The organism is Spirillospora sp. NPDC048819 (assembly GCF_040650055.1).
GTDB lineage: Bacteria > Actinomycetota > Actinomycetes > Streptosporangiales > Streptosporangiaceae > Spirillospora.
On sequence record NZ_JBEZGN010000001.1, the window covers coordinates 1 to 111200 of the forward strand.

Below are 111200 nucleotides of genomic sequence, written 5' to 3' on the forward strand. Positions count from 1 at the left end.
AAACCCCTTTCCTGATTTTTTTTATTGTTTTACTGCGGTGTGTACTGCGCTTCGGGGTGCCGGCCGGATCTCCGGGGTGCGGAGATCCGGCCGCATGGCCGGCCCGTCGCGGGGTACCGGCCGGGATACGATCCGAGGTCCCGGGCAAGGTGATCGGCTTCACTGGCGACGCGATGGGCGTCCACCGTAGGGTCGCGGACAAGGTCTCCGGACGATAAGGACATTGATCATGGAACTCGATCACGATTTCACCGTCCCCGTACCGGTGGATCAGGCCTGGTCGGTGCTGCTCGACGTGGAGCGCGTCGCGGCGTGCATGCCCGGCGCCACCCTGGACTCGATCGAGGGCGAGGAGTTCAAGGGCCGGATGAAGGTGAAGGTCGGCGCGATGACCATCACCTACCGCGGCTCCGCGCGCATCGTGTCGGCCGACGAGCCGTCCCGCACGGTGACGTTGGAGGCGTCCGCGAAGGAGGCCCGCGGCTCGGGGACGGCGTCGGCGACCGTCCAGGCGAAGCTGCACGAAGAGGGCGACACGACCCGCGTGACCGTGCACACCAAGCTGAACGTGACGGGACGGCCCGCGCAGTTCGGGCGCAACATCCTGTCCGAGGTCGGCACCAAGATCATCTCCCGGTTCGCCAAGGCGCTGGAGGAGGAGCTGGAGTCGTCCGGCACGGCCCCGGCGGCGGAGCCGGAGCCCGCAGACAAGCCCGGCCCGGCCGCCGCGGAGGTCGTCGAACCCGTCCCGGCCACCGCACCCGACGGCCCCGCCGCCGCTGAGAGCACCGAAGGCGCCCCCGAGCGGGCCGCCGAGCGGGCCGCCGCGCCGGCGGAGAAGCGGGAGCGGCCGCTGCGGGTGGCGCGGGAGGACGACGCGATCGACCTGCTGGAGGTCGCGGGCCCGTCGGTCGCCAAGCGGGCCGTCCCGGCCGTCGGAGGCCTGGTCGCGCTGCTGCTGGTGTTCCGCTTCCTCACCCGGCGCCGCCGCAGGAAGCGCTGACGTCCGGCCGGAGGTCAAACACCGGTCAACGATCCGTCGCCGGACGGCGGCGTCGGTGGAACGCGCCGCCGCCCATGCCGTCGGCTTGTCCCGTGGACACCATCGAGCTTCAGCGGATCACGCGGATCGAGAACGACAACTGGTGGTACCGCGAGCGCCGCGAGATCCTGTCCGCGGAGTTGCTGCGGTTCAGCGTGCCGGGGACGGCGGTCGACATCGGCGCCGCCGCGGGCACAAGTTCGCGGGTGCTGGCCGAGCACGGCTGGCAGGCCACCGCAATCGACCTCAGCCCTGACGCCGTGGCGCTGGCGCGCGCGCACGGCGTCGAGGCGTACGAAGGCGACGCGCGCTATCTGCCGCTTCCCCAATGCCACTACGACCTCGCGCTGGCCTTGGACGTCCTGGAGCACATCGAGGACGACGAGCGGGCGGCGGCGGAGATCACGCGGGTGCTGAAGCCGGGCGGGACGGCGCTGGTGTCCGTCCCGTGCGACATGGCCCTGTGGTCGGCGCACGACGTGGCGCTCGGCCGGGTCCGCCGCTACACGCGCCGCACGCTCGCCGAGCTCGTCGAGGGCGCCGGGCTGTTGCTGGAGCGGGTGTGGAGCAGGGGTGTCCTGCTCCGGCCGTTCCTGCGCCGTCTCAGGCACCGGACGGCGCGCCGCGAGGACCTGGCCCCGCTGCACCCCTTCACCAACGAGGCGCTGCGCGTGACCGCCGCGCTGGAACGCCGCCTGCCGCTGTGCTCATGGCCCGGCGCCTGGCTCTTCGCCCGCGCCCGCCGCCCCGGCTGACCCACTCGCCCCGGCGGACCCGCTCGGCTCGGCGGACCCGCTCGGCTCGGCGGACCCGCTCGGCTCGGCCGGCGCGGCCGGCCATGGGCCGAAGATGTGGTCGACGGCTCTGGCCGCCGCCTGGCCGTCGTCGTGGGGGCAGTACTTCACGAAGAACCGGTCGTAGGCGTCCGCGTAGCGCTCTTCGCCGTCGGGCGCCTCCTTGACCGCCGCCGCGACCTCCGCGGACGTCGTCACGACCGGCCCGGGCGCCTCGGCCTCCAGATCGAGGCAGAAGCCGCGCACGTGGTCGCGGTAGCGCTCCAGGTCGTAGGTGTAAAGGACGATCGGCCGGCCCAGGATCGCGTAGTCGACCATGGCGGACGAGTAGTCGGTGACGAGCACGTCGGCCGCCATGTACAGCTCGGCGATGTCCGGATACCGGGCCACGTCGATGACGAAGTCGCCCGCGGTTGAGTCACTCGTCGAGGAATGGCTGCGGTCGGTGATGAGGGGATGTGGCCGCAGAAGCAGGACGTGGTCTTCGCCAAGGGCCTGGCGCAGGGTCTCCACGTCCAGCTCCAGGGAGAACCCGCGGCCGCCGGGGGCGTGGTGCCGGTCGTCCCGCCATGTGGGTGCGTAGAGGACGACCTTCTTGCCGTCGGGAATCCCCAGGCGCTTGCGGATGCGGGACCCGATGCGCTCCCACTCGGGCGTGCTGAGGATGTCGTTGCGCGGGTAACCCGTCTCCAGGATCTCCCCCTCGTACCGGAGGGCCCGGCGCATGATCTGGGTGGCGAACGGGCTCGGGGATAGGAGCACGTCCCACCGCGCCACCTCCCGTTCCGTCCAGTCGAGTCGTTCGGTGCGCTGGTACGGCATGTCGCCGAGGTCGTGGGCGAGACGCTTCAGCGGTGTGCCGTGCCAGGTCTGGACGTACGTCTGCCCTTCGCGCTTGGCGTACCAGGGCGGCAGCCCGGCGTTGGTGACCACGTAGCGGGCGCGCGCGAGGACGCGGTAGTGCTCGCGGCTTCCCGCCATGACCGTCCGGGCCTTCCCTTCGACCGCGAACTGGCCGTCCCGGGAGACCCAGACGCATTCCAGGTTCGGCTTGCGCCGGGTGAGTTCCTCGTAGATGGCCCTCGGGTTGCAGCTGTACTGGGTCCCCTCGTGGCTGTCGAACACGGCGACGTCCGCGAGGGGGCTCCGCAGGTACACGGGGTAGTCGCGCTGCTGGAGGAGCAGTTGCGCATGCCCGCCGCGCTCGTCTTCTTCGAGGGCGGGACGGCTGTGAAGCAGGAACGCGTCCGTCTGGTGTACGTCGACCTCGAATTCGTGTGCTCCCACGCGCCGCCGGCCGGTGAGGCCGGGGATCGCCTCGCGTTCGACGACGACGGCCGCCTCCCCGGAACGCGCGCGCGCCAGCAGCTCCCACGCCCCGCTGGGCAGCGGCAGGTCCGTCCCGAACACGGCCATCGTCGCGGGCGTGAACGCGGCGGTGAACCGGCACCCCTCCCACGTGACGGGGACGCGGTGCTGGTCGCCCGACCGGAACCGCCGCAGGACGAAGTGGGATGGCCGCTCCTCGGGGTCTGCGAAGTCGCCGCTCAGGGTGAGGAGCCCGTTCTCGTCCCACTCGGCCGCGGTCACGACCGGCCGGAAGCTGCGCTCCACACCGCGCAGGTTGCCGAACGCCGTCCGGGTGAGGGCGAACTCCCGACCGCCCCTGCAGGCCGGTCCCGTGCACGCCGGCAGGGCGTACCGGACGGCGGGGACGTTGCTCGCGACGGTCAGCCTCAGCGGCCCGCCCTCGCCGGTCAGCCTGATGTCCCAGTCGATGGCGTCCAGCAGGTGTGCGCAGGAGGAGTGGCGGCAGGACGAGCAGCACACCGACCCGTCCTCCAGGGGAAGCCTCGCCTTGAAGTCGAACCCGGTGCCCTCCGCCATGCGGAGCACGGCCGACTGGCGTAGCGTCACCTCTCCGCGGACCTCCGCGCCCCCGTGGCGGCGTGCCGCGACCAACGCCGCCCCCGCGCCCAGGGCTCGCCTCGTCCAGCCGGTCAGCTCCAGATGGTCGCCGTCGCGGCGGATCCCGGTGACGACGGCCTTGGCCCGCTTGACGTGGACCACGAACACGTCGTCGTCGCCCGCCGCCGGTTGAACGGCCACGTGCTCGTCCACCTGCCGCGCGGCCGTCCACCGCACGGCCGGGGCCACCGCGATGAGCCGCTGGACGGCCTTGCGCCCGGCCGTCGACACTTCGGCGAACAGTTCGTAGGTGGCCGTCCGCCACTCGTCGCCGTCCAGCAGGTACTCGGGCTCCACCCGGACGGAGAACCCGGACCAGTCGTAGGAGACGAGCGACTGGTCGGACCGGACCGTGGCGTCCGTGCAGAGGATCCGTTCGACCGGCAGCCTGATCTCCTTGCCGGTCTTGACGTCACGCATCCAGACGCGAATGCGCGAATCCGTCACCGAGGACACGTCGAGCCGGTCGAAGTGGGCGTGCCCCTCGACGATGAGCGTGTCGACGTCCCATTCCACACGGTCGACGTCCGCCCAGAGGAGCAGTTCGTCGGTGACGTCGTACAGGTCCTCGGGGATGGCACGGTCCACGTCGTCGAAGAAGGGGTACCGGGCGTACCAGCGCTGGCGGAGGCGGCCCCGCTGCACGAGCGGGACGTCCCGCAGGCCCTCCGCTTCGAAACGGAGCACCTCCAGCAGTTCGGGCAGCATCCGCTCCTTCAGCAGGTACGTTTCCAGCCGCCTGATCGACACCAGCCGCTCGGCGGCGGAACGGTCGCCCGCGGCGACGACCTCGGCCCCCAACTCGACGAGGCGTTCCCGTTCCTCCCCGGTGGCCCCGGGCAGGGCGAGCATCAGGGCGCGGACGTCCAGGTCCAGCGCGTACATGTCGTGGACGGCCAGTAGCTCCGGCGCATGGTCGTCGACGAATTCCCGCACCGCCGCGAGGTTCGCCATCCGTTCGGTGACGTCCGCGGCCCCGGGACGGAACCGTGCGGCCGTTCCCGGACGCTCCCGCCAGAAGTAGACGGTCGCGTCGAGGACGTCCATCGCGGAGGCCAGGATCTGGGTCTGCATGGCCGTGAGCATGTGAGAGGCCGTCGGGGCCTTGAAGTGGTACGTGTCCCAGTACGCGCGCCGGAACACCTTGTTGCACACCATCCTGTCCTGCAGGAGGGCGGGGTGACGGGTCACGTCCGTCGACTTCACCGTCGTCGCGTAGGGGACGCCGTGCAGCGGGGACTGCCGTGCCTGCGTGCCGTCCAGGCACATGACGTTTCCGCCGACGAGGTCCGATCCGGTCGACTCCAGCGTGCCCACCATCAGTTCGTAGGCGTACGGGGGCAGGACGTCCTTGCCGTCGGCGAAGGCCAGGTACCGGCCCTTCGCCTGCTCGACGCCGGTGTCCCCGGCCGACAGCCCGCCGGAAGGCCGGAGCAGCGTGAAACGGTCGTCGCGTTCGGTGAACTCCTCGGCGACGGCGGCGCCGCCGTCGCTCGATCCGTCGTCCACCATGAGCACCTCCAAGCCGCGCAAGGTCTGCCCGGCGAGCGACTCCAGGCAGCCGGCGAGGTGCTCCTCGGCGTTGCGGAAGGGGACGACGATGCTTATCTGGGGTGACACGTGCGGCTCCGTGGTGGGGTTTTCAGGTGGCGGGCTGGAGGACCCGGTCGAGCACGCGGGAGGCGGCGTTGCCGTCGTCGTGCGGGCAGTACCGGGCGGCGAACACTGCGCGTGCGTCCCGGAAACCGGCGTCGAGCGCGGCCGGCTCACGCAGCGCGTCGACGACCTCCTGCGAGGTGCTCAGCAGCGGCCCCGGGGCCTCCGCGTCGAAGTCGAAGTAGAAACCGCGCACATGGTCGCGGTAACGCTCCAGGTCGTAGGTGAAGAACACCATCGGGCGACCGGTGACGGCGAAGTCGAACATGGACGACGAGTAGTCCGTGACGAGCACGTCGCTGATGAGGAACAGTTCGGAGATGTCGGGGTAGACGGACACGTCCATCACGCAGTCGCCCGGCCGGAGCTGCGGGCGGTCGGTGACGAGATAGTGGGTGCGCAGGAGGAGGACGTGGTCGTCCCCCAGGGCCGCCCTGAACCGGTCGACGTCGAGTTCGAGGCGGAACGCGCGCTTGCCGACCGCGTGGTGGAAGTCGTCCCGCCACGTCGGCGCGTACAGGACGACCCGCTTGCCCTCCGGGATGCCGAGCCGCCGCCGCACCGCCGCAGCGATCTCGTCCCGGTGCGGGCTGTTCAGGACGTCGTTGCGCGGATAGCCGCTTTCGAAGACCGGCCCGTCATAGCGGAAGGCACGCCGGAACAGCGGCACGGAGAACGTGTTCTGGGCGAGAAGCAGATCCCAGTGGGGAACGTCGTACTCCATCCAGTCGACGCCCTCGGTGCGCTTGTACGGCATCGTCTTGACGTCGTATCCGAGCTTCTTCAGCGGCGTCCCGTGCCAGCACTGCACGTACGTCTGGTCGTCCCGCTTGGCGAACCAGTCCTTCTGTGACCAGTTGCCGAAGACGTAGCGCGCGCGGGCCAGCGCCTCGTAGTGCTCCCGCGTACCGGCCAGGACGGTCCGGGCGCCCGTGGGCTTGCCGAACTGGCCGTTCTCGGTGACCCACACACATTCGATGTCGGTTCCGCGCCGCCGGAGCTCGTCGTAGATACCGCGCGGGTTGCACGAGTACTGGCGGCCCCTGTAGGCGTCGAAGACGGCGAGTTCACGCACGGGCAGGTTCAGGTGGCGGCGGTAGTGCCCGGTCCGTATGCGGCTCTGCGCGTAGGCGCCGCGTTCGTCATCGTCCAGGGCCGTCTCGATGCGCAACAGCAACTGGTCGGTCTTGTGGGCGCGGACCGTGATCCTGTGCAGACCCGCTTCGAACGGCTCCGGCAGCGTGCGAAGGGTGTGCCTCCTGACGACGACCGGCTGTTCCTTGCCGTCGAGGGTGACCAGGACGTCCCAACGGCCGGCGACGAGCGGACGCGACAACCCGAGCACCGGCATACGCGCCGGGGAGAACGACGCCGTGAACCGGTGCCCCTCCCAGCGCAACCCGACGGTGTGCTCCTCGCACGACCGCCGCCGCCGGAGCACGAGCGCGTCGGGCCGTCCCGCCCCGTCCGTGCATGTCCCCGCCAGGTGAAGGGCGCCGTCGGGCGACCAGGACACCTCGTCCACGGCCAGGACCCGTCCGCGGACGACGATCCGCAGCGTGCTTCGCCGCGTCCTGGCGAGTTCCAGCTCCCCACCCGGAATGGCGAACGCGGCGCCGGCCGGGTCTTCGTCCAGATAGGGCTTGCCCCCGTCCGGCAGGGATATCTCCCAGTCGCCGGGGCGTCGGGCCAGCCCGGCGACGGGCAGTTTGGCACGGAACCCGTTGTCCCCTACCGGCTCGACCGGGCCGGCCACCGTGGCCCGTCCCGCCTTCGGCACGGCGATGATGCGCGGCTCGTCACCGAGCGGGGCGCGGCTCCAGCCGTCCAGCCACAGTTCGCCGCGCTCCAGATGGCCTCCGACGACCGCCGCCGGCGTCCGCCTCACCTGCACCACGAACTTGTGCCTGCCCGCGACGCCCTGAACGAGGACGCCCGGCGCGCATTCCCGGTCGTCCGGCCACTGCTGCGCGGTGAGCCGCGGGTTCGCGAACGTGGTCCGCCGCCGCAGCCCCCGGTTGACGACCTCCACGCACGGCACCCAGTCGATGTCCCGCCAGCGCCCGAACATCTTCAGGGACGACGGGTCGATGTCCGCGACGAACCCGGACCAGTCGTAGGAGACCGTCGACTGCCGCGACCGCGCGGTCACGTCCGGCCTCCGGACCCGCGTGACCGGCACCCGCAGGAGCCCGCGCCGGTTCGCCGCCACCAGCCACACCCGGATGCGGGAACCGTCCTCGGTCGAGGAGTCCAGATGCCGGATGTAGGCGTGCCCCTCGATGCGGAGCCGCCCGTCCACCCACGCGGCCCGGTCGATCGCCGCGACCGGCGTCAGCTCGTCGGTCACGTCGTACAGGTGCTGCGGGACGGCACGCTCCTCGTCCTCGAAGAAGGGGAACTCCGCGTACCACCGCGGCCGCAGTCCCCGCCGCACCCGCGGCGCCTCCGCCGCCTTCCGGAGATGGACGAAGCGCAGCACCTCCATCAGTTCCGGCAGCATCCGCCGGGACAGCAGGTACAGCTGGAGGCGCGTCATCGCGGGAAGCCTCTTCAGCACGCGCGGGCTTATCAGCTGCGCCAGCTCCGCACCGATCGCGACGAGTTCCTCGCGATGCACATCGTGCGTCCTGGGCAGAGCCTCGAACAGGGTGCGAAGCTCGATTCCGACCAGCGCGTGCTCGTCATAGGCGTTCAGGAGCTGGGGCGCGTACTCGGACATCCCGTCCCGCAGTACACGCGCGGACCCCAGACGCTGGGTGATGTTGTCCCAGTCGTAGCGGTCCTCGGTGATGGACCCCGGCCGCTTACGCCAGAAGTAGACCGTGTCGCTCAACACGTCCACCGAACGGGCCCGGGCATGCGCGCGCACGGTCACGGGCGGGTCCTCGTAGAGACCCGTGGGGAACTCCAGCCCCTCCCGCTCCCAGAACTCACGCCGGTACACCTTGTTCCACGGCGTCCTGTCACGCATGAGCACCGGCTTGGACGACACATGCGTCCTGCTACAGGACTCGGTGAACACACCGTCGTGCAAGGGCGACTGCCACTTGCGGTCCTCGTCCATACGCAGGACGTTCCCGGACGCGATGTCGGACCCCGTCCGCTCCAGCGACCCGACCAGCCGCGCGTAGGCCTCACGGTCCACCACGTCGTCGGCGTCGGCGAACGCCAGGTACTCGCCGCGCGCCTGCCGCACCCCCGCGTTGCGGGCCGGGCCGGGCCCCTCGTTGTCCCGCGTGACCAGCCGGAACCGGGGGTCCCGGCCGCACATCTCCTTGGCGATCACGGCGCCGTTGTCGGTGGACCCGTCGTCCACCATGATCACCTCAAGGTCGCGCAGCGTCTGACCGGCCAGCGACTCCAGGCACTCCCGGAAGAACTCCTCGGTGTTGCAGAACGGCACGACCACGCTGAGCTTCGGGGACATGGGGCCTCCTCCTCGCCCCACCGAGCATGGTGACGTTACGCCACCACATGAACACGCATCGCGATTGCCAGTCCGTCCCCTTACACAGACTTGACCCCGGCTGGCCCGGCATTTACGGTCCCCTGACCCTCCGCCCGACGCCCCGGACAGGCCGGACGCCAGGCGCGACCCTGGCCAGTCCGCCGCCAACGAGATCTCGACCGGCCTCGGACAGCGTCGGAAAACCGTGATTTCGCGGATGGTTTCCGGGCCCGGATTCTAAGACGCTTGTCACCGGAAGCGAAGGGGCCTTGAGGAACTATTCGATCAATGGGTAGGACCTCGCCTGCGCAGGAGTAGATCGCACATCGGCATTTAGATGTCTGCGGAAAGGTGACGTCCACTGCGATGGAAAGCAACCCGGGATGGGCCGGCAAACCGGTGGCGACCGCATTGGCTCACGGCGGCTCGACAAAGGACCTCCTAGTCTCACTCGCTCATGCCGACGTCCATGCCGACTGGACACGAATCGCGCTCCGAGGCGGACCACCGGACGTGATCGCCGAGAGCGAGGCCACCGACCCCGACCCGGCCGAGACGATGTGGCGCGGACATCGCCTCACCGGGACGGCCGAGCGGTCGGTACGCGTCGCCATGAGCATCGCGATCGACTACGAGTTGCATCCCATGCCCGCCGGGGTGCTGGCCCTCGGCCTCGTCGCGGACCCCGGCACCGCGGCGTCGGCGGCGATGAACACCAGGGACGCTGCCGGCCAGTCGTCCCTCACTGAATTGATCCAGGAAGACTGGCTGGGTACCGAACTCGGCGGTCTGGACCTGACCACCCGCTGGCATGCGGCCGGAGGACCGTCCGGCGGGCCCCGCAAGGCACCCGCACGGCGAGGTGGGCAGCGGATCGACCGGCTTCGCCATCCCGCATACCGCGGCATGCTCGCGGCAGCAGTGTTGCTGCTGTTCGCAGGCTTGGTCGTGGGCGGGGTGCTGACCGCGCCCGCGACCGACCGGCCAGGCCCGCCGCCGCACCTGGTGATGCTCACCGACGACGCGATCGGCGCGGAGTACGAGGCGCAGCCGCGCCAGTCCAGAGCCTCGATGCCGCTGCAGAACTGGCGCGGGACAGGCCGGAAGGCGTGTGCCATGAGTGAACGGAGGTGGACGCACACCGACGGCCGGCGTCAGGCGCTGATCAAGGTCGTCCGCTGCGAGTCGTTCGTCGTGGCCGCCAACTTGCATTCCCTGCTCGAAGAGTCGGTCGCCCGCGACGCCACATCCACCACGGTGACTGACGAAATCCCGTACAGCCTGCTGGCCAAAGGCACGGAATCCGGTGGCTCAAAGCTCTCCTACACGGCCGTCATTTTCCGCCGAGGTCAATATCTCGTCCACGTACGGACCGCCGCACCGGGAGAGAGCAGCAGCCCTGGAAACGACCGAAGCGTCCGGGATGTGGCGCAGCGGCAATGGAGGGCGGTACCGGGAACGCCAGGCGTTCCGCTGCCCGTCTTCGACGTCTACACGGACACCACCGGAGTCATGCGGGAGGCCTTGGGCCTGGCGACCGCTTTCTTGGCGTTCCTTAACATACTGGCGTGGTTCCGGGTCAGAGCCCGCCGCCTCACTGCCCGCAGCAGACCGCCGTCCGACAGCACGGGCCTCCGTTGGATCGATGTCGGAGCCAAGGCGCGGACGCTGGAGGTGGACGCACAGCGAAGGTTCTGGGGATTCCTCCTTCTGTGGACCGCGCTCATGGCGTTCCCGCTGCCCTGGTGGATCTTGCTCATCGGCTACGTGTTCGTCGCCAGACAGCTTGTGCTCACCCAGCGCTTCCTTCCCGGAACGCACAAGATCTGGGGTGCTCACAGCGCTTCCCAGGTCAACACCGGCCGGCGTCCGTTCAGCACCGCCTCCCTTGTAGTGGCGTCGCACATCGCCCAGGTGACCGCGCTGGCCGGCATGATCATCATCCCGATCTTCCGGCTCCTGCAGGAGATCGGCTACATCATGCCCAATGGCCGGTTCCATCCCGCGGTCGTCGCCGACTCAGGATGGTCACTACCGCTCCGGCTGGTGCCCGTGCCGCTGCTGACCGTCGGGACGCTCTTGCTGATCCTGGGCATAGGACTGCTGTGGGGTTTGCTGTATCGCCTGGCACGCGGCTGGGCCCGTCTCGAGGCCCCCGTTCTGCGCAAGACTGACCGGCGTCCGCCCGTCCTGTACCTGCGCAACTTCGCCGACGATTCTTTGACCATCCGCACCAGTCCGCTCACCCGCCCGACGATTCTGGAGAAACTCGGTGTCAGGCAGTTCGAGAATTTTGAAGAGCTGATCCATCGCTATCTGTCGGTGTACGGGCCGGTGACCACCATCAAGGATCCGGACGCGCGGTGGCAACCACTGGGAGTGGCTCGTGAGGACCCCACCCGCGAAACCTGGCAGGCCGTGGTTCGCAGGAATATCGCAGAGAGCGGGCTGATCGTGGTGGGCGCCACACCCAACGCGTCAACGGCCGGGCTGGGCTGGGAACTCGACGCAATCATCGCGGCCGGCGCCCTTGATCGCACGATCTTTCTCCTGGCGCCAAGGCCGGCGGACACCGTGGGGTGGCACTGGTGGAGATTCCGTGGGATGGCGTTCTTCCGCATACCCGAGCCCATCGACTTCTTCGCCGACCGGACACTGGCGGCGCGCTGGACAGGCGCCGGCGGATGGACGGCCGTCCATGCGGCAAAGCGCACCGACTGGGCGTATGCCCTGGCCATGTCCCGCCTCGCCGGCGAGATTCTGGACATGCCTGACCAGAGTCAGCCAACAGCCGAGCACAAAGCGCCGCAGCCGCAATGATGCCGGAGGGTGGTGGTCTACGTGAAGGAGGGCCGTGGTCCGATGGTGAACGAGGGCGCCGGTCAACGGCCGTCTCCGGCGGCTATGCTGCGGATGCTGTTCGGCATGATCGCAGTGGTCGCCCTGGTGCTGGGCTACGTGGGGCTGGCGACCTATCTGCGGCAGCGTCCTGATCTCGGACGTTCGGTCGCCGACCTCACCTACTACGACCTGCAACTTTTCGTCATGGACTCCGTTCCGCTCGACCGCGGCGGCCCCTATCCATTGACCTTGGAAATCGCTCGCTTCGCCGCTCCCGCGGTCACGGTCTACGCTCTCATCGACGCAATCTATGTCCTTTTCTCTGACCGGCTCCGGCGTTTCCGCATCAGGCGGCTGCGCGGGCATCACGTGGTCTGTGGGACCTCCCCGGCCGCACGCGTCCTGGCCGAGCGGCTGCGCGCGACAGGGGAGCGCGTCGTCACCGTCAGCCCCCAGGATGACGGTGACCTCGGTGTCGGTCACCACCACTTGGTCGGCGACCCGTCCCAAACGCGGATGCTCCAGTGGGCGGGGGCGCACAGAGCCCGAGTCCTGTACGCGTTCTCGGACGACAGCGCCGCCAACGCCCGAGTCGCCCTGACCGCACAACGCCTGCACAGGAATCGGCGTGAACCGCTCATCGCCTACATGTACGTGGCCGATCCGGACCTGTGCCAGGGGCTGCGCGCCCGCCGGCTCGGCCTCGCCCAAGGTCCGGGCTTCCGACTGGATTTCTTCAATCCGGCTCAGCTCGCCGCTCGTGCCTTCCTGGAGGAGAACCCACTCAAGCAGGAGGACCGGCGTGTCCTCATCGTCGGCCTGACCCCGTTCGGCCGCGAGGTTGCCGTCGAGCTTGCACGGCAACGGCAGATGCTGACCGACGCCGGCAGAGGCGTCATGACCCTCGTGGACCCGGACGCGAGCCGCATCGTCGCAGAGTTGGAAGCCCGTTACGCCTTTCTGCGGGAATGGGATCTTAATGTCATCGACTGCGAGACGACAGAGTTCGAGGCAGGGGCGCTGGAGAGTCCCGAACGTACTTTTCTGTGTCAGCACGAGGCCGAAGAGGCGCTGCGCCTGGCTCTGACCGCGGTGGGCCTCTGGCGGAACACGGCCGGGCAGATCGTGGTCAGCGTCGATCAGAGTGCCACCTATGGCCAGGCTTTCGCCGTCCAACCCGGCGGTCCGCTGCTGGACGGGCTTTCGGGACAGCTCACAGTCCAAGGCATCTTCGACACAGCCTGCGACCCCGCCAGAATCGGTGACGACCTGATCGAGCAGTTCGCCCGTGCCATGCACGAGCATTACGTCCGAGACCGGATACGGCAGGGCGAGACTCGATGGGTCAACACCTCTCTTGTTCCCTGGCGGGAACTCCCCGAGACACTGCGGAACGCCAACCGGAGCCAGGCCACGGACATCGGTCGCAAACTCGCCGCCATCACCGCAACACTCGCGCCCCGCGTGGACGCCGCCCCCCACTTCTCGTTCACCGCGGATGAACTCGAACGGCTGGCGCGCATGGAACACATACGGTGGGCCAGAGAGCGAGAAAGGGAAGGCTGGTCCCACGGTCCGCTGCGCGACAACGACCGCAGGCTCCATCCCGACCTCGTCGAATGGCAGAACTTGAGCGAGGAGGCCAAAAGCAAAGACCTCAACGCCATTCGCGTCCTGCCCGAAATCCTCGCCGACGCCGGCTTCCAGATCGTGCGCCTGCCCCCACCCGACTGACCCCCCTCACCCGCTCGTCCCGACCCGTCACGGACGTCTCGTTCGGGAAGAGCCGGCCATGCGCGCCCGACCGAAACTTACCTAAGGGTAATCACACACAGTGACCCACCCCAGGTCATAGTGATGGGGCATTCACCACAGCGCGTCATCCGCCATTGTGTCTGGCCTCACTCGGGCGGCTTTCCGAAAGCCCGGAACACGACGTCGTCCTCGTCCTGCTCCGTCACGGACGTCTCGTTCATGAAGAGCCGGCCCTGCGCGTACTGCCGGCCGTATCTGCTGCGCAGCCAGAGGCCGACGTCGGTGGGCAGGCGCCACATGATCGAGGTCTTGCCGGTGGCCGCGTCGACCGACACGAGCCGGGGCGGCTCACTCCCGCCGCCTCCCTTGCCGTTTGCGCCCGGCTTGCGGGGCTGGGCGGCGATGAGCCGGTCGCCGTCCATCGCGAGCGGGTACAGATGGTTGCGGTCCGGGTTCTCGGTGGCCCACCGGGCCTGGCCGGTGGCCAGGTCGTAGGAGACGATCGGCACGGTGCGCCCGTTCTCTTTCGCAGGCCGCTTACCCGATCTGGCATAGAGGCTGTCGTCGGTGACCACGACGCCGACGCAGCGATTGAGGTCCTGGAGTTCGTTGTGGCAACGCACCTCGTCGTTGTCGGCGATGTCGAAACCCGTGACCTGCTTCCCGGACGGGTCGAGGACCGCGAACCGCGACACACCGCGGCCTGTGGAGCGAAGCCCGAGGACGACGCGACGGGTCGACGCCATCGCCTCGACCCTGTACGCCGGGGGCACGTCGTAGCTCCACCGGTACCGGCCGCTGCGCGGGTCGAGCCGGTGCACGCTGCGCGCCTTGTTCTCGCAGGTCTGCCGGGCCAGCAGCACCGGGCCGCCCGACAGCCCGTCGATCGCGCAGTCCGCACCGCGGCTGTCGACGGTCCACAGCGGGCGTCCGTCGTCCAGCCGGAAGGCGGTGGTGCTGTAGCGCCAGTCCGCCACCACGACGCCCTCGCCGATGACGACCTCACCCGACCAGAGCCGGTCGGTCGGGCTGATCGTCTGCTCCCAGACCTTCTCGCCGGTCTTCAGGTCGATCAGAGCGACCTGGTGACAGCCCAGTTCTCTCTCGCCGAACCGGACCGCGACCCGGCCATCGAAGGGACGCGACGAGGCCGCGCACACCTTGTCGGGCAGCGGCACCGTCCAGCGCGGCTCACCGGTCGCGGCGTCGTACCCGGTCACGTCCCCCGCCCGTGCCATCGCCAGAGTCGGCCCGATCGCCCAGACCGTCGGCTTCACGGATTCGCCGCCACTGCTGATCGCCCGGCCTTCCAGGCTCCACAGCAGCGCCTCCTCCCCGATCCCGCAAGCGCCCACGGGCAGCAGCAGGGTTAGCGCGGCGAGGAGCGCCGTCCACCGTCCGGGACGCTGCGCCGGGTTCCCCGTCTCACTCATCGGTGTTTCCGTACGCGCGGAGTGCGACCTTCTCCTTGCCCGTCACGAGCTTCTTGGTCAGGAAGAACCGGCCCTGCGCGTACTGGCGGTCGGAGCCGCTGCGCAGCCGGAAGTCCGCCTTCCTGGTGAGGCTCCACATGATCGACGTCTTGCCGGTGGCGGCGTCGACCGAGACGAGCCGGGGAGCCTTGCCTCCCTCACCCGCCGTTGCGGGCTGCGCGGCGATGAGCCGGTCGCCGTCCATCGCGATCGGGAACAGGTGGTTGCCGTCCGGGTTCTCGGTCGTCCACCGCGCACGGCCGGTGGCCAGGTCGTAGGAGACGATCGGCGCGAACTTTTGCTTCTCGTCGTCATTCCCGGGCCGGTCACCCGACCTGACGTAGAGGCTGTCGCCGGTGACCACGATGTTGCCGCACCGGCTGTACGGCTGGGGGACGGAGCAATTCAAGGCGCTTTTGAAGCCCACATCGATGCTCGTGACCTGCGCACCGGACGCGTTGAGTACCACGAACCGCGACACGCGCCTACGCCGCTCGTCCCGGCGGAGCCCGAGGACGACCGGACGGGTCGACACCATCGCCTCGACCACGTACCCCAGTGGCGCGTCGTAGCTCCACAGGGCCCGGCCGGTGTTCGGGTCGAGCCCTTCCACACGGCGGACCTTGAGCTTGTCGGCGTCGCAGGACCGCCCCGCCACCAGCACCGGGCCGCCCGCCAATCCCTGGAACGCGCAGTCCACGCGGTGGCTGTCGACGTTCCACAGCGGCCGTCCGTCGTCCAGCCGGAAGGCGGCGGTGCCGTAGAGCCAGTCCACCACCACGGCACCGGCGCTGATGACCGCCTGACCCCGCACGACCCGGTCGGCGGGAATGATCGGCTGCTCCCAGACCTTCCTGCCGGTCTTCAGATCGATCAGCGCGACCCGGTCGCAGCCCGGCCTGCCCCGGCCGAACTGAACGGCGACCCGGCCGCCCGCGGGACGGGGCGAGGCCGCGCACACCTTGCCGGACAGCGGCACCGTCCAGCGCGGCTCACCGGTCGCGGCGTCGTACCCGGTCACGTCGCGCGCCCGGGTGATCGCCAGAGTCGGGCCGGTCGCCCAGACCGTCGGCCGCACCGATTCGCCGCCGCTGATCGTCCGGCCGTCCAGACTCCACAGCAGCGGGTCGTCCCAGATCCCGCAGGCGCCCACGGGCAGCAGCAAGACCGAGACGACGAACAGGGACATCCATCGTCGGCGGCCGGGCCTCAACACCGGAACCACGTGCTGTGACGGTACTCGTACGCGTTGCCTTCGTCCGTCATCACCACCGTGAGGGCGACCGCCATCGCCTTGGCCTCCTCCCGCCGCGCGCGGTACTCCTCCGGCGACAGCGGCCGCAGGCCTAGTTCCCGTGCGGCCTCCTCATCCGCCTCCTCTGGGTCGCCGCCATCGGGGTCGGCGCTCACCATGAACTCAAGGGCCTCGGTGAGGTCACGCCCCATCACCTGGTATCCGCCTTCAGAGTCGGCGTAGAGCACCGGACGTCGAGGACCGTCACCGCACAGGAAGTAGGTGCCGCCGGTGCCGCTCCCGCCGATCGGCTCCAGCCGCGCACCAAAGGCCAGGTGGACCTCCTCGACGTGTTCGACGTGCGACACGTGGGACATTTCGAGCTCAAGCCCGGCCAGCGTGTCCAGCAGCGACTCGCTCTGCCGGATGCGCGCCAGCAACTCCGGTTCCGGCGCCGGCCCGTCCGCACCGTCCCCGAGCCATGACGCGGCCGCCACCGGATCGGTCGCATCCGTCGGCACCAGCAGCGCCGTCCCGCTGCGGCCGCCTCCGGCCCGCAGCACCACCCGGGCGGGGCGCCCGAACACCACCGCGGGGACGTCGTAAAGCGCCAGCTCGCAGCCGGGATCGCCGGGATCGGTCACCGCGTCCCCGACCCGCGCCAGCGGCGCCTCGGCGGCGAACCGCGCCCAGCCCAGACGTTCCAGCGCGCAACGACGCAGATCCGGGACGACGCGCTCGGCACGAAGGGTGGCCGCGAACGACGCGGGGCCGAGCTGCTCCGCCGCACGCCGCTGCAACTCCTCATCGGACGCGTGAACGATGTCGGCGCCGCTCCACCCGGGGTCGATGAGGTCGGGCGGCACCAGCCGGCCCCGCCAGCAGTACTGCGAGAATCCGTCCCGGTAGAGCACGGCCGGGCCGTCGCCACGATGGAGCCGACCCGAGTCGTCGGTGTGGACCTCGGACGGATGAGGGGTCAGCACCGCGACGTCGTTGAGCGCCCACCACCATCCGACCACCGACGCCATGCGCAGCCGCGCCCGGAACTCTCCGGCACCGTCCCCGCGCACCGCCGCCAGGATGAGCAGCGCATGGTTCTCCGGAGCGCGCACCGCAGCCCATACCTGCCGCCACTGCTTCCAATGCTCGGGACGCGGCCCTTCAGCACACGACCGCAGTGCGTCCTTCACCGCCTCCCACTGCCCAGCGGGGAACACCGATTCCAGTCCCCCAAGCAGGCGCGCATGGGCAGTGGCACTGGCAGCGGCGAAACGTTCGGGGTCGGAGGGCGACAACGCCTGCTCCTTGAACCACCCCGAGACTCCGCTGTTGATCGCCCACGCGGGCTCACCGACACGCGCCAGAACGGCCCGCAGGGCAGGTTCGTCCATGTCATAGGAGAGCTTGTAGGCCGAGTGGACGTCCGGCAGCCGCCACCTGGGGGCGAAAGACTCGCGCTCCTCGAAGGCCGACGGCTCCTGACGGTCGAACGTCCCGTCCAGGCGGGCAGTGGTCGCGCCGACCCACGCCTTATGCGCGTCCGGGTCCCGGTCGCCGTCGAGATGCTCGTGCCCATAGAGGAGGGTCCGCGCCGCGATCGCGCCCGCCAGCGGGGAGTCCAGCCAGATCACGGCCTTGGGCCGCGCCCACCCCCGCTGGTCGTACACCTCGGCGAGCGCCTCCTCGGCATCCCGCCGATCCGGCTCGGCGACCCGCGCCTCCCACTCCCCGCACAGCTCATCAACGAGCCGCCGCTGCCCAGCGCTCAACCGGTCCATTGACGTTCCCCAGAGATCCGACGGACGAGACACCACATATGAGACGCCCGCCATGCTCCCGGTTCCGCCCAACCAACAACAAGATCACCGACCTGCCCACCGCCAACGGCGACGGCCCGCACCCCCGGCGCGCCGACCATCTTGCTTGCCTGCCTTGACGTCAATCGATGCTGCGCAGGCTGTACACCGCCGTCATCGGCGCGAAATGTCGGACCTGCACGCCACAATCCGCTTGCCATGGACACCAACGAATGGGCCAACACGACATGGCGGGACCTCGCCCAGGTCCGCGCACACCTCGAAGCGGGCGCCGACCCGGACGCCCTCATATTCGGGTACCAGCGTCCGCTGGACTTCGCGGTGGAGGGCGGCACGCCCGAAGTGGTCGCGGAACTGGCCAGGCACGTCAGGGATGTAGACGCCGAATACCAGGGCCGAACCGCCCTCTGGAGGGCCGTTTTCGACAACCGTCCCGACAACGCCCGTGCCCTGGTCGAAGCCGGCGCCGACCCGTGGCGCCCTATGATGGCCGGCTGGTCACCCGGCCGACTCGCCCTGGCCGGTCCGCACCCGGACCTGTTCTCGCCGCCGCGCGCCGAGCTTTCGGCCGCCGAAACCGCAGCGGCGGCGGAAGCCCCCCGCCTGATCAGGGCGTTGAGCGACCTCTATTACGACGGCTTCAGCCTGGCCTGTGTCGCCGACATCACCACAGATGAGGCCGCCCGGCGCCTGAAGGCGGCGGCGGTCGAAGCGCCGGGGTACGAGGAGGACGGAGACTTCGGTGATTACGACGACTCAGTCGTCGGCGCGATCGACGTGCCGGGCGGGTGCGTCATCGTCCAGCCATGGGCCTACGGGGCATCCATGCCCGGCGTGACAAAGGCCCTTTCGACAGGGACCGTGTGCTACGCCATGTACGCCAACCCAAAGAGCGGAAACCAGGGAAGCGTCGCCCGAGACGGCGTGCTCGAAGGCTGGGACCTGCATCCCGGAGGATGGGCCGGCGCCAACGACACGGCCGAGGAAGTCCTTCTCACCTACCTTTACCACCACAGGGCCGAGGCGTTCTGCTTCGCCTACGCAGGATTGCGACCGACCGACTCCCGCGCGATCATCGGCCCGGCCGACATGTGGCTCCAACTTCCCGAACGCGACTACTGGCGCTGACCCGACGGTCCTTCCTTCGCGCCATCGACCCGCACACTGCAAACTCGCCCGGCTCCGACCGCGCTGATCAAAGATCAAGCCCGCCGACCTTGATCCTGGCGAGAAGGGCCGCAATGTCGTCCCTGGAGACCGTCAGGTGCGGGGTCGACAAGCTCTTGCTGTCCCGGATCCCCACGGCCCCCTCCACGGAAGCAAGTTCCACACAGTCAGACGTTCCGTGGGTTTGGCTGTAGCTACTCTTGCGCCAAGCCGTCATTGACTTCACCCATCCGTGATAGGTACTGCCGCGACTGATCCTCGTTCCAAGCACGCGCCGCAAGACGCTGGAAGCGCCTCGCGACATCAGCCGCTTCCGTTTGATCATCGATGACGCGGCCCATGCCCAGTGCGTTACCAGAGTGAGCCGCCAGGCGGCGCCCCGGAAGCGTGAAGCACCAATACGAGCCATCCACGCCAGTGTGCGGCGCAGCCGACAACGGAAGTATACGGACTGAGACATGGTGCAACTTGCCCATTTCAGCCAGCCTGTCCCACTGTTCGGCCATGACCTGGGAACTTCCCATCGAACGAAGAGCGATCTCATCGATCACAACCCATAGGTCGGGCCGACCGTCCAGGATCGCCGCCTGAAGATCCATCCGCAGCGCGACGGCTATCTCGACGTCTTCGATGAGCCCAGCGGCGCGACCTGCTTCCAGCAGGCTCCTTGCGTACTCCTCCGTCTGCAACGGGATGGGAACCAGGTTGCTGGAGAAGATGCAATGCTCGATGGCCTTGCGCTGGTAGCGGTCGAGGCGAACTGGGGCGTTTGCGTCGATTCCGAGCTTTGCGTAGCCGAGCCAGATTGTGAACACATTGCCGGTGTTCCACTCTTTGTCCAGAGCGGCGCACTCCCTGGTGCCGAGCTGCTTCTCGCCGGTCTCGTATTTGGAAACCTGGCCGATCGAGCAGTTGAGGATCTTGGCGACATCGGCCTGTGTCGCATTGTGCTGGACCCGAAGGAACCGCAGGTAGTAGGCCATGAAGGCGTAGATGGACTCGTGCGGGTCGGGGGAAGGCCTGACCATGATCGCATACCTCCGCACGTCATCGCTTTTCTGATGTTGTCGGCAACAATGACAAGCGCGGGTCGCTTTAGTCAACCTGTTTCGCAGCACACAAGAGGTCCACAACAAAGGCGATCACGGGAAATGAGTAGCGACAAATTCCGCAAGGATGACTTCATAGACGAAACGGACCCGCTGCCGGCCGTCCAGCCCGCGACCGGGCGATGGGCCGAGCCCTACCGGGCGCGCAACACGGGCCTGTGGACGGTCCACCTGCGTCACCCCGAGACGATCCATGAGGGCGACGGACGTCTCGTGGACACGCTCACCGCGACCGACCTCCACACGCTCGGCGACCTGATGGTGCAGCAGGACGAGCTCGCCCGGGAAGTCCGGCGGTGAGCGCCATGATCGAGGAAACGTCGGCCGGCCCCACCGCCCTGCGCCGAGGCTTCCTGGCGGCGCCCGAGGTCGTCGCGCAGGGCCGTCTCATCGTCGAGGCGCAGGCCCTCCAGTGGGGCCTTCCCAAGACCACGGTGGACGACGCGATCCTCGTCGCCTCCGAACTGCTCACGAACGCCGTGCGGGCAACGCGGGGGCAGCCGGTGACCCTGCGCCTGGCACTCGTCCCCGACGGGCTCCGCATCGAGGTCTGGGACACGTCCCCGGAGAAGCCCGAGCCTTCCGCGCCCGACCTGACCATGCCGACGTGCCACGTCCCCGAGGACGCACCCGACCCCGGTGGGTGGGGCCTCAGCCTTATCGCGACTCTGGCCGAAGAACACGGCTGGCACCCTGAACACGACGGTAAGAGCGTATGGGCCGTCCTGCGCGCACTCCCGACCAACGGGCCAGAGACTCAAGGCGACGCTCCATGACGAGAATCCTCACGTGATCGGGCACGACCCCCGGCCCCCCGTGGACGGCGGGGCCCGGGGGTGGCCCGTACCGCTCGGCCGGTGGGCCGATTGCCGATTGCGCGGCCGGATGCGGGGGTTCGGGAGCTTGATGTGCGTTGAGGGCGGGTCGCGTTCTACACTTGTGCGCCACGGAGAGTGATGCCCGTTTTGGGCGAGTCGATGTGATTTACATCAATCGGACGGCCGCTCACCTTTGCAGATTCGGCGCTTCATTGCTGGTCATAGGGCTGTAAGCGCCTTTGATAGGTAATTCCTATCAGTCGATTGAGATACATCGATTTCTCTTCTTAACGGGCTTGCGGCACGCTGAGTGACATCGGCCGCAGAGGCGGGAGCCCGCGGCCCCTCCTGCGCCTCTCATGCGGAGGCGACCCTTTCTCGTGACGAAGGAGCATGCGTGCTTACTGTCGGTGACAAGTTCCCCGAGTACGAACTCACCGCCTGCGTCTCACTGGACGCGGACAACGCGTTCGAGACGATCAACCACAAGTCCTACGAGGGCAAGTGGCGCGTGGTGTTCTTCTGGCCGAAGGACTTCACTTTCGTCTGTCCGACCGAGATCGCCGAGTTCGGCCGTCTCAACGAGGACTTCGCCGACCGTGACGCGCAGGTGCTCGGCGCGTCCGTCGACAACGAGTTCGTCCACTTCGCCTGGCGCAAGGACCACCCGGACCTGCGCGAGATCCCCTTCCCGATGATGGCGGACCTCAAGCGCGAACTGTCGTCCGCGCTCGGCATCCTCACCGAGGACGGCGTGGCGCAGCGCGCGACGTTCATCGTCGACCCCAACAACGAGATCCAGTTCGTCATGGTGACCGCCGGGTCCGTCGGCCGGAACGTCAAGGAGGTCCTGCGGGTCCTGGACGCGCTGCAGAGCGACGAGCTGTGCCCCTGCAACTGGAACAAGGGCGAGGACACCCTCGACGCCACCAAGCTGCTGGCCGGAGTCTGACCCATGAGCGTTGACGCACTGAAGGGCGCCCTCCCGGCGTACGCCAAGGACACGAAGCTCAACCTGGGCTCGCTGACGTCGACCTCGCAGCTCACCGAGCAGCAGCTGTGGGGGACGGTCCTGGCCTGCGCCCTCGCCACGCGGAGCGCCACCGTCATCCGGGAACTGGGCCAGGAGGCGGGCGACCACCTGTCCGCCGAGGCGTTCGAGGCGGCCAAGGGCGCCGCGTCGATCATGGCGATGAACAACGTGTACTACCGCGCCACCCACCTGATCGGGGACGAGACGTACGCGACGCTGCCCGCCAGGCTCCGGATGTCGATCATCGGGAGGCCGGGCGTGGACAAGGTCGACTTCGAGCTGTGGTGCCTCGCCGTGTCCGCGATCAACGGATGCGGGCGGTGCCTGGAGTCGCACGAGAAGGTCGTCCGCGACGCCGGCCTGTCGCGCGAGCTGGTGCAGGAGGCGCTGCGGATCGCCGCGGTCGTCAACGCGACGGCCGCGACCCTGGACGCCGAGGCCGCCCTGGCCCCCGCCACGGTCTGACCCCGACACCGGGGTCCGCGCAGCGGACCTGATCGGCCACCGACCGAGCGGTCCCTGAGCCAGTGAAACGCTCGGCTGGACTTCCCAGCCGAGCGTTTCGCGCGTCCGGGCCGCCATCACGGTCGGGCGGAGGGGGTGGAGCCGTCCTCTGCACCGGGACACGGCTCGGTCGCCCGCCGCATGGCCCACGCCGTGAGTACCAGCGCCCCCAGCAGGAACGCGGTGTTGTGCGCGTACTGCCGCACCGGCGGTACGTCCCCCAGCGGTGTGACGAAGAACGCCGATACCGCCATCGCGAGCACCGCACCACCGGCCAGACCGGCCACGTGCCGCCGCGTCCACCGCGTGGATCGGGAGGCGACCGCGATCCCGACGCCCGCCAACGCGACCAGCGCGACCCCGCCGGCGAATCCCGCCCACGTGGGCGGCAGGAAGTTGAAGCCCAGCGCCGCGGCCGACCCGAGCAGGACGACCTGCCACGGCCGCGGAACCGGGGACTCGCGGCGCGCAGGACGGCTCCTCAGCCCGAAAGCCCACGCCGCGACGGTGGGCAGGGCCACGGCGACGAGCGATCCGGCGACCTGGGCGGCCGACGCGCCGTCCTCGCCGTTGACCCGGTGGTCGTTCCAGATGAGCGCAGCCGCGGCGGCGTACAGCACCGTCGCCACGGTGAGGCCCCGCCAACTGAGCCAGGGCCCGCGCGCGCGCCGCCCGCTCAGGCACTCGACGAGCGCGATCGGTGCGCAGAAGCTCCAGATGACGTGCCCGCCAACGAAGCTCAAGGCCATGGAAGGCGCCATGCCGATCTGCTCGATCAAGGTCGGACGTAGCATCTCGTCCCAGTAGGGCACGTCGCGGTAGCTCATGGCTCACATGCTCTGGTCGATGACGCCCGCCTCCAGCACACCGAACGCCGCGGCCAGCGCGATGATCCCCGGCCAGCCCGCCCCGAGGCGGCGCGCGATCTCCCGGATGAGCAGCGCGGGGCAGCCGTAGAGCGGCCCCAGGAACAGCAGTCCGCCCAGCAGCGCGAGCGGATCGCCGGTGCTGCTGTCGTAGCCAGACAACGACTCGGCGACGAGCGGTGACAGGACCACCAGGCCCAGCACCGGCGCGAGTGTGCGCACCCGCTTCGAGTGATTCCGTCCAGTGCGTGGTGTCACGTACCGAGGTTCACGCGTCGGCGCCTGCGGCTGCGACGGCCGCACGTCCAGGCCGGGCCGACCAAAGTCGATCAGGGGACGTCCGGAGGTTCCGTCTATCCGGGCCGGGGGGACGTGCCCGACCCGTCGGGGGCGAGCTCACCAGAGCCGCCTCCTGGCCGGGCAGCGCTCAACGGCGCCGCTCAGTGGCGCGGTGGGGTCACTCCCATTCGATGGTGCCGGGGGGCTTGGACGTGATGTCGACGGTGACCCGGTTGATCTCACGGACCTCGTTGGTGATGCGGGAGGAGATCCGCTGGAGCAGGTCGTAGGGCAGCTTCGCCCAGTCCGCCGTCATGGCGTCCTCGCTGGTCACCGGACGGAGGACGATGGGGTGGCCGTAGGTGCGGCTGTCACCCTGCACGCCCACCGACCGGACGTCCGCCAACAGGACCACGGGGAACTGCCAGACGTCGCGGTCGAGGCCGGCGTTCGTCAGCTCTTCACGGGCGATGGCGTCGGCGTCGCGGAGGATGTCCAGGCGGTCGCGGTTGACGGCGCCGATGATGCGGATGCCGAGGCCGGGGCCGGGGAACGGCTGGCGCCACACGATCTCGGACGGCAGGCCGAGTTGCTCGCCGAGCGCGCGGACCTCGTCCTTGAACAGGCTCCGCAGCGGCTCGATCAGCTCGAACTGGAGGTCTTCGGGGAGGCCGCCGACGTTGTGGTGGGACTTGATGTTGGCCGCGCCGGTACCGCCGCCCGATTCGACGACGTCCGGGTAGAGGGTCCCCTGGACGAGGAACTCGACCGGTTCGGTCGCGTCCTCCGCGTCGTTCGAGGGGGACGACCCGGAACCGCCTTCTACGATCTCGCGGGCGGCCTCCTCGAAAACCCGGATGAACTCGCGGCCGATGATCTTGCGCTTCTCTTCGGGGTCGGTGACGCCGTCGAGGGCGGCGAGGAACCGGTCCTGTGCCTCGACGACGTGCAGGTTCACGCCGGTGACGGCGACGAAGTCCTTCTCGACCTGCTCGGGTTCGCCCTTGCGCAGCAGGCCGTGGTCGACGAACACGCAGGTCAGCTGGTCGCCGATGGCGCGCTGGACGAGAGCGGCGGCGACGGCTGAGTCGACGCCGCCGGACAGCGCGCAGATCGCCCGCTTATGCCCGACCTGCTCCCGGACGGCCGCGATCGACTCGTCTGCGATGTTCACCATCGTCCAGTTCGGACGGCAACCGGCGCCCTCGTAGAGGAAACGCCGCAGAAGCTCCATCCCGTGCTCGGTGTGCAGGACCTCAGGGTGGAACTGGACGCCGAAGAAGCCGCGCTCAAGGTCCTCCATGCCCGCGACCGGCGTCACGTCGGTGCTGGCCGTCACGGTGAACCCGGACGGGGCCCGGCTGACGTAGTCGCGGTGGGACATCCACACCGCCTGCTCATGCGGCAGACCGGCGAACAGCATGCCGGGGGACGCGACGGCGACGGTCGCGCCACCGTATTCGGCGACATCGGAGTTCTCGACCGTCCCGCCCAGGGCCTGGGCCATCACCTGGTGGCCGTAACAGATCCCGAGCGTGGGGACGCCCAGGTCGAACAGCCCGTCCGGAGCGATCGGGGCACCCTCCGCGTACACCGACGCAGGGCCGCCCGACAGGATGATGGCCTTCGGCCGCTTGGCGAGCATCTCCGCCGCGGGCATGGTGGACGGCACGATCTCGCTGAACACATGACACTCGCGGACGCGACGCGCGATCAACTGCGCGTACTGCGCACCGAAGTCGACAACGAGAACGGTGTCAAAGGACTGGTCTGCGGCCACCAACAACGCCTTTCGCACGGCCGGAAGGGTCACACCAGTCTACGGGGGCGGCTGCCTGCACCGATGCGCGCACCCGCGCACCCCGGCCGCTACATGGTGCGATCAACCGATAACGGTCGGCTTCCATTTACCTTGACCACACTCCTGGGACGACTCCGCTCTGATACCTGTTGGTGACGCCTTGTGCTCGCCCGGTTCCCGTCCGCGACATCCTCCCTAGGAGTGCCGTGAAGCTGCTCGCCGCCGCCGCCCTGATCGCCGCGCTCGTCCCCGCCCTGCCGTCCGGGCCGCCTCCGGCGGCCGCAAGCCCGGCGACCGCGCGCGCGGACGACTGCGCGCACGCCGAAGCACGGCTGCGGCCAGGGGCGCACGGCCGGGAGCACAACGACCTGACGCCCGCGGAGGCCGCCACCGTCGAGCAGCGGCTCAACCGCATACTGGACGACCTGGGCCTGAGCCCGGCAGACGGAACGGACAGCCGTCCGGCCGCCGGCGAACTCCGCACCGCGCAGCAGATCAGCATTCCGGTCTACTTCCATGTGCTGCACAACGGCGCGAGGGGCAACGTGTCCACCGCGGCGGTCAAGCGCCAGATCAGCACGTTGAACGCCTCCTACGGCGGACTGAACGGCGGCGCCGACACTCGCATCTCGTTCGAGCTCCGCGACGTGAGCCGTACGGACAACGCGGCCTGGTTCAGCGACCCCGAACGGTACGAGAGGACGTACAAGCCGAGGCTGCGCAAAGGCGGCAAGGGCACCCTGAACCTCTACAGCACCTACATAGGCGGCGACCTTCTCGGATGGTCGACGTTCCCCTGGAAGTACAAGTCCGAGCCCAAGATGGACGGCGTGACCATCCACTACGGCAGCATGCCCGGCGGCTACATCGAGAACTTCAACAAGGGGTTCAGCGCCACGCACGAGGTCGGCCACTGGCTCGGGCTCTACCACACGTTCCAGGACGGCTGCGGCGGCGAAGGCGACCGGGTCTCGGACACCCCGGCCGAGCGCGACCCCACGAACGGCTGCCCGACCGGCAAGGACACCTGCCCCTCGCCTGGGGACGACCCCGTGCACAACTACATGGACTACAGCTACGACACGTGCATGACGTCCTTCACCGCCGGCCAGGGCGTCCGCATGCACAAGGTGTGGCAGGCCTACCGCCGCTGAGCCGCGAGCAGCCGTCCGGCGTCTTCCGCGGGAAGCCGCCGGACGGCCTCCCTGAGCGTCACCCCCGAGATGACCGCGGCCCGGGCCTCGACCCACTCGGTCACCCAGCCCGGGTCCTTCTTCGACAACTCCCGCAGCACCCATCCGAGGGCCTTGCGGATGAAGAATTCGCGTTCACCGATCAGGACGTCCCCGAAGCGGTCGATCCTGACGAGATCGGGGTTCCCCACCCGGACGCCCGGTAGCAGAGCCAGGACGGCCGTACGCCGTATCCACATGTAGGGGTCGTTGACCCACGCGTCCAGAGCCGCCCCCAGATCCGGGTACCGGACGACCAGCCTGCCGACGACCTTCTCCGCGATGCCATCCACGTACACCCAACTCGCCGAGTCACGGACGAACCGTTCAGCCAACCCCACGTCACCCGGCCCCAGCAACGCCGCCCGCTTGACGAGCACCTCTACCGCCGCCATACGAGCCTCATGCACGGGATGTCCCTCCTGGGTCACGCCCCAGAGGGTCTCGGCGAGAGCGACCAGTTCGTCGCGCGTGGGCTGTGCTTTCACCGCCGACACGGCCACCTTGCGCAACGCGGGCACAGGCACACCGAAATGCACGAAGTCGCTCTTCAGGTAGCGCTTCTCATTCTCAGCCCGCATCGGATCGCCCTGCGCCCGCAAATCCGCCAGGACCCGCGCCGCCTCCCCCTCCACATCCATGCGGAACACGCTACGCCGCCACACCCGAGCGCCAGGTTCGTGCAGGTTTGCTAAAGACAGCACCTTTTGAGGCATTCACTCTAAATCCAGCGATGACTCCGCTCCCTTGCGCGCGCTCCCCCGCTCGCGCCACCCCCAAGGAGTTTCATGAACCGCGCTGGAATCGCCACCGTCCTCGGCATGCTCGCCGCCTTCACGGCGTACGCGCCCGCCGCCCAAGCCGCCCCGCCCGCGCCTCCCGCCACGTCCACGCCGTCCGCCGAATGCGCCGACCAGCCCGCCGAGGCCCGCGTCCGCGCCGGCGCCCACATCACCGAACGAAACCAACCCGGGACGGCCCAAGTCGCCGCGATGGAAAGGGACTTCCAGAACCGGCTCGGCAAGCTGAAGACGACACGTGCCGCCGCAGCCATCACCGTCCGCGTGCACTTCCACGTCGTGTACGGCAGCGCCGGCAACGTCTCTGACGCGACGCTGAACAGTCAACTCGACGTCCTCAACGACGCCTACTCCGGCAGCGGCATCTCGTTCACGCTCTCAGAGATCAAACGGACGAACAACGCCTCCTGGTTCTCCAACCCCCAGGGCTACGAGCGCGAGATGAAGGGCGCCCTGCACACCGGCAACGCCCAGGACCTCAACTTCTACACGGCCGACCTGGGCAGCAGCCTCCTCGGCTGGGCCACGTTCCCCAGCAGCTACCGCTCCCAGCCCAGCATGGACGGCGTCGTCGTCCACTACCAGAGCCTTCCGGGCGGCTCGATCGGCAACTACAACGAAGGCGACACCGGCACCCACGAGGTCGGCCACTGGATGGGGCTCTACCACACGTTCCAGGGCGGCTGCCGTGGCCAGGGAGACCGCGTCTCCGACACACCCGCCGAACAGAGCCCCGCCTCCGGCTGCCCGACCGGCCGCGACACCTGCTCCTCCACCGGAGCCGACCCCATCCACAACTTCATGGACTACAGCTACGACGCCTGCATGTACGAGTTCACCCCAGGCCAAGCCGAGCGCATGCAAGCCCAGTGGTCCGCCTACCGCGCCTAGACCCACCACCGGACACCCGCGTCCCCGGGCGCGGGTGTTCGCCTTCCCACCGACTCCGACCCGACCGCGCCCCCGGCCAAGGCCGACCGGGTTTTCCACAGAACCACGTTCTAGTGCCGATGCCGTCCCCGGGACTCGACAATCCGAAGAGTCGAGTCCGAGGAGGGGGCGGTCATGTCAGGTGATGTCGACGATCGGCAGCGTGAGGGCGGCGGGGGCGCCGGCGGGAACGACCGGGTTCTTCGGCGGGACGGGAGCGACGCGGCGGTACGGGTTGCCGAGGGAGGGGCGAGGGTCGTCCTCGGCCCGGTTCGGCCAGAACGACATCGCCCGTTCGGCCTGGGCGGTGATGGTCAGCGAAGGGTTGACGCCCAGGTTGGCGGAGACCGCGGAACCGTCCACGATGTGGAGGCCGGGGTGCCCGTAGACGCGGTGGTAGGCGTCGATCACACCGGACTCGGCGGAGTCGCCGATGGCGCAGCCGCCGAGGAAATGCGCCGTCATCGGGACGTCGAACAGGTCGCCCCAGGAGCCGCCGGGCATGCCGCCGATCTCCTCGGCGATCAGGCGCGTCGCCTCGTGGCCCTCGGGGATCCACGTCGGGTTGGGTTCGCCGTGGCCCGCGGACGCGCGGACGTCCCAGCCGAACGGGCCCTTCTTCGGGCGCAGCGTGATCGAGTTGTCGCGGGTCTGCATGACGAGCGCGATCACCGTCCGCTCGGACCAGTGCCGCACGTCGAACAACTGCACCAGGTCGCGGGGCCGGCGGACCGCCTCGCGGGCGAACTTCAGGATCCGGGGCGTGTGCTTCTCCCCCGGCCGGTCGCCGTCCACGAGAAGGGTCTGCAGGGCGGCGAGGAGGTTCGAACCGCGCCCGTAGCGCACCGGCTCGACGTGCGTGTCCGGCGTCGGATGGAAGGACGACGTGATCGCGACGCCCTCGGAGAAGTCGGGGCCGGGCCTGCCGTTGCGGCGGCCCCCGCCGAGGATCGCCTCGGAGTTGGTACGGGTCAGCGCGCCGAGCCGGTCCGACAGCCGTGGAAGGGCGCCGGTCGACTTGAGCTTGTGCAGCAGCTTCTGCGTGCCATACGTGCCGGCGGCGAAGACGACCTGCTCGGTCGTGAACGTCTTGCGGTTGCGGCCGAACGAGCCGGTCCGGACGATCTCGACCTCGTACCCCCCACCGCGCAGGGGCCTCACCGACGTGACGCGGCTGAGCGGCATCACCCGGGCGCCCGCCCTCTCGGCCAGGTAAAGGTAGTTCTCCGTGAGCATGTTCTTCGCGCCGTGGCGGCAGCCCACCATGCACTCGCCGCACTCCAGGCAGCCGCGGCGGCGCGGGCCCGTCCCGCCGAAGTACGGGTCCGCGCTCTCGACGCCCGCGCCGCGGCCGAAGTAGACGCCGACGGGCGTCTTGACGTAGGTGTCGCCCTTGCCCATCCGGTCGGCGACCTTCTTCATGACCTCGTCGGCTGCGGTCGTCGTCTTGTTCTGGACGACGCCGAGCATGCGTTTCGCCTGCTCGTAATGGGGCGCCAGTTCGTCCCGCCAGTCGGTGATGTGCGCCCACTGCCGGTCCTTGAAAAACGGCTCGGGCGGGACGTACAGGGTGTTGGCGTAGTTCAGCGACCCGCCGCCGACACCGGCGCCCGCCAGCACCATCACCCGGCTGGCCCTGGCGCCCCGGATCAGGTGCATCCGCTGGATGCCGGTCAGGCCGAACGCCGGGGCCCACAGGTAGCGGGCGACGCGCCAGTTCGTCTTGGGCAATTCCGGATACCGGGACCCGGGCGCACCGGACGGGTTCGTGTCGAAGCGGCGGCCCGCCTCGATCACGCCGACCCGGTAGCCCTTCTCGGTCAGCCGCAGCGCCGACACGCTGCCGCCGAACCCGGATCCGACGACGAGCACGTCGAAGTCATGCTTCACAGGCGTTCCCTACTTGATCCGCAGCTTCTTCATCAGCTTGATGCCGGTCGCCATGAAGCCGGCGAACTTGTCGTAGCCGATGGAGCCCGGAGGTTCGAGATCCATGAAGTGCTGGCTCGCGACGGTCTGCACCTCGGTGAACTTCAGCAGGCCCTCCGAGCCGTGGCGGCGTCCCACCCCGGACTGCTTCATCCCGCCCATCGGCGAGTCGTAGGACGCGTACGCCGCGCCGTACCCGTCGTTGATGTTGACGGTTCCCGCCTGGATGCGGGCGGCGAGGCGACGGCCGTTCGACGGGCTCTTCGTCCACACCGACGCGTTCAGCCCATACGGGGTGTCGTTGGCGCGTGCGACGACGTCGTCCTCGTCCCGGTACTTGTAGATCGCGACGACCGGGCCGAACGTCTCGTTCGCGCACAGGTCCATGTCGCCGCTGACGTCGGTGAGGATCGTCGGCTCGTAGAACAGCGGCCCGACGTCCGGACGGGCCTTGCCGCCGGCGAGGACGGTCGCGCCCTCCTTGACGGCCTGGTCGACGTGCCGGGTCACCGCCTCCAGCTGCCGCTGGTAGGTCAGCGAGCCCATCTCGGTGTCGAAGTCGAGCCCGGTCCCGAGCTTCATGTCCTTGACGACCTCGACGAACCGGGGCACGAACCGGTCGTAGATGTCCTCGTGCACGTACATCCGCTCGATCGAGATGCACAGCTGCCCGGCGTTGGTGAAGCAGGCGCGGACGGCTCCCCGCGCGGTGCGCTCGACGTCGGCGTCCGGCATGACGATCATCGGGTTCTTGCCGCCGAGCTCCAGCGAGTACGCCACCAGCCGCGGCGCGACCCGCTCGGCGATGGCCTTGCCGCCACGCGTCGACCCGGTGAACGACACGTAGTCGGCATCGTCCAGCAGCGGGTCGCCGATCTCGGCCGGGTCGCCGACGACGATCTGCCACACGTCACGCGGCAGTCCGAGCTCGATCAGCAGGTCCAGTACCCACAGGCTCGACAGGCACGTCTGGGTGTCCGGCTTGTGGATCACCGCGTTGCCCGCCATCAGCGCGGGCGCGATGTCGCTGGCGCCGAGCGCGAACGGGTAGTTCCACGGCGCGATCAGGGCGACGACGCCCTTCGGGTGCCGCAGCTCCTGGACGCGGGTGACGCCCGGCATCATGCCCTGCCTGCGCCGCGGCTTCAGCAGCTTCGAGGCCCGCCGGGCGTAGTAGAGCGAGCACAGCGCGACGTCGAGGAACTCCTCCATCGCGTGGCGGCGGGCCTTGCCGGTCTCCAGCTGGATGACGTCGAGGATCTCCTCGCGCCGGTCGACCAGGGCGTCCGCGAGCCGCAGGAACGGCTTGACCCGCTCGCGCACCGGCCGCTGCGCCCACGCCCGCTGCGCCTCCCGCGCCCGCTCGTACGCCGCCCGGACGTCGTCGGCACCGGAGATCGGAACGGTCGCGAGGGGCTCACCGGTGAACGGGCTGGGGATCGTCGCGGTGTCGGCTCCGCCCGAGGCGACATGCGAGGCCAGCCGGTCGATCAGGTTTTGGGGGAGCTTGTGCTCTGCCGCGGCTTTGGCAGGGACCGTCGGGGATGCCATACGGCCAGCGTATGACCCCCTGGCCACTTTTGACTACCCGCAAGTAACGCTCCGATTCTGGTGGTTTGCGACACACCTCCCGGTTTTTGTTCCGCACTGATGATCCACTGCCCAACGGACCGTTCCAAGACGGGCGGAGTTGTGCAACTGCGGGACTGACCATGTCCGACCGGTGTATTCCGAAGAGCAGGAGGAGAATCTCGGCGCGCTACCGCCGCCGGGCGTCCGCTGCCGCGCGCCCGGAACCGCGGAACGCCGTACACGAAAAGGGGGATCAGCATATGACGGACACCCACGGTGTACATCGGTCCGAGGATGACACGGCGGGGGCGGTCCGCCCTCCGCGCCCGTCCGGCGGCAGCGTCCACCCGCGCCGCGACCGCCGCGAGCAGACCCGCACCGCCCTGCTCACCGCCGCCGAGCGGCTCTGGGCCGAACGCGGCATCCACGGCGCCTCGCTCGACGACATCGCGGCGGCCGCCGGCCTCACCAAGGGCGCCGTCTACTCCAACTTCGCGGGCAAGACCGACCTGCTGCTCGCCTTGATGGAACGCTTCACCACCGACCGCAACATCGACGTCTGCGACGAACTCCGCGCCGCCGAGGAGGACATCGACCACACCGCCCGCTCCTCGCCCCGCCACGACACCGACGACCACGCCCGCCGCCTCGCCCTGCTCCTGGTCGAGTTCTGGCTCTACGGCATGCGCGACTACGCCGCCGGCTGGCGCATCGCCGACTGGTACGCCGAACGCCGCGCCCAGATGGCGAGCGAACTGGAGACCACCGGCGGCATACCCCCCGACGAACGCGCCACCCTGGCCCTGGCCCTCGACTTCGGCCTCGCCTTCCAGCACCTCCTGGACCCGGCCCGAGTCCCCGCCGACCTCTACTCCACCGGCAAGAACCTCATGCTCGGCCGCAAACAGGACTGACCCAACGCCCCCACACACCAACCAACTCGGACCTAGGCGCGTCCCCTTGCACGCCCGCCCGAGCCTCGCCCTCGGAACGGCAACCTGCGCCGATGCCGGCTGCGACGTACCGGCATCGCCATCCGGCCCGAGAAGAGCGGCTCTTCGAGTGACCGGCCGATCAAACAGAGTCGGGCGGACGCCGCACGACGGCGATCCCACCGGCAAGGTCGACGCGCGTCCGCGGTGGCGCGGCGTCGTTCTCCTCGTCGCGCAGCATCAGCGAGGAGTTGCGCTGGTCCTGCCGGTGTCGGTGCGTGCCATGAAAGAAGGCGTCCAGTTCACCGACCGCGACCGCCGAGACGGGGCGGCCCACCTCGTCCCGCCTCCAGGGCAGGCGAAAACTGCGGTGCGCCCACAGGCCCGCACGGTCAAGGACGGCGAAGGCGACGAGTCCGATCACGAGCCCAGGGATCGTCATGAAAACGATGAACGCCATGTATCCCGAACGAACGCCCCCCACCAACGGTTGCGACCGCACTCAACGACTACAGGCCCCCGAGCCGTGCACAGGCAGCCGCGAACTAAGCCAAGGAGCACACCCACCCTGACCAAAGTGAACGCTCGCCCCCTCCGCCCGGCCCCACGGGTCCACCCCGCACCACCGCCCCGCCCAGCACCACAGGCCCGCTGGCGAGTGGCCCGCTTGCCGTTCGGGTCGATGGCCTTGCGAGGTAGGGGGCCGGGCGGTCGGTCCGGCGGTAGGAGGGCCGACATCAGCCACCGCCCCAGCCCCGTGACAACCCGAACCGTCGCGATCGCGTCCGGAGGCAGGTTTCGAGCGAAGCGAGAAACCTGATCGCGCAGCGAGCCGCCAAGGCGAGTTCGGAGCGATGCAGCGATCGCACCGCAGTTCCCGCCGAAGGAGGGCCCCCAGGGCCCGACGCCAAGGGAACTGCTAGGCAGTAGGAACGATGTCGGGGGCGCCTCGGCGGTGGGCGTCGGCTTCCTGGTCGCCTTCCTGGGTTTGGGAGGCGCGTTCGGCTTCTACGCGCTTGCGGTAGTACTCGATTTCGCGGTCGCGTTGCTTCTTGGACCAGCCGAGGACGGGGGCGAGGAGGTCGGCGGCCTCTTGGACGACGCTGAGGCCGCGGTCCCAGGTTTCGATGGAGATGCGGGTGCGGCGGGCGAGGACGTCGTTGAGGTGGCGGGCGCCCTCGTGGGTGGCGGCGTAGACGACTTCGGCGCGGAGGTAGTCGTCGGCGCCGGTGAGGGGCTTGGCGAGGTCGGGCTTCTCGGAGATCAGTTCCAGGAGGTCGTCGACGAGGGTGCCGTGGCGGCGCAGGAGGTGCTCGATGCGGGCGACGTGGAGGCCGGAGCGGGCCGCGAGGCGGTGGCGGGCGTTCCACATGGCCTGGAAGCCGTCGCCGCCGACGAGCGGGACGCGGTCCGTGCAGGATTCGGGGATCTTGCCGTCGAGTCCGTGGGCGACGGCGTCGATGGCGTCCTTGGCCATGACGCGGTAGGTGGTGTACTTGCCGCCCGCGACGAGTACGAGGCCCGGGACGGGGTGGGCGACGACGTGTTCGCGGGACAGTTTCGAGGTCTCTTCGGTTTCGCCGGTGAGCAGGGGGCGGAGGCCCGCGTAGACGCCTTCGACGTCGTCGTGGGTGAGGGGGGTGTTGAGGACCCTGTTGACCTGGTCGAGGACGTAGTCGATGTCGGCCTTGGACGCGGCGGGGTGGGCTTTGTCGAGGTCCCAGGCGGTGTCGGTGGTGCCGATGATCCAGTGGCGGCCCCACGGGATGACGAACAGCACGGACTTCTCGGTGCGCAGGAGGATCCCGGTCGCGGAGTGGATGCGGTCCTTGGGGACGACGAGGTGGATGCCCTTGGAGGACTTCACGTGGATCTGCCCGCGGCCGCCGACGAGTTCCTGGATGTCGTCCGTCCACACGCCGGTGGCGTTGACGACCTGTTTGGCGCGGACCTCGCTGGTCGTGTTGCCCTCAAGGTCGCGGATGCGGAGCCCGGTGACGCGTTCGCCCTCGCGCAGGAAGCCGAGGCATTGGGTGCGGGACGCGATCTGCGCGCCGTACTCGGCGGCCGTCCGCAGAGCCATCATCACGAAGCGGGCATCGTCGACCTGCGCGTCCCACAGCTGGATCGCGCCGGTGAAGGAGTCCTTGCGGAGGGACGGCGCGAGCCGCAGCGCGCCGCGCCGGGTGAGGTGCCGGTGGTGCGGGACGCCCCGGGTGCTGCCCATCTGGAACGCGAGCGCGTCGTACAGGGCCACGCCGGCGCCGAGGTACGCGCGTTCCCACACGCGGTGCGTGGTGGGCAGCAGGAACGGGACGGGCCTCACCAGGTGCGGGGCGATCTGCTGCAGCAGCAGGCCGCGTTCCGTCAGGGCCTCCCGGACGAGGTCGAAGTTGTACTGCTCCAGGTAGCGCAGCCCGCCGTGGATCAGTTTGGACGACCGGGACGACGTCCCGGACGCGAAGTCGCGCGCCTCGACCACCGCGACCGACAGTCCCCGGGTGGCGGCGTCGAGCGCGGCGCCCGCGCCGACGATGCCGCCGCCGACCACGACGACGTCGAACTCCTCGCGGGCCATGCGGTCGAGCGCCGCGGCCCGCTCGGCCGGGCCGAGGCGTGAGCTGCCAAGGCCCGTCACAGGTGATCCCGTCATCGCGATTCCCCCCACAGCGGTTCGGTTTCCGAGCGTTACCTACCCAAGGGTAGGGATGGGTCCACCCCGGAAACGACCGAGTCGCTCGCGGTGAGCGCCCGACGCCCGGGGAGGACGGAGGGAACTCAGTCGGTGGACCGGCGGGGAGCCACCACGACCTGTACCCGCTGGAATTCCTTCAACTCCGTGTAACCGGACGTGGCCATCGCGCGGCGCAGCGCCCCGATCAGGTTCATCGACCCGTCCGCCACGTGGGACGGGCCGTGCAGGATCTGCTCCATCGTCCCGATCGTCCCGAGTTCGAGGCGGGTGCCGCGGGGGACGTCGCCGTGGTGGGCCTCGCTGCCCCAGTGGTAGCCGCGTCCCGGCGCCTCGGTGGAGCGGGCGAAGGGGGAGCCGACCATGACGGCGTCGGAGCCGCAGGCGAACGCCTTGGCGATGTCGCCGCTGTTGACCATGCCGCCGTCGGCGATCACGTGGACGTAGCGTCCGCCGGACTCGTCCATGTAGTCGCGGCGGGCGGCGGCGACGTCGGCGACCGCGGTCGCCATCGGCACCGCGACGCCGAGGACGGTCCGGGTGGTGTGCCCGGAGCCGCCGCCGAACCCGACGAGGACGCCCGCCGCGCCGGTGCGCATCAGGTGCAGCGCCGCCGTGTAGGTGGAGCAGCCGCCGACGATCACGGGAACGTCGAGGTCGTAGATGAACTGCTTCAGGTTCAGCGGCTCGGCGCGTCCCGAGACGTGCTCGGCGGACACGGTGGTGCCGCGGATGACGAACAGGTCGACGCCCGCGTCGATGACGGCCTTGTGGAACTGGGCGGTGCGCTGCGGCGACAGCCGCGCCGCCACGGTGACGCCGGCCCCGCGGATCTCCTGGATCCGGCGGCCGATCAACTCGTCCTTGATCGGCTCGGTGTAGATCTCCTGGAGCCGCTGCGTGGCGCGCACGTCGTCCAGCGACGCGATCTCCGCGAGCAGCGGCTCGGGGTTCTCGTAGCGGGTCCACAGCCCTTCGAGGTCGAGGACGGCGAGGCCGCCGAGCCGGCCGACCGCGATCGCGGTGGCGGGGCTGACGACGCTGTCCATCGGCGCGACGACCAGCGGCATCTCGAACCGGTAGGCGTCGATCTGCCAGGCGACGCTGACCTCCTCGGGATCGCGCGTCCGGCGGGACGGCACGATGCCGATGTCGTCGAAGGCGTACGCCCGTCGGCCGCTCTTGCCCCGGCCGATCTCCACCTCAGCAGCCACTGCGCCCTTCCTCTTCCTTGCCCGACGGCCCGGCTCGTCCAAGCGGATCACCGGTGCCCGGCGCCCGCTCGGTGTTCCCGCCGACCGCAGGAACAAGCCCCGAAGAGCTTACGTCAGCCCCCACCGGCCACGGCACACACGCCGCCCCCGAAGAGTCGGGGTCGCAGTGGGCGGGGTGGGTCAGCGGCCCTGGTAGTTGGGGGCCTCCACCGTCATCTGGATGTCGTGGGGGTGGCTTTCGCGGAGGCCGGCGGGGCTGATGCGCATGAGCTGGCCGCGTTCGCGCAGTTCGGGGATCGTGCGCGTCCCCGCGTACCACATGGACTGGTGCAGGCCGCCGATGAGCTGGTGCGCGACGTTGGCGAGGGGGCCCCGGTAGGGCACCTGGCCCTCCACGCCCTCGGGGATCAGCTTCTCCTCGCTGCTGACGTCGGCCTGCGCGTAGCGGTCCTTGGAGAAGGAGGCGCCGCGTTCCCGGTTGCGCATCGCGCCGAGCGAGCCCATCCCCCGGTACGACTTGTACTGCTTGCCGTGGACGAAGATCAGCTCGCCGGGGGACTCCTCGACGCCGGCGAGCAGGCTCCCGAGCATCACCGTGTCGGCGCCCGCGACGATGGCCTTGGCGATGTCGCCGGAGTGCTGCAGGCCGCCGTCGCCGATCACCGGGACGCCGGCCTCCTTCGCCGCGCGGGCCGCCTCGAAGATCGCGGTGATCTGCGGGACGCCGACGCCGGCGACGATGCGGGTGGTGCAGATCGAGCCGGGGCCGACGCCGACCTTCACGGCGTCGGCGCCCGCGTCCGCCAGGAGTTTTGCGCCCGCGTAGGTGGCGACGTTGCCGCCGACGACCTCGACGGCCGCGCCGGCCTTGATCGCGGCGATCGTGTCGGCGACGCCCTTGGAGTGGCCGTGCGCGGTGTCCACGATGATCACGTCGGTGCCGGCCTCGATCAGCGCGCGGGCACGGCGGATCGCGTCCTCGCCGACGCCGACGGCCGCGGCGACGAGCAGCCGGCCGTCGGCGTCCTTGGTGGAGTGGGGGTACTGCTCGCTCTTGGTGAAGTCCTTGGTGGTGATGAGCCCCTTGAGGCGGCCGTCGGCGTCCACGAGCGGGAGCTTCTCCACCTTGTTGCCCCGCAGCAGCCGGAAAGCCTCGTCGCGCGTCACGTCAACCGGCGCCGTGACCAGGGGCATCGCCGTCATGACCTCGCGGACGGGACGGGACAGGTCGGACTCGAACCGCATGTCCCGGTTCGTCACGATGCCGACCAGTACGCCCCGTACGTCGGTGACCGGCACGCCCGAGATCCGATAGCGGGCGCACAGTTCCTCGACGTCGGCGAGCGTCGCGTCCAGCAGGCACGTCACCGGGTTGGTGATCATCCCGGCCTCGGAGCGCTTGACCCGGTCGGCCTGCTCGGCCTGCTCCTCGATCGACATGTTGCGGTGCAGGACGCCGATGCCGCCCTGCCGCGCCATCGCGACCGCCGTGCGGGCCTCGGTGACCGTGTCCATCGCCGCCGACGCGAGCGGGATCCGCAGTGAGATGCCGCGGGTCAGCCGGGTCGTGGTGTCGGCCTCGCCGGGCTGCAGGTCGGAGTAGCCCGGCAGCAGGAGCACGTCGTCGAAGGTCAGGCCCTGCGGGAGGAACTTGTCGGGCTCGGCGGCGGGGTTCATGACTACCTTCCCGTAGTGATGGAGGCATCGCGCCAGGTCACGGCGACCCTCTTCCCATGGTAGAGGGTGGGTCGCCGCCGGGACGGGGTGTTGTGAACGGCGGGCACGTGGTCTTGATGACATCTCAGAACAAGTGGGACGGCGCTGTACATTCCCACTTTGCGTGATCGTTCACGCACGGAGAAGAGCGGGGGGTGCACCTTCCGGGGCGTCAGGCAGTAGCGTGGGCGGTGTGCACGACGATGCTCCGCTCGACCCGTTCGCCGGGGACCCGGAGGACCCGGCGGCGTCGCTCGGCGACCCCGGCGAGGAGGCCGCTCCGCTCAGCGTGACGGAGCGCGAGGACGTGCTGGCCGACCTCGCCGACCTGGAGGTCTTCCGCGCCCTGCTGGAGCCGCTCGGGGTGCGCGGGCTCACCGTCGACTGCGGCGACTGCGGCAGGCTCCACTACATCGACTGGGAACTGCTGCACGGCAACCTGCGCCACCTGCTCGACGAGGGCCTGCCCCGCGTGCACGAACCCGCCCTGGCCCCCGACCCCGTCGACTACGTCAGCTGGGAGTACGCCCGCGGCTACGTCGACGGCGTGATCGACAGCGAAGAGGGCCGCGACGAGAACTGACCCGGCCGCCGACGGCCGGTGACGTTCGACCGTGCGCCACCGGCTGCCCGGTCAGTCGCGGGCGTAGGGGTTCTGGTACTCGTTCGTACGGCTTTCGGTGCGTCTGCGGGTGTCGGCTGTGCGCCGGCGGTCGTCGTCGTCGTGAGTGTCGTCCGTCCCGGCGCCGGGCATGGAGTGGACCGTCGTGGTCGGCATGTCGTGGCGGGGCCGCGGGCCGAACGGGAACGGGAGCCCTGGCCGCGGCCTGGCCCCTTCCCGGTTCCCGGGGTCGCCGGACCGCTTCGTCGCAGGGCGTTCGGGTTCCGGGGCGGGGCGGACGGGCGGCCGCGCCTGGCGGTGGGTTCCGGCGTCGGTGTCGGCGTGGACGGGCTTCGCCGTGTCGTCGGCGGCACCGGAGGAGGCGCTCGGGACGGGCGGTGCGGCGGAGGAACGGTCGGTCGCCCCGCTGCCCGCCGCGGCGACGCCGGTGCTGGCGAGGACGGCCCCGGCCACGCCGAGGGCGACGATCGTGCGGGAGCCGCGGCGCCGGGGGCCGCTGCCGGGGCCGGAGGGCTTGGGCGGGCACGGCGGGGCCGATTCGCGATCGGCCTCGGAACGGGCTTCACGTCCGGTTTCCGGGTCGTCCACGTCGATGATGAGGGCGCGCAGGAGCCGCACTGCCGGGTCGGGGTCGTCGGCCTGGCGCGGGCGCCCCGCCACGGGACGGTCGGCGGGAGCGGGACCGGGAGCGGGACCGGGGGCCGAACGCGGCGCCGAGCCGGTGGCGCGCCACGCCGCCAGCGCCTCGATGGTCGCGTCGGTCCGGCGCACCGCGCCGAGGTCCGCGGGCAGGGCGGCGGCCGCCGGCCGACTCGCGGGCGCCGAGGAGCCGCCGGGGTTCGAAGGCTCGGCCGGATCCGGGGCGCCCCGCATGCCGCTGAAGGGGCCGCGCTCCGTCAAGCGATCGACTCCTCTCTGGCCATCGCCCGGAGCCGGGCCAGCGCCCGGTGCTGCGCGACCCGTACGGCCCCCGCGGACATGCCGAGCACGTTCCCGGTCTCCTCGGCCGACAGGCCCGCCACCACCCGCAGCAGCACCAGTTCCCGCTGGTGCTCGGGAAGGCGTGTCAGCAGGTCACGGGCGCGCTGGGCCTCGATGTAGCGGACCACCGTCTCCTCGGGACCGGGACGGTCGTCGGGACCGTCCGGCAGGTCCTCGGTGGGCACGGCCGCGCGGACCGCGCTGCGCAGGGCATCGGCGATCTTGTGGGCGGCGATGCCGAAGACGAAGGACGCGAACGGCCGGCCCATGTCCCGGTAGCGGGGCAGGGCGGACAGGACGGCGATGCAGACCTCCTGGGCCACGTCGTCGGCGATGTGGTACTGGCCGGAGACCCGTCCGAGCCTTGCCCGGCAGTACCGGACGATCATGGGCCGCACTTCGCCGATGAGGACCTCGATGGCCCCCGGGTCGCCCTGGACGGCGAGGTTCGTCAGCTCCCGGAGGTCGCCGTCGCCCGCCTGCGCCGCGCGCAGCACCCGTATCCCGCGGCCGGTGTCGTGGGACGGTGGAGGGGCCGGCCCTCCCGAGGGGTCGATAGCGCGCGCGGCCATGGTCCCGGCGTAGCTTCCCTCGGTCACGTCAAGCATGATGCCCAGCACCCCCGGGCGTGTCTCCACCGTCGTTTACAACGGAATGGTCACAGTGCTGGAGCAATCCTGGCGATACTACGCATCGCTGTCGGCCGACCGCGCGGAGTTCTGAAAAACATTCAGACTTTTCTCTGGAAACAGTCAGAAATAGCTCATCGAGCTACATACAGCTCATGTACCGGCAGAAGACAAGACCCCCGCCCGGACGGACGGGGGTCTGTCAGCGTTCTCCGGACGGGACGAGCCGCACGTCCGCCCGGCGGGACGACCTCAGTGGCCGTGCCCGTGACCGTGGCCGTGGCCGCCGGCGGCCTCTTCCTGCTCCTCCGGCTTGTCGACCACGAGCGCCTCGGTGGTGAGCAGCATGCCCGCGATCGAGGCGGCGTTGGTGACGGCGCTGCGCGTCACCTTCACCGGGTCGATGATGCCCTGCGCGACCATGTCGCCGTACTCGCCGGTGGCGGCGTTGTAGCCGTGGCCCGACTCCAGCGCCCGCACCTTGGAGACGACGACGTACCCCTCCTGGCCGGCGTTCTCGGAGATCCAGCGCAGCGGCTCGTCCAGCGCGCGGCGGACGGCCTCCGCGCCGGTGGCCTCGTCGCCGGACAGGCCGAGGGTGTCGAAGCCGTCCTTGGCGACGTGCACCAGCGCGCTGCCGCCGCCGGCCACCATCCCCTCCTCGATCGCCGCGCGGGTCGCCGAGATGGCGTCCTCGAGGCGGTGCTTCTTCTCCTTCAGCTCCACCTCGGTGGCGGCGCCGACGCGCAGCACGCAGACGCCGCCGGCCAGCTTGGCCAGCCGCTCCTGCAGCTTCTCGCGGTCCCAGTCGGAGTCGGAGTTCTCGATCTCCACCTTGATCTGGTTGATCCGCGCGGTGATCTCGTCCGCGGAGCCCTCGCCGTCGACGACGGTGGTGGCGTCCTTGGTGACGGTGATCCGGCGTGCGCGGCCGAGGTCCTCCAGCCCGATCGAGTCGAGCTTGAGGCCGATGGCCTCGCTGACGACCTGGCCGCCGGTCAGGGTGGCCATGTCGCCCAGCATCGCCTTGCGGCGGTCGCCGAAGCCCGGCGCCTTGACCGCGACGGACGTGAACGTCCCGCGGATCTTGTTGGCGACCAGCAGCGCCAGGGCCTCGCCCTCGACGTCCTCGGCCACCACGAGCAGCGGCTTCTTGGTCTGGGCGACCTTCTCCGCCAGCGGCAGGAACTCCTGCACGTTGGAGATCTTGCCGTCCACGATGAGCACGTAGGCGTCCTCCAGGACGGCCTCCATGCGCTCGGGGTCGGTCACCATGTGCGGCGACAGGTACCCCTTGTCGAACTGGAGGCCCTCGGTGAACTCCAGCTCCAGGCCCATCGTGTGGGCCTCTTCGACGGTGATGACACCGTCCTTGCCGACCTTCTCGAACGACTCCGCGATCAGCTCGCCGATCTGCGGGTCCTGAGCGGAGATGGTCGCCACGTGCGCGATCTCGCTCTTCTCCTCGACCTCGCGGGCCGACTTGAGGAGCTGGTCGGACACGTACTGGGCGGCCGCGTCGATACCGCGCTTGAGGGCGAGCGGCGAGGCGCCGGCCGCCACGTTGCGGGTGCCCTCGCGGACCATCGCCTGCGCGAGGACGGTCGCCGTGGTGGTGCCGTCGCCCGCGATGTCGTTGGTCTTGGTCGCCACTTCCTTGGCGAGCTGGGCCCCGAGGTTCTCGTACGGGTCCTCCAGCTCCACCTCGCGGGCGATGGTGACGCCGTCGTTGGTGATCGTCGGCGCGCCGAACTTCTTGTCGATGACGACGTTGCGGCCGCGCGGGCCGATCGTCACCTTGACGGCGTCCGCGAGAGCGTTGACGCCGCGCTCAAGAGCCCGGCGAGCGTCCTCCTCGAACTCCAGGATCTTCGCCATGCGGATACTCCTCTTTCACGCAATCCGCCCCGGCAGCCCCGCCGAAGGCGGCGCCGACCGGGGCGGGTGCATCACGTCTCGGTGATTACTTCTCGATGACCGCGAGCACGTCGCGGGCCGAGAGGACGAGGTAGTCCTCGTTGTTGTACTTGACCTCGGTGCCGCCGTACTTGCTGTAGAGCACGACCTCGCCGACCTTGACGTCGACGGGGACGCGGTCGCCCTTGTCGTCGACGCGACCCGGGCCAACGGCAAGGACGGTGCCCTCCTGGGGCTTCTCCTTGGCGGTGTCCGGAATCACCAGGCCCGACGCGGTGGTGGTCTCGGCCTCAAGCGGCTGGACGACGATACGGTCCTCAAGCGGCTTGAGAACAACCTTGGTGGCGGTCGTCACGATCTGACCTCCCCTTCGATTGGTCCTCGGCCGGCCACGGTGGACCGGCCAGCACATGTGACAGAAGAGGCGACCCTGGACCGGCCTGCCGTCGCGGGTGCCAGACCGACCTTGTCGCTGTGTTGGCACTCTAGCTAGGAGAGTGCCAGACATGGAGACTATTCCGTGCCCGGTAGCCCGTCAACACGGACACGAACGCACACGGCACCTGCCGCTCCCCGTTCACCGGAAGCTAACTTCCCTCCATGGACATCGCGTCGTTCCAAGCCTTGGGATCACCGGCTGGCCAGGCATTGCTCAGCGAGACGTCCGGTCTGGACGTGAGCGAGGACGCGCTGCTCGCGACCGCGTCCCGGCTGCGTGAACGGCACGATCCCGCACTCGTCTCGGCGGCGCTCACACAGGTGCGGCTGCGTGAACGGGCCCGCGCCAAGTTCGGCGACGACGCCCGCCGCATGTACTTCACCCAGGCGGGGTTGGAACAGTCGACCCGCGCCTGCGTGGCGTCGCATCGTGCGCGACGGTTCGCGGACCGCCTTCCCGGCGCGCGCGTGCTGGAACTGGGGTGCGGGATAGGGGCCGACCTCATCGCACGTGCACGGAAAGGGCTCACCGGAGAAGGTGTGGAGCTCGACCCGCTGACCGCTGAGGTCGCCAAGGCGAACATCCACGCCCTAGGGCTGGACGGCCTCGCCTCAGTACGCGTGGGGGACGCGACCAAAGAAAACCCGGACGGTTTCCCGGCGCTCTTCGCCGACCCAGGACGGCGTACCGCACGAGGCCGGGTCTTCGACCCCCGTTCCTACGAGCCGCCGCTCGACGACGTCCTGGATCTGGCCCGCCGGGTGCCCACCGCCTGCGTGAAGGTCGCGCCGGGCATACCGCATGAGGTCGTCCCGGACGGCGCCGAGGCAGAGTGGGTCTCTCTCGGCGGTGACGTCAAAGAAGCGGCCCTGTGGCTCGGTGCGCTCTCCGGGGACGTGGGCCGGCGAGCCACCCTGCTCTCCTCCGACCTCGATCCACAGATGTGGACGCTCACTCCCCAAGGGCATGACGACCCGGACGTGCGCCCCTGGGGCCGCTACCTGTACGAGCCTGACGGCGCCGTCATCCGCGCCCATCTCGTCGGGGAGGTCGCAGACCAGGTGGGCGGCGGACTCGCCGACCCGCACATCGCGTACGTCACGTCCGACGAGCTGCGTCCCACGCCGTTCGCTTCGGCTTACGAGGTCGAGGACGTGCTGCCGTTCTCGGTCAAGCGCCTGCGCGCGGAACTGCGCCGCCGCGGCACGGGGGTGCTCACCGTGAAGAAGCGCGGCTCGGCGGTCGACGTCGACCGCCTGCGCCGCGACCTGGGCTTCGCCGGGCGCCGCGCGGCCCGCGGCGCCCCGGGGCTGACGCTGGTGGTCACCCGTGTGGGACGCGACCCGGTCGCCCTCCTGACCCACCCCGTCCCGCGCCCCTGACCCATCTCGCCCCGGCGGCGCTGACCCGCCCGGAGCGGGGCCGGGCTCGGATCGAGTCCAAAGATCTTCCCCGCGGCGGGGCAACGCCAAGCGGGACCGGGCGACGCGCCACGGCCGTGCAAATCATCTTCGCTTTCCGGCATTGCGTTCACCATGGATTGCGGGCACCCGGCAAGGCCGCGGCGCGTGCCGCGAATCGTTGCGCCGGGAGCGGTGGCCGCGGAAACACCAAGACAGGTTCAGCGAGGGGACTCCGGCGCCCCCGAATGCGTCATCAAAATGGCCCGATTCCCGCCGGGAGGCATCACGTTCCGCGCACACGTGTCGGCCGCCGCGTATTCATCCGGCGTTCGCGAACTGCCGATGTTGGACGAGATGTACGGACAGAACACCGCGCGAACACCGCCCCGTTCACCCGCGGCCGCCGCACAGATCCCCACGATCTTGCTCGATGGGCGCGAAGCGGGAAATTGCCGTGCGCCCGACGATCACTCACTATCCGCCCCAGTCGGATAACAGGCGCATTCCGCAGAACTCACTACGTTCTCTGCTACCCGTTATAGGCACCGTCCACACGCACTACAGTGGCGTCTCCAGAGATTCATTGCCGTGCGTCATTTCTCGCGCCGGCACACGAAGGAGCATCGGGTGGAAACGAATCACAACTTCCTGCAGACGGGGGGTCAACCGGTCTCGGATCGGATGCGGGAGTTGCTCGCCCGTGCGGCGCAGGACCACGTCTATGAACAGCGCTCACAGGGTCAGGTCCTCGACGAGATTCGGCAGCGGCTGGAAGGTATGGAGTGGCTGCTCCGCGAGGTCCGCGAGCGGGAGCTCAGCGGGCTGACCGGGCAGCTCGACAGCGTCCGCGGGCAGGTCGACGAGCTGACCGGCAAACCCCCGCAATGGGCCGAGGGGCTGGCCGAGCACATCGAGGCGTTCGGCGACCGGGTCAAGCCCGTCGCCGAGCTGCCGGCGCTGTGGGCCGACGTCGGCGTCGTCGCCGAGAACGTCGACGAGGGCCTGACCCGCATCCAGGCCGTCCTCGACTCCGCGCAGCAGATCACCGACGCCACGCAGCAGGCGTCGCAGCGCATGGACGAGATGACGAAGCGGCTGGACAAGCTCCAGGGCAGCATGGAGGCCGCGTCCGTCCGCTTCAACCGGCTCGACAAGTCGCTGGCGGAGCTCGGCCACCGGTCCGAGCGGCTCGAGCATTCGATCAACGGGGTCACGGCGCGGGTCGACCAGGCGCTCGGCGAGATGGCCGAGCGGATGGAGCAGGGGCTTGAGGCGGTCGGCGGACGGGTCGAGGGCGTCGGCGGCCGGCTCGACGGGCTGGACGGGCGGCTGGACGGCGTCGACGGCCGGCTCGAAGGGCTGTCGGGCAAGATGGACGGCCTCGACGGCCGGTTCGAGGGCATCGACGGCCGCATCGACGGGGTCGGCGAGCGGATCAGCCGGCTGCCCGCCACGCTGGAGATCGCCGAGCTGCACCGGCTGCTGAACGAGATCGCGCAGCGTCCGGCGGCCGAATACGGCGACCGGTTCGACGCGCTGGAGAAGCACCTCGCCGACGCGGTCGACCCGCTGATCGAGGAGCTGCGCGCCCGCCCCGACCGCGACGAGGTCAAGGCGACCATGTCGCAGATCGCCGAGACGGCCTACAGCGACGTCGCCAAGCGCATGGACGAGTTCTCCCAGCGGTTCGAGGACGTGCACGACGACGTCCGCAAGCGCATCGAGGGCATCCACGATGAGGTCGCCAAGCGGGTCGACGGCGCGCTGGAGGAGTTCACCGCGCAGGTCGACATCGTCTCCCGCCGGATCGAGTCGGTGCACACCGACGTCACCAAGCAGGTCGAGACCGTCCACCACGAGGTGTCACGGCAGGTCAGCGGCGTCCACGACGACTTCGGCAAGCGGATCGGCGACATCCACACCGATGTGACGCGGCAGGTCGGCAGCATCCACGAGGACGTCGCCAAGCAGGTCGGCAACATGCAGGAGGACGTCGCGAGGCAGGTCGGAGGCGTCCACGACGAGTTCGCGCGGCGCGTGGAGGGCATGCAGGACGAGGCGGGCCGGCGGGCCGAGGCCGCGGCGGCCGAGTTCGCCAAGCGCTTCTCCCACGTCGAGGACGAGGTCGGCCGCAAGGTCGACGGCGTCCACGACGATGTCTCCAAGCAGGTCAACGCGGTACACGAGGACGTGCTGAAGCGGCTGTCCACGCTGGAGGAGACGATGCTCGCCCTCGCCGAGGCGCTGCTGCGCCCCCGCCGCGAGAGCAAGGACTGACCGGCGGCCGCCGGGTGGGCCGCCGCCCGGCGGCCCACCCGGCGGCCCTCACCCGAGCCCCACCCGGCTCCCATCCGGCGGCATCTGGATACCCAACGGAATCCGCGAAGTTTGTCCGGCAAACCACCGCGACGACCGAAGGTGCTCCATCAATACACCGCGATGACGTGCTTTTTGTTACGTTCCGTCTTCACAAAATCACTCCCCATACCCTTCGGAATCCGTTTTCATGGATCAGGTGACCCACACACCGGCTCCCTGCCTCCCCACCGGCGCCCCACCCGGCGACGCCACCCTGCGCTGGGTCGAGGAGTGTCTCGGCAAGGGCGCCGAAGTCCGGATGGTGCGGCCGCTCCCCGGCGGCACCGCCCACTCCAACCACGCCCTGCTCGTCGAGAGCCGCTCCGGCAGCCCGCACCGCCTCGTCCTGCGCCGCTGGACGCCCCGCGGCCCGGCGCCCGCGCGCCGCCGCTACGGCGGCGCCGAGTTCTCCCCCGAACGCGAGATCGCCGCGCTCGCCCTCCTCGCCGGCTGCGAGATCCCCACCCCCGCCCTCGTCGCGGCCGACCCCGCCGGCGCCTACTGCGACGTCCCCGCCCTGCTCATCACCCGGCTCACCGGCCACCCGCCGCGCCCCTCCCCCGACGACCTGCCCGAATACCTCATCCAACTGGCCGCGGCGCTGCTGCCGGTGCACGCCCTGAACGGCGCGTCCACCATGCCGCCGTACGTCCCCCACAACCGGCTCGACGTGCGGGTCCCGCCCAAGCACGCCCTGCTCCCCGACCTGTGGGAACGCGCCCACGAAGTCGCCGCCCGCCCCGCCCCCGACGCGCCGGTCCGCTTCATCCACCGCGACTACCACGCCGACAACACGCTCTGGTCCTACGGCAGGCTCACCGGCGTCGTCGACTGGTCCGACACCTCGTCCGGGCCCATCGCCGTCGACATCGCCCGCATGCGCCGCGGGCTGGCCCTCCGCTACGGCCCGCCGGTCGCCGACCGCTTCCTGTCCACCTTCGACCAGGTCTCCGGCGGCTACCCGCACGACCCCTACTGGGACGTCCGCACCCTCCTGGACCTCCTCCCCGAAGACGACGGCCGCACTCTGGACGAAGCCGAAGTCCCCCTCTACGAGGACTACCTCGCCCAACTCCTGGCCCAGTGCTAGGGGGCCGCGGTGTCAGAGGGTGATGGTCTCGATGGGAAGGCTGGAGTCGGCGGGAAGCTGAAGGTCGGACGGGGCGGCGCCCGAGGCGACGAGCTCTGAGCCCAGGGCGGCCACCATCGCGCCGTTGTCGGTGCACAGCTTCGGGCGGGGTACGCGCAGCCGGACGCCGGCGGCCTCGCAGCGCTCCGCCGCGAGGGCCCGCAGCCGCGAGTTGGCGGCGACGCCGCCGCCGATCAGGAGGTCGTGGACGCCGTTCTCCTTGCAGACCTTCAGCGCCTTCTGCGTCAGGACGTCCACGACGGCCTCCTGGAACGACGCCGCCACGTCCGGGACCGGGACCGGCTCCCCGGCGCGTTCCCTGGCCTCCACCCAGCGGGCCACCGCCGTCTTCAGGCCGGAGAACGAGAAGTCGTAGGTGCCGTCGTTGTACTTCCCGCGCGGGAACGCGATCGCGGCCGGGTCGCCGTCGCGGGCCATCCGGTCGATGATCGGGCCGCCAGGGAAGCCGAGGTCGAGGACGCGCGCGACCTTGTCGAACGCCTCGCCCGCCGCGTCGTCCACCGTGCTGCCGAGCGAGCGGACGTCGGCCGCCACGTCCGGCACGAGCAGCAGCGACGAATGGCCGCCGGACACCAGCAGCGCCACGCACGGCTTCGGCAGCGGGCCGTGTTCGAGCTGGTCGACGCAAACGTGCGCGGCCAGATGGTTGACGCCGTACAGCGGCTTGCCGAGCGACAGCGCGTACGCCTTGGCGGCGGCCACCCCGACCATCAGGGCGCCCGGCAGGCCGGGGCCCGCCGTCACCGCGAACGCGTCGACGTCGGCGAACGCGACGCCGGCGTCCGCGAGCGCCCGCTCGACGGTCGGCGTCATCGCCTCCAGGTGCGCGCGCGACGCGACCTCCGGCACCACGCCGCCGAACCGGGCGTGCTGCTCGACGCTGGAGGCGATGGCGTCGGCGAGCAGCGTGTGGCCGCGCACGATCCCGACGCCGGTCTCGTCGCACGACGTCTCGATGCCGAGGACCAGCGGCTCGTCCCGAATCACTTGCTCTCCCTGCTGAAACCCATGGGCGGACGGGTGCGGAGCTTGCGGCACATGACGATCGCGTCCACGTCCGAGGGCTGGTAGTAGCGCTTGCGGACACCGACCCTGTCGAAGCCGAACCGCTCGTAGAGCCGGCGGGCCCCGTCGTTGTCGGCGCGGACCTCCAGGAACACCGCCTCGCTGTTGCGGCGGACGGCCTCGTCCAGCAGCTCGGTGAGCAGCGCGGCCCCGATGCCGCTCCCCCGCTGGTCGGCGCGGACCCCGATGGTCTGCACGTCGGCCTGCCCACCGGCCGCGGCGAGACCCGCGTAACCGACGATCTCGCCGGACGCCTCCGCGACGACATAGTGCCGCGTCCGGGGCTGGTCGGCCAGCTCGGTGTTGAGCATCTCCTCGCTCCACGCGTCCTCGGGGAACAGCGACTGCTCCAGGCGGTGGACGACCGGCAGGTCCGCGCCGGTCATCGACCGCAGGACGATCTCGCTCACGCCCGCGTCACCCTCTTGCGGGGCCCCGGCTCCTTGGCGTCCGGCCTGCGCAGGTAGAGGGGCTCGGGCGGGAGGAGCTCCGGGCCCTTCAACCCGGCCAGGCGCGCGACGGCGAGTTCCGCCAGCGCGCCGGCGGTGGGCAGCAGCGGCTCATGCTCCGCATCGCCGAAGACGTCCGGGTAAAGGGCCGCGCCCTCACCGACGACGGGGAGCGCGGGGGACGCTCCGTCCAGCACGTCGGACGGCGGCCCCACGGCAGGCCCGGTGGCGCGCGCGCCGCACGAGTCGTACCGCGCCCAGTAGACCTCCTTGCGGCGGGCGTCCGTGGCGACGGCGAACGGCTCGATCCTTCCGGTCGCCCACGCGATGATGTCCAGCGTGCAGAAGCCGTGGACCGGGATGCTGAGCGCCTCCCCCATGGAGCGGGCGGTGACGAGCCCGACCCGAAGCCCCGTGTAGGGGCCCGGCCCGACCCCGACGGCGATCGCGCTCAGGTCGCTCGCCGCGGCCCCGGCCTCCGCCATCACCCCGGCGATGGACGGGGTGAGCAGCTCGGTATGTCTGCGCCGGTCGACCGCCTCGGCCACGCCGCGCGGGACGGCGCCCTCGCCCGGCATCCACTCGTACAGCGCCACGGTGATCGCGGCGGTCGCGGTATCGAAAGCCAAGACCAGCACGGGTTGTAAGCCTACAGGTCAGAGCCCGCCGTGGAACCGCCTCCGCCAGGGATGCGCCTCCGCCGGATCAGGACTGGTCGAGGGCCTGGATCACGGCCTTGGCCACTTCGACGGCGCCGTTGGTGGCGTCGCCCGAGGAGAGCGGGTCGCCGTCGTTGGAGCCGGAGTAGTGGATGGTGATGAGGACGTTGCCCTGGCGGACGTTGCCGATCGCCTCGCCGGACCCCTGCCCGTCGTCGACGCTGTAGACGACGTAGCCGTCGTCGCCGACGTCGTCGAGGCGGATCTTCTCCTTGAGCACCTGGCCGGGCAGCAGCGCCTTGCCGGACTCGTCGGCGGTCCGCTCGGAGCCGAACTTGGCGCCGGCGGTGTCGGTGGCCGTCTGGCCGCCCTCGGCGGCGATCGCGCGGAGCTCGACGGTGAGCTGACGCTTGTCGTCGCCCGCGTAGGCGCCCCAGACGCACTGGTTCTGCCGGTCGCTGCTCTGGTAGTTGTCGGCCTCGGTGCGCTCGGAGTTGGGCGCCAGCCTGTCGATGAGATCCTGGCCGATGATCGTGCAGGAGTCGGGGACGGCGGAGCGCTCGCCCTTGGACATCGGCGAACTCTCGGTGGCGCCGCTGCCGACGACCTGGCCGCCGTCGTCCTCGCCGCTCGCGCCGACGCCGCTCAGGACGACGAACGCGGCGAGCACGCAGACGGCGATGGCGGCGCCGACGCCGCCGAACACGACGGCCCAGCGCCTGCCGGTGCGGCGGTCGCGCACGACGCGGTGGCTGCCGGTCCGGTATCCGCCGCTCGCGGACCGGTAGGAGCCGCTGCCCGCCCGGTATCCGCCCGTGTCGCTGCGGAATCCGCCGGTGTCGCTCCGGTAGCCGCCGGTGTCACTGCGGTACCCGCCGGTGTCCCGGCCGTACTGGCCGCTCCCGGTCTGGTACGGGCCGGTCTCCCTCTGGTAGGGGCCGCTACCCGATTGCCCGGAGCCGTAGCCGCCGCCGGACTCGTAGCCACCCGACTCGTAGCCGCCGCCGGACTCGTAGGCGCCGGACCGGTACCCGCCGGACTCGTACTCGTACCCGCCGGTCCCCGAGGAACGGCTGGACTCCTGGCCCGGGTACGGCGCGTACTCGTCGCCGCCCGCGCCGTATACACCGCCGTCCTGCCGGTAACCGTCGCCCTGGCCACCGTCCGAACCGCGGTAGCTGTCGCGGTGACTACCGCTGCGATGGCTACCACTCACCGGATCCCACTCCTGCTTGCGGAAATCAATATGTCGTGAAGGTGAGGCTCGTTCCGGCAAAGAGTACGACATGCAGCCGTAAAGTGGACCACCCCGACTTGCAAAAAGCGCAGAAGTTGTCCGTACCCAGTCATCTAGCGCCGAGTTCCAGGTCGGACCAGCGATGACCGACCCCGACGATCCTTACTTCGCGTTCCTCGCCGGGCCCGTCCCCGCGAGAAATGATCACATCGAGCCGGTCCTCGGCGAGCCCCTCCGCGAGCCCTTCTCCCCATTCCACGATCGTCACCGATTCGTCAAGGGACGCATCAAGATCGAGGTCGTCCAGCTCCGCGAAACCGCCCAGCCGGTAGGCGTCCACGTGCACCAGCGGCGGCCCGCCGGCCAGCGAGGGATGCACCCGGGCGATCACGAACGTGGGCGAGGTGATCGGCCCGCGCACCTTCAGGCCCTCGCCGATGCCCTGCGCCAGCGTCGTCTTGCCCGCGCCGAGGTGGCCCGTCATCACGAGCAGGTCGCCGGGACCGAGCATGCCGGCCAGACGTACGCCCAGCTCACGCATGTCCTCGGCCGCGGGGACGGTGAGCGAGATCACATTCACGCGGTGCGCTCCTTCTCGTACCTCGGCCGGACGCGCTCGACCAGCCGGCGTAGGCCGCCGGTGACCACTCCCGGGTACTCCAGCGGCAGCACGTGCCCGGCTTCCTCCACCTCCACCAGCTCCGCGTCCGGAAGCGCGTCGGCGATGCGGCGGGCGTGCGCGGCGGGGGTCAGCCTGTCCGCCCCGCCGGCCAGCACCAGTGTCGGCACGTTGCCGAGAACCTCCAGGCAGGCGACCTTGTCATGCGCCATCAGCTCCGGGTAGAACTCGGCGATCACATCGATCGGCGTCGCCCTGATCATCTGTTCCAGGAAGTCGACCACGGTGGGGCTCACGTGCTTGTCGGCGAACGCCATCTTCCGCGTGACGACGAACGCCAGGTCGGCGCCCAGCCCGCGGGCCCGTTCCACCAGCTCGGCGCGGCGGCCGAGGCCGCGCAGCGTCCGGGGGGCCAGCGGCCGGACGACCTTGGCCAGCACCAGCGGCAGCCCCAGCGTCATCTCCGCCAGGTCGCCGCAGGACGTGTTGATCAGCGCGACCCCGACGACCTGCCGGTCGAACAGCTTGGGATGCCGGTCCGCCAGCGCCATGATCGACATTCCGCCCATGGAGTGCCCGACGAGGATGACGGGCCGGTTCTTGCGGACCGTGGCCTTCAGCACGGCGTACAGGTCGTCGCCGGTCTGCTCGATCGTCGCGTGCGTGGGGTCGCTGCGTCCCGACCGGCCGTGGCTGCGCTGGTCCCAGAACACCATCCGCAGGGATCCCTGCAGGTCACGGCGCTGGTAGTGCCAGGAATCCTGGTTGAGGGTGTAGCCGTGGCAGAACACGACGGTGAGGTCGGCGTCGTCCGGGCCGTCCACCTCGACGTGCAGCGGAAGGCCGTCGCCGGCCTGCACGGTCAGCTCCCGGCCGCGCAGCTCGCCGAACGGCTCGCCGGCGTCCGGGTCCGGCCGCAGCCGTAGCCGGCCGACGACGGCGTGCCGCACACCGACGGCCGCGCCGACCCCGGCGCCCGCGACGGCACCGGCGACGCCGAGCCTGCGCCTGCTTCTGCTGTCCATACACGCGCCCCCTACAGCGCCCCTCCCGGGTACGCCCTCGGTACCCGGGACCCGATGCGGGTGACGATCTCATAGGAAATCGTTCCCAATGCGTCCGCCCACTCCTGCGCGGTCGGCTCACCACGGTCGCCCGGCCCGAACAGGACGATCTCGTCGCCCGCCGAGAGCGGGTCGTCGCCGACGTCGATGACGAACTGGTCCATGCAGACCCGTCCGGCGATCGTCCGGCGCCGCCCGCCCGCGAGCACCTGCAGCAGGTTGGACCCGTGCCTGGGGATTCCGTCCCCGTACCCGGCGGGCACCACGGCCAGGGTCGTGTCCCGTTCGGTGCGGTACGTGTGACCGTATGACACTCCGCTGCCTGCTGGGACCCGCTTGACCAGCGCCGCGTCCGCCACGAGCGTCATCGCGGGACGCAGCCCGAACGTGCCGAGCGACGGCACCGGCGTCAGCCCGTAGGCGGCGATCCCCGGCCGGACGAGATCGAACCGCGCCTCGGGCAGCGTCAGCGTGGCCGCCGAGTTCGACAGGTGCCGCACCTCGAACCGCGCCCCCGCCTTCTCCGCGTGCTCGACCATCTCGGTGAACGCGCCGATCTGCGCCGCCACCGACGGGTGGCCCGGCTCGTCCGCGCAGGCGAAATGCGACATGACCCCGGCCACCCGCACGTGCCCCGCCGCCTCGGCCTTCAGCGCCGCGTCGACCAGCGCCTCCCAGTCCCGGCCCCGCACCCCGCCGCGGGACATGCCCGTGTCGGCCTTGAGGTGCACCCGCGCCTGACGCCCCGCCTGCTCGGCCGCGCGGACGACCTCGTCCAGCAGCCACACCGCGCCCACGGTGAGGTCGACGTCCCGTGCGACGGCGTCCTCGTACGGCTCGCCGGGGACCCCGAGGCACACCAGCGTCCGGACGGTGATGCCCGCGTCCCGCAGCCGCAGCGCCTCGGCCAGCTTCGCGACGCCCAGCCAGGAGGCCCCGCCGGCGAGCGCGGCGCGGGCGGCCTCGATCAGCCCGTGCCCGTACGCCTCGGCCTTCACCATGGCCATGACCTCGGCGCCCCCCGCGCGCTCACACAGCAGCCCGATGTTGTCGCCGATCACATCAAGATCGACACGCGCCTCCGCAGGAACACTCATAATCACAGTCTGCCGCCCTCCGGGCCATGCCCGGAGCCTCATGGCCCAGCTCAAGCCCATTCCGGCCCGGAATCGAACGCTCCCCCGGCGCCCTCTGTCCAATAGGACGCAAATGCCCGATCCAAGGTTCAAGGCACCGACACGGCCGCCCATGTTCACCGCACCGTGTCGCCCTATCGGCCGACTACTTGCAACCGCAATCAAATAGAGCGACGGAACGCTTCGGGGAGGGCGGTGATGACGTCGTGGGCGCTGATGGGGGAGTCGCGGCCTGGGGTGGGGGCGGCGGCGAGGCGGGCGGCGAGGCCGTGGAGGTAGGCGCCGGCCGCGGCCGCGTCGATGGCGGGCATCCCGCCGGCGAGGAGGGCGCCGATCAGGCCGGACAGGACGTCGCCCGTTCCGGCGGTGGCCAGGCGGGGGGTGCCGGTCGGGTTGACGCGGACGGGGCGGTCCTGTTCGGCGACCAGGGTCGTGGAGCCCTTGAGCAGGACGGTGGCGGACAGTTCGGCGGCGGCACGGCGGACGTGTTCCAGGCGCCGGGCCTCGATGTCCTCGCGGTCGGCGGCGATGAGGCGCGACAGCTCACCGGCGTGGGGGGTGAGGACGGTCGGGGCGGCGCGGCGCAGCAGGTCGCGGCGGCGGGACAGGACGGTGAGGCCGTCGGCGTCCACGAGGGCGGGCAGTTCGGTGGTGAGGACGGCCTCCAGCAGCGCCTCGCCGGCGTCGCCGGTGCCGAGGCCGGGGCCGACGACCCATGCCTGGACACGGCCGACGCGTTCGAGGACCGCGGGGCCGTGGGAGCCGGGCTCGATGACGGTGGTTACCGCCTCGGGCCAGCGGTGCCGGACCAGTTCGACCGGGTGGGCGACGGAGGCGAAGCGGACCATGCCGGCGCCGCCGTGGACGGCGCCGCCCGTGGTGAGGACGGCGGCGCCGGTGAACGCGTCGCCGCCGGCGAGGACGCCGACGACGCCGCGGCGGTACTTGTCGGACTCGGAGCCGGGCTCGGGCGGCTGGACGTCCTCCGGGCGGGCGGCGACGACGTCCGGGTCGGGCAGGTCGGGGCCGAGTCCGATGTCGACCAGTTCGACCACACCGCAGTGGGACGCGCCCGGGTCGATCAGGAGGCCCGGCTTGTGCGTCCCGAAAGTGACGGTCACGTCGGCGTGGACGGCGGCGCCGTCGACGCGGCCGGTGGACGCGTCCACGCCGCTCGGGACGTCGCAGGCGACGACGAGGCCGGTGGACGCGGAGGCCAGCGCGGCGTACCGGGCGTGGGGTTCGCGGAGACCGCCCGTGCCGCCGATGCCGGTCAGCCCGTCGATGATCAGGTCGGCGTCGTCGATGGCGGCGGCCTCGCCCGACTGCAGGACGCGGCCGCCGGCGGCACGCAGGGCCGCCAGGCCGCCAGGGTGGATCTTGGACCCGGCCTGGACGACGTGGACGCGGGAGCCGCGCCGGGCCAGGCGGGCTCCGGCGTAGAGGGCGTCGCCGCCGTTGTCGCCGCCGCCGACGAGCAGGACGACGCGCGACCCGTACACGGCGGGCAGGATCCGGGCGCAGACGGACGCGAGGCCGGCGGCGGCGCGCTGCATCAGGGCGCCGTCGGGAAGCCGGGCCATCAGGGCCTGCTCGGCCGCTCGCACCTTGCCGACCTCGTGCGCGTACCTCATCCGCGGCCCCCCAAGTCGATCACACACTTAGCGTGCCACGTGGAGGCTCGCCGCAATCCCGCTTCCCCCTTCTCGCCCGGGGACACGCCCCCCACGAGGGCTTTGTATGTTGCAGTGCAAGTTTCGGTGTCATGTGCGGGAAAGAATCATCGGCCGTAGAATCTTCCTCATCCGGTCCGATGTATTCGCACTGCGGCACCCCGGTGCGGCAGAATGCGCCCAGATCAGTCCGCCGGGACTGGAGAGGCCCGATCAATGAGCACTTCCCGAGGTCCCTCCGTCCGGCAACGGCGGCTGGCGGCCGAACTTCGGAGACTGCGCGAGCGGAAGGGGCTCACGGGAGACGAGGTCGCCGATCGGCTGACCTGGTCCACCGCCAAGGTCAGCCGGATCGAGAACGCGCGGACCGGCGCGAAGATCAGCGACGTGCGACGTCTCCTCGACCTGTACGAGATCGACGACGCCCGCCGCGACGACCTCATCTCCCTGGCGCACGACGCCGCCCAACGGGGATGGTGGGAGGAATACCGCGACCTGCCGAGCGAACTCGCCGACTTCATCGCGCTGGAGTCCGAGGCCACGGCCGTCAGGGAATGGGGCAGCACCGTCTTCCCGGGGCTGTTGCAAACGGAGAGTTACGCGCGGCATGTGATCGGTGGCTGGAGCGACCTCGCGACCCTGCCGCCACAGGAACTGGAACGCCGGCTGGACGTGCGAATGCGGCGGCGGCAGCTGCTGCACCGGGCACATCCGATGGAACTGTCGGTGGTTCTCGACGAGGCGGTTCTCAATCGCCGGATCGGGGACCAGAAGGTCATGCGCGAGCAGCTGGAACATCTGTGCCGGATGACCGAGCTCCCGCATGTGACGGTGCAGATCCTGCCTTTGAACGTGGCACACTCGGTGTTGGCTGAGTCCTTTATACTCCTGGAATTCTCACCGGTGCACGACATCGTTTTCCCTGATATCGTGCACACCGAATCCCTGACAATCAGCCACTTCGCGGATGAGACTGTTACGTATATGTACAGGCTCGCCTATACAAGCCTGGCCGCCCAGGCCTTGGACGCCACCGAATCACGGCGGCGCATCACCGAGGCCAGAGACGCCTGGTGAAGGCCCGCAAAGGGGCTCAATCCTTGTGAAAGGCACCGAGTGTCCCCTTTCGCCACTCCTGCTCCGCAATGGAGGAGAAGCGCCCACTGCGGGGCGAGTAACACGTGCGTCGAAGTCGCCACACTGGACGGTTCGTCCCATTCCATTGGGGCGCGTGACGCCAAGCACGGTACGCAGAGTCCGGTCCTGTCGTTCTCCCAGGGAGAGTGGCGGGAGTTCGTCGGACGAGCCAAGAAGGGCGAATTCGATTTGCGCCGATGAGACGCGGCCAGAGCCCGGCCGCCGCCCGCTGAGGGCACGGTAGGGCGCCGCGGTGGACGAGCCGGGTCCACGCCGGACTCGGCTCGTTGCTCCCCCAGCCGAAACTCTGCTCCTACCTCGCCACTCCTGTCACCCGCGCACCGTCCTGACCGCAGGTGATCAGGAGTTTTTTGCGATCTTGTTACCTTGTGTCAAGCACCGGCAGCGCGGCCGCGGACAATGCAACTTTCAAGGCAGGAGTCGGCATGAGTTCGTTCCATGGGACACCGCCCGCCCGATGGAGAAGGAGTTCCCGATGCGCCAACGTCGGATGTGTCGAGGTCGCGCGACTGGACGGCGAGGCGATATCCGTCCGGGACACCGAGGACACCGCGACACGCCTCGCGTTCGGCCTGGATGAATGGCGCAGGTTCACCGAGCACATCAGGGCGGGCCGTTTCGACCGCCACTGAAAGCATCCCTGCAAGTTTCACTCCGCCTGAGAATCCCAACTCAATCGGAGAATTGCGTTCAGTGCCGATAGAGCTGTTCCATCTTTGTTCACGCCGAATGTTTTCACGCCGACCGCGATCACGCAGGACGAATTCTCGTTTCCTGATCACCCTGGCCGGTTTTTCACGCCACGCGGACGCCCTTCGGAACGCGGTAAAGGGGCGTCCGCAGCCGGGTGGCCGTCAGGCAGATCGCACCGGCGGCGAGAAACAGGTCGAACAGCAGCCCGTACTGCCAGACGGAACCGCCCTCGCCCCGGTCGGACCCGTGGTGGCCGCCGTCCCCTTCGCGGATGTCGCGCACTTCGCGGCTGAGCCCGCCGAGCGGATCGTTCGGCGGCGACCGCATGTACCTCACGTCGCCGGCGATGATCTCGCGCTCGGGCAGCCTCGGCGCCGCGTCGGCCAGGACGACCACGGGGTTGGGCGCGAGCAGCCACCAGACGCGCTCGGTGTGCTCGATCGTCTCCCCGTGGACGCCGTACGCGGACTCCACCCGCCGGTGCTCCGCGGTGACCGGAACCGCGATCATGAACAGCAGCGGCGTGCCCGCCAGCAGCCCGAAGACCGTCAGGTACGACATCAGCACCGAGGTGATGCTGCGCGCCAGCAGCGCCGACCACGCCTGCGACACCGCGCAGACCACGCCGATGAGCAGGGCCATGACGGTGAGGACGACCAGGGCGCGCCCCACGCCGACCGCGCCCTCGGCCACCGGCCACAGCACGCACGGCAGCGTCAGCAGCAGCGTGACCAGGCCCGTCCCCCACGCGGCGGCGAGCTTGCCGAGCGCGATCTCCCAGGGCGTGAGCCGGGTGACCTGCAGCGTGGCGAGCGTCCCGCGCTCCCGGTCCCCGTTGATCGACTGGCCGCTGAGCGCCGGGGTGATCAGCAGCGTCAGCACGAGCACGCCGAACAGGACGCTGCCGAACATCGGAACGCCCGGCTCGCCGAACTCCCTCGACGTGTCATCGGCCTCCAGCGCCAGCCGCAGCAGCAGCCCGAGCCCGTTGACGGTGACGAACCAGATGGCCAGCAGCGTCTTCCAGCGGCCCGTCCGCAGCCGGGTCCTGATCTCCTGCCGGGCCACCAGGCCGATTCCGTGCGCGGTCATGGCGGTTCACCTCCGGGTGTCGGTCATCGCCAGGTAGGCCGATTCGAGGGCGCTGCCCGCGGGGGCGAGACCGGTGACGGGCACGTCCGCGGCGACGAGTTCGGCCAGCAGCCCGGCCGCCTCGGCCTCGGTGAACGGGCCGGCCTCGGCGCCGCCCGGCAGGTCGCTGACGGGTTCCAGGCCCGTCCGCCCGTCGAGCGCCCGGGTCAGGGCCTCGGCGAGCAGGCCCGGGTCGAGGGAGCGGATCCGCCACCGGACGCGGGCCGCCGCGCCGGTGATGTCCGCCATTGCGTGGTCGCCGACCGTCACACCATGGTCGACCAGGACGACACGGTCGGCGATCTCCTCCAGCTCGCTGAGGATGTGGCTCGACACCAGCACCGCGACCCCGTCCGCCGCGAGGGACCGCAGCAGGTCGCGCAACTCGATGCGCGAGCGCGGGTCGAGCCCGGACGCAAGCTCGTCCAGCAGCAGGACGCGGGGATGGTGGACGAGGGCGCGGGCCAGTCCGAGCCGCTGCTTCTGCCCGCGCGACAGGGCGTGGACGGGCTGCCCGAGGCGGTCGTCCAGGTGGACGAGGCTGAGCAGCGCCCTGAGCCGCCGGGGACGCTCCGCCTTCGGCAGCCCGTAGGCGTCGGCGAAGAACGCCAGGTACTCGTCCACGGTGAGCTGGTCGTACACGCCGAACGTGTCCGGCATCCAGCCGAGCGCGTCGCGGGCCCTGCCCGGCTCGGTGAGCGCGTCATGGCCCGCGATCCGCACCGTGCCCATGTCGGGCGCCAGCAGCGTCGCCAGGATGAGCAGAAGGGTAGTCTTGCCCGCGCCGTTCGGCCCGACCAGCGCCGTGACCTGCCCGTACGGGACGGTGATGTCGAGGCCGCGCAGAGCCTGCGCGGGCCCGAAGCTCCGCGCCACCCCGTGCGCCTCGATCCCGAGGTCGCCGTGTCCTGACACCCGTCACCTCCCGACACGGGCCGGTCCCGATTTTCCTGGGACGCGCCCCACCGCCGGGAGGTTCCGGGGCGAACCCGGATGACGCAGGCGAAGCAGGTGGTTACTCGACCGTCACGGACTTGGCGAGGTTGCGGGGCTGGTCGACGTCGTGGCCCTTCGCGGTGGCCAGTTCGCACGCGAACACCTGCAGCGGGACGGTCGTGACCAGCGGCTGGAGCAGCGTCGGGACGGCGGGCACGCTGATCAGCGTGTCGGCGTACGGCTTGACCGACTCGTCCCCGTCCTCAGCGATCACGATGGTGCGGGCGCCCCGGGCCCGGATCTCCTGGATGTTCGACACGATCTTGTCGTGCAGGACCTCCCGCGCCCGCGGCGGCACGACGACCACGACCGGCAGGCCCTCCTCGATGAGCGCGATCGGGCCGTGCTTCAGCTCCCCGGCGGCGAAGCCCTCGGCGTGCATGTACGCCAGCTCCTTCAGCTTCAGCGCGCCTTCGAGGGCGACGGGGAAGCCCACGTGCCGGCCGAGGAACAGCACGCAGTGCTCGTCCGACAGCGACCGGGCCAGCTCGCGGACCGGCTCCATCGTCTCCAGGACCTTCTCCACCTTCTCCGGCATCCGCTCAAGGAGCTGCACCATGGCGAACACCTCGTCCCCCCACTTGGTACCGCGCACCTGCGCGATGTACAGCGCGATGAGGTAGACGGCGACGAGCTGGGTGAGGAACGCCTTCGTGGACGCGACCGCGATCTCCGGCCCGGCGTGCGTGTACAGGACGCCGTCGCACTCGCGCGGCAGCGTCGAGCCGTTGACGTTGCAGATGCCGAGGAGCTTGGCCTTCTGCTCCCGGGCGTGCCGGACGGCCATCAGCGCGTCCATCGTCTCCCCCGACTGGGAGATCGCGATGACCAGCGTCGTCGGCGACAGGATCGGGTCGCGGTAGCGGAACTCGCTGGCGAGCTCCACCTCGCAGGGCAGCCCCGCCCAGTGCTCGATCGCGTACTTGGCGATGAGCCCGGCGTGGTAGGACGTCCCGCACGCCACAATGATGATCTTGTCGACCTCGCGCAGCTCCCGGTCGGGGATGCGCATCTCGTCCAGGTGGAGCCGGCCGTCGGTGCCGATCCGGCCGAGCAGCGTGTCCGCGACGGCCCGCGGCTGCTCGGCGATCTCCTTCAGCATGAAGTAGTCGTAGCCGCCCTTTTCCGCGGCCGACACGTCCCAGTCGACGTGGTACTCCTTCACCTCGGCGGGTCGCCCGTCGAAGTCGGTGACGGTGACCCCGCCCGCGCGCAGCTCGACGACCTGGTCCTGGCCCAGCTCGATCGCGTCCCGGGTGTGCGCGATGAACGCCGCGACGTCGCTGGCGAGGAAGTTCTCGCCGTCGCCGACCCCGACGACCAGCGGCGAGTTCCGGCGCGCGCCCACCACGAGGTCGGGGTCGCCGGTGTGCACCGCGACGAGCGTGAACGCGCCGTCCAGCCGGCGGCAGACGCGGCGCATCGCCTCCGCGAGGTCGCCGCCCGCCTTCAGCTCGTCCTCCAGCAGGTGCGCGACCGCCTCGGTGTCGGTGTCGGAGCCGAGTCCGTGCCCGGCCTCCTCCAGCTCCGCCCGCAGCTCGGCGAAGTTCTCGATGATCCCGTTGTGGATCACCGCGACGGAGCCGGTGCAGTCGACGTGCGGGTGCGCGTTCCGATCGTTCGGCGCGCCGTGCGTCGCCCACCGCGTGTGCCCCATGCCGAGCGTCCCCGCGGGCGGCGGCTCCTCCTCCAGGGCGCCCCGGAGGTTCACGAGCTTGCCCGCGCGCTTGGCCGTCGCCAGCTTCCCGTCGGCCAGCACGGCCACCCCGGCCGAGTCGTAGCCGCGGTATTCGAGCCGCGCCAGCCCCTCCACGACCACGTCGAGCGCCGGCCGGCCGCCTACGTACCCCACGATTCCGCACATGGCGGCAACTCTATTCGGTGTCTTCGCCAGGACCTACCCGCATGGGAGGGGGAGGGGTGGCGTTAGCGTGGGCTATCCGTGAAAACCCGGTGACCGGGAGAAGCGCCCGGTTACTGTTTCAGCCATGACGAGCGGATGGGACACCGTGCCGAGCCCCTACGTGGAACTCCCCCGTGAAGCCTGGCGCGGCCTGCGCGAGAACACGCCGCTGCCGCTCACGCCCGGTGAGCTGGAGGCGCTGCGCGGTCTCAAGGACCCGATCGACATCACCGAGGTCGAGGAGGTCTACCTGCCGCTGTCCCGGCTGCTCAACCTGTTCTTCCTGTCGGACGGGCGCCTGCGCGACACCGTCAGCGGCTTCCTCGGCGGCGAGGTGCAGCCCACCCCGTTCATCATCGGGGTCGCGGGCAGCGTCGCGGTCGGCAAGTCCACCACGTCCCGGCTGCTGCGCACGCTCCTGGCCCGCTGGCCCGAGCATCCGACCGTGGAGCTGGTCACCACCGACAGTTTCCTTTACCCGAACGCGATCCTCTCCGAGCGCGGGATCCTGGACCGCAAGGGCTTCCCCGAGTCCTACGACCGCCGGTCCCTCGTCCGGTTCGTCTCCGCCATCAAGTCGGGCGCCGACGAGCACGCGATCCCGGTGTACTCGCATCTGGAGTACGACATCGTCCCGGGCGCGACGCAGACCGTCCGGCGGCCCGACATCCTGATCGTCGAGGGGCTGAACGTCCTGCAGGCGGCCCCCGTCGGCACCCTGGGCGTGTCGGATTTCTTCGACTTCTCCATCTATGTGGATGCCCGGGTCGAGGACATCCGGCAGTGGTACATCGACCGGCTGTTCGCCCTGCGCCGCACCGCGTTCACCGACCCGCGCTCGTACTTCCACAAGTACGCGCACGAACTGGACGAGGACGAGACCGCCGCGTTCGCCCAGCGCGTCTGGCGGGACGTCAACGAGATCAACCTCGTCTCCAACATCCTGCCGACCCGCGCCCGCGCCACCCTCGTCCTGCACAAGGATAAGGAACACTGCGTCCAGCGCGTCCGCCTGCGGCGCATCTGAGTCCGCCGAGCCGCCGCGCGGCCCGGACATCACGGGCGCCGCGGGTGGACGAGGTCAGCGGCGGCCCCAGGGGCCGGTGATCGCGAACGTGGTGCCCGGGTCGTAGACGTTCACGAACATCGTCCGGCCGCCCCGGCGGAACGTGACGCCCGCGAACTCGCCCCACTCGGGCTCGGCCTCCGTGCCGGTGTTCTGCCGGTTCCGGGCCAGGGCGTACACCTCGCGGCGGCGGGTCACCCCGTACACGTGCTGCGCGCCGCCGCCGTCCTCGCACACCATCAGCCCGCCCTGCGGCGCCAGGCAGATGTTGTCGGGCGACTCGCCCGGCATCTGCACGTCGGTGTCCGGACCGAACGCGATCACGAGGGTCAGCCGCCGGCCTCGCGGCTCGTACGACCACACCTGCCCGAAGTGATCGGCGCCCGACCCCTCGCCCTTACGCGCGTAGCTCGTCACGAAGTAGACGCGGTCGCCGCCCCAGTAGCAGCCCTCCAGCTTCTGCGCGTGCGTGACGCCGCCGCGGCCGAAGTCCTGGAGCCGGATCGGCGTCTCCTTCGCCAGCGGATCAGGCACCGGCTCCCATCCCACGCCGTGGAGCACGGTGCCGGGCTCCTGCACCACCGACAGGTCCGGGACGTCGGGGACGCGCATCGCCTCAAGCCGCCCGCCGGCCCGCAGGCTCCCGAACCCGCCGCGCGGCCTCCTCGGCCGGAACCGGTAGAACAGCCCGAAGGGGCTGTCGAACGCGTCCTCGGTCTCGTACACGGTCCCGTCGCGCGGGTCGACGGCGATCGCCTCGTGCTGGAACCGCCCCATCGCGGTCAGCGGCTCGGGGACGGTGCGCCCCTGCCGGTACGGGTCGACCTCGAAGATGAACCCGTGGTCCTTGGTGTAGTCCCCGGTGCCCGCCTTGTCCTCGTTCTCCTCGCAGGTCAGCCAGGTGTGCCACGGGGTCGGGCCGCCCGCGCAGTTCACCGCCGTCCCCGCGATCGCGACCCGTTCGGCGTGCACCCGGCCGCCGTGGCCGACCTCCAGCGCGGTGCAGCCGCCGAGGGCCCCCGGGTCGTAGGTGACGCCCTCGACCGGCGGCACCCGGTGCTCGGCGTCCGGGCGGTTCTCGTGGTTGCGGACGAGCCAGGTGCGTCCCTTCGCGGGGAAGGCGGCCATGCCGTCGAAGTTGCTCGGCACCGTCCCCTCCCCGGAGCGCAGCGGCTCCCCCTCACGGGACAGGACGGTGTACCGGAACCCGCGCGGCAGGTCGAGCACACCCTCCGGGTCGGGCACCAGCGGCCCGTACCCCCCACGGCCGCCGATCGGCGCGGCGGACGCGTCTCCGGCGAACAGTTCCTCGACGGCGCCGGCGAAGGCGATCCCCGCCCCCACCGCACCCGTCCCGGCCAGGACCTGGCGGCGCGAGACCGACATGAGCACACTCTCCCTGGTGGACGATCAAAGACCTTCCACGGCCGTTGTAACACGCGTCACACCCCAGGCATATGGCAGACCTGCACAGTCCCCCCGAACCCGGAGCGCCCCGGCCGCGTCCGTGGATCGACACAGATTCCGGTCATGAGACCGGGCCCGATCGCTGTGATTCCACGTCGACGAGGTGGGCGACGACCGTGTCGGTCATGGCGGCGAGGGCGTCCACCTGCTCGGGGGTCAGCAGGTCGATGAGGTGGCGCCGCACGGACGCGACGTGACGAGGTGCGGCCTCCTCGATCGTCCGGCGGCCCTCGCCGGTGAGGACCACGACCGCGGCACGGCCGTCGGCGGGACTGGTGTCGCGGGCGACCAGCCCGCGCCGCTGCATCCGGGTCACATGGTGCGACAGGCGGCTCGGCGACCAGCGCATGTGCGCGGCGAGGTCGGTCAGCCGCATCCGGGCGCCGGGCGTCTCGGAGAGGTTCGACAGCACGTCGTAGTCGGCCTCCGACAGGCCCGAGTCGGCCGCCAGATCGCCGGCGAGCTGCCGGTCGAGCAGCAGGGACAGGCGCCGGTAGCCGCGCCAGGCGCGGTCTTCGGCGGGGGTGAGCCAGCGCGGTTCGTCCATGGCGCCATCTTATTTTGACATGTCATGTACCGCCTCCGTATTTTTCTTGACATGTCAAATAAATGGCGGCGGCTGGGCGGCCTGTACGCCGGGCTCGTCCTCTTCGGCGTCAGCATCGGGCTGATGGTCCGCGCCGGACTGGGACTCGACCCGTGGGACGTCCTCCACCAGGGCCTCGCCGGACGGACCGGCCTGCCGCTCGGCTGGATCGTCAACCTCACCGCCGTCCTGGTGCTGCTGCTGTGGTTCCCGCTGCGCCAGCGGCCCGGACTCGGGACGGTCAGCAACGTGATCGTCGTGGGTCTCGCCGTCGACGCGACGCTGACGGTCGTCGCCGAACCGCATCACCTCGGCTGGCGGGTCGCGTTCCTCCTGACCGCCATCGTCGGCAACGGCGCGGCGACGGGCCTGTACATCGGCGCGGGCCTCGGTCCCGGGCCGCGGGACGGGCTCATGACCGGCCTCGCCGCACGCGGCCACTCGATCCGGGTCATGCGCACCGCGATCGAGGCCACCGTCCTGGTGCTCGGCTGGCTGCTCGGCGGCACCGTCGGAATCGGGACCGTCCTCTACGCGGTGAGCATCGGACCCCTCGCCCAGTTCTTCATCGCCAAACTGGAGGTACGACCATGCGCTACGGCCTGAACATCTCCACCTCGGCCGCCCCCGGCGCCGACCCGGCCGCCGACGCCCGCAAAGCCGAGGAACTCGGCTTCGACTTCGTGTCCGCCTCGGATCACCCCTGCACCGCGCACCCGACCATGGAGACCTGGACGATGCTGGCGTGGATCGCCGCGGCGACGTCCAGGATCGGCGTGGCCACCCGCGTCCTGGGCGTCCCCTACCGCAACCCCGCCATGGTCGCGAAGATGGCCGAGACGCTCGACCGGCTGTCCGGCGGGCGGCTGGTGCTCGGGCTCGGCGGCGGATACTCCGACGACGAGTTCCGCGCCTTCGGCATGCGCGTCCCCACCCCGCGGGACAAGATCGACGGTCTTGAGGAGGCCGTCCGCATCACCCGCGGCCTGTGGTCCGAACCGGCCTTCACCTTCCGGGGCCGGCTGCACCACACCGACGCGGCCGACCTGGAGCCCAAACCCGGGCGCCGCATCCCGATCTGGCTCGGCACCTTCGGGCCGAGGGCGCTCGACCTCACCGGGCGGCTGGCCGACGGGTGGATCCCGTCCCTCGGCTTCGCCCCGCCCGACAAGGCCGGGGCCATGCGAGAGCGCGTCCTGGCCGCCGCCGAAGCCGCCGGCCGGGACCCCGCCGACATCACCTGCGCCTACAACGTCGGCGTCCGCGTCGGCGAGCACGCCGGCGACGAGCCCGGCACGGTGAGCGGCCCACCCGACGCCGTCGTCGAAAAGCTCCTCGGCTTCGCCGCCATGGGCTTCACCACGTTCAACTTCATGCCCACCGGTCCCGGGCCCGGCGAGCAGGCCGAGCGGCTCGCCCACGAGGTGCTCCCCGAACTCCGCAAGGAGACGACGGCCCCGACCGCATGACCTCCCGCGCCCGCGCCGGCGTCAGTCGGCGCTGGCGACGGGGAGGGTGCGGAGGCGGAAGGTGGCCAGGAGCGTCGCGGCGACGGCGACCAGGGCCAGCAGCGTGACGGCCAGGGGCAGGCCGACCGTCGACGTCACCGGCGACGCGTCGGTGAGGGCGTCGGTGAGCGACAAGGACCACTGCTGGACGGACGCCGACTTGGCGCCCGGCGCGAAGCTGCCGAGGAGGGTCTCCCAGACCAGCGCGTACAGCAGCCCGATCGTGACGGCGTTGCGGCTCATGACGCCGAGGGCGACGAACACCGCGCTGTAGGTGACGCCGCCGGCCAGGACCCCGATCGCGAAAGCGGGCGTCACCTGCGCGGTCGTGCCGATCAGGACGAGACCCGCCAGCAGCGTCGGGACGACCGCGAACACCGTCACCAGGACGATCGCGACGACCAGCTTGGTCAGCACGACCACCTCGCGCGGGATCGGCTTCGTCAGCACGTACATGATCTGGCCGTCGTCGATCTCCGGCCCGATCACGCCCGTCCCGGCGATCAGCGCGAGCAGGGGCAGCAGGGTCGCGAGCCCGAAGTTCTGCAGGACGTGCGCCGAGAGGTCCAGGTCGTTGTTGCCGGTCGCGCGCAGGATGACCGACAGGACCAGCAGGAGCACCGGCAGGCCCAGCAGGAGCAGCGCCCGCTTGCGGCCGAGCATCGCCCGGAACGTGATCATCGCGATGGTCGGGTTCATCGTGCCACCAGGTAGGAGAAGACGCTTTCGAGGGACTCGTCCGCCGGGGAGACCTCCCAGAGGCGCACGTCCGCGTCGCGGGAGACCTGCGGGAGCAGCCAGGTGAAACGCTGGAAGTCGACGGCCTCGATCTGCAGGCCCTTGTCGGTGAGCTGCACGCTGCGGGCCGAGCCGTCCGCGATGATGGCGGCGGCGAGCCGACGGTCGTCGGACGAGCGGACGAGGAAGATGTGCGGCCGGTCGGTCATCAGCCGGCGGATCTTGCGGAAGTCGCCGGACGCGGCGTGCCGGCCGGCGACGATCACCTCGATGTGGCTGGCGAGCCGCTCCACCTCCTCCAGGATGTGGGAGGAGAACAGGATGGTGCGGCCCTCGTCGGCCATCCGGCGGATGAGGTCCATCAGCTGGAGCCGCTGCCGCGGGTCCATGCCGTTGAACGGCTCGTCCAGCAGGAGGACGGGCGGGTCGTGCACCAGGGCGGACGCCATCTTGATGCGCTGCTTCATGCCCTTGGAGTAGTTGCCGATCTGGCGTCCGGCGGCGTAGTCCATCTCCACCAGGCCGATCGCGCGGCGGGCGGCGGCGGACGGGTCGGGCAGCTTGTGCAGCTTCGCCATCGCGAGGATGAACTGCTCGCCGGTGAGGAAGTCGTAGGCGGCCTCCCGCTCCGGGACGAGGCCCAGGCTGCGGTAGACGCCGGGGTTCTGCCAGATCGGCGCCCCGTCCAGCGTGACGGTGCCGGACGACGCCGCGAGGAACCCGCCCATCATGTGGATGAGCGTCGACTTGCCCGCGCCGTTCGGGCCGAGGAGCCCGGTGACACCCGGCCCGACCTTCATCGAGACGCCGTTGACGGCGACGACGTTGCCGTACCAGCGAGACACGTTCTCCAGAACCAGCTCACTCGGACGCCGCGCCACACCCCCCGGTTCGCTTCGCTCGTTCGGTTCGCCTGTGGGGGGACGACCCCCCACACCCCCCGGTTCGCTTCGCTCCATCGGATGCCCTGTGGGGGGACGACCCCCCACGCCCCCCGGTTCGCTTCGCTCGTTCATGAGAGGCCCGCCTTCCGGAAACGGCGGTACAGGACCGCGATCGAGCCGACGACGATGACGGCGCACAGCGCCAGCGCGACGATGCCGCCGGTGACGCCGGGCGCGATGCCGGGCGAGGACGACTCGGCGCCGAGCAGCCTGACCTGGACGATGTCCACGAGGTTGAACGGGGCGGCCAGCCCGATCCAGCCCTGGAGGGTGAAGTTCGTCCGCGCCTCGGCGATCCCCTGGATGATGCCGACGAACGCGGTGCTGAGCATGTAGACGGCGATGACCGCGGCGACGCCGAAGCCGCGCCGCGGGGTGAACGCCGCGACCACCATCCCGATCGCCGACAGGACGAGCGCGTACAGCACGCAGCCGACCAGGGCGCCCAGGTACTCCAGGAGCTGCTGCCCCGAGTCGGGCGCCTTGGCGACGAGGCCGCCGACGTAAAGGAGGGTGACGGGCGCCGCCATCAGCGCGAACAGCGCGGTCGCCATCGCGGCGCCCTTCGCCAGGACGAAGTCGAGGTGGCCGACGGGCCGCGAGAAGTACAGCGGGATGACGTGGAAGCGCACCTCCCGCGAGGCCAGCACCGGCGCCTGCGTGGCCAGGAAGATCGCCACGATGACCTGCATGACGTTGGCGTACGCGGAGTACGGGATCAGCGCATCGTCCTCCTTGGTGAAGGCGAACGCGGCGACCGACCCGGCGGCGGGCAGCATCATCAGGCCCGCGACGAGAAACGGCATGATCTTGGCGCGTGCGGGGCGGCCGAGGCCGAAGGCGGCGCGCAGGTTGTGGACGTACAGGGACCGCAGCACGTAGGCGCGGCCGTTGCGGCGGCCCTCGTAGTGGCGGTAGCCGATGTCGTGGATCGTGCTCGTGCTCATCGGGACGCCTCCTGCGGGACGGTTCCGGCCGCCTGCGCTCCCGGAGGCTCCGCCTGGAAGACCTCTTCGATGTGGTGGCGGCGCTGCTCCATCCGGATCAGCCGCAGCCCCAGCTCGGCGACACCGTCGCGGACCAGGTCGTAGGTCGTCTCACCGGCGATGTCGACGACGAGGAACCGGCCCTCCGGATGGACGGACACGCCTTGGTCGTAGAGGTGCTGCCCGAGCGTGTCGCGTCCCTCGTCCACCTCGACGGTGAGGAAGCCGCTGGCGGCCGTGTACGCCTCGACGGCCTGGGAGCGCAGCAGCTTCCCGCCGTCGATGATGACGACGTGGTCGCAGACCCGTTCCAGCTCGCCCAGCAGGTGGGACGTGACGAGGACGCTGATCCCGAACTCGGCGCCGATGCGGCGGATCAGGTCGAGCATCTCGTCGCGTCCGGCGGGGTCGAGGCCGTTGGTCGGCTCGTCCAGGAACACGAGCTTCGGGTCGTGGACGAGGGCCTGCGCGAGCTTCACCCGCTGGCGCATTCCGGTGGAGTACCCGCCGATGGGACGGTAGCGCTCCTCGTACAGGCCGACGTGCCGGAGCGTGTCGGCGGCGCGTTCGCGGGCCGCGGTCGGGGGCAGCCCGCACATCCGGGCCATGTGCACGACGAACTCGGTCGCGGACACGTCCGGGGGCAGGCACTCGTACTCGGGCATGAACCCGACGCTCTCCCGGATCCGCAGGCCCTCGCGCGCGATGTCGAGGCCGAGGACGCTCGCGGTCCCCGACGTCGGCGGCAGCAGCCCGAGCAGGATCTTGATGAGGGTCGACTTGCCGGCGCCGTTGGCGCCGACCAGCCCGACGACGCCCGGCTCGACGGCCACGGAGAGGTCGTCCAGGGCGGTCACCCGGGGGAACCTCATCGTCAGGCCCTGCGTGGCGATGATCGGCATGGTTACGAACCTAGCGGCTGGCGGGACGCGGCACGTCAACCTAAAGGGCGATACAGGGGGGCCTTTGGTCCGCCGCCGGATCGACCTAAGTTCGCCCCCTGGTTCTACCCGCGCGGCCGACGAGCCCGGCCGACCACCAGGACCGGCCGTCGTGGCGCAGGGCGGCGCCCCACAGCGCCCGCTGGACGAGGAGGGTGAGCGTCCCCGCGATGATCATTCCGGCGAAGTTGACGGCGAGCTGGAGCAGCGAGCCGGTGATCTCACTGCCGTGCCGGAGCGCCATCGCGACCGCGAGGTTGCCGGCGGCGGGCACGGTGGTGACGGAGATGAACACCCCCACCAGCGCCGACGACTTGCCCGCGGTGAGCGACAGCACCCCGGCGGCGCCGGCGAGCAGCGCGACGATGAAGGACCAGCGGTCCGGGCTGTAAATGAACGCGGTGAGGGGACGCTGGTCGGGCAGCCGGTCCAGCTCGATGACGCCCGTCCAGCGGCTGACGAGCGCGCACACGTAGGTGATCGCTATGGCGACGGTGAACCCGGCCACCAGGGCGCGCACCGCCGCGGTGATGTGCCGCGGCCGCATCCGGACGAGTCCGTAGCAGATCGCCGCGACGGCGCCGAACTCCGGCCCGAGCACCATCGCGCCGACCACCAGGACCGGCGAGTCGATCAGCGCCGCGATCCCGGCCAGCTGCGTGGCCAGCGCGAGGAACGCGACGAACGACCAGGTCAGGGCCGTCCCCTCGGTGACCTGCCGGTCGAGTTCCTCCCACACGACGGCGTCGTCTCCGTGGCCGGGCGCCCGGTCCATGGCCTGCTCGGCGTACTCCGACAGGGTCAGGTCGACCTTGTCGAGGGAGATGGAGCCGTCCCGGTCGATGTTCAGCGTCCGCAGCGCGTCCAGCACCTCGTTGGCGGACTCGCGGGCGACGTCGCTGGTCACGAGGTCGCCGCTCGGGGAGCGCGCCGCGCCGGCGACCACGACGAGGTTGGTGGCGCCGGAACACTCCGCCAGGGCCTCGTAGACCGCGTCGGTGCGGTCCGCCGGGACGATCGCTCTGAGATGCAGCACGAAGGACATCGTGCCGTAACCGGCGGGGGACGTGGCCACAACACGAGCCATGCGGTTTGATCGGTTATCTGTGTAGATATCGATACATACCGGGTGGTGTGGGCATGGCGCGTACGGCTGTGCGGACGGCTGTGGCCGGCCTCGTGCTCGCCGTCCCCCTGGCGGCGGGCTGCGACGCCAGCGTCGGTCTCTCGGAGAGCGGCTCCCCGCCCTCGGGCGGTACCGTGTCTTCGGACGGTGGCGGGCCCACGTCCGGCGACGAGGCCCGCGCCCGCGCCGGCCTCTCCGGGCTGCGGATCGCGTCCGAGGGCGACGGTGACGGCTACGAGCGCGAGAAGTTCGGGACGCGCTGGAAGGACATCGACCGCAACGGCTGCGACCAGCGCAACGACGTCCTCGCCCGCGACCTGGCGGACGTCGGCAAGCGAGGCGACTGCGTCGTCATGACCGGCCGCCTCCGCGACCCCTACACGGGCAAGGCCATCACCTTCGCCAAGAAGGACGCCGCCGAGGTCCAGATCGACCACGTCTACCCGCTCGCGCTCGCCTGGCGGATGGGCGCCTCACGCTGGAGCGAGGACCGGCGGGAGAAGTTCGCCAACGACCACGCCAACCTCCTCGCCGTGTGGGGCGTGCCCAACCGGCAGAAAAGCGACTCCGGGCCCGGCGAATGGAAGCCGCAGAAGAGCTTCCAGTGCACCTATGCGATCAAGTACATCACCGTCGCCGAGAAGTACTCACTGCCCGTGACCCGCGCCGACCACAACGCCCTCCAAGACTTCCTCGGACGCTGCTGAGCCCCGCGACCCCGCCCTGAGACCGGCGAACGCCGGACCTGCCACTAGCCCAAGGCTTTGCGGACGACGCCGGCGAGATGTTCGGCGACCGACTGCGCCTGCTCCTGCGACGCCGCCTCGACCATCACGCGGACCATCGGCTCGGTGCCGCTGGGCCTGATCAACACCCGTCCCGTGTCGCCGAGGTCCGCTTCGGCGGCGGCGACGGCCGCGGCCAGCTCCGGCGACGTCTTCGCCTGGGACTTGTCGACGTCCTTGACGTTGACCAGCACCTGCGGCAGCCGCGTCATCACCTTCGTCAGCTCGTCCAGCGGACGGCCCCGGCGGACCATCGCGGCGAGCAGGTGCAGGCCGGTCAGGACGCCGTCGCCGGTCGTGGCGTGATCCAGCATGATCACGTGGCCGGACTGCTCGCCGCCGAAGCCGAAGCCGCCCTCCTTCATCGCCTCCAGCACGTACCGGTCGCCGACCGCGGTCTCCACCACGGTGATGCCGGCCTCGCGCATCGCGAGCTTGAACCCGAGGTTCGACATCACGGTCGCGACCACGGTGTCGGCGGCCAGCGCGCCCGCCTCCCGCAGGTCCAGCGCCAGGATCGCCATGATCTGGTCGCCGTCCACGACCTCGCCGGACGCCGTCACCGCCAGGCAGCGGTCGGCGTCGCCGTCGTTCGCGATGCCCACGTCGGCGCCGTGCTCCCTGACGGCCTGGCGCAGCGCCTCCAGGTGCGTGGAGCCGCAGCCGGAGTTGATGTTGAGGCCGTCCGGCGCCGTCCCGATCGTGAACACCTCCGCGCCGGCGCGGCGCAGCGCCTCCGGCGCCACGTCGCAGGACGCGCCGTTCGCGCAGTCGACCACGACGCGCAGGCCGTCCAGCGACACCGGGAGCGTCGACAGCAGGTGCGCCACATACTGCTCGACCGCGCCGTGCGCGTCCCGGACCCGGCCGACCCCCGCGCCCGTCGGCGGGTCCCACACCTCGCCGAGCCGCGCCTCGATGCGGTCCTCCAGCTCGTCCGGCAGCTTGTAGCCGCTGCGGTCGAAGAACTTGATGCCGTTGTCGGGGGCCGGGTTGTGCGACGCCGACAGCATCGCGCCGAGGTCGGCGTCCAGCGCGTGCGTCAGGTACGCGACCGCGGGCGTCGGCAGCACGCCGAGGCGCAGCACGTCCACCCCGGAACTCGCCAGGCCCGCCACGACGGCCGCCTCGAGGAACTCACCGGAGGCCCGCGGGTCGCGTCCGACCACCGCGAGCGGCCGGTGGCCTTTGAAGGCGCCCTGCTCGCCCAGTACCCGCGCCGCCGCGATGGACAGGTCCATGACGAGCGGGGCGGTCAGATCGCGGTTGGCGAGCCCTCGCACGCCATCGGTCCCGAACAGACGAGCCACAGTTCAACTCCCGAGAGGACGAAAACCGCGCTGACGCGAAACGGGGGCACACCCCGCCGCGCCGCGCGGTGAGATCTGGTGGGCACCGAGTCTGCCATCCGCCCGGGGCGCACGCGGCCGCGATGACAGGGCCGGTCTTGGACGGGGCCCTGAAGACTCGGACGGACCCTGAAAACAGGACGAGCCGCCGCACCCGGTGCGCCGGCCACGCGGGCCGGCGGTGCGAAGAGACCGGGTGCGACGGCTCGTACCGTCGATCAACGCTTGCTGTACTGGGGGGCCTTACGGGCCTTCTTGAGACCGGCCTTCTTGCGCTCCGGCACCCGCGCGTCACGGGTGAGGAAGCCGGCCTTCTTCAGCGCCGGGCGGTGCTCGATGTTCGCGAACTGCAGCGCGCGGGAGATGCCGAGGCGCAGCGCGCCGGCCTGGCCGGTGGTGCCGCCGCCGTTGACGCGGGCGAGCACGTCGAACTGGCCCTCCAGGCTCAGCAGCACGAACGGCTCGTTCACGATCTGCTGGTGGACCTTGTTCGGGAAGTACTGGTCCAGGGTGCGGCCGTTGACCTTCCACTGGCCGGTGCCGGGGACGATGCGGACCCGCGCGATGGCCTGCTTGCGGCGGCCGGTGCCGGCGGCGGGGCCGGTCGCGACGGGCTGGCCGAGGAAGCTCTCGCCGGCCGCCTCGGGGGTCTCGGTGCTGTACTCGGACGGCGCGTCCTCGTACGAGTCGAGCTGCTCGGTGCCCGGCTCGGTGGTCTCGTCCACGGTTCTCCTCGGGTGTTCTGGCCAGGGCGGCTGGCCCGCGTCCTGCGGGTGCCCCGGCGGCCACGTGTTCCTGGACGCGTGTTCCAGGACGCGCACGATCGGCTCGTGCGCGCTTCTACTTGCTGATCTGGCTGATCTGGGTGATCTCGAACGGAACCGGCTTCTGCGCCTGGTGCGGGTGGTCCGGCCCGGCGTAGACCTTCACCTTGCCGAACATCTTCCGGCCGAGGGAGTTCTTGGGCAGCATGCCCTTGATCGCCTTCTCGACGGCGCGCTCGGGGTTCTTGGCCAGCAGCTCGGTGTAGGACACCGACCGCAGGCCGCCCGGGTAGCCGGAGTGCCGGTAGGCCCGCTTGCGCTCGGCCTTGTTGCCCGACAGCGACACCTTGTCGGCGTTCACGATGACGACGAAGTCACCGGTGTCGAGATGCGGGGCGTAGATCGGCTTGTGCTTACCCCGAAGCAGCTGCGCGACCTGACTGGCGAGACGGCCCAGCACGACATCGGTCGCGTCGATGACGTACCACTGACGCTGGACGTCAGCGGGCTTAGGGGTGTACGTGCGCACGGTCGTAGGCCTTCGTTTCTCGTCGACTTCTCAGCGGTTTCGGTCCTCGCCCGCCCTCGCGGACGGGTGATAGTTCTCAGCGGAATCCTGCTCGCGCCGATCAGAAACCTCGTCCGACCTGGCGCTCCGGGAGGCCGGGGCCCGTAACCGGCGCCCACGCCGAAAGCGCGAGCACTCCGGGGCACACCGACACGTCGTCGCGTCGCCTGGACGCCCGCACCGGGCAGGCGTCGACGCACACAACAAACACGCAGAATACCTGGCCGCGAAGCGAAGAGCAAAGCAGGGACGCGACCGCCGCGCCGGGCCCGCACACCGGGTGGTCAAGGCGGTGGCGTCACGTCCCGCCGGGGCCGGCCTTCTCGCGAGACGGTCGGCATCCTGATGATCACCCTATGTAGTACTTGATCCTTTTTCGGGCGATCTTCGTTACCAGATGTACATATGAGGATATTGTGCCGGGCGACCAGGTCCACGCCGGCTCCGGTCGGCCCGCACACGGGAGCCCCCCGCTGTCTACTCCCCGCAGACCAGGCGAACCCGCCGGACGCCGCCGCCCCGGACACACCGGGCGGGACGGCGCCGCACCTCGTGACGCCGCCGTGCGCGGCGCCTCCCCGTCTCGCGACGAACTCGTCGCCGGTGGTCCACGCCGCGCCGCGTCCCACTCGGGACCGCCGCCCGGCGGCGGCCGCCGGCCCCAGGGCGGCAGGCCCCCGGGCGGCCGCCCGCCGGGCAAGGGACGCAAGCGCTCCCGGGCCAAGGGCATGACCGGCATCGTGGTGGCCGTCACCGCGTCCGGTCTCGCCATCAGCACCGGCGTGGCGATCGACCGTTTCCTGCTGCCCGAACTCCGGTCGGAGCGGACGTCCGCGTCCGGGCCCGACACGCGGCCGTCCACCGTGGTCCCGCCCGGGCCGCAGAGCGACCCGTCGCGCACTCCCGAGACGTCGGGCGGCGCGGGCGGCGCACAGCCGTCCGGCGGCGCCCCGGCGCCCACCGGGGACGTGCGGACGCCACCGCTGAAGGCGATGCGCGACCCGAGCCGCACGGCCGCCGAGCCGTCCAAGTCCAGTGAGCCGCCGGCGTCGACCAGGGAACCGTCCGGCGGCGGAACCTCCTCCGGCGGCTCGGGCGGTTCCGGCGGCTCGTCGTCGGGATCGTCCGGCCCCGAGGCGGCCGTGGTGTCGCTCACCAACGCCGAGCGCGCCGAGGCCGGCTGCAAACCGCTGCGCATCGACCAGCGGCTCGTCACCTCGGCCCGCAGGCACTCCGCCGACATGGCGGCCAACGACTACTTCTCGCACACGTCGCAGAACGGCGACAGCCCGTGGAAGCGGATGGAGGACGCCGGCTACCCGAGCCCCGGCGCGGAGAACATCGCCAAGGGCTACCCCACTCCGGCGGCCGTGATGGAGGGCTGGATGAACAGTCCCGGGCACCGGGCCAACATCCTGAACTGTGACCTGCGCGCCATCGGCGTGGGCAAGGCATCCGGCTCCGGCGGGCCGCTCTGGACGCAGAATTTCGGCTGGAAGTGACCCGCCCCCGCTCCGGCAAGTGACCTTCGGCAAATCCCCGGCGTCCGATTCGCCCCCATGTCATGGTGGGTGTTCCGAAGGTCCCGAGCCCTGAACGAGGAAAGGTAAGGTCCAACGCATGGGTTATCCGGGCGATCAAGGCCAGCCCGGCGGCCGGCCCCCTCGGCAGCCGCCGCACACGCCGTACGGACCCGGAGCCGAAGTGCCGCCGTACGGCCGTCCCGACCACGAAGCCCCCTTCGCGCCGCGCGACGCGGGGCCCGGCGTGATGCCGCAGGGCGGCGGGCCGCCGGGTGAGCCCTTCGGCGGCGAGCCGTTCGGCAGTGAGCCGTTCGGCAGTGAGCCGTTCGGCAGTGAGCCGTTCGGCGGGCCGGCGGAGCAGACCGCCGCCTGGGGCGACGAGCCCGTCGCGGGCAACGCGCACGGCTCGTACCCGCCGGGCCAGTTCGAAGCGGACCGGTACGGCGGCGACCAGTTCGGCGGCGACCGGTTCGAGGACCCGTACGGCCCCGGCGGAGGCATGCCGCCCGGGCCGTCCGGCGGGCCGCCCGGCGGGCCGCCCCGGCCCGAGCGGCGCCGCAACCTGCCACTGATCATCGGTGGCGCGGCGGCCGCGGGGCTCCTGCTCATCGCCGGCGGCATCGGGCTGTCGTCGGTGCTGGAAGGCGACTCCGAGAAGAAGGACCCGAAGCCGGCCCAGGCCGTGACACCGACGCCCACGCCGAGCCCCACGAAGCCCGTCCTGGCGCCGGTGAAGCTGAAGAGCCGCGTCACCGACCCCAAGCCGCTGACGCTCAAGGAGGTCTTCGGCAACGGGAAGTTCGAGGCGCGCGGCCACAAGTACGTGCGGACGGCCGCGAGTTCCAAGAAGAGCTGCACCGCCGTCGTCGGCGGCGCCGCACTGGATAAGGCCCTCAAGCAGGGCGACTGCACGCAGGCGCTGCGCGCGACCTACGCGCTGACGGAGGGCCAGCTCATCGGCACCGTCGGCGTGTTCAACCTCGAGACCGAGGCCGCCGCGGAGAAGGCCGTCAAGGCCGCCGCCGACAAGGACGCCTTCCTGCTGGCACTGCCGGGCAAGGGCGTCTCCAAGACCAACGGCAAGGGCGAGGCGCTCGGCACCTCGCAGGCCCGCGGCCACTACCTGCTCATGACGTGGGTTCAGCGGCCGGACGGCAAGAAAATCGCGAAGAAGTACCATAACACCGTCCGCATCTTCGGTATGGAGATGGTGAAGGGCAGCAACCTGGCGCTGGCCCTGCACTACAGGGAAACCGAAGGCAAGCCCCTCCAGAAGTGACCGGTTTGAATACCCTCTCTGCCTATGTCTGGACCTAGAGACACCCGGGACTCCGCCGAGCAGGCGGGGACGCCGGCCGTCCCCTCCGACTCGGCGCCGCCCAGCTTCGGCGGCGCGGTCCCCCCGGCCGACCCGCCTCCGGCGGACGCGGCGCCCTCCGCCGGAGAGGCGGAGCCCACGGCGTCCGCCTCCCTCCGGCTGCCCGCGTTCGGCCTGCAGGCTCCCTGGTGGGCCGCCGAGTCCTCGGAGACGGCCCCGCCCGCCGAAGGCACGCCCACCGCAGGCCCGGTCACCACAGACCCGGTCACCACAGGCACGCCCGCCGAAGGCCCGGTCTCCGAGGAGACGCCCGCCGAGGCACCGGACGACGAGGTCGTCTTCGGCGCCGAACCCGCCGCGGACGATCCGCCCGGCCCCGGGGCCGTCGGCGTCCCGCCCGGGACGCTCGTCGCCGGCGTCGGCGTGCCCACCATCGACTCCCGCCGGGCCGTCCCCGCCGAGCCGATCGTGAAGCGACCACTGGCGTCCGGCGACACCGACCCCGACGGCTTCCCCGCCATCCGGCCGGAGGACGATGCACCGGCGGACGACCCACAGGCCGGTGCCGACGCCGAACCTCCGGGCTCTCCGGACTCCCCCGACCACGACACGACAGAGGACGAAGCCGCCGTGGACGAGACCGTCGTGAAGAACGCGGCGGAAGACCGCCCCTCCGAAGCGGCCCAGCGCCCCGAGGCTCCGGCCGCGCCGGAGGAGGCCGCGGAGCCGTCGGCCTTCGAGAAGGCCAGGCATGCGGAGGACACGTCCGCCGCTTCGCCCGGGCCGGTCCTCGAACCGGACGCGATCCTGCCGGTCGGCGTCGCGCCGCCCACCGGCAGCGGACCGTTCCCGCAGTCCGAGCCGCCCGTGGAAGCCGCGGTGACCGCCGAGCAGGCCGCCGTGATCGCGCCGGTCTACCACACGGAGGGCGGCGTCCCGCTCGACACGCCACCACCGCCGGGCCCGCCTCCCCAGGGCACGCCCAAGAGCGGCGGCGGCGGCAAGCGCCGGCCGCTGCTGATCGGCGGCGGCGCGGCGGTGATCCTCGCCGCGGCCGTCGCCCTGTTCACCATCGGCGGGACGGGATCCAGCGGCGAGCAGGCCGCGGATGTGAAGGCCACCGAGTCACCCGCCGCGGCCGAGCCCAAGCCCACCCCGGCGGACACGCAGTCCCCCGCACCGCCCATCCCGACCACGGGGGTGGACATCACCGACGAGCGGGCCGACACCGAGCCGCTCGCGTTCAAGGACGTGTTCCCCACCGGGGTCGTCAAGCTCGGCGGACGCACCTTCACCCTCGACCGCTGGTCGCTCAACCGCGAGGTGTCGTACGCGGCCCGGGGCTCCATGCTCCAGGTGCTCAAGCAGGAGAAATGCCGCAAGATCATCCGGGCGACCTTCGTCGACCGCTCCCGGTCGCTGGCGGTCACGTCCGGGATCGCGGTGATGCCGACGAAGGAGTCCGCGCTCAGGGTGAGCCAGGCCGGGGATCCCGCCAGGTACGAGTGGTTCCGCGGCATGGGCAGCAAGCACAACCCCGACCTCGACCGGGCGGGCGGGTACGCCGCCGCGACGGTCCGCGGACGGTACGTCGCCTACGCCTACGTCCAGTGGGCGAACGGCAAGAACGCCCAGCCCGGCGACCCGGTGATCAAGCAGGCGGCCCAGCAGTTCCTGGACTACGACCTCCGACCGATCATGGCCCGCGCCCGGGGCTAGCCCCGGGCCTCCAGGTCGGTCGCCGCCGTGGGCGGCTCCGCGCCGGCCGCGGCGGCGGCGTTGAGCGTCCGGACGCGGCGCGTCTCCTGCGCGCGCTTGGCCAGGCTGTCGTCGTCCGGGTAGCGGATCTCCTCCAGCGACAGCCCGTGCGCGGACACCACGGTCACCCCCGAGTCGCGGACGCGGGCGGCCAGCACCTCGGCGGGCCACTCCACCTCGCGGCGTCCGTCCCCGACCATCAGCAGCGCACCGATGAGCGCGCGGACCATCGAATGGCAGAACGCGTCCGCCTCCACGGTCGCGAGAGCGAGATACGGGTCGCGCTCATCGCGGGCCCACTCGTAGCGCAGCAGTTCCCGGATGGTCGTCGCGCCCTCCCGCCTGCGGCAGTACGCGGCGAAGTCGTTCTCGCCCACCAGCAGCCGCGCGGCCTCGTTCATCCGGTCCAGATTCAGGGGACGCGGATGCCACAGCACGTCGTGGCGGCGCAGCGGCTCCACACCGAACGGGTTGTCGCACACCTTGTACACGTAGCGGCGCGACAGCGCCGAGAACCGCGCGTCGAACCCCTCCGGGGCGATCGACACGCGCCACACCCGCACATCGGGCGGCAGCAGCCCCGCCAGGCGACGCGGCATCGTCCCGTTGATCGCGGAGTACGCCGCGACGGGCACCACCAGATGGGCGACCTGGCCCCGGGCGTGGACGCCGGCGTCGGTGCGGCCGGCGACGGTGAGCATGGGCGGCGGATCCAGTCGCAGCATGCGCGCCAGCGCGTCCTCGATGACGCCCTGGACGGTCCGCTGGTTCGGCTGTCTCGCCCAGCCCGCGAAGTCCGACCCGTCGTAGGAGATGTCGAGCCGGAGTCGTACAAGAGCGGTCATGTCAGCCGGATTGTCCCTTTGCGCCACTGCCCGTCCATTCCTCCCGATGAGCAGTATTCATCGGGCACTCCCCTGACACGCTCCCCGGCAATCGTCGCCCCCCTGACATGACCATGGGATCAAGTCTGGCAAAGATCAGGCCCGCCGTCCCGGAGGGGGATCGGCGGGCCCGTTCATCATGTCGGCCGAAACCGTCAACGCAATGGCCAAGGGATCGATCAACCCCGCGTGCGCGGGGAGCACCGCTCGATCACAGCCATGGGGGCGTTGTCGCCCGGATCATCCCCGCATGCACGGGGCGCACCCTTGGCAACCGGCACTTTACTTAGCGTCGCCCTCGTTGTCTTCGGTTTCCGCCGCCTCGTCCTTCGTGTCCTCGGCCTTGCTGAGGGTGACCTCGCCCTCGGCGGGGAGTTCCTCCTCGCTTACCTTCGGCGCGGTCGTGACGGTGGCGGCCGGCATGGGCTCGGCCACCAGTTCGATCACGGCCATCGGGGCAGCGTCGCCCTTGCGCGGACCGATCTTGGTGATGCGGGTGTAGCCACCGGGACGGTCCGCGAAGCGCGGCGCGATCTCGGTGAAGAGCTCGTGCAGGACGCTCTTGTCGCGGATCGTCCTCGCCGCGAGGCGACGGTTGTGCAGGTCGCCCTTCTTCGCCTTGGTGATCAGCTTCTCCGCCAGCGGACGCACCCGCCGGGCCTTGGCCTCGGTGGTGGTGATCCGGCCGTGCTCGAACAGCGCCGTCGCCAGGTTCGCCAGAATCAGCTTCTGGTGCGCGGCGCTGCCGCCGAGGCGCGTGCCCTTGGTGGGCTTGGGCATGGTGCTTCCTTCCTGCGCCGGCCGTACCAGGTACCGGCGTCAGCTGGTTCCGGGCGGCCGGGGAACGGGCCCCCGGCCGCCGGAATCTGGATTTGTCAGTACTGCTCGGTCTCGGCGTAGCTCTGGTCGTCGTCGCTGTAGGCGTCCGCCGCCGCGCTCGGGTCGAACCCGGGCGGGGAGTCCTTCAGCGACAGGCCCATGTCGTTGAGCTTCTGCTTGACCTCTTCGATCGACTTGGCGCCGAAGTTGCGGATGTCGAGCAGGTCCTGCTCGCTGCGGGCGACGAGCTCGCCCACCGAGTGGATGCCCTCGCGCTTGAGGCAGTTGTAGGAGCGGACGGTGAGGTTCAGCTCCTCGATCGGCAGGGCCAGGTCCGCGGCGAGCGCGGCGTCCGTCGGGGACGGGCCCATGTCGATGCCCTCGGCCTCGACGTTGAGCTCCCGGGCGAGGCCGAACAGCTCGACGAGGGTCTTGCCGGCGGAGGCGACCGCGTCGCGCGGCAGCATCGCCTGCTTGGTCTCCACGTCCAGGATGAGGCGGTCGAAGTCGGTGCGCTGCTCGACTCGGGTCGCCTCGACCTTGTAGGTGACCTTCAGCACGGGCGAGTAGATGGAGTCGATCGGGACCCGGCCGATCTCCTGGCCCGGCTGCTTGTTCTGCGCGGCCGAGACGTAGCCGCGGCCGCGCTCGACCGTCAGCTCCATCTCCAGCTTGGCCTTGTTGTTCAGCGTGGCGATGTGCAGGTCCGGGTTGTGGACCTCGACGCCCGCCGGCGGCGCGATGTCGGCCGCGGTCACCTCGCCCGGGCCCTGCTTGCGCAGGTACATGACGACCGGCTCGTCGTGCTCGGACGAGACGACGAGCTCCTTGAGGTTCAGGATGATGTCGGTGACATCCTCCTTGACCCCGGGCACGGTGGAGAACTCGTGCAGGACGCCCTCGATGCGGATGCTGGTGACGGCCGCACCGGGGATCGAGGAGAGCAGGGTACGACGCAGCGAGTTGCCGATCGTGTAGCCGAAGCCCGGCTCCAGCGGCTCGATGGTGAACCGCGACCGGTACTCGTCGACCTGCTCTTCGGTGAGAGTGGGACGCTGAGCGATGAGCATGGTTGTGCCTTCTTTCCGCGGTGCCCGCTATTTGACTACCGCGTTCTTGAGTGTTCCCCGAACCGCCGGGATCCCACGGAACGAGCCGCGAAATCCCGGCGGACGCAGAGCCCTTACTTGGAGTAGAGCTCGACGATCAGCTGCTCCTGGACGGGAGCGTCGATCTGCTGGCGGACCGGCATCGAGTGGATGAAGATCCGCATCTTCTCGCCGTCCACCCCGAGCCACGCCGGGACGGGACGGTCGCCGACCTCGGCCTTGGCGACCTGGAAGGGCGTCATCTCCAGCGACTTGGGCTTGACGTCGACGATGTCGGCCTCGCCCACGAGCGCCGACGGGATGTCGACCTTCTTGCCGTTGACCCGGATGTGGCCGTGGCGGATGAGCTGACGGGCCATGTCGCGGGACTTGGAGAAGCCCGCGCGGTAGACCACGTTGTCGAGGCGGCGCTCCAGGAGGGTGAGCAGGTTGTCACCCGTCTTGCCCTGCTGGCGGTTGGCCTCGACGTAGTAATTGCTGAACTGCCGCTCCAGCACGCCGTAGATGCGCTTGGCCTTCTGCTTCTCACGGAGCTGCAGGAGGTACTCGGTCTCCTTCGGCCGACCGCGGCCGTGCTCACCCGGAGGGTAAGGACGGATCTCGATCGGGCACTTGGGGCCCTCGCACTTGCTGCCCTTGAGGAACAGCTTCATCTTCTCGCGGCGGCAGAGCTTGCAGTCCGCACCGGTGTAACGAGCCATTGTTCTAGATCTCCCCTGCTCAGACCCGGCGACGCTTCGGCGGGCGGCAGCCGTTGTGCGGAACGGGCGTGACGTCCTGGATCGAGCCCACCTCAAGGCCGGTCGCCTGCAGCGACCGGATGGCGGTCTCGCGGCCCGAGCCCGGGCCCTTCACGAAGACGTCGACCTTGCGCATGCCGTGCTCCATCGCGCGCCGGGCGGCGGCCTCGGCGGCCTGCTGCGCGGCGAACGGGGTGGACTTGCGCGAGCCCTTGAACCCGACATGGCCCGAGGAGGCCCAGGAGATCACGTTGCCGTTGGGGTCGGTGATCGAAACGATCGTGTTGTTGAACGTGCTCTTGATGTGGGCGTGCCCGTGAGCGACGTTCTTCTTTTCCTTGCGGCGCACCTTCTTGGCGCCGACACGGCTCTTAGGAGGCATCTGCTCTCTCTACTCTTGAGGTCATCGATCCGGAGACGGCCCCGGTCAGGGACCGTGCGGACTACTTCTTGCCGACCTTCTTCTTGCCGGCCACGGTCTTCTTCTTGCCCTTGCGGGTACGCGCGTTGGTCTGCGTGCGCTGACCGTGCACCGGAAGCCCGCGGCGGTGCCGGATGCCCTGGTAGCACCCGATCTCGATCTTGCGGCGGATGTCCGCCTGGACCTCGCGTCGAAGATCACCCTCGATCTTGTAGTTCGACTCGATCCAGTCGCGGAGCTTGATGATCTCTTCGTCGCCCATCTGGTGGACGCGCAGGTCGCCGCTGATGCCGGTGCCCTCAAGGGTCTCCAGCGCCCGCGTACGGCCGATGCCGAAGATGTAGGTGAGAGCGACCTCCAGGCGCTTTTCGCGCGGGAGGTCGACGCCGAGGAGGCGTGCCATCGTGGGCAGTCCCTTCATTTCGCGGAGGTATGGACGCGTCGCTTCCGCACACACCCTGCCCGGGTGGCGGCCCCGGCCTCCGGCGGTCCGAGGGTGGTCCTCCACACGACGGTGCCGCACGTCCCGATCAAGGAACGCCCCCGGAGTTCCGGGAGTCGCCCCCGGGGGGACGTACGGCCACGTGTGAAGGCTGCGATGCGCTTGCTGTTGTGCGGGCTGTGCGTCAGCCCTGACGCTGCTTGTGGCGCGGGTCGGAGCAGATCACCATGACCCGGCCGTGCCGGCGGATGACGCGGCACTTGTTGCAGATCTTCTTCACGCTCGGCTTGACCTTCACTGGGTCTCCTAGGGATCAGGGTCACCCCCGCGCCGCCACGCACGGGGAAGGCAACCCCAGTGGGATTGACGGATTTACTTGTAGCGGTAGACGATCCGACCGCGCGTGAGGTCGTAGGGGCTCAGCTCCACAACAACGCGGTCGTCCGGCAGGATCCGGATGTAGTGCATCCGCATCTTGCCGCTGATGTGGGCGAGCACCTTGTGCCCGTTGTCGAGCTCCACCCGGAACATGGCGTTCGGGAGGGACTCGATGACGGTGCCCTCGATCTCGATGGCCCCTTCTTTCTTGGCCATGTCCTCCGCGCTTCACTGGTCGGCTCATTGGACTCGGCCCGGTTCTCCGAGGAGAATCGGCCGCAACCCACCGCCACGACGACGCTCGAAGCGTCCGGAACAGGGAATCAGGCGGCCGACGACGGACCGACAAAGGAGTCTACGTCAACCGGTCGCCTTATGCGAAATCAACGCATGATACGGGTCGGGAGACCGCTCCCGAGCCAAGCATACCTCGCCTGCGCGTTGTACCTTTCGAGGAGAGATACGTCCGAGGAGGATCAGCATGCCGAGCTATGACTTCGCGCTGATCCTCAGCCGTCCCCTCTACGAGGACGAGCTGGACCCGCTGTTCGACCGCACGCACGGCGGAGTCACGGTGTCGATCGTCAGCGAGCCCCAGCACGACGAGCTCCGCTCGCCAGACCGCTCGGCCGACCGGCTGGGCAGCGCGTCCTGCTGCTGGCCCGGCCGCACCCTCGCGGTGGCGATCATGGAGGTGGTGGAGCACGTCGAGACGAGCGCGCCCGGCGTGCACGTCCTCCAGGTCGAGGCGGACCCCCTGCTGACGATCCGCGACATCAGCGAGCGCGTCGGACGTTCCCTCGACTCGGTCCGGCACGCGATCACCGGTTCGCGCGGCGTCACCGGCTTCCCCTCGTCGGAGATGTCGACCGCCGGCCACCGGCTGTGGCGCTGGTCCAAGGTGGCCGCCTGGTACGGGGTGGACGACCCGCAGCTCGTCGAGGCCAAGCCGACCGTCCAGGCGATCAACGGCTGGCTCGCCCTCCGCGACGTGGTCCCGGACGTGGCCCCCGCCCCCGAGGAAGTCACCTCGGCGCTGTCCCTGGTCATCCCGCACGTCGCCTGAGCGGCGCCCGGCCGCGCCCGGACGCGCTCACCAGGCCGACGCGCACCACCCCGGGTTCGGCGAGACATCGGAGTACCAGGCGGCCGGTATGACCCGGCCGTCCGACAGGCGATGGCTCTGCGGGCCGGGGATCGGGTCGAGGCCCGCCCGCCACAGCGAGCGCACGCTCGCGACGTTCTCGGGCTCCACACCCGCCCGGACTTCGGTGACGTGCAGATGCTGCTGGGCGAGCGCGAGGCCCGCCGCGAACAGTTCGGCCCCGAGCCCGCGGCCGCGATAGGCGGGCGCCAGGTAACCGCCCAGCTCGCAGAGGTCCTCCGAAACCGGGGTCAGCGTCACCACTCCGGCGGCCAGGCCGCCGTCGGGATCGATCGCCAGCATCCCCGTCTCCACGTACCGGCCCGGCAGCCCGAAACGGGAACGCCCACCGGACGCCGGAACCGCCAGCAGGCGGCCGCGTTCGTCCTCGGGCACCAGACTCTTCGGCCTCCAGCCGAGCCACCGTTGCGCCTCGGGGTCGCTGCCGATGGCCTGGGCGAGACGCCCCTCACGCAACCTCAGCGAGCGGAGCAGCAGACGGGGAGTTGTGATCACATGGCGGCCGAGAGTGCACACCCGGCCGGTCCCCCTGGGCTTCCACATCACCGACATGCGCATCCCTTCCGCCACCGTTCGCTGGGAGGCAAGGTAGCGGTATGTCCACTGCCCGGGCACCCGATGCGGTCCAGGGCGTTCCGGCGGGGCCGGGTCGACAGTGGGGCCGTGCGGGCGCGAAGATCGTCCCGGTGCCCCGGGGGTGGTTCAGGGGGGTGCCTAGGCCGCGGGTCCGTGATGTGCTTGGGCAAGGGGGAAGGATCGATGGCGATCATCGCGCAGTTGAGCGATATCCACCTGGCGGCCGGCCGCGACGGGCAGGTCGACGACGGCTCCGGGCCGGTCCGCGCGCTGCGGGCGGCCGTGTCGAGCCTGCTCTCGCTGCCCGCCCGCCCCGACGCCGTCGTGCTCACCGGCGACCTCGCCGACGGCGGGCGGCCCGCCGAGTACGCCCGCCTGCACGCGCTGCTGTCCCCGCTGCCGATGGCCGTCTACCCCATGCCCGGCAACCACGACGACCGCGACGAGATGCGCAAGGTGTTCAACGACCATGCGGCGGTCGTGGCGACGGGGACCGTTCCACGGGCCCCAGTCCAGTACGCCGTCGACGTCGCGGGCGTGCGGCTCGTCTGCTGCGACACCACCGTGGACGGCCATCCGCACGGGCACATGAGCGAGGACCGGCTCACCTGGCTCGACACGACGCTCGCCGCCGCCCCCGAGACGCCGACGGTCGTGGCCACCCATCATCCGCCGTTCCCCATCGGGATCCGGTTCATCGACGACATGCGGTTCGTCGACCCCGCGGGCTTCGCGTCCGTGATCTCCAAGCACCGGCAGGTGGTGCGGGTGATCTCCGGGCACGTCCACCGCGCCTCGGTCGGCTCCGTCGCCGGGACGGTCAGCACCACCTGCCCCAGCACCTACCGGCAGCTGTTCCTCGACCTGACCCAGCCGGGCCGCGCCGCCGTCACCGGGGAACCCGCGGGGTTCGCCATCCACCTCGTCGGCGAGGACGGCACCGCCACCACGCACTTCGTCCCGACCGGGAACTACCGCCCCCTGATGGACGTCGAGTGACCGCGGCGAAGCCGCCCCGGGCGTCGCCGGTCAGCAGGTCACCCGGTGGCGGTCACGCGGTCAGCAGCCGCCCGGCCGGTTGCCGAAGAGCGTGCGGATGAGCAGGACCGCGCCCCACGGGCCCACCACCCACACCCACCACGGGTAGACCCACCCGGTCGCAAGGGCGATGATCAGCCAGATGGTGAAGTTGATCCCGCCGACCATCGCCCACGTGGCCCACATCGCCCGGTTGCCGGTGATGTCCAGCTCCCGCGACGGGACCTTGGCGGGCGACGCGGTGCTCTTCGGCTGCGACGCCGGGACGGGAAGCTGGTAGAGGTCCTCCTCCGGCAGGTCCGCGGTGACGTCCTGGAGCTGCCCGACGGTCTTCGCCCCGTACACCGCGTCCAGCCGCTCCTGCAGCTCGTCCATCGTGATCCGGCCCTCGGCGCAGTGTTCCCGCAGGCTCGCCGCCACCCGGTCACGGTCGGCGTCCGAGGCCCGGATGTCAGGGTTCGGCGCCATGGTTCCTCCGCTCAGCAAGAAGCATCGTTTCCCATTATGAGGGGACGAACACGCTGAGCCTCCGGCGACCGATTCAGTCCTTGGCGTAAGCCTCGACGCCGAGCTTCGCGAACCAGTCGCGGCCTTCGTCGAGGGCCGTCAGGACGCGCGGGCCTTCGGGCGTGACGGCGAAGGTGTGCTCGAAGTGCGCCGAGGAGCGCCCGTCGAGGGTGACGACCGTCCAGCCGTCGTCCAGTTCCACGGTCTCCTTCGTGCCGAGGTTCACCATCGGCTCCACCGCGAAGCACATCCCCGGCTCCAGGACGGGCCCGTACCCCGCCGCGCCGTGGTTCGGGATCAGCGGGTCCATGTGCATCTCGGTGCCGATGCCGTGCCCGCCGTAGCCCTCGACGATGCCGTAGGCGCCCTGAGAGCGAATGTGAGCCTCGATCGCGTGCGACATGTCCGTGAGCCTGGCCCCGGCCCTCCCGGCCGCGAGACCGTGCCACAGGGACGCCTCGGTCACCTCCAGGAGCCGCCGCAGCTCCGCGGAGATCTCCCCCACCGGGACGGTGATCGCCGCGTCGCCGTGCCAGCCCTCGACGATCGCGCCGCAGTCGATGGAGATGACGTCGCCGTCCCGCAGCACCTTCCCGGCGGCCGGGATGCCGTGCACGATCTCCTCGTTGATCGACGCGCAGATCGTCCCCGTGAAGCCGTGGTAGCCCTTGAAGGACGGGACGCCGCCGTTGTCGCGGATGTGCCGCTCCGCGAGCCGGTCCAGGTCCAGGGTCGTGATCCCCGGCTTGACGGCCTCCCGCAGAAGCTCCAGCGTCCGGCCGACCAGCAGCCCGGCGGCGCGCATCAGCTCGATCTGCTCCGCGGTCTTCATCTGGATCTCGGGCCTACGTCGTCTGTTGAACATCTCTCCCCCTGAACAGGGCCGCCGATTCCGGGCGGCGGCAGCAGGGCGGGGCGGGCGCGGGGCCGCGGCCCCGCGCCGCCACCGTCACTTCTCCAGCGGGCGGAGCGCGGTCAACGCGCGCTTGGTAACCTCTTCGACCGGGCCCGTCGCGTCGATGCCGACCAGGATGTGCTCGTCGGCGTAGAACTGCACCAGCGGGGCCGTGTCCTGCTTGTAGACCTCCAGCCGATGCATGACGACCTCTTCTTTGTCGTCGTCGCGCTGGAACAGGCGGCCTCCGCAGTCGTCGCAGATGTCGTCCTGCTTGTCGTCGAAGTCGACGTGCCAGATCCGGCCGCACTTGTCGCAGGTGCGGCGACCCGACAGCCGCCGGACGACCTCGTCCTCGTCGACCACCAGTTCCAGGACGATGTCGAGCCGGGTGTCCCACTCCGCGAGGATCTTCTTCAGCGTCTCCGCCTGCGGGACGTTGCGGGGGAACCCGTCGAGCAGGAACCCGTCGCGGGCGTCGTCCTCGCCGAGCCGGTCGCGCACCATCGCGATCGTTACCTCGTCGGGCACCAGGTCGCCGCGGTCCATGAACTGCTTGGCCTGCCGGCCGAGCTCGGTGCCGCCGCTCACGTTGGCGCGGAAGATGTCACCTGTCGATATCTTCGGGATGGACAGATGCGATGCGATGAACTGGGCCTGCGTCCCCTTGCCCGCTCCAGGGGGGCCCACCAGGACGATACGCACTACCGCAGGAAACCCTCGTAGTTGCGCTGCTGCAGCTGACTCTCGATCTGCTTCACGGTATCCAGTCCGACGCCGACGATGATGAGGATGCTCGCGCCGCCGAAGGGGAACTCCTGGGTCGCGTTCAGGAGTGCGAACGCCACCATCGGAATCAGGGACACGAGCCCCAGGTACAGGGCACCGGGTGTGGTGATCCTGGTCAGCACGAAGTCGAGGTATTCGGCGGTCGGCCGGCCAGGGCGGATACCTGGGATGAAACCACCATACTTCTTCATGTTGTCGGCTACTTCAGTGGGGTTGAACGTGATCGCCACGTAGAAGTAGGTGAAGAAGATGATGAAGCCGAAGTAGATCGCCATGTGCCAGGCGTTGTCCTGCTGGAGGTACGGCTGGACCTTCTGCAGCCACTTGGCGTCGGGCCACAGCTGGGTCGCCAGAACCGGCAGGTAGAGCAGCGACGACGCGAAGATGATCGGGATGATGCCGGCCTGGTTCACCTTCAGCGGGATGTAGGTCGAGGTCCCGCCGTACATGCGGCGGCCCACCATGCGCTTGGCGTACTGGACGGGGATGCGCCGCTGCGCCTGCTCGACGAACACGACACCGGCCATGATCGCCATGCCGACGATCAGCACGACCGCGAAGACGAGGCCGCCCTTGGCCTTGTAGATGCTCCAGAACTGGGCGGGGAAGACCGCCACCACCTGCGTGAAGATCAGCAGCGACATGCCGTTGCCGACGCCCCGGTCGGTGATCAGCTCACCCAGCCACATGATGACCGTGGTGCCCGCCACCATGCAGATGACCATCGTGACGATCGGGAAGATGCTCGTCTCGTACAGGATGTCCCCGGAGCCGGACACACCCTGGAACAACTGCCCGGTGCTCGCCATCGCCACAATGCCGGTGGCCTGCAGAATCGCCAGCCCGACCGTCAGGTAACGGGTGTACTGGGTGATCTTCGTCGTGCCTGCCTGGCCCTCTTTCTTCAGGGCCTCCAGGCGTGGGATCACCACCACGAGCAGCTGAAGGATGATGCTTGCCGTGATGTACGGCATGATCCCCAGCGCGAAGATCGACAGCCTCAGCAGCGCACCGCCGCTGAACAGGTCGACCAGGCCATAGAGCTGATTGCTCTCTTTGGCCGCGTCCGCGGTCTCCTTCAACACGCCCACGTCGACGTTCGGCGTCGGGATGATCGACCCGAGCCGGAACACCAAGATGATGAACAACGTGAACAACAGTTTTTTACGCAGGTCAGGCGTACGGAAAGCCCGAGCGAACGCGGTCAGCACCATTCCTCCTGCGTGACTGGCGAGTTCATGGCCACCGAGGGGCCGGTTACAGGTCCATGATTTCGGGCGGAGGATACCCGCTGAGATACCGGAGTGTGGAATCTCACCCGGATCGCCTTCGCCCGTGTGACTCTAACAGCAGATGGCACCGGGGCCGTCCCGCCCGCCGCCAGGAACTCACGGCTCCCGGCGAATGGCGAACACGGCCCCGGTATCAAGGTGTCTCTTCCTACAGCTCGTCGGCGGTACCACCGGCGGCGGCGATCTTCTCCTTGGCGGCGCCGGAGAAGGCGTGCGCCTTCACCTGAACCGCGACGGAGATGTCGCCGGTGCCGAGGACCTTGACCGGACGGCCGCGGCGGACGGCGCCCTTGGCCGCCAGATCCTCCGCGGTGACCTCGCCCCCCTCGGGGTAGAGGGCGGCGAGCTTGTCCAGGTTCACGACCTGGAACTCGACCCGGTTCGGGTTCTTGAAGCCCTTCAGCTTCGGCACCCGGCGGATCAGCGGCATCTGGCCGCCCTCGAAACCGACGGGGACCGTGTTGCGGGCCTTGGTGCCCTTGGTGCCGCGGCCCGCGGTCTTGCCCTTGGACGCCTCGCCGCGACCCTTGCGGATCTTGGCCTTCTTGGCGCCGGGGGCCGGACGCAGGTCGTGCACCTTGAGCGGGGCGCCCTCGGTGACGTCGTCCTTCTTACCGAGATCAGCCGCCATGTCAGTCGACCTCCTCGACGGTGACCAGGTGCGACACCGTCCGGATCATGCCGAGCACCTCGGGGCGGTCCTCCCGGACCACGCTCTGCCCGATCTTCTTCAGGCCGAGGGTGCGCAGCGTGTCACGCTGGTTCTGCTTCTCGCTGATCACCGACTTGATCTGCGTGATCTTCAGGTTGCTCATGAGCTCGCGACCTCCGGCCTCGGCTCACTGCCCGCGGCGCGGGCCCGCAGCATCGCGGCCGGCGCGACGTCCTCGATCGGCAGGCCGCGCTTGGCCGCGATCTCCTCGGGACGCTTCAGCGCCTTCAGACCCGCGATCGTCGCGTGCACGATGTTGATCGCGTTGTCGCTGCCCAGCGACTTGCTCAGCACGTCCTGGATGCCTGCGGCCTCCAGCACCGCGCGCACCGGGCCACCCGCGATCACACCGGTACCGGGGCTCGCCGGACGCAGCAGGACCTCGCCCGCCGCGTCCCGCGCCTGCACCAGGTGCGGGATGGTGCCCTGGATCCGCGGCACCTTGAAGAAGTGCTTCTTGGCCTCCTCGACGCCCTTGGCGATCGCCGCGGGCACCTCCTTGGCCTTGCCGTAGCCGACGCCGACGGTGCCGTTGCCGTCACCGACGATCACCAGGGCGGTGAAGCTGAAGCGACGACCGCCCTTGACGACCTTGGCGACACGGTTGATCGCCACGACCTTCTCGATGTACGACTGGCCCTTGTCGGCGCCACCGCGGCGGTCGTCGCGGCGATCGCGACGGTCGCCACCCTGACCGCCACCACGCCTCTGCGCTGCCATCAGTGGTTCCTCTCGTTTGCCATCAGAGCTGCGAGCGAAGCTCGTTCTTTGACGGGCTGAAGGACGGTCATCAGACCTTCAGGCCCCCCTCGCGCGCACCGTCCGCGACGGCGGCGATGCGGCCGTGGTACTTGTTGCCGCCGCGGTCGAACACCACCGCGGAGACACCGGCCTCCTGGGCCCGCCGCGCGATCAGTTCGCCGACCTTGCGGGACTTGGCCGTCTTGTCGCCGGAGTCGGCGCGCAGGTCCGCCTCCATCGTCGACGCGCTGGCCAGCGTGTGGCCCTTGTCGTCGTCGATGACCTGGACGAACACGTGCCGGCTGGAGCGGGTCACGACCAGGCGAGGCCGCGCGGCGCTGCCGAGGACCTTCTTGCGGACCCGCAGGTGCCGGCGCTTCCGAGAAAGCACACGACCGCTCGTGGCCTTGCCGGCCAGGGTCTTGGTGCCTGCCATGACTACTTACCAGCCTTTCCGACCTTGCGGCGGATGTGCTCACCCTCGTACCGCACGCCCTTGCCCTTGTACGGGTCGGGCTTGCGCAGCTTGCGGATGTTGGCGGCGACCTCGCCGACCTTCTGCTTGTCGATGCCCTCGACGATCAGCTGGGTCGGCCGCTCCACCGTGAAACTGATGCCCTCGGGGGGCTCGACGGTGATCGGGTGGCTGTATCCGAGCGAGAACTCCAGGTTCTTGCCCTTGGCCACCACACGGTAACCGACGCCCTGGATGACCAGGGTCTTCTTGTAGCCGTCGGTCACGCCGACGACCATGTTGTTGATCAGCGTCCGGGTGAGCCCGTGCAGGCCGCGCACCTTGTTGAGGTCGTTCGGCCGGGTCACCGACAGCGTGCCGCCGTCCAGCTGAACCTCGATGGGTTCGACGACGGTGTGCGACAGCGTGCCCTTCGGCCCCTTGACGGTGACCTCGCGGCCGTCGACCTTGACCTCGACGCCACTGGGCACAGTGATGGGGTTTCGTCCGATTCGAGACATTTCTAGAACCCTCCCCTCACCAGACGTAGGCGAGGACTTCGCCGCCCACGCCGCGCTTGCCCGCCTGCCGGTCGGTCATCAGGCCGGAGGACGTCGAGATGATCGCGACGCCCAGCCCGCCGAGGACCCGGGGCAGGTTGTCCTTCTTCGCGTACACGCGCAGACCCGGCTTCGAGACGCGCTTGATCCCGGCGATCGAACGCTCCCGGGTCGGGCCGAACTTGAGCTCGATCAGGAGCTTCTTGCCGACCTCGGCGTCCTCCACGGTCCAACCCGAGATGTAGCCCTCCTGCTGGAGGATCTCGGCGATGTGCGCCTTGATCTTCGAGTACGGCATCGCCACGCTGTCGTGGTACGCCGAATTCGCGTTCCGCAGACGCGTCAGCATGTCTGCGATCGGGTCGGTCATCGTCATGGCCTGCTGGCCCTCCTCGCCGCGGTTTCCTCGGGTCGATACGGCCCGTGGACCTTCGGCGCGGTCATGGGCACCCTCGCGGGTGCCCGATCGGTCATTACTGGCCGGCGTCCGCCCCCCGGGGTCATCGCCCCGGGGGATGCGGTCACCAGCTGGACTTCGTGATGCCAGGCAGCTCGCCGCGGTGGGCCATCTCCCGGAAGCACACGCGGCACAGGCCGAACTTCCGGTAGACGGAGCGCGGACGCCCGCAGCGCGAGCACCGAGTGTAGGCGCGCACGCCGAACTTCGGCTTCCTCGCCGCCTTGGCGATCAGCGACTTCTTCGCCATGTGCTCAGCTCTCCTTGAAGGGGAAGCCCAGGAGCTTGAGCAGCGCCCGGCCCTCGTCGTCGTTCTTCGCGGTCGTCACGACCGTGATGTCCATGCCCCGCTGCCGGTCGACCTTGTCCGGGTCGACCTCGTGGAACATGACCTGCTCGGTCAGCCCGAAGGTGTAGTTGCCGTTGCCGTCGAACTGCTTCGGCGACAGGCCGCGGAAGTCACGGATACGGGGCAGCGCGGTCGCGAGCAGCCGGTCGAGGAACTCCCACATCCGGTCGCCGCGCAGCGTGGCGTGCGCGCCGATCGGCATCCCCTCGCGCAGCTTGAACTGCGCGATGGACTTCTTGGCCCGGTTCACGGCCGGCTTCTGGCCGGTGATCAGCGACAGGTCGCGGATCGCGCCCTCGATCAGCTTGGCGTCCTTGGCCGCGTCGCCGACGCCCATGTTGACCACGATCTTGGTCAGCGTGGGGATCTGCATGACGTTGGCGTAGCCGAACTGCTCGCGCATCTGGCCCGCGATCTCCTCGCGGTACCGGAGCTTCAGCCTCGGCTTGGGGACGGGACGCTCGGTAACGGTCTCAGTCATCGGAAGCGGACTCCTTACCGCCCTTGCCGGCCGCCTTGGCCCGGTTCTTGTACGGGCGGGTGACGCGGACCTTGTTGCCGTCCTCGTCGAACTCGTAGCCGATGCGGACGGGCTCGCCCTTTTCGACCAGCGCGACGTTGCTGACGTGCAGCGGCGCCTCCATCGTGACGCGGCCGCTGTCCCTGCCGGCACGCTGCTGGTCGGCCTTGATGTTCTTGGTCATGAGGTTGACGCCCTCGACGACGACGCGCTCGGCGCGCGGAAGGACGCGCAGGACCTTGCCCGTCGCACCCTTGTCCTTGCCGGCGAGGACGATCACCTCGTCGCCCTTGCGGATCTTCATCAGAGCACCTCCGGCGCGAGCGAGATGATGCGCATGAACTTCTTCTCGCGCAGTTCGCGGCCCACCGGGCCGAAGATACGGGTGCCGCGGGGGTCGCCACCGTCCTTGATCAGGACGGCGGCGTTCTCGTCGAAGCGGATGTAGGAGCCGTCCGGGCGCCGGCGCTCCTTGCGGGTGCGCACGACGACGGCCTTGACGACGTCACCCTTCTTCACGCCCGCGGCGGGAAGGGCGTCCTTCACCGTCGCGACGATGACATCGCCGACTCCCGCGTAGCGCCGACCCGAGCCGCCGAGAACCCGGATGCAGAGGATCTCCTTCGCACCCGTGTTGTCGGCGACCTTGAGTCGCGACTCCTGCTGGATCACGTCAACTCCTGTTCGTCACACCGGTTCTGATCGCCACGCCCGGCGGGCGCCGGCGATCAGCCTGGTGGAACCAGTAATTACTTGGCCTTCTCGAGGACCTCGACCACACGCCACCGCTTGGTGGCCGACAGCGGCCGGGTCTCCATGAGACGGACGCGGTCGCCGACGCCACACTCGTTGGCCTCGTCGTGCGCCTTGTAGTTCTTCGTGCGGCGGATCACCTTGTGGTACCTGCGGTGGGTCACGCGGTCCTCGACGGACACGACCACGGTCTTGTCCATCTTGTCGCTGACCACGAGCCCTTCGAGGACCTTGCGGGTGGACCGCTTCTCGGTCTGCTGGTCGGTCATTCGTCGTCCTCCACGGCGTCCTCGACCGTGACGATGCCGAGCTCGCGCTCCCGCATCACGGTGTAGATGCGGGCGATCTCGCGCTTCACGGTGCGCAGCCGCCCGTGGCTCTCAAGCTGGCCGGTCGCGGCCTGGAAGCGGAGGTTGAACAGCTCCTCCTTGGCCTCTTTGAGCTTGGTGACCAGAACGTCCTCGGGCTCGGTCCGCAGGTCATCGGCGGCAAGTCCCTTGGCCATCAGCCCTCACCCACTTCCCGCTTAACGATCTTGCACTTCATCGGGAGCTTGTGGATCGCACGCGTGAGGGCCGCGCGAGCGACCTCCTCGTTCGGGTAGGAGAGCTCGAACAGCACCCGACCCGGCTTCACGTTGGCGACCCACCACTCGACAGAGCCCTTACCGGAACCCATGCGGGTCTCGGCGGGCTTCTTCGTCAGCGGACGGTCCGGGAAGATGTTGATCCAGACCTTGCCGCCGCGCTTGATGTGCCGCGTCATCGCGATACGCGCGGCCTCGATCTGCCGGTTGGTCACGTACGCGCTCTCGACGGCCTGGATGCCGTACTCGCCGAACGTCACCCTGGTCCCGCCCTTGGCCATGCCCCTGCGCTTCGGGTGGTGCTGCTTGCGGTGCTTGACCTTGCGAGGGATCAGCATGGGTTACTCAGCTCCCCTCACCCTGCGGAGCAGCCTCGGCCGTCGGCGCCGGCTGCTCGGAACTCTGCTGCTGCTTGGGCGCGCCACCGCGGTCACCGCCGCGCTCGCCGCCGCCACCGCGCTCGCCGCCGCCACCGGCGCCGCCGCGGCCGCCACGGCCACCGCGGCCGCCGCCACGACGGTCACCGCGACGCTCACGGCCACCACCGGGGCCGCCGGCCGCACGCTGCTGCGCGGCCTGCTGCTCGCGCTCGGCGCGGGTCGAGGCGGCCTCGCCCTTGTAGATCCACACCTTGACGCCGATGCGGCCGAACGTCGTCCGGGCCTCGTAGAAGCCGTAGTCGATGTCGGCGCGCAGCGTGTGCAGCGGGACCTGGCCCTCGCGGTAGAACTCCGACCGCGACATCTCGGCGCCGCCGAGACGGCCGCCGCACTGCACCTTGATGCCCTTGGCGCCCGACTTCATCGCCGACTGGATCGCCTTGCGCATGGCGCGGCGGAACGCGACCCGGCTGGACAGCTGCTCGGCCACGCCCTGCGCGACGAGCTGCGCGTCGATCTCGGGGTTCTTCACCTCGAGGATGTTCAGCCGGACCTGCTTGCCGGTCAGCTTCTCCAGGTCGCCGCGGAGACGCTCGGCCTCCGCGCCGCGGCGGCCGATGACGATGCCCGGCCGGGCGGTGTGAATGTTGACCTCTACACGGTCACGGGTCCGCTCGATCTCCACCTTGGAGATGCCCGCCCGGTCCATGCCCTTCTGCAGCATGCGCCGGATCTGGACGTCTTCCTTGACGTAGTCCTTGTAGAGCTTGTCGGCGAACCACACGGACTTGTGGTCGGTGGTGATGCCGAGCCGGAACCCGTGCGGGTTGATCTTCTGACCCACTACCGGGCCCTCCTCGTCTTCTTACCGCCGGCACCGGCCGAAGCCTCGTCCCGCGACTCCACGACCACGGTGATGTGGCTCGTGCGCTTGTTGATGCGGTAAGCCCGGCCCTGGGCGCGGGGGCGGAAACGCTTGAGCGTCGGCCCCTCGTCCACCCACGCACGGCTCACGACCAGCGTGTCCGAGTCGAGCTTGAAGTTGTGCTCGGCGTTGGCGATGGCACTCGCCAGCACCTTGCCCACAGGCTCACTCGCAGCCTGGGGGGCGAACCGCAGCACCGCCTGAGCCTCCGCGGCGGGCAGGCCGCGGATGAGGTCCACCACGCGGCGGGCCTTCCTGGGCGTGACGCGGATGAACCGCGCCTGGGCCCTGGCTTCCATCGCTGTTCCTCTCCGTACGATCTATGAGGCCCTTTTCCCGTCCGAACGGACGGGCCGGGCCCCGGCCTCAGCCGCGTCGGCTACGACGGTCTTCCTTGACATGACTGCGGAACGTCCGCGTCGGCGCGAACTCGCCGAGCTTGTGCCCCACCATGGCGTCGGTGATGAACACCGGGACGTGCTTGCGGCCGTCGTGCACGGCGATCGTGTGACCGATCATGTCCGGCACGATCATGGAGCGCCGCGACCACGTCTTGATGACGTTCTTGGTGCCCTTTTCGTTCTGCGTGTCCACCTTCTTCATCAGGTGGTCGTCCACGAACGGGCCCTTCTTAAGGCTACGTGGCATGACGAGCGACTCCTACCGCTTCTTCTTGCTGCGACGACGGACGATCAGCCGGTCGCTCGACTTGTTCGCCTGGCGAGTGCGGCCTTCCTTCTTGCCGGCCGGGTTCACCGGGTGCCGGCCACCGGAGGTCTTGCCCTCACCACCACCGTGCGGGTGGTCGATCGGGTTCATGGCCACACCGCGGACGGTGGGGCGCTTGCCCTTCCAGCGCATGCGGCCGGCCTTGCCCCAGCTGATGTTCGACTGCTCGGCGTTGCCGACCTCACCGACCGTCGCGCGGCACCGCAGGTCCACCATCCGCATCTCACCGGACGGCATGCGGAGGGTGCCGTACTTGCCCTCCTTGGCCAGCAGCTGGACGCCGGCGCCCGCGCTGCGGGCGATCTTGGCGCCGCCGCCGGGCCGCAGCTCGATGGCGTGCAGGACGGTACCCGTCGGGATGTTGCGCAGCGGCAGGCAGTTGCCCGGCTTGATGTCGGCGCCCGGCCCGTTCTCGACCCGGTCGCCCTGCTTCAGTCCGCGCGGGGCGAGGATGTAGCGCTTCTCGCCGTCCACGTAGTGCAGCAGCGCGATCCGGGCGGTGCGGTTCGGGTCGTACTCGATGTGCGCGACCTTCGCCGGGACGCCGTCCTTGTCGTGCCGGCGGAAGTCGATCACGCGGTAGGCGCGCTTGTGCCCGCCGCCCTGGTGCCGGGTCGTGATGCGGCCGTGGTTGTTGCGGCCGCCCTTCTTGGGGAGCGGACGCAGCAGCGACTTCTCGGGCTCGCTGCGCGTGACCTCGACGAAGTCGGCCACGCTGGAGCCGCGACGACCGGGAGTCGTCGGCTTGTAGTTACGGATGCCCATCTTATTCGTTCATCCCTTGTCTGCTTCGGTGCCCCGGCCCGCTAGGCCGGGCCTCCGAAGATGTCGATCCGCTCGCCCTCGGCAAGGCTGACGATGGCGCGCTTGGTGTCCTTGCGCTTGCCGTAGCCGAACCGTGTGCGCTTGCGCTTACCCTGCCGGTTGAGCGTGTTCACGTTCGTCACCTTGACGCCGAACACCGACTCGACGGCCTGCTTGATCTGCGTCTTGTTGGCGTCCGGGCGGACGACGAAGGTGTACTTGTTCTCGTCCAGCAGCCCGTAGCTCTTCTCCGAGACGACCGGCGCGATGATGATGTCGCGGGGGTCGGCGATCTTGTTCATGGCGACCCTCCTTACTTCTTCGCCGCGCGCGAGATGAACGCGTCGTACGCGGTCTTCGTGAAGACCACGTCGTCGTTCACCAGCACGTCGTAGGTGTTGAGCTGGTCGGAGACGAGCACATGCACGCTCGGCTCGTTGCGCAGGCTCTTCCAGGTCAGCTCGTCCTCGCGGTCCAGGACCAGGAGGACGCGCTTGGCCTGGGTGACCTCGCGCAGCGCCTTCAGCGCCGTCTTCGTCTTCGGGGTGTCGCCCTCGATTAGGCCGTCGACCACGTGCACCCGGCCGAACCGCGCGCGGTCCGACAGGGCGCCGCGCAGCGCGGCCGCCTTCATCTTCTTGGGCGTCTTCTGGCTGTAGTCCCGCGGCTGCGGGCCGTGCACGACGCCGCCGCCGGCGAACTGGGGTGCGCGGATCGAGCCCTGCCGGGCCCGGCCGGTTCCCTTCTGCCGGTACGGCTTCTTGCCGCCGCCGCGGACGTCGCCGCGGGTCTTGGTCGAGTGCGTGCCCTGCCGCGCCGCGGCCAGCTGAGCCACCACGACCTGGTGGATCAGCGGCACGCTGGTCTTCGCGTCGAAGACCTCCGCGGGCAGGTCGATGTCGAGCTTCGAAGTCACTTGCCCGTCCCCTTCACTGCGTCGCGGACCAGCACCACGGCGCCGTTGGGACCGGGAACCGCGCCCTTGATGAGCAGCAGGTTCTTCTCCGCGTCGACGGCGTGGAGGGTCAGGTTCTGCACGGTGGTACGGGCGTTGCCGTGCCGTCCCGCCATGCGGAGGCCCTTGAAGACGCGACCGGGGGTCGCGCAGCCGCCGATCGAGCCCGGCGAGCGGTGCTTGCGCTGGGTGCCGTGCGAAGCGCTGAGGCCCTTGAAGCCGTGGCGCTTCATGACACCGGCGGTGCCCTTGCCCTTACTCGTCCCGGTGACGTCGATCTTCTGGCCGGCCTCGAAGACGCCAGCGGTGATCTCCTGGCCGAGTTCGTACTCGGTGGTGTCGTCTGCCCGCAGTTCGACGAGGTAGCGGCGCGGCGTGACGCCGGCCTTCTCGAAGTGACCCGTGCGCGGCTTGTTCACCTTGCGCGGGTCGATCTGCCCGTAGCCGATCTGGACGGCGGTGTAGCCGTCCTTCTCCTGGCTGCGGAGCTGGGTGACGACACACGGCCCGGCCTGGACGACGGTCACCGGAACGATCCGGCCCTCATCGTCGAAGACCTGGGTCATGCCGAGCTTCTCGCCCAGGACGCCCTTCCTCTGCTTACTCATTGTCGGTGCGTCCCTCAGAGCTTGATCTCGATGTCAACGCCGGCCGGAAGGTCGAGCCGCATCAGCGAGTCGACCGTCTTGGGCGTCGGGTCGATGATGTCGATCAACCGCTTGTGCGTGCGCATCTCGAAGTGCTCGCGGCTGTCCTTGTACTTGTGCGGCGAGCGGATGACGCAGTACACGTTCTTCTCGGTCGGCAGCGGCACCGGGCCCGCGACCTTGGCGCCCGTCCGCGTCACCGTCTCAACGATCTTCTTCGCGGAGGTGTCGATGACCTCGTGGTCGTAGGCCTTGAGCCGGATGCGGATCTTCTGTCCCGCCATGGTGGCCTCGGTGTCCTTTGCTGTAGTGCCGCTGTTTACTTCGGTGGTCGTGACGCGGCGGCCCGGCTTCGGTCTCCCGGCGGCCGGGCCGCCGCGCACGAGAGTGGTGTTACTTGATGACCTTGGTGACGCGACCCGAGCCGACCGTCCGGCCACCCTCGCGGATGGCGAACTTCAGGCCCTCCTCCATGGCGACGGGCTGGATCAGCTCGACGCGCATCTCGGTGTTGTCGCTCGGCATGACCATCTCGGTGCCCTCGGGCAGGTTCACCACGCCGGTCACGTCCGTGGTGCGGAAGTAGAACTGCGGGCGGTAGTTGTTGAAGAACGGCGTGTGGCGGCCGCCCTCGTCCTTGGACAGGATGTAGACCTGCGCCTCGAACTCGGTGTGCGGGGTGGTGGTGCCCGGCTTGATGACGCACTGGCCGCGCTCCACCTCCTCGCGCTTGATGCCGCGCAGGAGCAGGCCGACGTTGTCGCCCGCCTGGCCCTGGTCGAGCAGCTTGCGGAACATCTCGACGCCGGTGACCGTGGTGGTCGTCGACTTCTCCTTGATGCCGATGATGTCGACGGTCTCGTTGACGTTGACGACACCGCGCTCGACGCGGCCGGTGACGACCGTGCCGCGGCCGGTGATCGAGAAGACGTCCTCGATCGGCATCAGGAACGGCTTGTCGATGTCACGGACCGGCTCCGGCACGTTCTCGTCGACGGCGGTCATGAGCTCGACGATCTTCTCGGACCACGACTCGTCGCCCTGCAGCGCCTGGTAGGCAGACACGCGGATGACGGGGACGTCGTCGCCCGGGAACTCGTACTCGGTGAGCAGCTCGCGGACCTCGAGCTCGACGAGCTCCAGGATCTCCTCGTCGTCGACCATGTCGCACTTGTTCAGCGCGACGACGATGTAGGGCACGCCGACCTGGCGGGCCAGGAGCACGTGCTCCTTGGTCTGCGGCATCGGGCCGTCGGTCGCGGCCACCACCAGGATGGCGCCGTCCATCTGCGCCGCACCGGTGATCATGTTCTTGATGTAGTCCGCGTGACCGGGGCAGTCCACGTGCGCGTAGTGCCGGGCCTCGGTCTGGTACTCGACGTGCGAGATGGAGATCGTGATCCCGCGCTCGCGCTCCTCCGGCGCCTTGTCGATGTCCTCGAACGGCGTGAAGGGGTTGAGGTCCGGGTACTTGTCGTGGAGCACCTTGGTGATCGCCGCGGTAAGCGTGGTCTTACCGTGGTCGATGTGTCCAATGGTGCCGATGTTCACGTGCGGCTTCGTCCGCTCGAACTTGGCCTTCGCCACTGGTTGCTCCTTGTTGCGATCCTCGGCCGTTTAGACGACCGCTTCGATGTACGTCTTGGTGATCTGTGGGCAGGCCCGGGTGCTTATTCGCCCCGCGCCTTGGCGATGATCTCCTGCGCGACGTTCGAAGGAACCTCGGCGTAGGAGTCGAACTGCATGACGAAAACAGCACGGCCCTGGGTCTTGCTTCGCAGATCACCCACGTAGCCGAACATCTCGGACAGGGGCACGAGCGCCTTGATGACGCGCATGCCGTGCCGCTCGTCCATGGACTGGACCTGACCGCGGCGGCTGTTGAGGTCGCCGATCACGTCGCCCATGTTCTCCTCGGGCGTGGTGACCTCGACCGCCATCATCGGCTCCAGCAGCGTGGGGGTCGCCTTGCGGGCGGCCTCCTTGAACGCCATGGAACCGGCGACCTTGAACGCCATTTCCGAGGAGTCGACCTCGTGGTAGGCGCCGTCCCGCAAAGTGACCTTGACGCCGACCATCGGGTAGCTGGCGAGGACACCGAACTCTGCGGCCTCCTGGCAGCCCGCGTCGACCGACGGGATGTACTCCCGCGGGATGCGGCCACCGGTGACCTTGTTCACGAACTCGTAGCCGTCGGACCCGCCGCCCAGCGGCTCGAGGTCGATGATCACGCGGCCGAACTGGCCCGAGCCACCCGTCTGCTTCTTGTGGGTGTACTCGACCTTCTCGACCGGCTTGGTGATCGTCTCACGGTAGGCGACCTGCGGCTTGCCGATGTTGGCGTCGACCTTGAACTCGCGCTTCATCCGGTCGACGAGGATCTCCAGGTGGAGCTCGCCCATGCCGGAGATGACGGTCTGGCCGGTGTCCTCCTCGGTGCGGACCGTGAAGGACGGGTCCTCCTCGGCCAGCCGCTGGATCGCGGTGCCCAGCTTCTGCTGGTCGGCCTTCGTCTTCGGCTCGATCGCGACGTGGATGACCGGTGCCGGGAAGTTCATCGACTCCAGCACGATCGGGTTCTTGTCGTCGCACAGCGTCTCACCGGTGGTGGTCTGCTTCAGCCCCATCACCGCGACGATGTCACCGGCGCCGGCGCGCTCGATCTCGGTGCGCTTGTTGGCGTGCATCCGGTAGATCTTGCCGATGCGCTCCTTGCGCTCCTTGACGGAGTTCATCACGTTCGCCCCGGACTCCATGACGCCCGAGTAGACGCGCACGAAGGTGAGCTTGCCCAGGTGCGGGTCGCTCATGATCTTGAACGCCAGCGCGGAGAAGGGCTCCTCCTCGCTCGGCTTCCGGGTGAGCACCTTCTCCTCGTCGCGGATGGCGTGGCCCTCGATGGCCTCGACGTCCATCGGGGAGGGCAGGTACCGGACGATGGCGTCCAGAAGCGGCTGCACGCCCTTGTTCTTGAAGGCCGTGCCGCACAGCACCGGGGTGAGCTTCGCGGCGATCGTCGCACGGCGGATGCCGTCGTAGAGCTGCTCGACCGTGGGCTCCTTGCCCTCCAGGTACAGCTCCATGATGTCGTCGTCGTTCTCGGCGAGGGTCTCGACGAGCTTGTCGTGCCACTCACGCGCCTGCTCGGCGTGCGTCTCGGGGATGTCGAGGGTGTCGTACATCTCGCCGAGCTTGGCCTCTTCGTTCCAGACCAGGGCCTTCATCGTCACGAGGTCGACGACGCCCTTGAAGTCGGCCTCGGCGCCGATCGGGAGCTGAAGCGGGAGCGGCGTCGCGTTCAGGCGGTTCTCGATCATGTCGACGCAGCGGTGGAACTCCGCGCCGACGCGGTCGAGCTTGTTGACGAAGCACATGCGGGGCACGCCGTACCGGTCGGCCTGACGCCACACCGTCTCCGACTGGGGCTCCACGCCGGCGACTCCGTCGAACACCGCGACCGCGCCATCGAGCACCCGCAGGTTGCGCTCCACCTCAACGGTGAAGTCGACGTGCCCCGGGGTGTCGATGATGTTGATCGTGTGGTCGTCGTCGTCCACGGGCCAGTGGCAGGTGGTGGCGGCGGAGGTGATGGTGATCCCCCGCTCCTGTTCCTGCTCCATCCAGTCCATGGTGGCCGCGCCGTCGTGGACCTCGCCGATCTTGTAGCTGATGCCCGTGTAGTACAGGATCCGCTCGGTCGTCGTGGTCTTGCCCGCATCGATATGGGCCATGATCCCGATGTTGCGGACCTTGGCCAGGTCTACACCGGTTTTGGTAGCCACTGTCGTCCTCGCGTCGTCTCGTCGTTGCGATTCCCGCCGGGGTTACCAGCGGTAGTGGGCGAAGGCCTTGTTGGACTCCGCCATCTTGTGCGTGTCCTCGCGCTTCTTGACAGACGCGCCGAGGCCGTTGCTGGCGTCGAGCAGCTCGTTCATCAGCCGCTCGGTCATGGTCTTCTCGCGGCGCTGCCGGGCGTACACCACCAGCCACCGCAGGGCGAGCGTGGTGCTGCGGGCCGGCCGCACCTCGACCGGAACCTGGTAGGTCGCGCCACCCACGCGGCGGCTGCGGACCTCCAGGGTCGGCTTGACGTTGTCGAGCGCGCGCTTCAGCGTGACGACCGGGTCGTTGCCGGTCTTCTCGCGGGCGCCCTCCAGAGCGTCGTACACGATGCTCTGCGCGATCGAGCGCTTGCCGTCCAGGAGAATCTTGTTGATGAGCGCGGTGACCAGCGGCGAGTTGTACACCGGGTCAGCGATCAGCTGGCGCTTGCCAGCGGGGCCCTTGCGCGGCATCAGCTCTTCTCCTTCTTCGCGCCGTACTTGCTGCGCGCCTGCTTGCGGTTGCGGACGCCCTGCGTGTCGAGCGAACCGCGGATGATCTTGTAGCGAACACCCGGGAGGTCCTTCACACGACCGCCGCGCACGAGCACGATCGAGTGCTCCTGCAAGTTGTGCCCGACACCGGGGATATAGGCCGTGACCTCGATCCCACTGGTCAGCCGGACACGGGCGACCTTCCGAAGCGCGGAGTTCGGCTTCTTGGGCGTCGTCGTGTAGACGCGCGTGCAGACGCCCCGCCGCTGGGGGCTGTCCTTCAGCGCGGGCGTCTTGTTCTTGGTCACCTTGTCCGTCCGGCCCTTTCGGACCAGCTGCTGGATCGTGGGCACCGCGTCTCCGTCTTCCTCGTACCGAGCCGGTAAGTCTTAATGCTGCAATCCCAGCCTCAGGCGAGGCTGTGACCTGCCGGTTTCCCGACCTCTCCGACCCACGCGGTCGGGCGTGTCGCCACCTCACGGAAATACAGCCGCGCGAAACCGACACAGACCGCCCGGCCCATACCAGGGCCGAATCAAGCCGGGGAGTAGATGCGGCGCTGGGGCTGGCCTCCAGGACCTCGCCGACGCACACGCATAGCGACCCGCGCACAGCGGGCACAAGTGAGAAGGTTACCGACCGCCGCGCCAAAGTGCAAAGTGAACAGGGCACTATCGTGCGCCCGCCCTCCAGCGCAAGCCCGCTGGACTCGGAAAGCCTTGTTCCCGAGACGTTGAACGACAGAATGCCGACGGATGTTCCCCCTCCGATGGAGGGGAGGACCCGCCGGCATTCTGTCCCACATCCCCGCAGTTGGGGAAGACGTGGACCAGCTTTTACGCCGTCCCAGACCCGTCCTTACAGGACGAAGGCGACGACCAGGACCACGAGGACGACCACCACGACGACGCCGCCGACGATGGCCAGGATCATGTTCTTGTTGCCCTTGCCCTCTTCGGCCCCGTAACCGGGCTGCTGCCCGTACTGCCCCGGCTGCCCGTACTGCCCGGGCTGGCCCTGTTGTCCCGGCTGGCCCGGCTGGCCCTGTTGTCCCGGCTGGCCGGGCTGCCCGTAGGGCTGCTGCTGGCCGAACTGCTGTCCCTGCCCCGGAGCCTGGCCGGGGGCCTGGGCCTGCTGCTCGCCGGGCTGGCCGAACTGCTGGCCGTACCCCTGCTGCCCGTAGTCCTGCTGCGGAGCCTGCTGGCCGTAGTCCTGCTGCTGCCCATAGGACTGCTGGCCGTACCCCTGCTGCTGCTCGGCGGGCTGGCCGCCGAACTGATCGGCCTGCCCGTACCCCTGCTGCTGCCCGAACTGCTGCTGGCCGCCCTGCGGCTGGGCCTGCTGGCCCCACTGCTGCTGGCCGATGTCCATCCGGGTGTGCTCGGCCATGCCCTGCGACTCGACGCGGCCCTGCAGATCGGCGCGGCCCTGGGACGGGTCGAACGCCTCGGTCGGGCGCGCGTCCTCCACACCGCTCTCGCCGGGCGGGCGGTACAGGTCCTCCACCGGGTTGCCGGTCGGCTGCGAACCGGCGCCGTACCCGGACTCGGGCGGCGGCACCATCATCGTCCGCTCGGTGTCGACCTGGCCGTGGCCCGGCTGCGCGGGCCGGCCACCGCCGGGCTGGGACGACTCCGGCGACCACGGCTCGGGCGTGGACGGAGGCGTCGGGGCCTGCCAGGGCTCCGCCGGAGGCTCCTGCTTGCGCTCGGGGCCGGTGGCGACCGGGATGTCGGTGCCGGGCGACCAGTGCAGCGTCGCTTGGTCGTCCACCACCGGCCGCTGCGGCTCACCCTCCGGCGCGGCGGCGGCCGGGCCGGGGACGATCAGCGTGCGGTCCTCCTGCAGCTGCTCGGGCTGCGGCGGCGCCTGCTCGCCGGGCGCACCGGCCTCGGGCGCCGAGAAGGCGCCGCCCTGGCCGCCGAACGGGGACTGCCCGTACTGCGGCTGCTGCTCCTGGGGCGCGCCGTGCATCGGCTGCTGCGGATATCCGGGCTGCTGCCCGTACGGCGGCGCCTCGGGCGCCTGCCCGTAGGGGGACTGCTCGGGCGCCTGCCCGTAGGGGGACTGCTCGGGCTGCTGCCCGTACTGGGGCTGCTCGGGCTGCCGGCCGTACGGAGGCTGCTCGGGCTGCCCGTACTGGGGCTGCTCGGGCTGCTGGCCGTAGCCGGGCTGGGGCTGGCCGTAGGGCTGCTGCTCCCCCGGCGGGACGTACTGCTCCTGCGGCGGCGGGAACCCGCCCGGACCGGAAGGCGCGCCGTACGGCGCGGCGGGCGGCTGCCCGTACGGGGACTGCTGTTCCTGCGGGCCGCCGAACGGCTGCTGCGGCGGCGCCGGGGGCTGCTCGCCGTACTGCTGAATCGGCTGCTCGACCATCGTGGGGGGCGGCGGAGGCGGTGCCTGACGCTCCTCTTCGCGGGGCTCCTGCGGAGGCTCGGGCGGCGGTGCGGCGGCGGTGCCGCCCAGCTGCGGGGCTCCGAACACCACGGTGCGGTCTCCCAGCGGGCGGGCGGGCGGCTCCTGGCCCTCGGACGGCCTCTGCTGGCCCTCGTCCTCCGGCAACGGCCGCTGCGGTCCCTGCGTGCCGTCATTCTCGGTCATCGTCGGGCTCCTTCAGCGCCGTCGTCCCGGGGCTCCTCAGCTCCCGGAAGTTCAGAAGCGCGCGGCGCATAACGCGGCCTCCGAACCTTGTCACCCATGTCCCCACGTAGCCGTCTCGCCATGCGTGGGCGTTCTCGTCCCCAGCCTGCCCCGATCGCCGGTCGTATCGCAAATCATCACTCTTCATAGACGCCGGGCACCCCCGGAACGTTCAGGTCCGAGGGTGCCGGCTTCTGTTACGTCAGGAATGCCCGGCGACCGCGTGCGGGCGGTACGGCGCCTCCAGCCGGGCGACCTCCTTCTCGTCCAGCTTCAAGGTCTCCGCGGCGACCGCGTCCTCCACATGGGTGAGTTTCGTCGCGCCCACGATCGGTGCCGTCACCCCGGGCCGGCCGAGCAGCCAGGCGAGCGCCACCTGCGCCGGCGGGACGCCCCGCTCCTTGGCGACCTCGCGGACGGCGTCGACGACGTCGAAGTCGGCCTCCGTGTACAGGTTGTCCCCGAAGGCGTCGTTCCGGGACCGGACGGTCTTGCGCTCGCCGCCCCTCTCCCGGTTCCCCGCCAGCAACCCGCGGGCCAGAGGGCTCCACGGCAACAAGCCCACGCCTTGGTCGACGCACAGCGGGTTCATCTCCCGCTCCTCCTCGCGGTAGACGAGGTTGTAGTGGTTCTGCATGGAGACGAACCTCGTCCAGCCGCGCATCTCCGCGACGTGCTGCGCCTTGGCGAACTGCCACGCGTACATGCTGGACGCGCCGATGTACCGGGCCTTGCCCGACTTCACCACGTCGTGCAGGGTCTCCATGGTCTCTTCGATCGGCGTCTCGTAGTCCCACCGGTGAATCTGGTAGAGGTCCACATAGTCGGTACCGAGCCGTCGCAGCGAGGCGTCGATGCTCGACATCACATGCTTGCGCGACAGGCCCCGGTCGTTGGGCCCCGATCCCATGGGCATCCACACCTTCGTGGCCAGGACGTAGTCGTCCCGCTGGGCGAAGAGCTTCGGGAGCAGCTTTCCGGTGATCTCCTCACTCGCGCCGTTCGAGTATCCGTTGGCGGTATCGAAGAACGTCACACCCGCGTCCACGGCTTGCCGGACGATCGGCTCCGCCGCGTCCTCCTCCAGCGCCCACGCCCGCACGGCCGGGTCGCCGTAACTCATCATTCCCAGGCAGATCCGTGAGACCTTCATCCCCGACGTGCCGAGACGTACCTGTTCCATACCGGCTCCCTTCAACGTTCTCCACGGTGCATCGCCACAGCGGCGATCACCAGCCCCACTCCGGCGAGTTCCGCTCCCGTCGGGACCTGCCGCAGCACGACCAACCCGATCACAGTGGCGGTCGCCGGCAACAGCGCCACCATCAACGCATACGTGGCGCGGCTGAGACGCGCCATCGCCAACTGGTCGCACACGTAGGGAATGACGGACGACGAGATGCCCACCCCGATGCCTGCGGCCAGCGCCACCGGATCGGTGAGCACCGTCGCGGCCTGCACGCCTCCCAGGGGAAGGACGAACACGGTCGCGGCGACCATCGCCATGGCCAGTCCGTCGATGCCCCCGGCGTCCGACTGTGCGGCCCTATGGGCGACCACCACGTACAGGGCGAACAGTCCCGCGTTGGCGAACGCGAAGACGAATCCCAGTGGCTCGCCCTCAAGGCGCACGTCCGTCAGCACGTACACGCCGCCCACGGCCGCAGCAAGGGCGACGAAGTTCCGGGCCGACCTGACTCCCAGAGCCGCAAGCCCGATGACGGGCAGGAACTCGATCGCCGCCACCGTCGCCAGCGGCAGCCGCGCGATCGCCATATAGAAGGACGAGTTCATCACCGCGAGGACGGCCCCCCAGACGACGATCGTCCGCCACCCGTCCCGGCTGAACCTGCGCCATGGGCGGCGCCACAGCACGAACACCAGGACGGCGCTCCAGATGCGCAGCCCGGCCACGCCCAGCGGCCCCACACGGGAGAACAGAAGCACGGCGAACGAGGGACCCAGATAGTGGAAGACCGCGCTCCCCACGAAGTACGACCAGGGCGGAAACGACATGGCCGTATGGTCGGCCGGTCCGTAAGTTGGAGGAATGGCGAACCGAAGGGGCCGCCCAGGCCGCGCCTACGAACCGAAGCCGCTCGACACGATCGACCTAAAGATCCTCACCGAGTTGCAGAGGGACGGCCGCGCACCCCTCGCCGAACTGGGACGCCGCGTCGCGCTGTCCGCCCCGGCCGTCGCCGAACGCGTCCAGCGGCTTGAGGACACCGGCGTCATCACCGGCTACCACGCCACCGTCGACCCGGTCGCCCTGGGCTTTCCCATCGCCGTCCTCGTCCGGGTGAGCCCGGGCCCGCGCGAACTGAGCCGCATCCCCAAGATCGCCGACGAGATCCCGCAGATCGTCGAATGCCACCGCATCACCGGTGACGACTGCTTCTACTTCATCGCCCACCTGCGCGCCGTCGAGGAACTCGAACCGATCCTCGACCGCTTCACCCCGTACGCCCGGACGACGACCTCGATCCTTCAGTCATCCCCCGTCCCCCGCCGTCCCCTCCCCCTCGACTGACGGCGCCCACGGGCGGAGACGGGGCAGCCACGCCGGAACACTCGTCCTATAGGCGTCGTACTCCGCACCGAAGCGGCGGCTCAGGGCGGGCTCCTCGTACCAGCGGACGAAAGCGGCGTTGACCGTCCACGCTGCCAGCCCGTACAGCAAAAGCACGGGCCTGTTGAGCAGCAACGCCTGCCCCAGGATGACTGCGGTCACGGCCACATACATCGGGTTGCGGACGTAGCGATACAAGCCGCCGACCACAAGATGGTCGGTCGGCCCCATCGGCGCGGGAGTGCCCGCCCCTTCCACGACGAACCGGACGATCGCATGCAACAAGACGGCCGAACCGGCTGAGATGAGGATGATCGCGACCGTCTGCCATACCGGTTCGAACGCGAGACGGGGCCCGGCGTCCCAGCCTGTGAGCCACCACGGGATCGCCCCGGCCACGACTCCGGGCGCCAGCACGACGAACACCGAGGTACCGGCGACGGCATGGAATCTGCGCATGCGTCCTCCGTGCGAGATGCACCAAAAGCGGCCTTGGCGACGGTGCCCAGGAAACACGTGCGGCGGGCCCGCGTTCCGAGCCCGTCAAGAAGAACATACATACCGTATGTATGTCCATAGCCTGGGTTGCCGGGCTCATGCGGCCACGACCGCGGCGAGACCCAGATCACGTCGTCCCGACGTCACATTCGACCCGGGCCGCTCGGTCTTGGGGATGTAAGCGCACGAACGGCAAGGAGGCCACCATGGAAGCCCGTTTGAACTACCTCGGCAGCACCGTCGGCCCGAAGATCCTGAAGCACATCAACGCGGCGGGCCGGGTCCTGGCCGAATCGTCCCTGCCGGTCGCGACGCAGGAGCTGGTGAAGATCCGCGCCAGCCAGATCAACGGCTGCGCCTACTGCATCGACATGCACACCAAGGACGCCGCGGAAGCCGGGGAGACCTCGCTGCGACTCAACCTCGTCGCGGCGTGGCGGGAGGCGACGGTCTTCACCGACGCCGAGCGCGCCGCCCTGGAACTGGCCGAGCAGGGCACCCGGACCGCCGACGCCGCCGGCGGTGTCACCGACGAGGCCTGGGCGAACGCCGCCAAGCACTACGACGACGACCAGCTCGCCGCCCTGGTGTCCGTCATCGCCCTCATCAACGCCTACAACCGGGTGAACGTCATCACCCAGCTCCCGGCCGGCGACTACGTGCCCGGCCAGTGGGGCTGACCGCCGATCCACGGCAGGTTGGGCGGGACGACTTCGAGCGCAGTCCCGCCCAACCCGACGAACCGCGGTTCAACGCTCACCACCGTCCTCGGCCGAGCGTGACCTACGCGGCGCAGAACTCGTTGCCTTCGGGGTCCTGCATGACCCACCAGTGTCCGGCGGGCCCCTGGTCGACCTCGCGGACGGGGGTCGCCCCCAGCTCCCGCAGCCGGGTGACCAGCGCGTCGAGGCCGCCCGGCTCGCTGTGGACGTCGATGTGCAGGCGATTCTTGCCGGACTTGCCCTCGGGCACGTCCTGAAAGAGGAGCCGCCGGCCACGGCCGACACCGCTGACCTCGTCGAACGGGTCCTCGGGGTGGCGGATCGCGGCATAGCCGCGGAAGGTCTTGCGCCCGCGATGCTCGACGACCGCGTCCTCGCCGATCTGGCCGGCGGCCAGCAGCCGCCCGACCAGCGCGCTGGGATCCTCCACCTCGTAGCCCAGGGCCTCGGCCCAGAAGTCCGCGAGCGTGGACGCGTCCGTGCTGTCGA

At 70.0% G+C, this 111200-nt stretch carries 115 protein-coding genes (1 of these 115 running past the window's edge); 30 read left to right on the forward strand and 85 right to left on the reverse strand.

What is annotated here, in order from left to right; all coding sequences use genetic code 11:
* Positions 1-229 precede the first annotated feature (229 nt).
* Positions 230-1003: an SRPBCC domain-containing protein gene (locus tag AB0C35_RS00005; RefSeq protein ID WP_358448720.1), complete on the forward strand. Its 774-nt coding sequence runs from the start codon at positions 230-232 to the stop codon at positions 1001-1003.
* 92 nt (positions 1004-1095) lie between these two features.
* Positions 1096-1797, forward strand: a complete 702-nt coding sequence (locus AB0C35_RS00010) for a class I SAM-dependent methyltransferase (RefSeq protein ID WP_358448722.1) — start codon at positions 1096-1098, stop codon at positions 1795-1797.
* On the opposite strand, the gene AB0C35_RS00015 is transcribed toward AB0C35_RS00010, so the two are convergent.
* On the reverse strand, positions 1750-5424 hold the full coding sequence (locus tag AB0C35_RS00015) for a bifunctional glycosyltransferase family 2 protein/CDP-glycerol:glycerophosphate glycerophosphotransferase (RefSeq protein ID WP_358448724.1): 3675 nt from the start codon (positions 5422-5424) through the stop codon (positions 1750-1752). The two genes, AB0C35_RS00010 and AB0C35_RS00015, sit on opposite strands and share 48 nt — an antisense overlap.
* Before the next feature lie 22 nt (positions 5425-5446).
* Positions 5447-8890 carry a CDP-glycerol glycerophosphotransferase family protein gene (locus tag AB0C35_RS00020; RefSeq protein WP_358448726.1) on the reverse strand — a complete coding sequence of 1148 codons (3444 nt, stop codon included), beginning with the start codon at positions 8888-8890 and terminating at the stop codon, positions 5447-5449.
* 387 nt (positions 8891-9277) lie between these two features.
* Between AB0C35_RS00020 and AB0C35_RS00025 the strand changes: the two genes are divergently transcribed.
* On the forward strand, positions 9278-11731 hold the full coding sequence (locus AB0C35_RS00025) for a hypothetical protein (protein ID WP_358448728.1): 2454 nt from the start codon (positions 9278-9280) through the stop codon (positions 11729-11731).
* A 9-nt stretch (positions 11732-11740) separates the two neighbouring features.
* Positions 11741-13486: a RyR domain-containing protein gene (locus AB0C35_RS00030; protein WP_358448730.1), complete on the forward strand. Its 1746-nt coding sequence runs from the start codon at positions 11741-11743 to the stop codon at positions 13484-13486.
* 167 nt (positions 13487-13653) lie between these two features.
* Here the strand turns inward: AB0C35_RS00030 and AB0C35_RS00035 are convergent, their stop codons facing one another.
* The 3 genes from AB0C35_RS00035 to AB0C35_RS00045 are packed head-to-tail and all read right to left on the reverse strand — an operon-like array spanning position 13654 to position 17994.
* The gene (locus tag AB0C35_RS00035; protein ID WP_358448732.1) at positions 13654-14940 is read right to left on the reverse strand and encodes a PQQ-binding-like beta-propeller repeat protein; all 1287 of its coding nucleotides are present in this window, start codon (positions 14938-14940) and stop codon (positions 13654-13656) included.
* Positions 14933-16168 (reverse strand): PQQ-binding-like beta-propeller repeat protein, encoded by a 1236-nt coding sequence (locus AB0C35_RS00040; RefSeq protein WP_358448734.1) that lies wholly within the window; start codon positions 16166-16168, stop codon positions 14933-14935. Before AB0C35_RS00040 ends, AB0C35_RS00035 begins: the two co-directional genes overlap by 8 nt.
* Before the next feature lie 20 nt (positions 16169-16188).
* Positions 16189-17994 (reverse strand): DUF6745 domain-containing protein, encoded by a 1806-nt coding sequence (locus tag AB0C35_RS00045; protein ID WP_358448736.1) that lies wholly within the window; start codon positions 17992-17994, stop codon positions 16189-16191.
* A 237-nt stretch (positions 17995-18231) separates the two neighbouring features.
* On the opposite strand from AB0C35_RS00045, the gene AB0C35_RS00050 reads away from it, so the two are divergent.
* The gene (locus AB0C35_RS00050) at positions 18232-19161 is read left to right on the forward strand and encodes an ankyrin repeat domain-containing protein (protein WP_358448738.1); all 930 of its coding nucleotides are present in this window, start codon (positions 18232-18234) and stop codon (positions 19159-19161) included.
* A 67-nt stretch (positions 19162-19228) separates the two neighbouring features.
* Here the strand turns inward: AB0C35_RS00050 and AB0C35_RS00055 are convergent, their stop codons facing one another.
* Entirely contained in the window at positions 19229-19504 is a 276-nt protein-coding gene (locus AB0C35_RS00055) for a DUF397 domain-containing protein (RefSeq protein ID WP_358448740.1), read from the reverse strand.
* Positions 19395-20183: a helix-turn-helix transcriptional regulator gene (locus tag AB0C35_RS00060; RefSeq protein WP_358448742.1), complete on the reverse strand. Its 789-nt coding sequence runs from the start codon at positions 20181-20183 to the stop codon at positions 19395-19397. Before AB0C35_RS00060 ends, AB0C35_RS00055 begins: the two co-directional genes overlap by 110 nt.
* Before the next feature lie 168 nt (positions 20184-20351).
* On the opposite strand from AB0C35_RS00060, the gene AB0C35_RS00065 reads away from it, so the two are divergent.
* The 4 genes from AB0C35_RS00065 (at position 20352) to AB0C35_RS00080 (ending at position 22625) form a co-directional block, all read left to right on the forward strand.
* Positions 20352-20609, forward strand: a complete 258-nt coding sequence (locus AB0C35_RS00065) for a hypothetical protein (RefSeq protein WP_358448744.1) — start codon at positions 20352-20354, stop codon at positions 20607-20609.
* 5 nt (positions 20610-20614) lie between these two features.
* Complete coding sequence (locus AB0C35_RS00070; RefSeq protein ID WP_358449810.1) at positions 20615-21085, forward strand: ATP-binding protein; 471 nt, start codon at positions 20615-20617, stop codon at positions 21083-21085.
* 439 nt (positions 21086-21524) lie between these two features.
* A complete protein-coding gene (locus tag AB0C35_RS00075; protein ID WP_358448746.1) occupies positions 21525-22079 on the forward strand; it encodes a peroxiredoxin in 555 nt (184 codons plus the stop codon).
* A 3-nt stretch (positions 22080-22082) separates the two neighbouring features.
* Complete coding sequence (locus tag AB0C35_RS00080) at positions 22083-22625, forward strand: carboxymuconolactone decarboxylase family protein (RefSeq protein WP_358448748.1); 543 nt, start codon at positions 22083-22085, stop codon at positions 22623-22625.
* A 116-nt stretch (positions 22626-22741) separates the two neighbouring features.
* On the opposite strand, the gene AB0C35_RS00085 is transcribed toward AB0C35_RS00080, so the two are convergent.
* The 3 genes from AB0C35_RS00085 to guaA form a co-directional block, all read right to left on the reverse strand.
* Complete coding sequence (locus AB0C35_RS00085) at positions 22742-23491, reverse strand: hypothetical protein (protein WP_358448750.1); 750 nt, start codon at positions 23489-23491, stop codon at positions 22742-22744.
* Positions 23492-23494: 3 nt separating this feature from the next.
* Complete coding sequence (locus tag AB0C35_RS00090) at positions 23495-23734, reverse strand: hypothetical protein (protein WP_358448752.1); 240 nt, start codon at positions 23732-23734, stop codon at positions 23495-23497.
* 253 nt (positions 23735-23987) lie between these two features.
* Positions 23988-25595 carry a glutamine-hydrolyzing GMP synthase gene (gene guaA, locus AB0C35_RS00095; RefSeq protein WP_358449812.1) on the reverse strand — a complete coding sequence of 536 codons (1608 nt, stop codon included), beginning with the start codon at positions 25593-25595 and terminating at the stop codon, positions 23988-23990.
* Between the two features lie 221 nt (positions 25596-25816).
* Here guaA and AB0C35_RS00100 point away from each other — a divergent pair, with 221 nt between their 5' ends.
* On the forward strand, positions 25817-26764 hold the full coding sequence (locus AB0C35_RS00100) for a zinc metalloprotease (RefSeq protein WP_358448754.1): 948 nt from the start codon (positions 25817-25819) through the stop codon (positions 26762-26764).
* Here the strand turns inward: AB0C35_RS00100 and AB0C35_RS00105 are convergent.
* A complete protein-coding gene (locus AB0C35_RS00105; protein ID WP_358448756.1) occupies positions 26752-27483 on the reverse strand; it encodes a DNA alkylation repair protein in 732 nt (243 codons plus the stop codon). The genes AB0C35_RS00100 and AB0C35_RS00105 overlap by 13 nt on opposite strands.
* 147 nt (positions 27484-27630) lie before the next feature.
* Here AB0C35_RS00105 and AB0C35_RS00110 point away from each other — a divergent pair, with 147 nt between their 5' ends.
* Complete coding sequence (locus tag AB0C35_RS00110; protein WP_358448758.1) at positions 27631-28533, forward strand: zinc metalloprotease; 903 nt, start codon at positions 27631-27633, stop codon at positions 28531-28533.
* A 177-nt stretch (positions 28534-28710) separates the two neighbouring features.
* On the opposite strand, the gene AB0C35_RS00115 is transcribed toward AB0C35_RS00110, so the two are convergent.
* Both AB0C35_RS00115 and AB0C35_RS00120 read right to left on the reverse strand, forming a co-directional pair.
* Positions 28711-30462: a GMC family oxidoreductase gene (locus AB0C35_RS00115; protein ID WP_358448760.1), complete on the reverse strand. Its 1752-nt coding sequence runs from the start codon at positions 30460-30462 to the stop codon at positions 28711-28713.
* 9 nt (positions 30463-30471) lie between these two features.
* The gene (locus tag AB0C35_RS00120; protein ID WP_358448762.1) at positions 30472-32052 is read right to left on the reverse strand and encodes a succinic semialdehyde dehydrogenase; all 1581 of its coding nucleotides are present in this window, start codon (positions 32050-32052) and stop codon (positions 30472-30474) included.
* A gap of 281 nt (positions 32053-32333) precedes the next feature.
* Here AB0C35_RS00120 and AB0C35_RS00125 point away from each other — a divergent pair, with 281 nt between their 5' ends.
* Positions 32334-32987 (forward strand): TetR/AcrR family transcriptional regulator, encoded by a 654-nt coding sequence (locus AB0C35_RS00125; protein WP_358448764.1) that lies wholly within the window; start codon positions 32334-32336, stop codon positions 32985-32987.
* A gap of 160 nt (positions 32988-33147) precedes the next feature.
* On the opposite strand, the gene AB0C35_RS00130 is transcribed toward AB0C35_RS00125, so the two are convergent.
* From AB0C35_RS00130 to guaB, 4 genes are all read right to left on the reverse strand, one after another.
* Positions 33148-33465 carry a DUF6191 domain-containing protein gene (locus AB0C35_RS00130; RefSeq protein WP_358448766.1) on the reverse strand — a complete coding sequence of 106 codons (318 nt, stop codon included), beginning with the start codon at positions 33463-33465 and terminating at the stop codon, positions 33148-33150.
* A gap of 459 nt (positions 33466-33924) precedes the next feature.
* On the reverse strand, positions 33925-35658 hold the full coding sequence (locus AB0C35_RS00135) for a glycerol-3-phosphate dehydrogenase/oxidase (protein WP_358448768.1): 1734 nt from the start codon (positions 35656-35658) through the stop codon (positions 33925-33927).
* 125 nt (positions 35659-35783) lie between these two features.
* On the reverse strand, positions 35784-36899 hold the full coding sequence (locus AB0C35_RS00140; RefSeq protein WP_358449814.1) for a GuaB3 family IMP dehydrogenase-related protein: 1116 nt from the start codon (positions 36897-36899) through the stop codon (positions 35784-35786).
* A 192-nt stretch (positions 36900-37091) separates the two neighbouring features.
* Complete coding sequence (guaB, locus tag AB0C35_RS00145) at positions 37092-38588, reverse strand: IMP dehydrogenase (protein ID WP_358448770.1); 1497 nt, start codon at positions 38586-38588, stop codon at positions 37092-37094.
* Positions 38589-38820: 232 nt separating this feature from the next.
* On the opposite strand from guaB, the gene AB0C35_RS00150 reads away from it, so the two are divergent.
* Positions 38821-39210, forward strand: coding sequence for a DUF5319 domain-containing protein (locus tag AB0C35_RS00150; protein ID WP_358448772.1), 390 nt, complete (start codon positions 38821-38823; stop codon positions 39208-39210).
* A 51-nt stretch (positions 39211-39261) separates the two neighbouring features.
* On the opposite strand, the gene AB0C35_RS00155 is transcribed toward AB0C35_RS00150, so the two are convergent.
* The 4 genes from AB0C35_RS00155 to groES all read right to left on the reverse strand — a co-directional run bounded on the left by AB0C35_RS00155 (position 39262) and on the right by groES (position 43134).
* On the reverse strand, positions 39262-40149 hold the full coding sequence (locus tag AB0C35_RS00155) for a hypothetical protein (RefSeq protein WP_358448774.1): 888 nt from the start codon (positions 40147-40149) through the stop codon (positions 39262-39264).
* Positions 40146-40733: a sigma-70 family RNA polymerase sigma factor gene (locus AB0C35_RS00160; RefSeq protein ID WP_358449816.1), complete on the reverse strand. Its 588-nt coding sequence runs from the start codon at positions 40731-40733 to the stop codon at positions 40146-40148. The genes AB0C35_RS00155 and AB0C35_RS00160 overlap by 4 nt, the downstream gene beginning before the upstream one ends.
* A gap of 378 nt (positions 40734-41111) precedes the next feature.
* Positions 41112-42737 (reverse strand): chaperonin GroEL, encoded by a 1626-nt coding sequence (gene groL, locus AB0C35_RS00165; protein ID WP_358448776.1) that lies wholly within the window; start codon positions 42735-42737, stop codon positions 41112-41114.
* Positions 42738-42822: 85 nt separating this feature from the next.
* Positions 42823-43134: a co-chaperone GroES gene (gene groES, locus AB0C35_RS00170; protein WP_358449818.1), complete on the reverse strand. Its 312-nt coding sequence runs from the start codon at positions 43132-43134 to the stop codon at positions 42823-42825.
* Positions 43135-43376: 242 nt separating this feature from the next.
* Here groES and AB0C35_RS00175 point away from each other — a divergent pair, with 242 nt between their 5' ends.
* The 3 genes from AB0C35_RS00175 to AB0C35_RS00185 all read left to right on the forward strand — a co-directional run bounded on the left by AB0C35_RS00175 (position 43377) and on the right by AB0C35_RS00185 (position 48066).
* The gene (locus AB0C35_RS00175) at positions 43377-44597 is read left to right on the forward strand and encodes an SAM-dependent methyltransferase (protein WP_358448778.1); all 1221 of its coding nucleotides are present in this window, start codon (positions 43377-43379) and stop codon (positions 44595-44597) included.
* 648 nt (positions 44598-45245) lie between these two features.
* A complete protein-coding gene (locus tag AB0C35_RS00180; RefSeq protein WP_358448780.1) occupies positions 45246-46895 on the forward strand; it encodes a hypothetical protein in 1650 nt (549 codons plus the stop codon).
* Positions 46896-47124: 229 nt separating this feature from the next.
* Positions 47125-48066, forward strand: coding sequence for an aminoglycoside phosphotransferase family protein (locus AB0C35_RS00185; protein WP_358448782.1), 942 nt, complete (start codon positions 47125-47127; stop codon positions 48064-48066).
* A gap of 12 nt (positions 48067-48078) precedes the next feature.
* On the opposite strand, the gene tsaD is transcribed toward AB0C35_RS00185, so the two are convergent.
* The 8 genes from tsaD to AB0C35_RS00225 all read right to left on the reverse strand — a co-directional run bounded on the left by tsaD (position 48079) and on the right by AB0C35_RS00225 (position 55989).
* Positions 48079-49110 carry a tRNA (adenosine(37)-N6)-threonylcarbamoyltransferase complex transferase subunit TsaD gene (tsaD, locus tag AB0C35_RS00190; protein WP_358449820.1) on the reverse strand — a complete coding sequence of 344 codons (1032 nt, stop codon included), beginning with the start codon at positions 49108-49110 and terminating at the stop codon, positions 48079-48081.
* The gene (gene rimI, locus AB0C35_RS00195) at positions 49110-49577 is read right to left on the reverse strand and encodes a ribosomal protein S18-alanine N-acetyltransferase (protein WP_358449822.1); all 468 of its coding nucleotides are present in this window, start codon (positions 49575-49577) and stop codon (positions 49110-49112) included. Before rimI ends, tsaD begins: the two co-directional genes overlap by 1 nt.
* 20 nt (positions 49578-49597) lie before the next feature.
* Positions 49598-50278, reverse strand: coding sequence for a tRNA (adenosine(37)-N6)-threonylcarbamoyltransferase complex dimerization subunit type 1 TsaB (tsaB, locus tag AB0C35_RS00200; protein ID WP_358448784.1), 681 nt, complete (start codon positions 50276-50278; stop codon positions 49598-49600).
* Between the two features lie 67 nt (positions 50279-50345).
* The gene (locus AB0C35_RS00205) at positions 50346-51515 is read right to left on the reverse strand and encodes a hypothetical protein (RefSeq protein WP_358448786.1); all 1170 of its coding nucleotides are present in this window, start codon (positions 51513-51515) and stop codon (positions 50346-50348) included.
* 130 nt (positions 51516-51645) lie between these two features.
* Entirely contained in the window at positions 51646-52077 is a 432-nt protein-coding gene (gene tsaE, locus AB0C35_RS00210; RefSeq protein ID WP_358449824.1) for a tRNA (adenosine(37)-N6)-threonylcarbamoyltransferase complex ATPase subunit type 1 TsaE, read from the reverse strand.
* Positions 52078-52112: 35 nt separating this feature from the next.
* The gene (locus AB0C35_RS00215; RefSeq protein WP_358448788.1) at positions 52113-53180 is read right to left on the reverse strand and encodes an alpha/beta hydrolase; all 1068 of its coding nucleotides are present in this window, start codon (positions 53178-53180) and stop codon (positions 52113-52115) included.
* Between the two features lie 11 nt (positions 53181-53191).
* Positions 53192-54316 carry an alanine racemase gene (gene alr / locus AB0C35_RS00220; RefSeq protein WP_358448790.1) on the reverse strand — a complete coding sequence of 375 codons (1125 nt, stop codon included), beginning with the start codon at positions 54314-54316 and terminating at the stop codon, positions 53192-53194.
* Between the two features lie 200 nt (positions 54317-54516).
* Complete coding sequence (locus AB0C35_RS00225) at positions 54517-55989, reverse strand: NAD(P)H-hydrate dehydratase (protein WP_358448792.1); 1473 nt, start codon at positions 55987-55989, stop codon at positions 54517-54519.
* Positions 55990-56244: 255 nt separating this feature from the next.
* On the opposite strand from AB0C35_RS00225, the gene AB0C35_RS00230 reads away from it, so the two are divergent.
* From AB0C35_RS00230 to AB0C35_RS00240, 3 genes are all read left to right on the forward strand, one after another.
* Positions 56245-57105: a helix-turn-helix transcriptional regulator gene (locus AB0C35_RS00230; protein WP_358448794.1), complete on the forward strand. Its 861-nt coding sequence runs from the start codon at positions 56245-56247 to the stop codon at positions 57103-57105.
* Positions 57106-57144: 39 nt separating this feature from the next.
* Positions 57145-57366 carry a DUF397 domain-containing protein gene (locus AB0C35_RS00235; RefSeq protein WP_358448796.1) on the forward strand — a complete coding sequence of 74 codons (222 nt, stop codon included), beginning with the start codon at positions 57145-57147 and terminating at the stop codon, positions 57364-57366.
* A 245-nt stretch (positions 57367-57611) separates the two neighbouring features.
* On the forward strand, positions 57612-57818 hold the full coding sequence (locus tag AB0C35_RS00240; RefSeq protein ID WP_358448798.1) for a DUF397 domain-containing protein: 207 nt from the start codon (positions 57612-57614) through the stop codon (positions 57816-57818).
* A 163-nt stretch (positions 57819-57981) separates the two neighbouring features.
* Here the strand turns inward: AB0C35_RS00240 and AB0C35_RS00245 are convergent, their stop codons facing one another.
* From AB0C35_RS00245 to glmS, 3 genes are all read right to left on the reverse strand, one after another.
* Positions 57982-58971 (reverse strand): ABC transporter permease, encoded by a 990-nt coding sequence (locus tag AB0C35_RS00245; RefSeq protein WP_358448800.1) that lies wholly within the window; start codon positions 58969-58971, stop codon positions 57982-57984.
* A 6-nt stretch (positions 58972-58977) separates the two neighbouring features.
* Entirely contained in the window at positions 58978-59925 is a 948-nt protein-coding gene (locus tag AB0C35_RS00250) for an ABC transporter ATP-binding protein (protein WP_358448802.1), read from the reverse strand.
* 100 nt (positions 59926-60025) lie between these two features.
* Positions 60026-61870 carry a glutamine--fructose-6-phosphate transaminase (isomerizing) gene (glmS, locus tag AB0C35_RS00255; RefSeq protein WP_358448804.1) on the reverse strand — a complete coding sequence of 615 codons (1845 nt, stop codon included), beginning with the start codon at positions 61868-61870 and terminating at the stop codon, positions 60026-60028.
* A 124-nt stretch (positions 61871-61994) separates the two neighbouring features.
* Here glmS and coaA point away from each other — a divergent pair, with 124 nt between their 5' ends.
* Positions 61995-62936, forward strand: coding sequence for a type I pantothenate kinase (gene coaA / locus AB0C35_RS00260; protein ID WP_358448806.1), 942 nt, complete (start codon positions 61995-61997; stop codon positions 62934-62936).
* A 54-nt stretch (positions 62937-62990) separates the two neighbouring features.
* On the opposite strand, the gene AB0C35_RS00265 is transcribed toward coaA, so the two are convergent.
* Positions 62991-64361 carry an alkaline phosphatase PhoX gene (locus tag AB0C35_RS00265; RefSeq protein WP_358448807.1) on the reverse strand — a complete coding sequence of 457 codons (1371 nt, stop codon included), beginning with the start codon at positions 64359-64361 and terminating at the stop codon, positions 62991-62993.
* A 142-nt stretch (positions 64362-64503) separates the two neighbouring features.
* Positions 64504-64989 carry a MarR family winged helix-turn-helix transcriptional regulator gene (locus AB0C35_RS00270; RefSeq protein WP_358448809.1) on the reverse strand — a complete coding sequence of 162 codons (486 nt, stop codon included), beginning with the start codon at positions 64987-64989 and terminating at the stop codon, positions 64504-64506.
* A 51-nt stretch (positions 64990-65040) separates the two neighbouring features.
* Here AB0C35_RS00270 and AB0C35_RS00275 point away from each other — a divergent pair, with 51 nt between their 5' ends.
* Positions 65041-65634, forward strand: coding sequence for a hypothetical protein (locus AB0C35_RS00275; RefSeq protein WP_358448811.1), 594 nt, complete (start codon positions 65041-65043; stop codon positions 65632-65634).
* The gene (locus tag AB0C35_RS00280; protein WP_358448813.1) at positions 65619-66497 is read left to right on the forward strand and encodes an LLM class flavin-dependent oxidoreductase; all 879 of its coding nucleotides are present in this window, start codon (positions 65619-65621) and stop codon (positions 66495-66497) included. Before AB0C35_RS00275 ends, AB0C35_RS00280 begins: the two co-directional genes overlap by 16 nt.
* 21 nt (positions 66498-66518) lie before the next feature.
* Here the strand turns inward: AB0C35_RS00280 and AB0C35_RS00285 are convergent, their stop codons facing one another.
* The 5 genes from AB0C35_RS00285 to AB0C35_RS00305 all read right to left on the reverse strand — a co-directional run bounded on the left by AB0C35_RS00285 (position 66519) and on the right by AB0C35_RS00305 (position 71181).
* Positions 66519-67235: an ABC transporter permease gene (locus AB0C35_RS00285; protein WP_358448815.1), complete on the reverse strand. Its 717-nt coding sequence runs from the start codon at positions 67233-67235 to the stop codon at positions 66519-66521.
* Positions 67232-68155, reverse strand: a complete 924-nt coding sequence (locus AB0C35_RS00290; RefSeq protein WP_358448817.1) for an ABC transporter ATP-binding protein — start codon at positions 68153-68155, stop codon at positions 67232-67234. The genes AB0C35_RS00285 and AB0C35_RS00290 overlap by 4 nt, the downstream gene beginning before the upstream one ends.
* Positions 68156-68286: 131 nt before the next feature.
* Entirely contained in the window at positions 68287-69165 is an 879-nt protein-coding gene (locus tag AB0C35_RS00295) for an ABC transporter permease (RefSeq protein ID WP_358448819.1), read from the reverse strand.
* A complete protein-coding gene (locus AB0C35_RS00300) occupies positions 69162-70106 on the reverse strand; it encodes an ABC transporter ATP-binding protein (RefSeq protein ID WP_358448821.1) in 945 nt (314 codons plus the stop codon). The genes AB0C35_RS00295 and AB0C35_RS00300 overlap by 4 nt, the downstream gene beginning before the upstream one ends.
* An 85-nt stretch (positions 70107-70191) precedes the next feature.
* Positions 70192-71181, reverse strand: coding sequence for a DUF389 domain-containing protein (locus tag AB0C35_RS00305; protein ID WP_358448823.1), 990 nt, complete (start codon positions 71179-71181; stop codon positions 70192-70194).
* A 104-nt stretch (positions 71182-71285) separates the two neighbouring features.
* Here AB0C35_RS00305 and AB0C35_RS00310 point away from each other — a divergent pair, with 104 nt between their 5' ends.
* Positions 71286-71978 (forward strand): HNH endonuclease family protein, encoded by a 693-nt coding sequence (locus tag AB0C35_RS00310; RefSeq protein WP_358448825.1) that lies wholly within the window; start codon positions 71286-71288, stop codon positions 71976-71978.
* Between the two features lie 44 nt (positions 71979-72022).
* Here AB0C35_RS00310 and glmM read toward each other — a convergent pair whose 3' ends face one another.
* The 3 genes from glmM to rplM all read right to left on the reverse strand — a co-directional run bounded on the left by glmM (position 72023) and on the right by rplM (position 74698).
* Positions 72023-73366 (reverse strand): phosphoglucosamine mutase, encoded by a 1344-nt coding sequence (gene glmM / locus AB0C35_RS00315; protein WP_358448827.1) that lies wholly within the window; start codon positions 73364-73366, stop codon positions 72023-72025.
* Between the two features lie 257 nt (positions 73367-73623).
* Complete coding sequence (gene rpsI / locus AB0C35_RS00320; RefSeq protein WP_358448829.1) at positions 73624-74130, reverse strand: 30S ribosomal protein S9; 507 nt, start codon at positions 74128-74130, stop codon at positions 73624-73626.
* 115 nt (positions 74131-74245) lie between these two features.
* Positions 74246-74698, reverse strand: coding sequence for a 50S ribosomal protein L13 (gene rplM, locus AB0C35_RS00325; protein WP_358448831.1), 453 nt, complete (start codon positions 74696-74698; stop codon positions 74246-74248).
* A gap of 602 nt (positions 74699-75300) precedes the next feature.
* On the opposite strand from rplM, the gene AB0C35_RS00330 reads away from it, so the two are divergent.
* The 3 genes from AB0C35_RS00330 to AB0C35_RS00340 all read left to right on the forward strand — a co-directional run bounded on the left by AB0C35_RS00330 (position 75301) and on the right by AB0C35_RS00340 (position 79297).
* Positions 75301-76239 (forward strand): CAP domain-containing protein, encoded by a 939-nt coding sequence (locus AB0C35_RS00330; protein WP_358448833.1) that lies wholly within the window; start codon positions 75301-75303, stop codon positions 76237-76239.
* Between the two features lie 118 nt (positions 76240-76357).
* Entirely contained in the window at positions 76358-77539 is a 1182-nt protein-coding gene (locus AB0C35_RS00335; protein ID WP_358448835.1) for a hypothetical protein, read from the forward strand.
* A 24-nt stretch (positions 77540-77563) separates the two neighbouring features.
* Positions 77564-79297 (forward strand): hypothetical protein, encoded by a 1734-nt coding sequence (locus AB0C35_RS00340; protein ID WP_358448837.1) that lies wholly within the window; start codon positions 77564-77566, stop codon positions 79295-79297.
* Here AB0C35_RS00340 and truA read toward each other — a convergent pair.
* From truA to infA, 8 genes are all read right to left on the reverse strand, one after another.
* Positions 79294-80181: a tRNA pseudouridine(38-40) synthase TruA gene (gene truA / locus AB0C35_RS00345; protein ID WP_358448839.1), complete on the reverse strand. Its 888-nt coding sequence runs from the start codon at positions 80179-80181 to the stop codon at positions 79294-79296. The genes AB0C35_RS00340 and truA overlap by 4 nt on opposite strands.
* 321 nt (positions 80182-80502) lie before the next feature.
* The gene (gene rplQ, locus AB0C35_RS00350; protein ID WP_358448841.1) at positions 80503-81000 is read right to left on the reverse strand and encodes a 50S ribosomal protein L17; all 498 of its coding nucleotides are present in this window, start codon (positions 80998-81000) and stop codon (positions 80503-80505) included.
* Between the two features lie 95 nt (positions 81001-81095).
* Positions 81096-82109: a DNA-directed RNA polymerase subunit alpha gene (locus AB0C35_RS00355; RefSeq protein ID WP_358448843.1), complete on the reverse strand. Its 1014-nt coding sequence runs from the start codon at positions 82107-82109 to the stop codon at positions 81096-81098.
* Positions 82110-82222: 113 nt separating this feature from the next.
* Positions 82223-82849 carry a 30S ribosomal protein S4 gene (gene rpsD, locus AB0C35_RS00360; protein WP_358448845.1) on the reverse strand — a complete coding sequence of 209 codons (627 nt, stop codon included), beginning with the start codon at positions 82847-82849 and terminating at the stop codon, positions 82223-82225.
* 19 nt (positions 82850-82868) lie between these two features.
* Entirely contained in the window at positions 82869-83270 is a 402-nt protein-coding gene (rpsK, locus tag AB0C35_RS00365; RefSeq protein WP_021596710.1) for a 30S ribosomal protein S11, read from the reverse strand.
* Between the two features lie 61 nt (positions 83271-83331).
* Positions 83332-83712: a 30S ribosomal protein S13 gene (gene rpsM / locus AB0C35_RS00370; RefSeq protein ID WP_358449826.1), complete on the reverse strand. Its 381-nt coding sequence runs from the start codon at positions 83710-83712 to the stop codon at positions 83332-83334.
* A gap of 223 nt (positions 83713-83935) precedes the next feature.
* Positions 83936-84049 carry a 50S ribosomal protein L36 gene (rpmJ, locus tag AB0C35_RS00375; protein ID WP_021596712.1) on the reverse strand — a complete coding sequence of 38 codons (114 nt, stop codon included), beginning with the start codon at positions 84047-84049 and terminating at the stop codon, positions 83936-83938.
* Between the two features lie 74 nt (positions 84050-84123).
* Positions 84124-84345, reverse strand: coding sequence for a translation initiation factor IF-1 (gene infA / locus AB0C35_RS00380; protein WP_358448847.1), 222 nt, complete (start codon positions 84343-84345; stop codon positions 84124-84126).
* A 265-nt stretch (positions 84346-84610) separates the two neighbouring features.
* On the opposite strand from infA, the gene AB0C35_RS00385 reads away from it, so the two are divergent.
* Entirely contained in the window at positions 84611-85195 is a 585-nt protein-coding gene (locus tag AB0C35_RS00385; RefSeq protein ID WP_358448849.1) for a hypothetical protein, read from the forward strand.
* A 27-nt stretch (positions 85196-85222) separates the two neighbouring features.
* Here the strand turns inward: AB0C35_RS00385 and AB0C35_RS00390 are convergent, their stop codons facing one another.
* Complete coding sequence (locus AB0C35_RS00390; RefSeq protein ID WP_358448851.1) at positions 85223-85789, reverse strand: GNAT family N-acetyltransferase; 567 nt, start codon at positions 85787-85789, stop codon at positions 85223-85225.
* A gap of 264 nt (positions 85790-86053) precedes the next feature.
* Between AB0C35_RS00390 and AB0C35_RS00395 the strand changes: the two genes are divergently transcribed.
* The gene (locus AB0C35_RS00395; protein ID WP_358448853.1) at positions 86054-86869 is read left to right on the forward strand and encodes a phosphodiesterase; all 816 of its coding nucleotides are present in this window, start codon (positions 86054-86056) and stop codon (positions 86867-86869) included.
* A gap of 60 nt (positions 86870-86929) precedes the next feature.
* Here AB0C35_RS00395 and AB0C35_RS00400 read toward each other — a convergent pair whose 3' ends face one another.
* The 32 genes from AB0C35_RS00400 to AB0C35_RS00555 all read right to left on the reverse strand — a co-directional run bounded on the left by AB0C35_RS00400 (position 86930) and on the right by AB0C35_RS00555 (position 108935).
* The gene (locus AB0C35_RS00400) at positions 86930-87376 is read right to left on the reverse strand and encodes a DUF1707 domain-containing protein (protein ID WP_358448855.1); all 447 of its coding nucleotides are present in this window, start codon (positions 87374-87376) and stop codon (positions 86930-86932) included.
* A 73-nt stretch (positions 87377-87449) separates the two neighbouring features.
* Positions 87450-88280: a type I methionyl aminopeptidase gene (gene map / locus AB0C35_RS00405; RefSeq protein ID WP_358448857.1), complete on the reverse strand. Its 831-nt coding sequence runs from the start codon at positions 88278-88280 to the stop codon at positions 87450-87452.
* A gap of 84 nt (positions 88281-88364) precedes the next feature.
* Positions 88365-89015: an adenylate kinase gene (locus AB0C35_RS00410; protein ID WP_358448859.1), complete on the reverse strand. Its 651-nt coding sequence runs from the start codon at positions 89013-89015 to the stop codon at positions 88365-88367.
* On the reverse strand, positions 89015-90310 hold the full coding sequence (gene secY, locus AB0C35_RS00415; RefSeq protein ID WP_358449828.1) for a preprotein translocase subunit SecY: 1296 nt from the start codon (positions 90308-90310) through the stop codon (positions 89015-89017). Before secY ends, AB0C35_RS00410 begins: the two co-directional genes overlap by 1 nt.
* A 229-nt stretch (positions 90311-90539) precedes the next feature.
* Complete coding sequence (gene rplO, locus AB0C35_RS00420) at positions 90540-91022, reverse strand: 50S ribosomal protein L15 (protein ID WP_358448861.1); 483 nt, start codon at positions 91020-91022, stop codon at positions 90540-90542.
* A 1-nt stretch (position 91023) separates the two neighbouring features.
* Positions 91024-91206 (reverse strand): 50S ribosomal protein L30, encoded by a 183-nt coding sequence (gene rpmD / locus AB0C35_RS00425; RefSeq protein ID WP_358448862.1) that lies wholly within the window; start codon positions 91204-91206, stop codon positions 91024-91026.
* Positions 91203-91826: a 30S ribosomal protein S5 gene (gene rpsE / locus AB0C35_RS00430; RefSeq protein WP_131952947.1), complete on the reverse strand. Its 624-nt coding sequence runs from the start codon at positions 91824-91826 to the stop codon at positions 91203-91205. Before rpsE ends, rpmD begins: the two co-directional genes overlap by 4 nt.
* Positions 91827-91893: 67 nt before the next feature.
* Positions 91894-92280: a 50S ribosomal protein L18 gene (gene rplR, locus AB0C35_RS00435; protein ID WP_358448864.1), complete on the reverse strand. Its 387-nt coding sequence runs from the start codon at positions 92278-92280 to the stop codon at positions 91894-91896.
* Positions 92281-92282: 2 nt separating this feature from the next.
* Positions 92283-92819 (reverse strand): 50S ribosomal protein L6, encoded by a 537-nt coding sequence (rplF, locus tag AB0C35_RS00440; RefSeq protein ID WP_358448866.1) that lies wholly within the window; start codon positions 92817-92819, stop codon positions 92283-92285.
* Positions 92820-92835: 16 nt separating this feature from the next.
* The gene (gene rpsH / locus AB0C35_RS00445; RefSeq protein WP_358448868.1) at positions 92836-93234 is read right to left on the reverse strand and encodes a 30S ribosomal protein S8; all 399 of its coding nucleotides are present in this window, start codon (positions 93232-93234) and stop codon (positions 92836-92838) included.
* Positions 93235-93379: 145 nt separating this feature from the next.
* Positions 93380-93565, reverse strand: a complete 186-nt coding sequence (locus tag AB0C35_RS00450) for a type Z 30S ribosomal protein S14 (RefSeq protein WP_018657585.1) — start codon at positions 93563-93565, stop codon at positions 93380-93382.
* Positions 93566-93569: 4 nt separating this feature from the next.
* Entirely contained in the window at positions 93570-94145 is a 576-nt protein-coding gene (gene rplE, locus AB0C35_RS00455; protein ID WP_358448870.1) for a 50S ribosomal protein L5, read from the reverse strand.
* On the reverse strand, positions 94138-94488 hold the full coding sequence (rplX, locus tag AB0C35_RS00460) for a 50S ribosomal protein L24 (RefSeq protein WP_358448872.1): 351 nt from the start codon (positions 94486-94488) through the stop codon (positions 94138-94140). Before rplX ends, rplE begins: the two co-directional genes overlap by 8 nt.
* Positions 94488-94856, reverse strand: coding sequence for a 50S ribosomal protein L14 (gene rplN, locus AB0C35_RS00465; RefSeq protein WP_358448874.1), 369 nt, complete (start codon positions 94854-94856; stop codon positions 94488-94490). Before rplN ends, rplX begins: the two co-directional genes overlap by 1 nt.
* A gap of 77 nt (positions 94857-94933) precedes the next feature.
* Positions 94934-95206 carry a 30S ribosomal protein S17 gene (rpsQ, locus tag AB0C35_RS00470; RefSeq protein ID WP_358448876.1) on the reverse strand — a complete coding sequence of 91 codons (273 nt, stop codon included), beginning with the start codon at positions 95204-95206 and terminating at the stop codon, positions 94934-94936.
* Positions 95203-95442, reverse strand: coding sequence for a 50S ribosomal protein L29 (rpmC, locus tag AB0C35_RS00475; RefSeq protein WP_358448878.1), 240 nt, complete (start codon positions 95440-95442; stop codon positions 95203-95205). The genes rpsQ and rpmC overlap by 4 nt, the downstream gene beginning before the upstream one ends.
* A complete protein-coding gene (gene rplP, locus AB0C35_RS00480) occupies positions 95442-95861 on the reverse strand; it encodes a 50S ribosomal protein L16 (RefSeq protein ID WP_358448880.1) in 420 nt (139 codons plus the stop codon). The genes rpmC and rplP overlap by 1 nt, the downstream gene beginning before the upstream one ends.
* 7 nt (positions 95862-95868) lie before the next feature.
* Positions 95869-96747 carry a 30S ribosomal protein S3 gene (rpsC, locus tag AB0C35_RS00485; RefSeq protein ID WP_358448882.1) on the reverse strand — a complete coding sequence of 293 codons (879 nt, stop codon included), beginning with the start codon at positions 96745-96747 and terminating at the stop codon, positions 95869-95871.
* Positions 96747-97127, reverse strand: a complete 381-nt coding sequence (gene rplV / locus AB0C35_RS00490; RefSeq protein ID WP_358448884.1) for a 50S ribosomal protein L22 — start codon at positions 97125-97127, stop codon at positions 96747-96749. The genes rpsC and rplV overlap by 1 nt, the downstream gene beginning before the upstream one ends.
* 67 nt (positions 97128-97194) lie before the next feature.
* Positions 97195-97476 (reverse strand): 30S ribosomal protein S19, encoded by a 282-nt coding sequence (rpsS, locus tag AB0C35_RS00495; protein WP_358448886.1) that lies wholly within the window; start codon positions 97474-97476, stop codon positions 97195-97197.
* A 12-nt stretch (positions 97477-97488) separates the two neighbouring features.
* Entirely contained in the window at positions 97489-98322 is an 834-nt protein-coding gene (gene rplB, locus AB0C35_RS00500) for a 50S ribosomal protein L2 (protein ID WP_358448888.1), read from the reverse strand.
* Positions 98323-98363: 41 nt separating this feature from the next.
* Positions 98364-98663 carry a 50S ribosomal protein L23 gene (gene rplW, locus AB0C35_RS00505; RefSeq protein WP_358448890.1) on the reverse strand — a complete coding sequence of 100 codons (300 nt, stop codon included), beginning with the start codon at positions 98661-98663 and terminating at the stop codon, positions 98364-98366.
* 11 nt (positions 98664-98674) lie between these two features.
* Entirely contained in the window at positions 98675-99277 is a 603-nt protein-coding gene (gene rplD, locus AB0C35_RS00510) for a 50S ribosomal protein L4 (RefSeq protein WP_358448892.1), read from the reverse strand.
* Positions 99274-99924: a 50S ribosomal protein L3 gene (gene rplC / locus AB0C35_RS00515; protein ID WP_358448894.1), complete on the reverse strand. Its 651-nt coding sequence runs from the start codon at positions 99922-99924 to the stop codon at positions 99274-99276. The genes rplD and rplC overlap by 4 nt, the downstream gene beginning before the upstream one ends.
* A gap of 14 nt (positions 99925-99938) precedes the next feature.
* A complete protein-coding gene (rpsJ, locus tag AB0C35_RS00520; protein WP_018657599.1) occupies positions 99939-100247 on the reverse strand; it encodes a 30S ribosomal protein S10 in 309 nt (102 codons plus the stop codon).
* Positions 100248-100356: 109 nt separating this feature from the next.
* Positions 100357-101550 (reverse strand): elongation factor Tu, encoded by a 1194-nt coding sequence (gene tuf, locus AB0C35_RS00525; RefSeq protein ID WP_358448896.1) that lies wholly within the window; start codon positions 101548-101550, stop codon positions 100357-100359.
* A gap of 83 nt (positions 101551-101633) precedes the next feature.
* On the reverse strand, positions 101634-103745 hold the full coding sequence (fusA, locus tag AB0C35_RS00530; RefSeq protein ID WP_358448898.1) for an elongation factor G: 2112 nt from the start codon (positions 103743-103745) through the stop codon (positions 101634-101636).
* Between the two features lie 42 nt (positions 103746-103787).
* Complete coding sequence (gene rpsG, locus AB0C35_RS00535; protein WP_021597494.1) at positions 103788-104258, reverse strand: 30S ribosomal protein S7; 471 nt, start codon at positions 104256-104258, stop codon at positions 103788-103790.
* Entirely contained in the window at positions 104258-104632 is a 375-nt protein-coding gene (gene rpsL / locus AB0C35_RS00540) for a 30S ribosomal protein S12 (protein ID WP_358448900.1), read from the reverse strand. The genes rpsG and rpsL overlap by 1 nt, the downstream gene beginning before the upstream one ends.
* Positions 104633-105137: 505 nt before the next feature.
* On the reverse strand, positions 105138-106880 hold the full coding sequence (locus AB0C35_RS00545; RefSeq protein ID WP_358448902.1) for a hypothetical protein: 1743 nt from the start codon (positions 106878-106880) through the stop codon (positions 105138-105140).
* Positions 106881-107121: 241 nt separating this feature from the next.
* Complete coding sequence (locus AB0C35_RS00550; protein WP_358448904.1) at positions 107122-108102, reverse strand: aldo/keto reductase; 981 nt, start codon at positions 108100-108102, stop codon at positions 107122-107124.
* Positions 108103-108113: 11 nt separating this feature from the next.
* Complete coding sequence (locus AB0C35_RS00555; RefSeq protein WP_358448906.1) at positions 108114-108935, reverse strand: EamA family transporter; 822 nt, start codon at positions 108933-108935, stop codon at positions 108114-108116.
* 34 nt (positions 108936-108969) lie between these two features.
* Here AB0C35_RS00555 and AB0C35_RS00560 point away from each other — a divergent pair, with 34 nt between their 5' ends.
* Positions 108970-109452: an Lrp/AsnC family transcriptional regulator gene (locus tag AB0C35_RS00560; RefSeq protein WP_358448908.1), complete on the forward strand. Its 483-nt coding sequence runs from the start codon at positions 108970-108972 to the stop codon at positions 109450-109452.
* Here the strand turns inward: AB0C35_RS00560 and AB0C35_RS00565 are convergent.
* Positions 109414-109950, reverse strand: a complete 537-nt coding sequence (locus tag AB0C35_RS00565; RefSeq protein WP_358448910.1) for an isoprenylcysteine carboxylmethyltransferase family protein — start codon at positions 109948-109950, stop codon at positions 109414-109416. The genes AB0C35_RS00560 and AB0C35_RS00565 overlap by 39 nt on opposite strands.
* A 245-nt stretch (positions 109951-110195) precedes the next feature.
* On the opposite strand from AB0C35_RS00565, the gene AB0C35_RS00570 reads away from it, so the two are divergent.
* The gene (locus AB0C35_RS00570) at positions 110196-110669 is read left to right on the forward strand and encodes a carboxymuconolactone decarboxylase family protein (protein WP_358448912.1); all 474 of its coding nucleotides are present in this window, start codon (positions 110196-110198) and stop codon (positions 110667-110669) included.
* Between the two features lie 103 nt (positions 110670-110772).
* On the opposite strand, the gene AB0C35_RS00575 is transcribed toward AB0C35_RS00570, so the two are convergent.
* On the reverse strand, positions 110773-111200 hold the 3' portion of the coding sequence (locus tag AB0C35_RS00575; RefSeq protein ID WP_358448914.1) for a VOC family protein. Its footprint extends 25 nt past the window's final position; 428 of the gene's 453 nt are visible here — the last part of the coding sequence; its start codon lies off the right edge, out of view; the stop codon is at positions 110773-110775.

Bases quoted from the DNA above. Each gene is read 5' to 3' on its own strand.
- rplW (WP_358448890.1), bottom strand. From the start codon at position 98,663: ATGAACAAGATCGCCGACCCCCGCGACATCATCATCGCGCCGGTCGTC.
- AB0C35_RS00385 (WP_358448849.1), top strand. From the start codon at position 84,611: ATGCCGAGCTATGACTTCGCGCTGATCCTCAGCCGTCCCCTCTACGAG.
- rplV (WP_358448884.1), bottom strand. From the start codon at position 97,127: ATGGAAGCCAGGGCCCAGGCGCGGTTCATCCGCGTCACGCCCAGGAAG.
- guaB (WP_358448770.1), bottom strand. From the start codon at position 38,588: ATGAACCCCGCCGCCGAGCCCGACAAGTTCCTCCCGCAGGGCCTGACC.
- AB0C35_RS00045 (WP_358448736.1), bottom strand. From the start codon at position 17,994: ATGGACCGGTTGAGCGCTGGGCAGCGGCGGCTCGTTGATGAGCTGTGC.
- glmS (WP_358448804.1), bottom strand. From the start codon at position 61,870: ATGTGCGGAATCGTGGGGTACGTAGGCGGCCGGCCGGCGCTCGACGTG.
- rpmD (WP_358448862.1), bottom strand. From the start codon at position 91,206: ATGAGCAACCTGAAGATCACGCAGATCAAGTCGGTGATCAGCGAGAAG.
- truA (WP_358448839.1), bottom strand. From the start codon at position 80,181: ATGACCGCTCTTGTACGACTCCGGCTCGACATCTCCTACGACGGGTCG.
- AB0C35_RS00080 (WP_358448748.1), top strand. From the start codon at position 22,083: ATGAGCGTTGACGCACTGAAGGGCGCCCTCCCGGCGTACGCCAAGGAC.
- rpsQ (WP_358448876.1), bottom strand. From the start codon at position 95,206: ATGACCGACCAGCAGACCGAGAAGCGGTCCACCCGCAAGGTCCTCGAA.
- AB0C35_RS00560 (WP_358448908.1), top strand. From the start codon at position 108,970: ATGGCGAACCGAAGGGGCCGCCCAGGCCGCGCCTACGAACCGAAGCCG.
- AB0C35_RS00300 (WP_358448821.1), bottom strand. From the start codon at position 70,106: ATGCCGATCATCGCCACGCAGGGCCTGACGATGAGGTTCCCCCGGGTG.
- AB0C35_RS00335 (WP_358448835.1), top strand. From the start codon at position 76,358: ATGGGTTATCCGGGCGATCAAGGCCAGCCCGGCGGCCGGCCCCCTCGG.
- AB0C35_RS00295 (WP_358448819.1), bottom strand. From the start codon at position 69,165: ATGAGCACGAGCACGATCCACGACATCGGCTACCGCCACTACGAGGGC.
- AB0C35_RS00105 (WP_358448756.1), bottom strand. From the start codon at position 27,483: ATGGATGTGGAGGGGGAGGCGGCGCGGGTCCTGGCGGATTTGCGGGCG.
- AB0C35_RS00175 (WP_358448778.1), top strand. From the start codon at position 43,377: ATGGACATCGCGTCGTTCCAAGCCTTGGGATCACCGGCTGGCCAGGCA.
- groL (WP_358448776.1), bottom strand. From the start codon at position 42,737: ATGGCGAAGATCCTGGAGTTCGAGGAGGACGCTCGCCGGGCTCTTGAG.
- AB0C35_RS00280 (WP_358448813.1), top strand. From the start codon at position 65,619: ATGCGCTACGGCCTGAACATCTCCACCTCGGCCGCCCCCGGCGCCGAC.
- map (WP_358448857.1), bottom strand. From the start codon at position 88,280: ATGTTCAACAGACGACGTAGGCCCGAGATCCAGATGAAGACCGCGGAG.
- AB0C35_RS00135 (WP_358448768.1), bottom strand. From the start codon at position 35,658: ATGACGGGATCACCTGTGACGGGCCTTGGCAGCTCACGCCTCGGCCCG.
- AB0C35_RS00050 (WP_358448738.1), top strand. From the start codon at position 18,232: ATGGACACCAACGAATGGGCCAACACGACATGGCGGGACCTCGCCCAG.
- rimI (WP_358449822.1), bottom strand. From the start codon at position 49,577: ATGACCGGCGCGGACCTGCCGGTCGTCCACCGCCTGGAGCAGTCGCTG.
- AB0C35_RS00400 (WP_358448855.1), bottom strand. From the start codon at position 87,376: ATGGCGCCGAACCCTGACATCCGGGCCTCGGACGCCGACCGTGACCGG.
- rpsH (WP_358448868.1), bottom strand. From the start codon at position 93,234: ATGACGATGACCGACCCGATCGCAGACATGCTGACGCGTCTGCGGAAC.
- rpsG (WP_021597494.1), bottom strand. From the start codon at position 104,258: ATGCCGCGCAAGGGCCCCGCTGGCAAGCGCCAGCTGATCGCTGACCCG.
- rplX (WP_358448872.1), bottom strand. From the start codon at position 94,488: ATGAAGATCCGCAAGGGCGACGAGGTGATCGTCCTCGCCGGCAAGGAC.
- AB0C35_RS00355 (WP_358448843.1), bottom strand. From the start codon at position 82,109: ATGCTCATCGCTCAGCGTCCCACTCTCACCGAAGAGCAGGTCGACGAG.
- rplE (WP_358448870.1), bottom strand. From the start codon at position 94,145: ATGACTGAGACCGTTACCGAGCGTCCCGTCCCCAAGCCGAGGCTGAAG.
- AB0C35_RS00120 (WP_358448762.1), bottom strand. From the start codon at position 32,052: ATGGCATCCCCGACGGTCCCTGCCAAAGCCGCGGCAGAGCACAAGCTC.
- AB0C35_RS00275 (WP_358448811.1), top strand. From the start codon at position 65,041: ATGTCAAATAAATGGCGGCGGCTGGGCGGCCTGTACGCCGGGCTCGTC.
- AB0C35_RS00265 (WP_358448807.1), bottom strand. From the start codon at position 64,361: ATGTCGGTCTCGCGCCGCCAGGTCCTGGCCGGGACGGGTGCGGTGGGG.
- AB0C35_RS00570 (WP_358448912.1), top strand. From the start codon at position 110,196: ATGGAAGCCCGTTTGAACTACCTCGGCAGCACCGTCGGCCCGAAGATC.
- AB0C35_RS00215 (WP_358448788.1), bottom strand. From the start codon at position 53,180: ATGGACAGCAGAAGCAGGCGCAGGCTCGGCGTCGCCGGTGCCGTCGCG.
- rplP (WP_358448880.1), bottom strand. From the start codon at position 95,861: ATGCTGATCCCTCGCAAGGTCAAGCACCGCAAGCAGCACCACCCGAAG.
- rpmC (WP_358448878.1), bottom strand. From the start codon at position 95,442: ATGGCCAAGGGACTTGCCGCCGATGACCTGCGGACCGAGCCCGAGGAC.
- rplF (WP_358448866.1), bottom strand. From the start codon at position 92,819: ATGTCTCGAATCGGACGAAACCCCATCACTGTGCCCAGTGGCGTCGAG.
- coaA (WP_358448806.1), top strand. From the start codon at position 61,995: ATGACGAGCGGATGGGACACCGTGCCGAGCCCCTACGTGGAACTCCCC.
- rplQ (WP_358448841.1), bottom strand. From the start codon at position 81,000: ATGCCCAAGCCCACCAAGGGCACGCGCCTCGGCGGCAGCGCCGCGCAC.
- rplR (WP_358448864.1), bottom strand. From the start codon at position 92,280: ATGGCAGGCACCAAGACCCTGGCCGGCAAGGCCACGAGCGGTCGTGTG.
- rpsS (WP_358448886.1), bottom strand. From the start codon at position 97,476: ATGCCACGTAGCCTTAAGAAGGGCCCGTTCGTGGACGACCACCTGATG.
- AB0C35_RS00070 (WP_358449810.1), top strand. From the start codon at position 20,615: ATGATCGAGGAAACGTCGGCCGGCCCCACCGCCCTGCGCCGAGGCTTC.
- tsaE (WP_358449824.1), bottom strand. From the start codon at position 52,077: ATGCGTGAGCTGGGCGTACGTCTGGCCGGCATGCTCGGTCCCGGCGAC.
- rpsD (WP_358448845.1), bottom strand. From the start codon at position 82,849: ATGGCTCGTTACACCGGTGCGGACTGCAAGCTCTGCCGCCGCGAGAAG.
- alr (WP_358448790.1), bottom strand. From the start codon at position 54,316: ATGAGTGTTCCTGCGGAGGCGCGTGTCGATCTTGATGTGATCGGCGAC.
- AB0C35_RS00060 (WP_358448742.1), bottom strand. From the start codon at position 20,183: ATGGCCTACTACCTGCGGTTCCTTCGGGTCCAGCACAATGCGACACAG.
- AB0C35_RS00110 (WP_358448758.1), top strand. From the start codon at position 27,631: ATGAACCGCGCTGGAATCGCCACCGTCCTCGGCATGCTCGCCGCCTTC.
- AB0C35_RS00125 (WP_358448764.1), top strand. From the start codon at position 32,334: ATGACGGACACCCACGGTGTACATCGGTCCGAGGATGACACGGCGGGG.
- rpsK (WP_021596710.1), bottom strand. From the start codon at position 83,270: ATGCCTCCTAAGAGCCGTGTCGGCGCCAAGAAGGTGCGCCGCAAGGAA.
- AB0C35_RS00055 (WP_358448740.1), bottom strand. From the start codon at position 19,504: ATGTCGCGAGGCGCTTCCAGCGTCTTGCGGCGCGTGCTTGGAACGAGG.
- AB0C35_RS00035 (WP_358448732.1), bottom strand. From the start codon at position 14,940: ATGAGTGAGACGGGGAACCCGGCGCAGCGTCCCGGACGGTGGACGGCG.
- AB0C35_RS00450 (WP_018657585.1), bottom strand. From the start codon at position 93,565: ATGGCGAAGAAGTCGCTGATCGCCAAGGCGGCGAGGAAGCCGAAGTTC.
- AB0C35_RS00040 (WP_358448734.1), bottom strand. From the start codon at position 16,168: ATGTCCCTGTTCGTCGTCTCGGTCTTGCTGCTGCCCGTGGGCGCCTGC.
- AB0C35_RS00230 (WP_358448794.1), top strand. From the start codon at position 56,245: ATGAGCACTTCCCGAGGTCCCTCCGTCCGGCAACGGCGGCTGGCGGCC.
- AB0C35_RS00065 (WP_358448744.1), top strand. From the start codon at position 20,352: ATGAGTAGCGACAAATTCCGCAAGGATGACTTCATAGACGAAACGGAC.
- rplB (WP_358448888.1), bottom strand. From the start codon at position 98,322: ATGGGCATCCGTAACTACAAGCCGACGACTCCCGGTCGTCGCGGCTCC.
- rplO (WP_358448861.1), bottom strand. From the start codon at position 91,022: ATGGCGGCTGATCTCGGTAAGAAGGACGACGTCACCGAGGGCGCCCCG.
- AB0C35_RS00550 (WP_358448904.1), bottom strand. From the start codon at position 108,102: ATGGAACAGGTACGTCTCGGCACGTCGGGGATGAAGGTCTCACGGATC.
- AB0C35_RS00270 (WP_358448809.1), bottom strand. From the start codon at position 64,989: ATGGACGAACCGCGCTGGCTCACCCCCGCCGAAGACCGCGCCTGGCGC.
- rpsJ (WP_018657599.1), bottom strand. From the start codon at position 100,247: ATGGCGGGACAGAAGATCCGCATCCGGCTCAAGGCCTACGACCACGAG.
- AB0C35_RS00310 (WP_358448825.1), top strand. From the start codon at position 71,286: ATGGCGCGTACGGCTGTGCGGACGGCTGTGGCCGGCCTCGTGCTCGCC.
- AB0C35_RS00555 (WP_358448906.1), bottom strand. From the start codon at position 108,935: ATGTCGTTTCCGCCCTGGTCGTACTTCGTGGGGAGCGCGGTCTTCCAC.
- rplC (WP_358448894.1), bottom strand. From the start codon at position 99,924: ATGAGTAAGCAGAGGAAGGGCGTCCTGGGCGAGAAGCTCGGCATGACC.
- AB0C35_RS00020 (WP_358448726.1), bottom strand. From the start codon at position 8,890: ATGTCCCCGAAGCTCAGCGTGGTCGTGCCGTTCTGCAACACCGAGGAG.
- AB0C35_RS00005 (WP_358448720.1), top strand. From the start codon at position 230: ATGGAACTCGATCACGATTTCACCGTCCCCGTACCGGTGGATCAGGCC.
- AB0C35_RS00395 (WP_358448853.1), top strand. From the start codon at position 86,054: ATGGCGATCATCGCGCAGTTGAGCGATATCCACCTGGCGGCCGGCCGC.
- AB0C35_RS00130 (WP_358448766.1), bottom strand. From the start codon at position 33,465: ATGGCGTTCATCGTTTTCATGACGATCCCTGGGCTCGTGATCGGACTC.
- AB0C35_RS00185 (WP_358448782.1), top strand. From the start codon at position 47,125: ATGGATCAGGTGACCCACACACCGGCTCCCTGCCTCCCCACCGGCGCC.
- AB0C35_RS00285 (WP_358448815.1), bottom strand. From the start codon at position 67,235: ATGAACCCGACCATCGCGATGATCACGTTCCGGGCGATGCTCGGCCGC.
- AB0C35_RS00240 (WP_358448798.1), top strand. From the start codon at position 57,612: ATGAGTTCGTTCCATGGGACACCGCCCGCCCGATGGAGAAGGAGTTCC.
- AB0C35_RS00025 (WP_358448728.1), top strand. From the start codon at position 9,278: ATGGAAAGCAACCCGGGATGGGCCGGCAAACCGGTGGCGACCGCATTG.
- infA (WP_358448847.1), bottom strand. From the start codon at position 84,345: ATGGCCAAGAAAGAAGGGGCCATCGAGATCGAGGGCACCGTCATCGAG.
- AB0C35_RS00565 (WP_358448910.1), bottom strand. From the start codon at position 109,950: ATGCGCAGATTCCATGCCGTCGCCGGTACCTCGGTGTTCGTCGTGCTG.
- rpsM (WP_358449826.1), bottom strand. From the start codon at position 83,712: ATGGCACGCCTCCTCGGCGTCGACCTCCCGCGCGAAAAGCGCCTGGAG.
- AB0C35_RS00225 (WP_358448792.1), bottom strand. From the start codon at position 55,989: ATGAGGTACGCGCACGAGGTCGGCAAGGTGCGAGCGGCCGAGCAGGCC.
- AB0C35_RS00340 (WP_358448837.1), top strand. From the start codon at position 77,564: ATGTCTGGACCTAGAGACACCCGGGACTCCGCCGAGCAGGCGGGGACG.
- AB0C35_RS00085 (WP_358448750.1), bottom strand. From the start codon at position 23,491: ATGAGCTACCGCGACGTGCCCTACTGGGACGAGATGCTACGTCCGACC.
- AB0C35_RS00545 (WP_358448902.1), bottom strand. From the start codon at position 106,880: ATGACCGAGAATGACGGCACGCAGGGACCGCAGCGGCCGTTGCCGGAG.
- AB0C35_RS00245 (WP_358448800.1), bottom strand. From the start codon at position 58,971: ATGACCGCGCACGGAATCGGCCTGGTGGCCCGGCAGGAGATCAGGACC.